This window comes from Lysobacter sp. yr284 (assembly GCF_900107375.1).
Lineage (GTDB): Bacteria > Pseudomonadota > Gammaproteobacteria > Xanthomonadales > Xanthomonadaceae > Lysobacter.
On sequence record NZ_FNPT01000017.1, the window covers coordinates 16,506 to 108,434 of the forward strand.

The following is a 91,929-nucleotide window of genomic DNA, read 5'->3' on the forward strand; positions in this document are numbered from 1 at the left end:
CTGTAGGAGCTGCGCAAGCTGCGACCGCGAACACGCAACTGCGAGGAAACCGCCGGCGCAAGCGCGCGCCAGCCGCCCCTCACCGAATCTCGATCTTCAACGAATACTTCGACACCGTGCCGCGGCGCGCGATGGCGCGGAACTGGTACACCTGGATGCGGTAGGTGCCGTTGGCCGGCAGCACCGCGCTTTCGCTCGAACGCCCGTTCCGGTAGGCGGCGCTCAGTTCCAGCCCGCTCGCGTCGGGGTCGGGCGTTCCGTCGGCGCGCGGCGGGAAGACGTTGACGTTGGCATTGGCGCTGCCGGCAATCGCCAGGCGCAAGGTCTGGCCGGCGCGGGCGACGACGAGGTATTCCACCGAGTCGTAGCCCTTGATCGCGCCCTTCACCGTGGCACCGGTGGTTCCCTTGGCGAACTTCACCGGCACGGTGACGACTTTGTCGGCCGCGCCGACCGCACCGGCGGCAGCAGCGAGCGCCAGCGCGAGGATCGCGATGCGGGCGAAACGGGCAGGAAACCAAGGCATGCGGGGCTCGTCGGCGACAGGAAGGAAGCGCGGAATCTACCGCACGCCCCTGAGCGCGGGTTGAACATTTTCCGCCGCGTTGCGAACGCGCGTACGCACCGCGCCGAATCGGCAGTTCGCATGCACTTCCAGTGCGGACGAGATGCGCAACGCACGCGCGCGACAACCGCCGCGGCGCGATCAGCCCTTGTCGGCCTTGCCCTTGGCCTTGGGCTTCGCCGCGCCCGCGCCGTCCTGGCCCGCCGGCTCCTTCGCCGCGTCCTTGGCCTTGCCCTTGGGCTTGTCGCGGATCCACACGATCTGGTTGTCGCGCCGGGTCTCGAACAAACCCGCCGCTTCGATCAGGTCGCTGAGCTTGCGATAGCCGTAGTTGCGCGAATCGAACGAAGCCTGGTTGGCGATCTGGTGCCCGACCGCGCCCAGGTGCGACCAACCGTCGTCGCCGCTGGCCGCCTCCACCGCGCGCCGCAGCATCCGCACCAGCCGGGTGTCGCTGCGCAGGTCCTGCGGGCTGCGCAGCGCCACCGTGGCCACGGTCTCGTCGGCCTGCACCTCCGCCGCCGGCTGGCCCAACCCTTCGACGTAGGTGAACTTGGAGCAGGCGTTGACGAAGGGCTCGGGCGTCTTCTTCTCGCCGAAGCCGTAGACCCTGACCCCGTCGGTCAGCAGCCGCATCACCAACGGGGTGAAGTCGGCATCGCTGGAAACGATCGCGAAGGCGTCGAGGTTGCGCGCGTACAGCAGGTCCATGGCGTCGATCACCATCGCCATGTCCGAGGCGTTCTTGCCCTTGGAGTACGCGAATTGCTGGATCGGGCGGATCGCGTACTCGTGCAGCACCGCTTCCCAGCTTTTCAGGTTCGGGCTTTTCCAGTTGCCGTAGGCGCGGCGCACGTTGGCCGCGCCGTAGCGGGCCACCTCGGCCAGGATCACCTCGATCTTGGCGGCCGGCGCGTTGTCGGCGTCGATCAGCAGGGCGATGCGTTTTTCTTCCGTGGCCACGGCCATGGTCGGAGCTCCGGGGCCGCGGCGCGGCCGTCCGCGCCAGCCTAGCGCAAGGCGGCGCGGCCGGCGACGCGCGCGCGGCCGCCAGGCAGAAGATAGCGCCGGCTTCATGACGGGCTAACCGCAATGGGCGAAAATGGCGCGGATACCTAACGACAGAACCCATTCCCCATGAGCAACCGCCTGCAACAGCTGCGCCAACTCTCCGCCGTGGTCGCCGACACCGGCGACATCGAGGCCATCGCCCGCTTCCAACCGCTCGACGCCACCACCAATCCCTCGCTGCTGCTCAAGGCCGCCGGCCTGCCCGCCTACGCGCCGCTGATCGACGCCGCCGTCGCGAAGGCCCAGGGCGCCGACGCGCAGGCGCGCGTGGCCGACGCCGGCCTGCGCCTGGCCGTGGCCATCGGCGGCGAGATCCTCAAGCTGATCCCCGGCCGCGTCTCCACCGAGGTCGACGCGCGGCTGAGCTTCGACACCCAGGCCAGCCTGGCGCAGGCGCGGCGCATCGTCGAACTCTACGAGGCCGCGGGCATCGGCCGCGACCGCCTGCTGATCAAGGTCGCCTCGACCTGGGAAGGCATCCGCGCCGCCGAGCAGTTGGAGAAGGAAGGCATCCACTGCAACCTGACCCTGCTGTTCTCCTTCGCCCAGGCGGTGGCCTGCGCCGAAGCCGGGGTGTACCTGATCTCGCCCTTCGTCGGCCGCATCCTCGACTGGCACCTGGCCAGCGGCGCGGCCACGCCGGCCACGCCGCAGGACGACCCGGGCGTGCAGTCGGTCGCGCGCATCTGGAACTACTACAAGCGCCACGGCTACCAGACCGTGGTGATGGGCGCCAGCTTCCGCAACGTCGGCCAGGTGCTGGCGCTGGCCGGCTGCGACCGCCTGACCATCTCGCCGGAACTGCTCGGCGAACTGGAAGCCAGCGACGGCGAGGTGCCGCGCGCGCTCAACGACGACGGCGAACGCGCCGCCGCGGGCGAGCGCCTGGGCGAGGCCGGGTTCCGCTGGCAGCACAACGAGGACGCGATGGCGACCGACAAGCTCGCCGACGGCATCCGCCGCTTCGCCGCCGACCAGCGCAAGCTCGAAGCGCTGCTGGCGCAACGCGCGAACGGATGAGGAGCCGGCTATGTCCGATACCCGCAAGCATGTCGTCATCGTAGGCGGCGGCTTCGGCGGACTGTGGGCGACCCGCGCACTGGCGTCCGCGCCGGTGCGCATCACCCTGATCGACCGCCGCAACCACCACCTGTTCCAACCGCTGCTGTACCAGGTCGCCACCGCCGGCCTATCCTCGCCGGACATCGCCGCGCCGCTGCGCCACATCCTGCGCAAGCAGGCCAACGTCGAAGTGCGCCTGGGCGAAGTCGTCGGCATGGACGCCGACGCGCGCAGCGTCGTCCTCGCCGACGGCGAGCGCATCGGCTACGACTTCCTGCTGCTCGCCAGCGGCGCCACCCACGCCTACTTCGGCCACGACGAGTGGTCGGCGCACGCGCCGGGCCTGAAGACCCTCGACGACGCCCTGCACATCCGCCGCCGCGTGCTGCTCGCGTTCGAGCGCGCCGAGGCCGCGCAGATCGAGCAGGAACGCGCCGCGTGGCTGCACTTCGCCGTGGTCGGCGGCGGCCCGACCGGGGTCGAGCTGGCCGGCACCCTGGCCGAGATCGCGCGCAAGACCCTGCGCCGCGAGTTCCGCCGGATCGATCCGGCGCAGGCGCGGGTGCGCCTGATCGAAGCCGGGCCGCGGGTGCTGGCGAGCTTTCCCGAGTCGCTGTCGGAAAAGGCCCGCGCGCAGTTGCAGCGGCTCGGCGTGGAAGTCTCCACCGGCACCCCGGTCGGTTCGATCGACGCCAACGGCTACACCCTGGGCGCCGAATTCGTCCCCGCGCGCACGGTGCTGTGGGCCGCCGGCGTGGCGGCCTCGCCGCTGGGCGCGCTGCTCGACGTCCCGCGCGACCGCGCCGGCCGCGTGCAGGTGTTGCCCGATCTCAGCGTGCCCGGCCGGCCGGAGATCTTCGTCGCCGGCGACCTCGCCAGCCTGCAGCAGGACGACGGCAAGCCGGTACCCGGCGTGGCGCCGGCGGCCAAGCAGATGGGCAGCCACGTCGCCGGCAGCATCCGCGCGCGCCTGGCCGGCCAGCCGGCGCCGCCGCCGTTCCGCTACGTCGACTTCGGCAACCTCGCCACCATCGGCCGCCGCGCCGCGGTGGTGGACCTGCACGGCTGGCATTTCTCCGGCGTGCTGGCGTGGACGTTCTGGCTGGCCGCGCACGTGTTCTTCCTGATCGGCTTCCGCAACCGCCTGATCGTGATGCTCAACTGGTCGTGGGCGTACTACACCTACCAGCGCCACGCCCGCATCATCCTCGGCGGCGCGGGCGACAAGTCCGCCAACGACGACGAGGACTGAGTCCGGCCCGCGCGGCGACGCAGGCCGCGGTAAAAAAAGGGCGCCCGAGGGCGCCCTTTTTCGTTCGCGGCCATGCGCTCGCTCAGGTGTATCCGTCGTAGTAGTACGCCGTCGCCTGCACCTGCCGGCTCGCGCCGGTGTCCAGGTCGGTCACGGTGGCCTGCACGATCGCCACGCCGTCGCCGGCCAGGTCGGTCGTGATCGGCACCGCGCAGGCGTTCTGGTTGGCGCAGGACGCGACGATCGCATTGGTCTCCAGATCGCGCCAGACGAAACCGTAGTTGCCGGCCGGCAGGCCGGTCACGCTGAACACCGCCACCGACGTGTGGTGCGCGCCATTGGGCACCCACCACGAACTGCAGGTGTCGGGCGTGGGGATGTCGTAACGGAAGGTGTCGACGTAACACACCATGCCGGCGTCGGTGACGTTGCCGGCCTGCACTGGCGCGGCATGGCCCATGGCCAGCGCCAGCGCGACCGCGCTCAGGCCGATGCTTGTATTGATGCGCATGAAACTCTCCTTGTCCGATGTGCGTGATTCGATGAACCACCGCGCGCCGCGGCGTTCGCCGCCGGCGCGCGGCGGCCGCGATCAGTTGTAGCCGTCCCAGTACCACGCCGTGGCATCGAGCGAGCGCTGCGCGCCGGTGGCCGTGTCGGTCACCACCACCCGCGCGCGCGCCTCGCCGTCGCCGCGGGTCTCGGTGGCGATGGGCACGATGCAGTACTGCGCGTTGCCGCAGCCGGCCGGCGCCTGCCCGGTTTCCAGGTCGGTCCAGGCGAAGCTGTAGCTGCCGGCCGCCAGGCCGGTCACCTCGAACATCGCCACCGACGGATTGGTCGCCGTGCCCGGCGTCCAGGTGCTGTGGCACCACTGCGCCTGCGGCACGTCGAAGGCAAAGGTATCGACATAGCACGTCAGTTGCGCGCCGCTCAGATCGCCCGCGCGCGCGGGCGCGACCGCGGCCAACGACAACGCCGCGGCGAAGCCCGCCGCGATCAGCATCTTGCTCACTTCCATGACCCCCTCCTTTTGGTTTTAGACCGGCGCATGGCGCGGCCGGCGCCGCAGTCTTGGGCCGGCGCGCGGGCGCCGGCAAGCAGGAGGCCGCATTGCTGCGACGCGGCTTGCAGTTCTCAGCCGCCCGCGCGGCGCCGCGGCGGCGAAGTTGGGTGCGGTCGCAACCGCGAATGGCGCCGGCTCAGCCCTGCGCCGGCTCGCGGTCGATCGCGCACAGGAAGCAACCGTAGCGCGCGTTGTGGGCATGGATGCGGGCGGTGCGCGGATCGTCGAACAGTTCCTGCATCGCCGCCTCGGCATCGCGCCCTTCCAGCGCGCGCGCCTGCAGCATCCAGCCGTCCGCATCGTAGGCGCGCAACGACAGATGGCGGGTGCCCAGGATCGAAGGCAGCCGATTGCGCAGCGTCGGCGCACGCATCGCGTCCTCGCGCACGAAGATCGGACCGCTGGCGCGATACGGGCCGTCGCAATCGTGATGCGCGAAGGTCAACAGCAACAGCCGCTCGCCCGGCGCCGCCTCGGCCAGCGACACCCGGCACGGATAGCCGGTCGGCGAATCCGCCACGACCCGGCGCATACCGTGCGCGCGCAACGCCGCATCGTCGAGCGCGAACAACGGCGCAAAGGTTTCCGGGGCGAGACCGTCGATTCGGTAGGCGTGCATGGCGCGGGTTCCGGTGGGTGGGGACGGCGCCACGTTAGGCCGGTTGGGCTGGGGGCGATATCCGCGTCTTGCGCAGCGCCCGCATTGGTTTAGGCTGAGCGCCCGCGCGCACGTCGCGATTCGCCGATGAAGGACCGCATGAGCGCGCAGCGCAGCTCGACCCCGCATACATCCCGACGTTCGCGCCGCCCCGCACTGCAGACGATGCTGTTCGCTTTGGCTGTGGCGATGAGTTTCGGCGCGAGTGCGATTCCGCGCGGACTCGATGCTTCCGCGCCCGCCGCGGCGAAAACGACGGCGCGCGTGCCGGCCGGGAACTTCATCGATCAAGTCCAAGCCGAATCGCAGGCCGCCGAGGATTTCGGCCGGCGCCACCTGCCGTTGCAGTTCTCCGGCCGTCTCGACCAAGCCGTGGCCGAACTGGTCGCCTACGCCGAACAAGGCGGCGCCGCACGCCGGTTCGCCATCGGCAACATGCTGTGGTCGATGGCGCCCGAGGCCTCGTTGCGCCTGCACCGCAGCGCGGACGCCCTGCAGCCGGAGCAACCGGAAATCCTGTTCGAGTTGGCCCTGCACTACACCCGCAAGGACGACTGCGGCGCCGCGTTGCCGCTGTGGACGCGTCTGCGCGCCAGTCCCATCGGCATTGCGGATACGGCTACCTACGTCGCTGCGTATTGTTACCTGGCCCTCGGCGACCTGCGCGGCGCGGCGGCGATCGTGCGCGACTCCAACGTCGATTCGCGCCACGTCGGCGCCGAGAAGATGTCGTACGAAGTCTTCGGCGGCCCCAGCGAACTGAGCCGCTTCGGCCAGGACTACCGCCAGGCCTCGCGCGGCGACCGGGCCGCGCTCGAACGCCTGCTCGCGCGCTCGTTCGATTGGCACGGGGATTGGTGGAACGCCGCGCCGCAAGCCTCGGCGCAGGACGCGGCGATCGCGCTGGCGCGCGCGCAGTGGAGCCCGCAGCAGCGCGAGCGCCAGGAGTGGGACTGCCTGTGGCCCAAGCTGCGCGATCGCGAGCAAGGCCTCGGCTACGACGATCTGGAGCGCTGCCGGGTGATCGTCGGCAACCACCCGTACCCGGCCAGTTCGGCGCTGGGCCGGGTGGCGCTGGGCCGTGCAGCGGCGCGCGCGACGCAGCCGCCGGACTTCGTCGCCCTGCTCGCCCGTCATGGCGATACATTGCGCGAACGCGCCCGCAGCGAGAGCGGCGACCTGGAAGCGCTGCGGGTGTTGGCCTATCTGCAGCAGAACGCTGCAGACGCCGCCGGCCTGGCCGAAAGCGATGAGCTGGGCTGGAAACGCTATCGCGACGAACGCTTCGCGCTCAGCCGCATCCGGCACGCCGAACCCGCCCCGGACACGGTGCCGGACCCGGCCTACCGAGCGATGCTCGCGCAGGCGGCGCAGGATTTCCCGCACGCGCCGCTGTATCCGATGCTGGAAGCGGTCTACCGCGCCGGCGACGGCGATCTGCCGGCTGCCGATGTCGCCCGCATATTGCAGGCCGAGACCCGAACGTTGGATCTGAGCATCCGCAGCGGCGGCCTGCGCTCGCATTCGCAGCTCAAGGCGCTGTACCGGCACTTGGACGCGATGCTGGAAAAAGAGGGCGCCAAGCCAGGCGGCTGAGCGCCTGCCGCCTGGACGCGGGCTACGGCACGCGTTGCGGGCGAAGCCGCATCCGACGAGGCCCAGTCCGGCGGCGCAAAAACAAGAACGGCCCGGGTCGCCCCGGGCCGTTCGTGGTTTCGATCCGCTGCGCGCTTACGCCGCGAACAGGCCGCGCATCTTCTTCAGCGCGTTGGCCTCGATCTGGCGGATGCGCTCGGCGCTGACGCCGTACTCGTCGGCCAGTTCCTGCAGCGTGACCTTGCTGTCGGCGTCCAGCCAGCGACGCTTGACGATGTCGCGCGAGCGCGCATCCAGGCCGGCCAGGCCCTCGCGCAGCAGCGCGAGTTGGTTGTCTTCCTCGTCCTCGCGCTCGTAGCTCTGCGAGGGGTCTTCGTCGGCGGTGCGCAGGTACGCGGCCGGCGACGGCGGCGCGTGGTCGTCGTCCTCGTCGCTGGGCGCGTCGAAGCCGATGTCGCGGCCGGACAGGCGCGACTCCATCTCCATCACTTCGCGCTCGGAGACGTTGAGGTCCAGGGCCACCTGACGCACTTCCTCGGCGTTCATCCAGCCCAGGCGGGTCTTGGACTTGCGCAGGTTGAAGAACAGCTTGCGCTGGGCCTTGGTCGTGGCGACCTTGACGATGCGCCAGTTCTTGAGGATGAACTCGTGCATCTCGGCGCGGATCCAGTGCACCGCGAAGGAGACCAGGCGCACGCCCTGTTCGGGGTCGAAGCGCTTGACCGCCTTCATCAGGCCGATGTTGCCTTCCTGGATGAGGTCGCCGATCTGCAGGCCATAGCCGTTGTAGCCGCGGGCCACGTGGACCACGAAGCGCAGATGGGAATGGACGAGTTCGCGGGCCGCGTCGAGGTCTTCCTCGTCGCGGAAACGGCGGGCCAACGCCTGCTCGTCTTCGGCGGTCAGCACCGGGATCTGGTGCACCGCGCCGATGTACGCGTCCAGCGAACCGAGCGCGCTGGGCACAGGCAGGTTGTTGGCGACAAGAGCGGAGGATTGGGCGATAGAGGTCATGTCGGCGATCTTAGCAGTCGGCCTATCGGACTGCTAAAGGGTGGGGAAGTTCCGCAGTGTTGCGGGATTGGAACGGCCGGGAGGGCCGAAAAACGGCTGGCGTTCAGGCTCGCGGGAGTGTCGCGGACCGGGCGTGGCCGCAGCGTCGTCTAACGATGACGGCGCCGCAAAAACGGCCTTTGCGATCAGCGACTTGGCTCGGGCGGATGGCTGGGGCCGCGCTGCCCGAAGCGGTTCCGACCAGATTTCGCGAGCCTTTGTGAGACAGCCGCACGGCGTGGAAAGTTCCCGGGGACGCGCCGGGGCGGCGGAGGCGTCGAGGGGTTCGGCGCACCCGTACCACTAGGTTCGTCAGCAGCGGCCACTGCACCCGCAGGCACGCGCGAAACGGCTGAACAGGCGCGCAGTTGACACCTTTTGGCTGAAACAGCACGTAACAGCAAGCATTCCATCACGGTTTCGCAATGATTCCGGTCGCTTTCGCGCTTGCGACCGCTTTGCCGGATTAGGCGTACTGGCAATGCGCCGGCCCCCTGCGCCGGCCCGACCCGGGGAACCTACATGATCAGCACGTCCTCCCGCCGCATCCTGCGGCGCCGCCCGCTTTTGACCGCTCTGGCCGTGGCCCTGGCCGCGCCGGCCTTCGCTCCCGCCGCGCTCGCCCAGGACGCCGCCACGCCGGCACCGGCGCCGGCCGAGCGCAAGGCGACCGAACTGGAAGGGATCAAGGTCACCGCCTCGCGCATCCCGCGCTCGGGCTTCGACACCCTGGAACCGGCCACCGTGGTTTCCAGCGAATCGGTGCGCGAGCGCGGCATGACCAATGTCGCCGACGCGCTCAACCAGACCGTCGGCTTCGGCATCGGCCAGACCCCGGAAGGCGGCCAGGCCAACTACGCCGGCGGCGTCAATTTCGTCAACCGCTTCGGCCTGGGCAGCAACCGCACCCTGACCCTGGTCAACGGCCGGCGCGTGGTGACCTCGCGCGCGCTGACCAACTTCGGCGCGTCCGCCGGCGCCCAGGTCGACCTCAACGCGATCCCGGTGCAGATGATCGACCGGGTCGAGAACGTCGCCATCGGCGGCGCGCCGACCTACGGCTCCGACGCGATCGCCGGCGTGGTCAACGTGATCCTCAAGGACCGCTTCCAGGGCGTGGAGGCCAACTTCAACTACGGCATCAGCGACCACGGCGACAACGAGCGCCTGGGCTACAGCTTCCTCGCCGGCGCCGACTTCGCCGACGGCCGCGGCAACCTCATGGTCGGCGGCTCCTACGACGACAGCCAGGGCCTGCTGCGCTCGGACCGCACCGACTTCGCCCGCGCCTACGCGTTCCCGGCCAACCCGAACGCGGCGCAGATGCGCGCCAACCAGCCCGGCCGCAATCCCGAGACCGACGGCCGCGTGCACGGCAACGTGCCGTTCGACACCGGCCCGAACGACGGCATCCCCGGCACCGTGCTGATCCGCGACGCGCGCACCTTCACCAACACCTTCGGCGGCCTGGTCCTGCCGGTCAGCGGCGCGGTCACCCTGCCCGGCGGCGCGCTGCGCGGCTTCGGCCCGGGCGAGCGCACCTACCTGCAGTTCGCGCCCAACGGCAACCTGGTGCCGTTCGATCCGGGCGTGAACTTCGGCACCAGCACCGCCTCCGGCGGGCAAGGCCTCAACACCGCCGACATCACCGCGCTGCTGACCAGCCTCAAGCGCCAGACGGTCAACGTGATCGGCCACTACGACGTGGCCGACAACGCGCGCCTGTTCGTCGAGGCCATGCACTACCACGCCGACGCCTATTCGCCGAGCGACATCGGCACCACCGGCAACACCACCGCCGGCACCCGCCTCAACAGCGCGCTGATCGTGCAGTCGACCCATCCGCTGCTCAACGACCAGGCGCGCCAGCAACTATCGGCGCTGGGCATCCGCAGCTTCCGCCTGGCCCGCACCTCGGCCGACCTGGGCCTGACCCCGGACCGCACCGAAACCGACATCGACCGCATCGTGGTCGGCGCGCGCGGCGACTTCGAGCTGTGGTCGCGGCCGTTCGACTGGGAAGTCTCGGCCAACTACGGCCGCATGCAGGCGACCACCTCGTCGACGGCGCTGAACCAGCAGAACTTCATCAACGCGATCAACGTCCGCAACGTCGGCGGCCGCCTGGTGTGCGATCCGACCGCGGGCAACGCGCTGTACGCGGCCAGCGCCGGCGCCAACTCCAATCCCATCGCCGATCCCAACTGCGTGCCGCTGGACCTGTTCGGCCAGGGCCGGCCCTCGGCCGAGGCGATCCGCTACGTCACCGGCACCGCGCGCACCGACTTCGAGCAGAAGCAGAAGGTGTTCAGCGCCTTCGTCAGCGGCCCGGTCGCCGAGCTGTGGAGCGGCCCGCTGAACGTCGCGCTGGGCTACGAGCACCGGATCGAGGAAGGCGGCTTCAGCCCCAACGACTTCACCCGCCGCGGCCTCGGCCGCGCGGTCGCGATCCCGCCGCTCAACGGCAAGTACCACACCAACGAGTACTACGTCGAAACGATGCTGCCGCTGGTCTCGCCCGACGCCGGCATTCCCGGCCTGCACCGGTTCGACATCACCGGCAAGTTCCGCCGCGTCGACAACAGCGTCAACGGCGGCTTCAACGCCTACACCTACGGCCTGCAGTGGGAGCCGATCGAGGGCCTGCAGATCCGCGGCAACAAGACCCGCTCGCTGCGCGCGCCGGTGATCACCGAGCTGTACCTGCCGCAGGTGGAGTTGTTCCAGGCCACCTCCGACCCCTGCGACCGGCGCAACGTCACCGGCGGCCCCAACCCGGCCGCGCGCGCGCGCAACTGCGCGGCGTTCTACCAGCAGTACGGGCTCAACCCGGTCGACTTCCAGCAGAACAGCGCCAACTCGCGCGCCGCGCGCCAGGGCGAGCCGAACCTGCGCAACGAGGCGGCCGATTCGTGGACCGCCGGTTTCGTGTGGCAGCCGGAGTTCGTCAAGGGCCTGCGCCTGGCGGTGGACTACAACGAGGTCAAGCTCAAGGACCAGATCTTCGCCCAGAGCGTCAACGACGTACTCTCGGCCTGCTACGACAATCCCGACTTCAACGCCGGCAACGTCAATACCGCCAACTACTACTGCCAGCAGATCCAGCGCCGGCCCGACGGCCAGTTCGACATCGTCGCGGTGCGCTACCGCAACGGCGATTTCATCCATTTCCAGGGCATCACCGGCGAGCTGGCCTACCGTTGGGACGTCGGCGACTGGGGCCGCTTCGACTTCAGCGCCAACGCGCTGTGGGTCAAGCGCTTCGAAAGCTCGACCACCGGGGTGAGCGTCGACGACGACGTCGGCGAGATCGGCATGGCCGAGCGCCAGTACCAGTTCGGCCTGGACTACCAGAAGAACAAGCTCGGCCTGAACTTGAACGCGCGCTACCTGAGCGCGTCGGTGTTCAACAACGAGAACACCGTGGAGACCTCCGACGTGCTGCGGGCGCCGTCGTACTGGTTGCTCGGCGCCGGGGTGAACTACCGCTTCACCGACAACGTGCGGGTCAACTTCGCGGTGCAGAACCTGCTCGACAAGGACCCGCCGCTGGGTACCACGCCGAGCGAGCTGGGCATCGGCACCTACGACATCCTCGGCCGGCGCTACAGCATGAGCGTGAGCTACCGGTTCGATTGAACCGCGCCGCGGGGCACCGCGGGACCCGGGCGCGGCGCGCCCGGGTCGGTTCGTGCAGTTCGGCGCGGCCGGCACGTCCGGCCGCGCGCGTGCGCGCGTGCGCCGGCCTCAGCCGCGCGGCAGGCTGGTGGCGAACAGATAGCGGTGGATCTTCCACTGCCCGCCTTCGCGCCGGAACACGAACAGCTCGTTGTTGCCCTCGTCCACGTCGGTCCCGGCGGCGAGCAGGCGGGTGCGGCCGACGGTGCTGGTGCGCACCCAGGCCCAGTCGCCGGCCTCTTCGGCCTCGTGGATGCGGAACTTCACCGACAACCCGATCGCGGCGAACACCTGCTCGTAGCCGGCACGGACCGCGGCCCGGCCGACCAGGGCCGGGGCGTGCTGCGGCATGAACACCGGGTCGCTGCCGTACAGCGCGAGGACGGCGTCGGTATCGCTGGCGTTGAGCGCTTTTTCGTAGGTTTCGATCACGGACTGGAGGGACATGGCGGGCTCCTGGGGGATGCAAACGCTGCGGCTTGCAGCGGGTGGAGCCACTGTCCCCCTTCCGGATTCGAAATATAATCCACACCGAAGACAGGCTTTCTCTCAAAATAGAGAGGACCCAATGGACCTCAATGCAGTGCGGATGTTCGTCAGCGTGGTTCAGGCCGGCAGCCTGTCGGCGGCGGCCGAGCGCGCGGGCGTGCCGTTGCCGACCCTGAGCCGGCGCATCCGCGAACTGGAGCGGCAGTTGAACGTGCAACTGCTCGAACGCTCGGTGCGCGGCACCCGCCCGACCGACGCCGGCGCCCGCCTGTACGAACACGCCGGGCGCGGGATCGAGGCGCTGGCGGAGGCCGAGCAGGCGGTGGCCAGCGACCAGGCCCGGCTCAAGGGCCGCCTGCGCCTGTCGCTGCCGCCCGGCTACGAGCCGTGGTGGGAGCTGCTGTCGGCGTTCCAGCAGCGCTATCCCGACATCCGCCTGCACGTTTACACCAGCGAGCGCCGCATCGACCTGGTCGAGGACGGCATCGACGTCGCCCTGCGCGTGGGCGCGATCGCGCACGAGGCGATGGTGGCGCGGCGGTTGCTGTCGTATCGCCACGTGCTGGTGGCCGCGCCGTCGCTGCTGGCGCGGCTGGGCGCGCCGGAATCGGTCGCGGCGCTGGATCGCTTCCCGTGCGCGGCCTGGGCGCAGAGCGGCGGCTGGCAACTGGGCGCGCAAACCTTCCAGCCGCAGCCGCTGCTCTCGACCAACGACTACGCGCACCTGCGCAGCCGCGCGCTGGCCGGCGAGGCGGTGACCGAGCTGCCGCCGTTCCTGGCCGCCGCGGCGATCCGCGCCGGGCATCTGGTCGCGCTGCTGCCGGAGCATCCGCTGCCGGAGCAGCACGTCCACCTGCTGTATCCCTCGCACCGCCACCCCTCGGCGATCGTGCGCACCTACCTGGCGTTCTGCCAGGAGCGGGTGGCGACGCTGGCCGCCGCCTGCGCCAGCGACGCGCCGGCGGCGCACGACCCGCGCGGGATCGCCCGATGAGCCGCGCGCCGGTGCGGCGCTGCCTGCAGCACGACCGCAGCGGCTGCGGCCTGGCCTGCGTGGCGATGCTGGCCGGGATCGGCTATGCCCAGGCGCGCACCCTGGCGCGGGCGCTGGCGATCGGCCCGCGGCTGTCGCGCCATCGTGCCGGCGGCGGCGCCGCCGCGCGCGCGCCGCGCGAAAGCTGGCGGACCGATGCGGGGCAACTGCGGCGGATGCTTGCGGTGCTGCGCATCGGCAGCGGCAGCGAGCGCGCGGTCGGCGACTGGCGCGACTGCGGCGGCGACGGGCTGGTCGCGATCAACCCGCGCGAGGACGGCACCTGGCATTGGGTGGTGTACCTGCACGACCCGGTCGCGCCGCGCGTGCTCGATCCGAACCCGCGCGTGCGCCGCGACCCGCGCCGCGACTTCGGCCGGATGCGGCCGGTGCGGTTCGTGCCGGTGACGTTGCCCGAAGCCGCCGGGTAGCCGCGGCGCGAACCGCGACCGCGGCAACGCAACCGCGACGATGCCTTCGACGCGGCCGGATCGGATGCGCTCGCGGCTTGCGCCGCCGCTAGCGGCTGCGAACCCGGGCTGCGCGGATCAAGGCGCGCCCAATCCCGCCAGCGAACGCGCGAACGCGCGCGTCGCCGGGCGGATCCGTTCGACGTCGATGACGCCGTAGCCGAAGGTGATCGCCGGCATCGCCGGCGCGCTCATCGCGTATTCGCCGATCGACTGCGCGCCGGGCATGTACCGCGGCAGCCGCGCCAGGATCGCCGGCGCCAGCGCCGGGTCACGGATGCGCGCGGCCAGGTGCATGCCGGCTTCGCACGGGATCGGCTGCAGCCACGGCGCCAGTTCCGCGTCCAGCGCCGCCAGCAGCGCCTCGCGCCGCGGCGCGTACACCGCGCGCATGCGCCGCACGTGGCGGGCCAGGTGGCCGTCGCGGATGAAGGCGGCGAGCACCGACTGGGTGATCGTGTCGCTGTGCGAGTCGGCGCAGTGCTTGACCGTCGCCAGCGCATCGCGCGCCCAGCGCGGGGCGACGATGAACCCCTTGCGCAGCGACGGGAACAGGCTCTTGGAGAAGGTGCCGATGTAGAACACCAGGCCGTCGCGGTCGAGCGTCTGCAGCGCGTCGAGCGGGCGCTGGCCGAAGCGGAACTCGCCGTCGTAGTCGTCCTCGATCACCAGCGCGTTGCGCTGGCGGGCGAAGTCGAGCAGCGCGCGGCGCCGGCGCAGCGACAGCGCCACCCCGGTCGGCGACTGGTGCGAGGGCGTCACGCTGATCACCCGCACCTGCTCGGGCAAGCGCTCCACGCACAGGCCCTCTTCGTCGACCGGTATCGGCAACAGCCGCGCGCCGGCCGCGGCGAAGGCGGCGCGCACCGGCGGGTAGCCGGGCTCTTCCACCGCCACGCAGGTGTCGCCCGGCGTCACCAGCAGGCGCGCCAGCAGGTCGAAGGCCTGCTGCGCGCCGGAGGTCACCACCACGTCCTCGCCGCTGCAGGCGACCGCGCGGGCGAAGGCCACGTGCTGGGCGATGGCCTCGCGCAGTTCGGCGATGCCTTCCGACGGCGGATAGCCGAAACCGGTGCGCGACCAGGCCCGCAGCGTCTGCGCCGACAGCCGCCGCCAGGTCTCGTGCGGGAAGTGGCGATGATCCGGGATGCCGAGGCGGAAGCAGCGCTCGGGCAGGTCGCGCGGCGGCTCCGGGCGCAGGAACGGGGTGCGCCAGAGCGGGTTCAGGCGCGGGTCTTCCGGCCCCGCGGACAGCCGCTGCGGCGCGCGCCGGTCGCGGCGCGCGGCGACGTCGGCGACCACCGCCTTGGCGCCGCGACGCGGCGCGACGTAGCCCTCGGCGATCAACAGGTCGTAGGCGGCGACCACGGTGTTGCGGGCGACGCCCAGGCCCGCGGCGACCCGGCGCGTGGCCGGCAGCGCCGCGCCCGCGGCGAAGCGGCCGTCGAGGATGGCCGCGCGCAGTTGCTGGTGCAGTTCGTGGGTCAGGTTGCCGCGGCCGCGCGCCGGCAGGTCCAGCGGGAACTCGAACACCGGGGCGTCCGGCTCGGCGCCCGTGGGCGCGGCGGCGGCGAAAACTGGTTCCATGGATTCCGTCCGATTTGGACCAACCGGGGCGCCAGCGTACTCCTAAGCTGGCTCCATGGAAGCGGCCCCTCGCCGCTGCGGACCCGCCGAGATGATCGACCTCCACTACGCCGCCACCCCCAACGGCCTGAAGCTGCGCCTGTACCTGGAAGAGACCGGGCTGGCGCACCGGATCGTGCCGGTCAAGCTCTCCGCCGGCGAGCAGTTCGCTCCGGAGTTCCTGGCGATTTCGCCGAACAACAAGATCCCGGCGATCGTCGACCACGCGCCCGCCGACGGTGGCGCGCCGCTGCCGGTGTTCGAGTCCGGCGCGATCTTGCTCTATCTGGCGCGCAAGACCGGCCTGCTGTGGCCGCGCGCCGAGCGCGATCAACTGGAGGCCACGCAGTGGCTGTTCTGGCAGATGGCCGGGCTCGGCCCGATGGCCGGACAGGCCGGGCACTTCCGCGCGCACGCGCCCGAAGCGGTGCCGTATGCGATCGACCGCTACACCCGCGAGGCCGCGCGGCTGTACGGCGTGCTCGACCGGCGCCTGCAGGGGCGCGAGTTCATCGCCGGCGAGGAACTGTCCATCGCCGACATCGCCTGCTATCCGTGGGTGCTGCCGCACGCCGGGCTCGGCCACGACCTCGCCGCCACCCCGGACCTGCAGCGCTGGTTCGAACGCATCCGCGCGCGGCCGGCGACGCAGCGCGCGTATGCCGGCGTCGACGATCCGTATGCGAAGCCGGCCAATTTCACCGCAGCCGAGCGGCAGGCGCTGTTCGGCCAGGGCGCGCAAGGCTGACCCGACGCGGTGGCGGGAGGGGCTTCGGCCCCGCCGCGCGGGTGCCCGATCGCGGCGACCGGACGCGTCGGGACTGGAGTCCCTCCCCCAAGCCGCCCCGCCCGCACTTGTTCGTCGCCACCCATCTCGCCAGCCACCGCCGAGGCCCGCCATGCCCTGCCCGATCTGCGAAACCTGCGGCACCCAGTTCGCCGAATCCGCCGCCCCGCCCGCGCACTGCCCGGTGTGCGAGGACGAGCGCCAGTACGTCGGCTGGAACGGCCAGCGCTGGACCACGATGGAATCGCTGGCCCAGCGCCACCGCCTGCGCATCGACGACGACGCCGGCGTACTCAGCCTGACCATGACGCCCGGCTTCGCCATCGACCAGCGCGCGATGTTCCTGCCCACCGGCGCCGGCAACATCCTGTGGGAGACCCTGTCGCTGGTCACCGACGAAGCGGTGCGCGCGCTGCAGGCGCTCGGCGGCGTCGACCTGATCGCGGTCTCGCACCCGCACTTCTACGCAGCGATGGTCGAATGGAGCCGCGCGCTCGGCGACGTGCCGATCTACCTGCACGAGGCCGACCGCGACTGGGTGCAGCGGCCGTCGCCGGCGATCCGCTGGTGGCGCGGCGACGAGCTGGCGCTGTCCGACGATGTCGCCCTGATCCGCTGCGGCGGCCACTTCGACGGCAGCACCGCGCTGCACTGGCGCCGCGACGGCGCGCGCGGCGCGGCGCTGTTCCCCGGCGACGCGCTGCAGGTGGTCTCCGACCGCCGCCACACCACCTTCATGTACAGCTACCCGAACTACATCCCGATGAAACCGGCCGACGTGCGCGCGATGCGCGAACGCATCGCCGGCTTCGAGTTCGAGGACGTCTACGGCTACAGCCTGGGCCGCAACATCCTCGGCGGCGGCCGCGCCGCGGTGGATGCCTCGTTCCAGCGCTATTTCGACGCGATCGCCGGCTGAGCCGGCACCCACGCCCCGCGAGGAACCATCATGGCTTCCGGCTTCGACGCCCTGCACGACTACCTGCCCGCGCGCATCGGCGCCAGCGCGCAACTGCCGTGGATCCCCGCCGACACGCCCGGCAAGTACTCCAAGCCGCTGCGTTTCTTCGCCGACGACCGCGGCTTCGTCGAACTGCTGCGCATGGACCCGGGCCTGGCCATGCCGCTGCACCGTCACACCGGCGAGATCCACGCCTACAACCTCAGCGGCACCCGCCAGCTGTGTACCGGCGAGCTGATCGGGCCGGGCGACTACGTCTACGAACCGCCGGGCAACGTGGACTGGTGGAAGATCGTCGGCGACGAGCCGATGATCGCGCTGGTGGTGGTGATGGGCGCGGTCGAGTTCCTCGGCCCCGGCGGCAGCGTGCGCATGCGCGCCACCGCGCAGAGCCAACGCGCCGCGTACGAGCGCTATTGCCGCCAGCAGCGGCGGCCGGCGCTGGACCTCACCGACCGCTGAGCGCGAACCCGCCTCAGCCCTCGACGAACGCCTGCAACCGCAGCAACGCCTGGTCCCACTGCTCGGCGATGCGCTGCAGCGACTGCCGCGCCTGTTCCAGCTCGGCCGGCTCGAACTGCCACAAGCGTTCGCGCCCGGCCTTGAGGTCGCGCACCAGCCCGGCGCCGGCCAGCACCTGCAGGTGCTTGGTCACCGCCTGGCGGCTGATGTCGGTGCCGGCGGTGAGCTGGGCGATCGACAGCGCGCCGCCGGCGCACAGCGCCACCACCAGCCGCAGCCGGGTTTCGTCGCCGAGCGCGTCGAACACCCGCGCCGAGCGCCGCAGCGCCGGCGCCTTGAACGCGGCCGCCGGCCGGGCGGCGGGCTTACTCGACATAGCGCGCGATGTTGCCGACCTGTTCGTCCCAGCCGCCGGAATTCATGCGGAAAGCTTCCTCGCGGCGCTCGGCCGGGACTTGGTCGAAGCCCGACTCGGTCACCGTCAGCAGGGTGCCGCCGTCGGCGTCCTCGAGCGCGAACTCGACCAAGGTCGGCGGCTCGTGCGAGTAGTCGCGGCCCGGATCGACCGCGTAGGGATGCCAGTGGAACGAGAACAGCCGCTCGGGCTCCATCGCCTGCACCACCACCTGCATCAGCAGGTGCTCGTAGCCGGGATAGGTGATGTGGCCCTGCGCGCTCTGGCCGGGGGCGAAGCGCTGGCCCTGCAGCTTCACGCCGAACCACTGGCCGAAGGATTCGGCGTCGGCCAGCGCGCGCCAGACCTTGGCGCGCGGGGCCTTGAGCAGGATGCGGCGTTGGATGCGGTCGGTGGATGCGTTCATGGGCAACCTCTTGGATGCATATCGCCGGGCCAGAGTGGACCGCAAATACGCAACCGTCAAGTTGCTTGTTCAGCCAACGGCGCGAAGCCGCCAACGTCCGCACCCGCGCCCGCGCCTGGCTCGCCTCGCCGCGCTCAGTACGCCACCGCGAGCGCCGTCCACACCAGCGCGATCGCCAGCGCGACCGCGGTCGCGATCCGTTCCACCGCGGCGTCGCGCCACCGGATTCGGCAAACCACCGCGGCCGCCAACACCACGCACGGCACCGCCAAGGCTTCGATGCCGATCATTCCGCAACGCACCATCCGGTCGCCGACGTCGCACATGAAGCGATTCGGGTTCAGCGCGAGGGCGGTATCGGCGATGACGGTATACAGCGGCGGCACCAGGGCCAGGCAGAACAACGCGATCCACAGCAACGATTGCGCCGCGCGCGCCGGCCATGCGCGCGGCCAGCATCCCAGCGCCAGGCAGCACGCGCAGGCCGCGGCCGCGATCGCGGGCAAGCCCCAGGCGACGCTGCCGCGGTTGATCCAGACGGTGCACGCCAGCCCCGCGACCCACACCGCGGCGACTGCGATAGCATTCCTGCGCGCGGCCGCGCCGGCGCCCGCCGCGCTCATCGCGCCCGCTTCCGCGGCGACCGGGCCGCCTTCGCGCTGGGTCCGCCCGCCGCCGCGCGCGCGTGGCACCGCAACCGTCCGCGTCCGCACCGCATCGTTTCCTTGATTGCGCTTCGCATCCATCGCCTCCTTTCGTGCCCCATGTTCACACACGCGAACCCGGCTGACGCTAGCCTCAACGGCAGATGTGTTTATTTGTATCGTCTCCACGGCCCACACCGCCCGGCGCTACCATGCCGGCTCGCATGAGGTGGCCATGAATAAAGTCCTGCTGATCGAGGACGACGCCCGTCTGGCCGGGCTGATCTCCGAGTACCTGCAACGCTACGACTTCCAGACCTCGGTGGTGCTGCGCGGCGACCTCGCGCTGCCCGCGATCGAGAACGATCCGCCCGACGTGATCGTGCTCGACCTGATGCTGCCCGGCATGGACGGCTTCGACGTGTGCCGGCAGATCCGCAAGCAGTCGAGCCTGCCGATCGTGATGCTGACCGCGCGCGCGGACCTGTTCGACCAGGTCACCGGCCTGGAAGTCGGCGCCGACGACTACGTGCTCAAGCCGGTGGAACCGCGCCTGCTGCTGGCGCGGCTGCGCGCGGTGCTGCGCCGCAGCCAGGCCCAGCCGCAGGCGGCGGGGCCCTCGATCCTGAGCTACGGCGGCCTGCAGATCGACCTCACCGCGCGCCAGGTGCGCTGGAAGGGCGATGAGATCGACCTCAAGACCGCCGACTACAACCTGTTCGTGATCCTGGCCCAGGCCGCCGGCCGCGTGCTCAGCCGCGACGAACTGCTGCGGCGCTGGCGCGGCATCGGTTTCGACGGCGTCGACCGCACCGTCGACGTCAGCATTTCGCGCCTGCGCCGCCACTTCGCCGACGACGCGCACGAGCCGCGCAAGATCAAGACCGTGTGGGGACGGGGCTATCTGTTCAGCCCGATCGCCTGGGAGGACTGAATGCTCTCGATGCTGGTGCGGTTGTACCTCACCGTCGCGGGGCTGCTGTTGTGTTCGATCCTGCTGGTGCAGCAGGTGTTTCCCTATCTGTTCCCGGACCAGTACTCGGCCTCGGTCCGGCACGAGTTCGTCGGCGAGCTGACCCTGCTGCGCGAGCGCCTGGGCGATACCGCCGGCGCCGAGCTCGACCGCCGCCTGGCCGAACTCAACCGGCGCACGCCCGAGCGCTACAGCCGGGTGCCGGCGCAGGAGCTGCGCGCCCTGCCCAAGCGCACCCGCGCCGAACTGGCGCGGCTGGGCAGCGCCAGCACCCACCTGGGCAACGAGCGCCACCACCTGTTCCTGCGCCTGCCGGGCGGCGACACGGTGCAGATCGTCTACACCGAGAACGACTTCCCGATCCGCTACGTCGCCTACCTCACCGTGTTCGCGATGGTGCTGCTGGGGCTGATGATCTGGCTGCAGCCGCACTGGCGCGACCTGGAACGGCTGCGCGTCACCGCCGCGCAGTTCGGCGACGGCGACCTGGGCGCGCGCGCGCGCCTGCGCGGCGGCTCCTCGATCCGCCAGCTGGCGGCCTACTTCAACAACATGGCCGACCAGATCGGCCGCCTGATCCAGTCCCAGCGCGACATGGTCAACGCCGCCTCGCACGAGCTGCGCACGCCGATCACGCGGCTGGAGTTCGGCCTGGCCAACCTCGCCGACACCCTCGACGACCGGGTCGCGCGCGCCCGCGTGCACGCGCTGCGCTGCGACGTGGAGGAACTCGACCTGCTGGTCGGCGAACTGTTGACCCTGGGCATGCTCGAACGCAGCGGCCCGCGCCCGAGCCTGGAGCCGGTGCACCTGGAAGGCTTCCTGCGCGCCTCCACCGGCGTATCGGCGGAGGAACTGCGCATGCGCGCCACCCAGGTCGAATGGGCGATCTCGCCGGAGCTGGGGGAAGTGGCGGTGGAACCGCGCAGCCTGCGCCGCGCGTTCTCCAACCTGATGCGCAACGCGGTGCGCTACGCCGACAGCGCGATCCGCGTCGCCGCCGAGCCGGCCGGCAACGACTGGCTGCTGATCGTCGAGGACGACGGCGTCGGCATCCCGGCCGAGGACCGGCGCCGGGTGTTCGAGCCGTTCTACCGCCTCGACCGCAGCCGCGACCGCGCCACCGGCGGCTACGGCCTGGGCCTGAGCATCGTGCGCCAGGTGATCGAGCGCCACGGCGGCACCGTCCACGTCGAGCCCTCGCCGCTGGGCGGCGCGCGCTTCGTCGCGCGGCTGCCGCAGCACCCGCAGCTGTGGTCCGGGCGCGAGGGCGCCGCCGCCGGCGAGGACGAGGCCGGCGAAGCCGACGCGCAGGAGCGCCCGTTCCACCTGCAGTGAGCGGCCGCTGCCGCGGCCATGACCCCTTTGGCTCCCGCACCGCGTTGGCAACAGCGCGGGCGACGTTTTCACGCACCATTGCAAGCACGCTCGTTCACACTGCGACCGGCTCCAGGATAGGAACCCCGACCCATATGGACATGAACGCCCTGCCCGACGACCTCGAGTCGCGGGTGCTCGACCTGGCCAACCAGGCCATCGCCCACCAGACCGCCGGCGAGCACCGCCAGGCCGCCAAGCACTGGGGCCGCGCCATCGCCCTGGCCGACAGCGGCCTGGGCAGCGACGAGATCCGCCACTGGCTCAGCGCCGGCGCGGCCGAGGCGCTGTACCGGCTCGGCGACTACGCCGCCTGCATCGTCGCCGCGCGCGCGGCGCAGGACTGGAGCCGGCAACAGCACGCGCCGCTGGCCGCGCTGCTGCTCGGCCAGGCGCAATTGCGCCTGGGCGGGCGCGAGGCGGCGCTGCTGGCCTTGCGCGAGGCGCGCGCGCTCGGCGGCGAAGCGATCTGGGACGCGATCGATCTCGACCTGCGCGCGGCGGCGGCGCGGCTGCTGCGCAGCCACGCGGCCTGAGCGCGGCGCCCGGCGGTGGCGCGGCTCAGAACCGCGACCACCACTGCACGTTGCGCTCGAAATGGCCGACCAGGGTCTGGACCAGACGATGCCGGGTCTCGGCCGGGCGCGCCTGCGCGTCGCCGCAGGCGATGGCGCGGTCGACCGCGCCGTGCATGGCGCTGAAGAAGATCACCGCGGTCATGCGCGGGTCCGGCGCCGCCCACACCCGCGCGGCGATGCCGCCTTCGAGCAGTTCCACCAACTGGTCGATCACCGGATTGTCCTGCCAGGCCTGGCGGTCGTAGCCCTTGCTGTGCGCGTGCGCCTCGTGGAACAGCGCGTCGTGCAGCGCCACCTGCTCCAGGTACGCGCTCACCGCCGTTTGCACCCAGGCGCGCAGGCGCCCGCCCCAGTCGCCGTCGCGGCAGCGGTCCATGGCCTGGCGCACGCGCGCGACGAAGCCGTCGGCGAAGCGTTGCTCCAGCGCCGCGCGCAGGCTCTGTTCGCAGCCGAAACGCGCGCGCAGCTGCGCTTCGTCCAGGCCCGCCGCCGCGGCGATCCGCTCCAGCCGCAGCGCGGCGCCGCCGTACGCGGCGACCAGGCGCGCGGCCGCGTCCAGCGCCGGGTCCGGCGCCAGGGCGAGGAACGCCGACGCGGCAGCGGCGGCGCGCGCATCCGCCTCGCCCGCCGCCGCGGGCTGCAGGGTGACGGTCATAGGGCGAATCTCCAAATGAGAACCGTTCTCATCATATCCCATCAGACGCCTGCCGGGCGGCGACGCCCAACCCTCGTTGGCCGCCGCGGAGACCCAGCCCAGATCGAACGCCGGGGCGGACGCCGGGCAGGCGCGACCGGCGAGAACGCGGCCGCCGCATCGGCATCGCGCGTTTCTGTGCTGGATAATTTTTCACCAATCCTCACCCGCGCTTGCGACCGCGATCGACATTCGCATGCGAACCAATCCATTGCCGTGGCTGAAAACGCGTTCGCGCTCAGCGGAAACGAATCGGACACGATCACAACTCGCGCGTGATTGAACGCGAGTCCGAGACAACGCGCGACATGGGCTTTTTTCCGGGGAATTTCGCGTTTTTCGCAAACCGATACGAACGCGGCGACAAGGCCCGCCGCTGTAGAAAAACCTTCACATATCCGTCTTGTGATAAGTCTCTCACCGTCGCCCCCGTAAATATTCGACTTGTGATAAGCCTCTCACCCACCTTGATGGACATGACTTGAGCGCTCGGGGATATTGACCCCGAAGGCGCCGTCCAACGCATTGCGCAACGTCGCCTTTCGATGCGTTCGCGTCCGCCCGCCGCGGCGGGATGCCGCATCGTTTGTTCCGTCCCCCCTTTGCGACACCGATAAGAACTAAGGCCCACCGTCCGCCGCTCGCGCCGGATGTACACGGATAGAGGCCCTGCCCAAGCGCGCTGCGCTGCGGCCGTGCTGGTACTTTTTTTGCATTCGCTGACACACGGAGAGGGGGCCACTCGTAAGAACGAGTCGGCCGCAGGCTCGCGCGCACCCCGCTTGGCGCGCCGACGGACACCGCGTCCGCCGGCCGGCGGGCGCGCGCGTCCCGGCACCGGCTCAGAGGAAGCGCCATGAACGAACTCCATGCCCCCGGCCTGCCGCTCACCACCGCCCAGCGCGGATTGTGGGTCGGGCAAAAGCTCGCCTCGGCCGAAGCGACCTTGAACATCGCCGAGGCGGTGGAGATCCACGGACCGGTCGAGCCGGCGCTGTTCCAGCGCGCGCTGCGTCAATTCGCCGACGAGGCCGAAGCCGTGCGCGCGCGCATCGTCGAACACAACGGCCTGCCGTACCAGATCGTGCGCGAGCGCTACGAGTTCGAAACGCCGTACATCGATTTCAGCGCCGAGCCCGACCCGCGCGCCGCCGCCGACGTGTGGATGCAGGCCGAGATCAACCGCCCGGTCGACATGGCCCACGACCCGCTGTGGGTCGGCGCGATCTTCAAGTTCGCCGACGACCTGTACTGCTGGTACCAGCGCGCGCACCACACCGTCTACGACGGCTACAGCGGCGGCATGGCGGCCAAGCGGCTCAACGAGCTGTACTGCGCCTACCGCGACGGCGTCGAGCCCGAGCCCTGCGGCTACGGCACGCTGGCGTCGCTGATCGAGGCCGAAGCGTCGTACCGCGATTCCGACCGCTACCGCCGCGATCGCGAGTACTGGCTGGAACAGCTCGCCGGCCTGCCCGAGGCGGTGACCCTGGCGCGCCGGCGGGTGCGCAACAACGGCGGCCTGCGCCGCTCCAGCGGCCACGTGTCCGAAGCCGGGCGCACCCGCCTGGCCGAGATCGCCCGCGACAACGCGGTGAGCCTGCCGCAGGTGCTGATCGCGTTGATAGCGGCCTATTACCACCGCGCCAGCGGCGCCCACGACCTGGTGTTCGGCATGCCGGTCACCGGCCGCGCCAGCCACGCGCTGCGCAGCACTCCGGGCATGGTCGCCAACGTCGTCGCCATCCGCCTGCAGATGCGCGCGGACATGAGCATGAGCGAGCTGTTCCAGCAGACCTCGCGCACGGTCAAGTCGGCGCTGCGCCACCAGCAGTACCGCTTCGAGGAACTGCGCCGCGACCTGGGCCTGGTCAACCCCGACCAGCACATGGCCTGGCTCGGCATCAACATCGAGCCGTACGACTACAACAACTTCCTCGGCCACCGCGGCAGCGCGCGCAACCTGCACAACGGCACCGCCGAGGACCTGACCGTGTTCGTGTTCGACCGTCTCGACGGCCAGGGCCTGCGCTTCGACTTCGACGCCAATCCCACCCTGTACCCGGCCGCCGAACTCGACGAGCACAAGCGCCGGCTGATGCGCCTGATCGAGGCGGTGCTGGAAACGCCGGACATCGCCCTGGGCGCGATCGACGTGCTCGGCGCGGACGAACGCACCCGCCTGCTGTCGCAGTGGAACGACACCGACGCCGCGCTGCGCGACACCACCGCGCTGGCCGAGTTCCGGCGCCAGGCCGACGCCACCCCCGACGCGGTCGCGCTGATCGCCGGGCAGACCCGGCTGAGCTATCGCGAACTCGACGAATCCAGCACCCGCCTGGCCCGGCGCCTAGTCGCGCGCGGCGTGCGCCTCGGCGACACCGTGGCGATCGCGCTGCCACGCGACGAAGTGCTGCTGTCGGCGCTGCTGGCGGTGTGGAAGGCCGGCGCGTCCTACCTGCCGCTGGACCCGGACGCGCCGATGCAGCGCATCGCCGTGACCCTGGACGACGCCGCGCCGAGCCTGCTGCTGACCGCGCCGGCGTTCGCCGACGCCTTCGCCGGACGCGGCCTGCCGCTGCTGTTCGCGCACGCCCAGGACGAACGCTACGACGCGCAGACCGCGGAAGACGCGCCGCGGCTGCCCGAGGTCGGCGGCGACCACGGCGCCTATGTCATCTACACCTCCGGCTCGACCGGCGTGCCCAAGGGCGTGGAAGTCGGCCAGCGCAGCTTCTGGAACTTCCTCCAGGCGATGCAGCGCGAACTGCGGCCCGAGCCCGGCCAGCGCTACCTGGCGCAGACCACGATCACCTTCGACATCGCCGGCCTGGAGCTGTTCCTGCCGCTGACCGTCGGCGCCACCGCGGTGCTCACCACCGCCGAGGTCGCGCGCAATCCGCTGGCGCTGGCGCGGTTGATCGACGAGCAGCGCATCGACGTGATGCAGGCCACGCCGTCGCTGTGGCGGATGCTGCTGGCCAACTCCGACGTGCGCCTGCAGCGCGTGCATGCGCTGGTCGGCGGCGAAGCGCTGTTGCCGGAACTGGCCGAACAACTGGTGCGCCAGGCGCGCCGCCTGACCAATCTGTACGGCCCGACCGAGACCACGGTGTGGTCCACCGCGATGGAGATCGACGCGCAGACCCTGGCCGCCGGCCACGGCGCGCCGCCGCCGATCGGCCGGCCACTGCTCAACACCCAGGTCTACGTGCTCGACGCCGCCGGCCAGCCGATGCCGTCCGGCAGCGCCGGCGAGCTGTACATCGGCGGCGCCGGCGTGTCGCGCGGCTATCGCAACCGCGACGCGCTCAACGCCGAACGTTTCCTGCCCGATCCGTTCCGCCCCGGCGGCCGCCTCTACCGCACCGGCGACCTGGCCCGCTGGCGCGACGACGGCACCCTGGAATACCTCGGCCGCGCCGACCAGCAAGTCAAGATCCGCGGCCACCGGGTCGAACTGGGCGAGATCGAGACCCAACTGCGCGGCTTCGACGAGGTCGCCGAGGCGGCGGTGGCGCTGCATCGCGACAGCGCCGGCAACGCCGTGCTGACCGCCTACGTGGTGGCCGCCGCCGGCGCCGCCGCCGCGCCCGAGGCGCTGCGCCGCGCGCTGGCCGCGCGCCTGCCCGACTACATGGTGCCGGCGGCGTGGATCGAACTGGACGCGCTGCCGATGACCGCGAGCGGCAAGCTCGACCGCAAGGCGCTGCGCCCGCCCGAGCGCAGCCGCCAGAGCGCGTACGTGGCGCCGCGCACCGAGGCCGAGCGCAAGCTGGCGACGATCTGGCAGCGGATCTTCAAGCTCGAACGCGTCGGCATCCACGACAACTTCTTCGAGCTCGGCGGCGATTCGCTGACCGCCGCCGAGCTGGTCGCGGCGCTGCCGCGCCACTTCGGCTCGGAGCTGTCGATGGGCGCGCTGTTCGAAGGCTCGACCATCGCCGGCCTGGCCGCGGCGCTGGAACGCAGCGGCGGCGACAACGACCCGCTCGGCGCGCTGCTGGCGCTGCGCGGCGGCGCGCAGGAGCGGACTGCTCAGGAGCGGCCGCTGTTCTGCATCCATCCGGTCACCGGCGTGGGCTGGGCCTTCACCGGCATGCTGCGCCAACTGGAGCTGCCGCTGTACGCGCTGCAGTCGCGCGGCCTGCGCGGCGGCGCGCTGCCGGGCAGCATCGAGGAAGTCGCGGCCGACTACATCGCGCAGATGCGCAAGGTCCAGGCGCACGGCCCGTATCGCCTGCTCGGCTGGTCGCTGGGCGGCCTGATCGGCCACGCGGTGGCGGCGCAGCTGCAGCGCGAAGGCGACAAGGTCGAACTGCTGGCGATGATGGATTCCTATCCCTTCGCCGCCGAGCCGGCGGCGCCGGACGAGGCCCAGCAGGCCCAGGCCGTGCTCAAGTTCCTCGGCTTCCACCACCGCCTGCGCGAAGCGCCGCAGGACATGCGCGCGCTGACCGAGCTGCTGTGCCAGGAATACGAGGTGTTCTCCAACCCGCTGGTGCAGCAGGTGCTCAAGGACGACGCCAAGCTGATCGAGCACGTCGCCGCGGTCACCCGCAACAACCTGACCCTGGCGCGCCGCTACGCGCCGCAGCGCATCGACGCCGACGTGCTGTTCTTCGACGCGCGGCGCAAGGAGCGGGTCGACCTGGACGGCCTGCTGCACTACCGCGCCAACGCCTGGCAGGCGCACGTGGCCGGACGGTTCGAGGTGCACGAAGTCGATTGCCACCACCAGACCATGCTCGAGCCGCGCGCCGCCGCGCACATCGGCCGGGTCCTGCGCGAGCGCCTGCACGGCGCGTCCGCGCAGCCCGCGCGCGCGGACGCGCTGCCGCCGGCCGCATTGACCGCGGCCGCGGCGCTGGTCGCCGCCTATTCGTAAGGAGACGCACGTGTCCGCTTCCGCCCCTGCAACCGCAACCCTCGCGTCCGTCGCCGCTGCGGCCGCGGCCGATCCCACGCCCGGCGCGGTGGTGATCTTCACCGTCGGCACCCAGGGCGACGCACGCCCGTGCATCGGCCTGGGCCAATCGCTCAAGCGCGCCGGCTATCCGGTGCGCATCGTCACCAGCGAGAACTTCGCGCCGCTGGTGCGCGAGGCCGGGCTGGAGTTCGCCGCGATCAGCGCCGACTTCAGCGACCTGCTGACCAACAACCCCGAGACGGTCGACAAGGCGCTCAACCCCTGGTACCTGGTCCAGCACACCCGCGCCAAGTTCGCGCAGTGGGCGGCGACCTGGGCGCAGGAAGCGCGCCCGGCGTGCAAGGGCGCGGCGCTGCTGGTCGGCACCGGCATCGTCACCCAGTTGGCCAAGGCGATCGGCGAGGCCGACGGCATCCCCTTCATCCAGGCCCACCTGCAGCCGTTCACGCCTTCGCGCAAGCTCTCGCCGCTGTCGTTCTGGTCCGAGCGCGAGTTCCCCGGCGCGGTCAACATGGCGCTGTTCTCGGTGATGAAGCTGCTGGCCTGGTACACGCTCAAGCCGGCGGTCAACGGCGCGATCCGGCCGCAGCTCAAGCTGCCGCTGTTCCCGTGGTACGGGCCGTTCTTCGACAAGAACCCCGAGCGCATGCGGGTGCTGTACGGCTACAGCCGCCACATCCTGCCGCCGCCGGACGACTGGCCGGCCGAGGTCAAGGTCACCGGCAGCTGGTTCCTCGACCAGGCCGACGTGTGGCAACCGCCGCAAGCGCTGGCCGAGTTCCTCGCCGAAGGCGACAAGCCGGTCTACTTCGGCTTCGGCAGCATGCTGGCCAACAACGCCGAGGCGCTGACCCAGGTGGTGCTCGACGCGGTGCGCATCAGCGGCCGGCGCGCGGTGCTGGCGACCGGCTGGGGCGGCCTGCGTTGCGATCCGGGACGCTTGAACGACAAGGTCTACGTGATCGAGGCCGCGCCGCACGATTGGCTGTTCCCGCGCATGGCCGCGACCGTGCAGCACGGCGGCGCCGGCACCACGGTGGCGGCCGCGCGCGCCGGCGTGCCGTCGGTGTTCGTGCCGTTCTTCGGCGACCAGCCGTTTTGGGCGCGGCGCATGCACGCGCTCGGCGCGGCGCCGCCGGCGCTGGACCGGCGCACGGTCACCGCCGAACAGATGGCGCAGGCGGTGGCGGCGGCGCTGCAACCCGAGCGGGTGCGCGCGGCGGCCGAGCTGGGCGAGAAGATCCGCGCCGAGAACGGCGGCGCCGCCGCGGTCCGCGCGCTGACCGAATGGGGCCTGTTGCCGCCGCCGCGGCTCGCCCGCGACGACGCCGCGCCGGCGCTGGAGCGGGTGGCCTGAATTCCGTCTTCGGATAGGGGATCGCGCGGGCGCCCCGGCCCTGGCTCCCACGGGCGAGGGCCGGGGTGCGGCGCGCAAGCGCCGCGCGGCCGGACGCGACGCCCGCGCGATCCGGCGCGGCCGCGGCGGGTCCGGTCACAGCCTGGGAGACGCGCCGCGCGCACAATGGCGGACTGCCCCGCGGCGCCTGCGCGCGCTGCCGCCACCGAGGCGTCCCCATGCAAAGCACCGATGTCGAACTCGAGCGCCTGCGCGTGCGCCGCGAGGCGCACCGCGCCGAACTGGCCGCGCGCAGCGGGATCAACCCGCGCGAGGGACGCGCCCTGTGCCTGTCCGGCGGCGGCTATCGCGCCGCGCTGTTCCACCTGGGCAGCCTGCTGCGCCTGCACGAGGCCGGCCTGCTCGCCGGCCTGAGCCTGATCAGTTCGGTCTCCGGCGGCAGCATCGTCTCGGCCTGGCTGGCCTGCCGCTACCTCGACACCCGCCGCGACGGCGAAGAGAGCTTCGCCGCGTGGAGCGACCGCATCGACTTTCGCGCGCAAGTGGTCGAGCCCTTCCGCGCGGTCGCCGCGCGCGACATCCGCACCGTGCCGGTGCTGGCGACGCTGCCGTTCAACTGGCTCAAGCCGTCGTGGCGCATCGGCCTGCTCGAACGCGGCTACATCCGCGCCTTCGGCGAACGCCGCCTCGACGACCTGCCGCAATCGCCCTCGTTCGTGTTCTGCGCCACCGACCTGAGCTTCGGCGTGAACTGGGAATTCTCGCGCCGCCGCGTCGGCGACTACCTCGCCGGCTACCTGCGCGACGGCGCGCAGCGGGTGCGGCTGAGCTGCGCGGTCGCCGCCTCTTCGTGCTTCCCGCCGGTGTTCGGCCCGGTCCGCTTCGAGGCCCCGCCGGGCGACTACCAGCGCGGCGACTATCGCGGCGACGACGGCGACGCGCTGCGCGCGCGGATCGAACTCAGCGACGGCGGCGTCTACGACAACCTCGCCACCGAACCCAGCCTGCGCCGTTATCGCGAAGTGCTGGTGTCCGACGCCGGCGGCCCGTTCGTGTTCGAAAGCAAGCGCTGGTGGCTGTCGCGGCTGATGCGCTACACCCAGGTCATGGGCAACCAGGCCGAAGCGCTGCGCAAGCGCCTGTTCTTCGGCCAGGCCGAGAGCGGCTCCTTCAGCGGCGTGTACTGGAGCCTGACCGGTTACCGCGACGAAGGCGCCGACGGCTACAGCCCCGCGCTGGTGCGCGACGTGCTCGGCCGCCTACGCACCGACCTGGACCGCTTCCTCGACGTCGAGTTCGAAGTGCTGGTCAACCACGGCTACTTCGCCGCGCACGATGCGCTGTGGCGGCAAAACGGCTGGCTGCCGGACGCCGCGCCCGCCGCCTGGCCCTATCCCGAGCGCGCCGACGAGCGCCAGGTCCGGCAATGGCTGCGGCGCAGCCATGCGCGGGTGCTGCACCGGCGCTGGTGGGGGGCGATTTGAGCGTGGGCGGGTGACGACGCAGCATTGCTCCGCCGCCGCTCATCGAAGATTCGCCGGAACGACGGCGGGCAAGGGACGACGCAGTTGCGTTGACGCGGTCGCGGCTTGCGCCGCTCCTACAGTCGGATACGAACCAGCCGAAGTCCCTGTAGCAGCGGCGCAAGCCGCGACCGCGACGACCCAACTACGAGGCCGCCCTCAACGCGGCCGCAATCCGCACGAACCGCACACCCATCATCGAAGCCCTCAAACCGCCTTGCGCACGCACGGCGCGAACAGATCCATCCGCTTCTCGTACACGCTGGTCTCCACCTGCATCAACCCCAGCACCGAGTGGAACAGGTTGTCCTGGCTCGCAGGCTTGGCCGATTCCGCGCGCAAGCACTGCAGGTCCAACCCGCGCGACGCGGCGAAGCCCGGCGAGAACCACATCGCCATCGGCACCTTGGTCTGGGTCTTCGGCGCGATCGCATACGGCACGCCGTGCAGGTACAGCCCGTTCTCGCCCAGCGACTCGCCGTGGTCGGACAGGTAGATCATCGCGGTATCGCGCGAGGTGTCCTGGGCCAGGTAGCGGATGGTCCGGGCCAGGAATTCGTCGGTCGCCAGCACCGCGTTGTCGTAGGCGTTGACGATCTGCTGCTGGTCGCACTTGCCCAGTTCGTTGGTGTCGCAGGTCGGCGTCCAGCGCCGCAGGCGGTCGGGATAGCGGCGGAAATAGGCCGGGCCGTGGTTGCCGAGCTGGTGCAGCACCACCACCGCGTCGCCCGGCTTGGCGCCGATGCGCTCGCGCAGGCCGCGCAGCATCACTTCGTCGAAGCAGCGCTCGCTGTCGCAGTAGTTCGGGTCGGTGTCGTGCTCGAAGGTCTCGAACGCCAGGCCCTTGCACACGTTCTTGCAGCCGGTCTGGTTGTCGCGCCACAGGGTCTGGATGCCGGCGTACTCGAGCACGTTGAGCAGCGACTCCGAACCCTGGATGCGGTCCTTGTCGTAGTTGGCGCGGCCGAACGGCGAGAACATGCACGGCACCGAGACCTCGGTGCTGCTGCCGCACGCGGTCACGTCGGGGAAGTTGATCGGGCCGATCCGCGCCAGTTCCGGCGTGGTCTGGCGCTGGTAGCCGTTGAGGCCCCAGTTCTGCGCGCGCACCGTTTCGCCGACCACCAGCACCAGCAGGCGCGGCTTGGCGCCGGACGCGCGGCCGGCGGCCACGCGCGCATCGGTGCCGATCGGGGTGCGGCCGCGCACGCGCGAGGCCGAATCGTCCAGCGCCACCCGCGCCAGCGACACCAGGTAATTGGCCGGCGTCACCAGGTGGCGCACTTCCTTGTGGTTGCGCATCAGCGCCGAGATGTCCTGGAACGAGCCCATCAGCGCCAGCCCGGCCAGCGTCAGCGACGCGACCAGCAGCCCCAGCCGCACCAGCAGCGCGCGGCCCAGCGGCCGCGGCTTCAACCGCACCCGCCACAGCAACAGCGCCGGCAGCACGCCGTACAGCAGCAGCGGCAGCACCAGCCCGGCGGTGAACAGCTCCGCCGACTCCTTGCCGTCGGACTGCAGCACGTTGCGGACCATCCCGGTGTCCAGGTAGATCCCGTACTGGCTCATGAAATGCGCCGCGCCGGCGGTGACCAGCAGCAGCACCGTCAGCAGCGGCTTCACCGTCCAGCGGTTCAACAACACGCCCAGCAACAGCGCAGTGATCGCGACGATGGCCACGAACACGCACGTCGCCACCCACGCGCCGCCGCCGTTGGCGAACGCGCCGGCGGCCGAGGCCGCGCGCCAGAACGCGTTGTTGGCGAACGCGGCGAAGAACACGCTCGCGATCAGGACGATCGCTTCGACGCTGAGCTCGGGGCGGTAGGACAGCCACGCCGGCCAGCGCAGCTGCGGACGGGCGATGGCGTTCATCGGCCCGCCCCTTCCAGCGCGGCGCGTTCGGCCGGCGCCGGTCGCGGCGCCTCGCGCCGCGCCATCGCCAGGTACAGCGCCAACGCCACGAACCAGCTGATCGCCAGCGTCCACACGTCGTGCGAGAGGAAGTGCGCGCCGCGCAACTGTTGCGAGAAGCCGAACAGCAGCCCCACCGCCAGCCCGGTCGCCAGGCCCGCCCAGCGCAGGCGCGGGCGCACCTGCAGGAAGAAGAAGTACAACGCGATCCAGGCGTAGCCGCCGCTGGCGTGGCCGGCGGGGAAACACACGCCGCGCTCGAGCCCCGGCGGACGCCGGTCGAACAGGCCGAAGAAGGCGACCTCGCCGCCGTAGCGGGTCAGGTCCCAGGGGCAGTCCATGTTGGTCAGCGACTTCAGGCCCGAGGCCAGCGCCACCGCCAGCAGCGTGGCCAGCAACAGATAGGCCAGCGGCCGCCGCCACGGCGCCAGCGCCGGGCGCGAGTTCGCGTACAGCCAGAACGCGAACGCGCCCAGCCAGGCCGCGGTGCTGGCGTCGCGGCCGAAGCGGTGGATCAGGTGCTCGGTCAGGTAGGCGTTCTGCAGCGCCCAGCGCCCGCCTTCCAGCGCGTAGAAGCGGTCGGCCAGCCAGAAATCGCCGCCCAGGCCCATCGTCAACGCCGACAGCGCCGCCAGCGTTAGCAGGGGCCACAGCGCATGCAGGAGCAGGAACCGGCGCGGCGACATGCCGGCGGAGACGCCGGGCAGGACGGCGGGACGCGGGACGGCCGGCAGCAGCGGCCTGGTAGCGGAACGGATCATCGACGGCAGCGGGCTCGGAGACGGGCGTGGAAGACCCGTGCGAACACGCGTCGGGCTGCGGGGATGATCGAAACGGCGCTGTCGGAGAGCGGTCGGAACCGGGTTGGCGGCTCGTTAAACAGGCCAAAAAAGCCTCGGAACCGGGCAAAAGGCCGGTCTTGCGTTCAGATTCGGCCGGCGTTGCGCCGGCCCGGCGCTTGTTCCGACCGCGTTCCGACGCCACCGTATCCACACTGCCCGCCTGCGCCGGGACCGGGGACGTCCGCGCGCCCCATCCTCGACGCCCCGGCAATGGGGCACACTCGTTCACGCCGCCCCCGCGGCAGGAGACCCGGCGCATGCGCCTGTTGGTAGTGGAAGACAACCGCAACCTGGTCGCCAACCTCTTCGATTACTTCGAAGCGCGCGGCTACACCCTCGACGCCGCGCCCGACGGCCCGACCGGCCTGCACCTGGCGGTGACCCAGCGCTACGACGCGATCGTGCTCGACTGGATGCTGCCGCGCCTGGACGGCCGCGAAGTGCTGCGCAGCCTGCGCGAGGAGGCCGGCTCCGACGTGCCGGTGCTGATGCTGACCGCGCGCGACGAACTGCCCGACAAGATCGCCGGCTTCCGCGCCGGCGCCGACGACTACCTGACCAAGCCCTTCGCCCTGCCCGAACTGGAAGTGCGGCTGGAGGCGCTGGCCGCGCGCGCCGCCGGCCGCGGCCGCAGCAAGGTGCTGCAGGTCGCCGACCTCAAGCTCGACCTGACCACGCTGGAAGTCAGCCGCGGCGGCCGCTCGCTGCACCTGTACCCGGCCTGCCGCAAGCTGCTGGAAGTGCTGCTGCAGTCCAGCCCCGGCGCGGTCACGCGCGAGCGCCTGGAGCACGCGCTGTGGGGCGACAGCCCGCCCGACGGCGACATGCTGCGCTCGCATATCTACGAACTGCGCCGCGCGGTCGACGGCCCCTATCCGGTCAAGCTGATCCAGACCCTGCCGCGCGTGGGCTATCGCCTCGCGGCGCCGGCCGCAGCGGCCGACGCGGCAGACCCCGAGGCCGATGGCGACGCCTGACCGCAGCGCCGAACCGGCCCGTCCGCGCTCGAGCCTGCGCCAGCGGATCCTGCTCGGCCTGTTCGGCTACACCGCGCTGCTGTCGATCGCGGTGGTGGTGCAGGGGTTCTTCGTCAACGAGCACGCCGAGCACCTGGTGTGGACCTCGCTGATGAACACCGAGATGGACTACTTCGTCGAACGCAGCCGCGGCGACTCGGACTATCGCTGGAGCGACACCCAGGCGCTGTCGCTGTACGACAGCGCCACCCGCCCGCCGCCGCGCGAACTGGCGGCGTTGCCGCCGGGCGTGCACGACGAGGTCGTCGTCGCCGGCGTCGAGTACGTGACCCTGGTGCGCGACGTCGATGGCCGCCGCCTGACCCTGGCGCTGGACATCGACGACATGGAGCACCGCGAGTTCGACCTCGCGCTGACCATCGCCGGTTCGGCCGTCACCACCTTGCTGCTGCTGGGCCTGGTGATCGGCTGGGGCGTGCGCCGGCTGGTGCGGCCGCTGACCAACATGGCCCAGCGCATCGGCGGCCTGCGCCCGGACCGCTCGGGCCAGCGCGTGGAAGTGCCCGAATCGGCCAGTTCGGAACTGGTGGTGATCGCCGATGCGGTCAACGACTACCTGCAGCGCAACGACCGCTTCGTCGAACGCGAGCGCGCCTTCATCGACAGCGCCAGCCATGAGTTGCGCACGCCGATCTCGGTGATCGCCGGCGCCGCCGAGATCGCGCTGGAGCAGAGCGAACTGCCGGCCGGCGCGCGCCACCAGATCAACCGCATCCGCCGCACCTCGCGCGACGTCGAGCAGCTGATCTCACTGTTGCTGGTGCTGGCCAAGGACCCCAAGCGGCTGAGCGCCAGCAGCGACCGCGTCGCCCTCGACCACCTGCTGCCGGAGATCGTCGAGGACCACCGCCACCTCACCCGCGACAAGGACCTGACCCTGGCGGTGGCGCCGCTGCCGCCGTGCGAGATCCTGGCGCCGCTGCCGATCGTGCAGGCCGCGATCGGCAACCTGCTGCGCAACGCGATCGAGAACAGCGACCGCGGCGAGATCGCGATCCGGCTGCAGCCCGATGCCACCGTGACGATCGAAGACCCGGGCCACGGCATGACCCCGGAAGAGATCAGCGCGATCTACGCCCGCGTCGCCCGCGGCGGCCGCGAAGGCGGCGGCATCGGCCTGGACCTGATCTCGCGCCTGTGCGAACACCTGGGCTGGACCCTGCGTTTCGACAAGGCCGAACGCGGGACGCGCACGACGCTGGTGTTGAAGGCGTCCGAGTGAACTTCGCCAGCTGAAAGAAAAGCGTCGGGCCTGAAGGCCCTCCCACAACAGCGGCAGGCCTAGACCGCCCTGCGGTTGTGGGAGGGCCTTCAGGCCCGACGCTCTGGTTCCAGCCCGCCGCGCCCTACCCCCCGGCGCGCTCCGGCAGCGCCAACGCCTCGCCCGCCTTCACCCGCCGATACGCCTGCTCCACTGCCTGCGCGCCGTACTTCAGCTCCAGCCGCTTGACGATGAAATGCCCGCGCGCCATGTCCTGGTAGTGGTTGGTGAACAGCACGTTCATCGTCGCCGCGGTCGCCGCGCCGATCACCGGCACGATCTGCGCCGCGGTCTTCTCGGTGATCACGATCCCGAAGCGCGTGGCCACCGTGTCGATCAGCTTGGCCATCCACGCCGCCGTCTGCTTCTTGGCGTAGGCCTGGGTCAGCTCGTGCGCGCCGCGATGGCCGGCCAGGTGCACCAGCTCGCGGGTCGCGCCCTTGGTCAGCTCCGACAGCATCCCGCGCGAGGCGTAATACCCCGACTCGGCCGCATCGTCGCTCTTGCTGTTGCCGCCGAACGCGAACACCTCCACGCAGGCCGCGCGCACCCACGGCTCGGACACCGAGAACCCCTCGCTGCGCGCGATGTCGGCGACCGAGCGCATCATGATCACCGTGGTCACCGGCAGCTCCACCGCCAGCCCGGCCATGCCGAACAAACCGCCGGCCGCGCCGGACAGCGCCGCGGCCAGCTTGTGGGTCTTGGTCGAGGCGCCCTTGCTAGGCGCATCGCCGACCGTGCGCAGCGCCGCCGACGCGGCCCGGTGCAAGGCCGCGTGCACGATCTTATGGATGCGCTCGTGCGCGAACTTGGGCAGCTTGGACATGCCGAACTCGATCGGCGCGCCGGCCAGCGCCGCCATGCGCGCGGTGACCGACGGCGTCTCCAGCAACGCTACCGCGCGCTTGAGATCGGCCGCATCGGCCGGGTGCTGCAACGGATCGCTGTCTGGGGTCATCGCCTCTCGCCTGGTCGCGCCGGAATGGCGGCTCGCCGCGAAACGCGTTCGCGACCTTGCGAAGGTAGGGGCCGCCGGCGGCCCCGACAAGCCCGCGGCGGCCACCGCCGTTCAGCCGCGGGGCCGCCTCGGGAGCGGCGCGCGCCGCGACCGCGCCAACCCAACCACGAGCAAACGTCGAGGACGCCACCGCGCGCGCCGCGCCTGCATTCGCCGACGCGCGAGCGCGTGGCGAGACCTCGCACGAAAACCAGATCCGCAATCGTCGCGTTGGCGCGGTCGCGGCGCGCGCCGCGCCTACAGGCAGCTTCGCCGCCTCACGCGGCTTCGCGCAACGCCCGTCCGGCCACGAGCCGCCGCACCAGCGCATCGACCTCGCCTTCGGCGCGCTCGATCGATGCGCGCAGACGCTCGTCGCCGAATTCGTCGTATTCCACCGCCAGCGAATGCGCGTCGTCGATGCCGATGTAGCGCAGCGGAGTGAGCACGCCGGGTTCGACGTGGTTGATCGCCTCCAGCCGCTCGCCGCGGCCGTAACCGTAATCGCCGCGCGAGCTCAGCAGCACCAGCTGCCGGCCCTGGCCGGCCAGCATCGGCCAGTACGGCTCGCCGGCGCGGGCGCGGTCGAAGCCGAACGTGCGGCCCACGCGCACGATGTTGTCGATCCAGGCCTTGAGCTGGGCCGGCATGCCGAAGTTGTACATCGGCACGCCGATGACGACCAAGTCGGCGGCGAGCAGTTCGTCGACCAGCGCGTCGCTCTCGGCCAGCGCTTCGCGCATCCACGGCTCGCGCTGCGCCGGCGGGGTGAAGGCGGCATGGATCCAGCCGCCGGTGACCGGCGCCGGCGGCTGCAGGCCGACGTCGCGCACGGTCACCTCGTCGCCGGGGCGCAGCTCGCGCCAGCGGCGCACGAAGCGCGCGCTCAGGCGCCGGCTGTGCGAGCCGTGGGCCTGGGTGTCGGAGCCGCCGAAGCGGGCGCTGGAGTCGATGTGGAGCAGTCGGGTCATGGCGGGGCTCGCTGAGTCATGGATGAGTCCGGCTGCGCCACTGCGGCGCGGCGCCGGGATGGAAGCCATATTGAAAGCGGCCCGATTGGGCGACAAACTCCGATTTCTCAACCGACGGATGAATCGATCTCAGCCATGTCCAGCCGCCGCCTGCCCCCGCTGGGCGCCTTGCGCGCGTTCGAGGCCGCCGCGCGGCTGCGCAGCTTCAAGCGCGCCGCGCAGGAGCTGTCGGTGACGCCGACCGCGATCAGCCACCAGATCCGCAGCCTGGAGGAACACATCGGCGTGCGCCTGTTCGAGCGCCAGACCCGCCGGGTCGTCCCCACCGCCGCCGCCGAGCGCCTGTTCCCGGTGCTGCGCGACGGCTTCGACGCCTTCGCCGTCGCGGTCGAGGCGTTGCGCGCGCAGCCGCAGCGGCGCGCGCTGACCCTGTCGGCGACGCTGTCGTTCACCGCCAAGTGGCTGGTGCCGCGCATGGCCTCGTTCCGCCAGGCCTGTCCCGACCTCGACCTGCGCCTGCACGCCTCCGACGATCCGGTCGACCTGCACGCCGGCCTCGCCGACGCGGCGATCCGCTACGGCCGCGGCCCCTGGCCCGGGCTCGACGCGGAACCGCTGGTCGAGAACCGCTTCGCGCCGGTGTGCAGCCCGCACCTGGGCCTGCGCGGCCCGCACGAGCTCCGGCGGCACGCGCTGCTGCATTCGGAATGGCGCCACCCCAGCGCCGACACGCCGACCTGGCAGCGCTGGCGCGAGCGCGCGAACGCCGATGGGCTCGGACTCGACGATCTCGACCTCGACGCCGGCCTGCGCTTCACCGACGAGAGCCACGCCATCCAGGCCGCCATCGCCGGCCACGGCGTGGCCCTGCTGAGCCTGGCCCTGGTCGCCGACGACCTCGCCGCCGGCGCGCTGGTGCAGCCGTTCGGGCCGGTGCTGGACGGCCATCCGCATTGGTGGGTGCAGGCGCCCGGCGCGCAGCGCGCCGACCTCGCGGCGCTGCGCGCGTGGTTGCGCGCGCAGGCCGGCGCGGGCTGAACGCGGCCGCGCGCGCGGGCCCGCTTCGCCCGCGCGCGCACCGGCCTGCCCCGACGGCGCGGCGGCGCGGCAGGCTCAGCGCGGCGGGTCGAGGCGCGCGGCCTGGTAACGGCGTTCCTGGGTCGAACCGCCGTAGCCGTAGGCGGCAGCGCGCGCGTCGACGACGTGGATATACGACACCTCGTGGACGTCGCCGATCAAGGCCGACAGCTGCGCATAGGCGCGCTCGATGAAGCGCGCCTTCTCGTCCTTGGTGTTGGTCTCGTCGGTGATGCTGATATCGAGGAAGAACGAATTTCGCCCGAGTTCTTCCAGGCTGCGGCCGCCGACGAACCACAGCGCGCGCTCGACGAAGCGCACTTCGATCGCGATCAGTTCGCGTTGCTTGCCCAACGCGTCGACGGTGAGGTCGGCGACCAGGGCGCTGGCGCGGCGCGCCAGCGCGGGATCGGCGGGGCCGGAAATCTGCAGGTTCAGGTGCGGCATGGCGGCGGTTCTCTGCGGCGGGCCGGCACGACTCGGCCCCGGGGTGCAGGTACAGGCTAGGCTTGCCGCATCCATCGGAATAGCGGGAAGATCGGCGCTCATCCATCGGCTATCCCGGTAACGGCGCCATGCGCAGCCTCGACCTCGACCAGCTCCGCGCCTTCGTCGCGGTCGCCGAAGCCGGCAGCATCTCCGCCGGCGCCGGCCGCGTGTTCCGCTCGCAATCGGCGGTCAGCGAACAACTGCAGAAGCTCGAATCCGCCGCCGGCGCCGCCCTGCTGCTGCGCTCGCGCCAGGGCGTCGGCCTGACTGCGGCCGGACAGCGCCTGATCGGCCATGCCCGCCAGTTGCTGGCGCTGGGCGAGTTGGCCTTGCACGACGTGCGCAACGAAGTGCGCCGAACCCAGGCGCGGCTGGCGATCAGCGACTACTTCCGCAACGACGAGATCGCCGGCCTGCTGGCGCAGCTGGGCCGGCGCTGCCCGCAGCTGCGGCTGCAGGTCGAGGTCGGGCTCAGCGCGGCGCTGGCCCAGGGCCACGCCGAAGGCCGCCACGACCTGGCCGTGGTCATGCGCACCGGCGCCGCGCGCGAACGCGCCGCGGGACTGCCGCTGCGGCGCGAAGCGCTGCAGTGGGTGGCCGCGCCGGGCCTGGACCTGCGCGAGGAAAACGAGTTGCCGCTGGTGTTGCTGCCGCCGGATTGCAGCCTGCACGGCCTGGCCGTGCAACGCCTGCGGCGGCACCGCAGCGCCCATCGCATCGCCCATCAGGCCAGCGGCGTGGCCGGGCTGCAGGCGGCGCTGCGCGCGGGATTGGGCGTGGGCTGTCTCAATGCCTCGGCGATCGGGCCGGGCCTGGCGATCGCGCGATCGCCGCGGCTGGCCGCCTTGCCGGACTGCGCGTTCGCGTTGCTCGCGCCGCCGGCCGATGCGCCCGCGGACCTGCACGAGGCGGCATCGATCGTGCGCGCGTTCTTCGCCTGAAAGTCGGCCTGGGGTTCGCGGACGAGATCCGCGCAGAAAACCTGCGGCCGGGAATCCGCCCATCGCGGCGGACCCAGCGCTTACGCGATAACTGCAACTACGCCGGCCCCAAGGCGCGGCGCATGGCATCGGTGCGGACGGTCGCCCGCCGCAGCCCGGGCGTGCGGCGGATCGGCGCTCCCGCGAACGACGCGAGGGTCAGAGCAGCATCAGCTCCGAACGCTCCTTGGTGCTGTTGTCGACGAAGAACATCTTCTTGCCCTTGTCGGCTCGGTCCTCGACCACCTGGTACAGGCGCAGGGCCTGGCGGATCGCGGCGGTCTTGCTGACGCCCTTGCGGACGCACAACTCTTCGAGGAACTGCATCTCGCTGCCGGCCAGGTTGAGGGTCATACGGCGCCGGGTCTCTTTCATGAAATCACCTTACGTTGTGGCTGGGAGGGTTCGCACTGATGCCAGTCGCTACGGATCGCCGGCGCCGCAAGCGGCGACGGCCCGATCGCGCACCGCCGCACCGGCCGGCGCGAGCCGGCGCAGCGACCGCGGCGCGCTGGAGCCGCACCGGCGGACCGGTGCGACGGACGGACGGCGGCAGGGCCGCGCGCGGCAGCGGCCGAGAGCCGCACCTCCATGCGACGCCGGCCGCATCCGGGCCGGCGGGATGGAGGCCGAATCACGCTCCAGGGCACGCCATTGAGACCGGCAGGCACATGGAGCGTGAGTTCGGCTACCGGGTCGAGCACACCCAGGGCAGAAAGCCAGACACGTTGGATGGATGAATTGATCACTTCGTCTGCCCCCTGTGGCCGATGCGGACGCGTTATCGCCGCCGTCCGGCACCTTTCGACTTCCGACACCTGTCCCAATCGGAGAAACCCGGGGACCGAGGACATCGGCGGATTTACCGTGCACCGCTTTTGCGGCAGCAGAAAAGCGCAGCGCACGGCGGCAGGCGAAGTTTTTTCGCGATTTTTCGACGGGCCAGGTCGATGAGTGACCTGTTAGGTCAAAATAAATGTGAACATCATCACTTTATTTGACCACTCGCACGGTGGAAGGCCATGCATATTTTCAGACAAGTCCGAGCCGTTTTTCTTCACTGGAAAAGCCACCTAAGTGCCAGCAGGCACACCGATGGCCTCGCCCGGCCCGATCCTGCGTCTCTAGATCGGTTGCGACCCATTCCCTGCCGGCGCCCGTCCTCCCACGGCCTGCACACTGGGCCTGGCCTTGGCGCGACGCGAACGTGTCGGCCGTCACCCGGGTTTCCGAGGTTGGCGCACAAAAAACTTGACTAAAGGATGCCGGGTCCGATGCTTGGCAGTTTTGGCGCCTCGGCCTGCCCGCGCCTCCGGCACGGCCACCCGCCCCGATCGCAGTGCGGAGACAAAGGAATGAAATCGCCACACCCGCCGACCCTCGGCGGCCTGTTGCGCGCGCTGCGCGCCCGCAATCAATGGACTCTGAAGCAGTTGAGCGAGCTGTCCGGCATTCCGCTGTCCACGCTGTCCAAGATCGAACACGACCGCCTGTCGCTGAACTACGAGCGGCTGGTGCAGCTGAGCCAGCGGCTGAACCTGAGCATGGGCGAGCTGTTCTCGGCGCCGCTGCCGACCGAACGCGGGGTGACGGCGCGCCGCAGCATCGGCCGGCTGCGCGATGCGCCGCACGTCGGCGGCCGCAACTACGACGCTTACCTGCTGTGCGCCGAACTGCGGCGCAAGCGGATGATCCCCGTCCTGACCCGGATCCACGCGCGCAGCCTGCAGGAGTTCGGCGAACTGGTGCGCACGCCCGGCGAGGAATTCGTCTACGTGCTCGACGGCGCGGTGGCGCTGCACACCGAGTTCTACGATCCGACCGTGCTGCGCGCCGGCGAGAGCAGCTACATCGACTCGGATATGGGCCACGCCTATGTGCTGGCCGAAGGCTGCGATTCGGCCACGGTGCTGGCGGTGGCGGCCTGCGACGACGAACAGCCGCTGTTGGACGCGCTGGCGGCGCAGTGAGCCGAAGCCGCGGGGCGGATCGGCAATTCGCGGCCCGGGCCGCGCGCCGGCGGCGGCGAGGGGCGATCGCCGGGTTGCGGACCGCGTCCGCAGGCCGAACCCCGGCGAGCGCTGCGCGCTACAGCGCGCTGCGCGGCGGCAACGCCCAGTCGATCGGCGCCTGGCCGTTGCGCTGCAGGTACTCGTTGGCGGCGGAGAAATGGCCGCAGCCCATGAAGCCGCGGTGCGCCGACAGCGGCGAGGGATGCGGCGCCTTGAGCACGCGGTGCCGGCGCGGGTCGATCACCTTGCCCTTGGCCTGGGCGTAGCTGCCCCACAGCAGGAACACCAGGCCTTCGCGCTCGCGGTTGAGCACGTCGACGGCGTGGTCGGTGAAGCCCTCCCAGCCCTTGCCCTGGTGCGCGCCGGCACGGCCTTCCTCGACCGTCAGCACCGCGTTGAGCAGCAGCACGCCCTGCTTCGCCCACGGCAGCAGGCAGCCGTGATCGGGCCGGGCGATGCCGAGGTCGCGGTGGATTTCCTTGAAGATGTTGTCCAGCGACGGCGGCACCGCCACGCCGGGCTGCACCGAGAAGCACAAACCGTGGGCCTGGCCCTGGCCGTGGTACGGGTCCTGGCCGAGGATCACTACCTTGACCTGCTCGAACGCCGTGGCGTCGAAGGCCGAGAATATCTGCGGGCCGGGCGGGAAGATCCGCGCGCCGGCGGCCTTGCGCTCGCGCAGGAAGCGCGACAGCGACTGCATGTCCTCGCGTTCGAACCAGTCGCCGATGCGCGACTTCCACGACGGGTCGAGCTTGATGTCGCGATCGCCGTCGCTCATGCCGGCACCGCCGCGGGCGCGCCGAGCCGCGACAGGCGCAGTTGGAACAAGGTCTTGGTCACCAGCAGCCGCTCCTCGATCGGTTTGAGCACCAGGTCGTTGGCGCCGGCGCGCAGCAGTTCGCTCTGGTTGTCGCGGTTGGCATCGCCGGTCATCACCAGCACCGGCAGGCGGCGCTTGCCGTACGCGAAGTCGTTGCGCAGCCTGGCGAGCAGGTCCTTGCCGCCCAACTCGCCCTTCAGGTAGACGTCGGTCAGCACCAGGTCGGCGCCGGCGTCGCCGCCGTCGCGGCCGCTGGCGCGGTGCGCTTCCAGGTGTTCGAGCGCTTCTTCCACGCCGATGAAATGCAGCACCTGCAGCGAATGGCGTTCGAGCATGCGCTTGGTCGCCACCGCCACCACCCGGCTGTCCTCGACGTAGAGCACGCGCGCGCCGGGGATCGGCTGCGGCTGCACGTAGCCGCGGATGAACGCGGCCAGCGCGCTCTGGCCCAGCGACTTGTCGAAGTAGTCGGTGACGTCCTCGGTGAAGCGGCGCGCTTCCAGGTGGGCCTGGGCGTCGCCGGAGACCACGATCACCGGCACGTAGGCCTGGCCCGCGGCCTCGCGCACCGCGCGCGCCAGGGCGATGCCGTCGCCGTCGGGCAGCACCAGCGAGGTGGTGACCAGATCGACTTCGCCGTGGTCGAGCGCGAGCTTGGCCTCGATGATGTTGCCGCACTGGACGATGCGCGCGTTCGGCAGCTCGCGCGCGAGCACGTCGGCGATGAGCTTGCGCACCAGCCTGGAGCCGTCCACCACCATCACCCGCGGCGCGGTGTTGTCGAAATGTCGCAGGTTCTGGCTTTGCATGCGGGGCGGTACCGTCTCCGGACGCGCGTCCGGCGGCGCGGGCGCCGGGGCGGAAGGAGCGCAGGTCGTGCGGGGGGAGTCCGATTCTAGGCGCAAGCGGGGTCGGATTCCGAGTCTTGCGCGGCACGAATGCAGATTGGCCCGGATCGGGCGGTGGCCGCCGCCCTGCGCAGGAGCCGCGAGCGCGCGGCCGCGGATGCGGCGCGAGCGGCTACCCCGCGGTCGCGACTCGCATCGCGCCCACAGGGGCACGCCGGGGATTCGCTCAGTCCTGCCCGCCGCGGGTCTGGCGCAGGTAATGCCCGGTCACCACGCCGGCGCCGAGCCAGCCCAGCGCGGCGGCGCCGGCGAGGATGCCCAGCGCCTGCACGGGGTCGAAACCCTGCAGGGCGAAGCGGCTGCCGTAGCTGCGCGCCAGCGCGCCGAGCGGTTCGCGCAGGCTGTGGTCGGCCGCGGTCAGCAGCGCCAGCGCGACCGCGCCGGCGGCCAGGCCGTAGCAGGCGCCCAGGTACAGGAACGGCCGGCGGATGAAGCCGTCGGTGGCGCCGAGCTGCTGCAGCACGCCGATTTCCTCGCGCCGCGACTGGATGTCCAGGCGCACGGTGTTGCCGACCACCAGCAGCGCGCCCAAGCCGAGCATCGCCGCCAGCACCCAGGCCAGGCGGGTGCCGAAGCGCAGCCAGCCGTCCAGGCGCTGGCGCCAGCCGGCGTCGTGCTGGACCACGTCGGCTTCGCCCAGTTGTTCCAGCGATTGCGCCAGGGCCAGTTCGTCGCCGCCGGGCGTGACCACCAGCAGGCTCGGCAACGGGTTGTTCTCGACCGCGGCCAGCGCTTCGGCCAGGCCGCTCTTCTCGCGCAATTCGGCCAGACCCTGCTCGGGCGTGCGCACATCGACCGCGCCCACGTCGGGCCGCGCGCGCAGTTCTTCGGCCAGCGCGCGCGCGCGCTCGACCTTGACCTGCGGCTTGAGGAACACGCTGATCTGGCGCGAACGCTGGACGTCGCCGGCGAAGCGCTCGATGTTGCTCAGCGCCGCCCACAGCCCCAGCGGCAGCGCCAGCGCCACCGCCATCACGCCGATGGTCAGCAGCGCCGCCCACGGCTTGCGCAGCAGGCGGCCGAGGCTGGCGACCAGGCTGTAGAGGTGGTGGTCCAGCCACATGCCCAGGCGCGATTGCGCCGAGGCCTCGACCGCGGGCTCGGCGCGTTCGGCGCGCAGCTCGGACGGGCGCAGGTCGGCGCGGCCTTCCGCGGCGCGACCGGGGTCGGCGCGCGTGTCGGCCGCGCGTTCGCTCGCCTCGTCGTCCGGGCGGATGTCTTGCTCGCTCATTCGGCCAGGTCCTCCGGGGCGATGTCGTCGACCAGGCGGCCGTGGTTGAGCACCAGCACGCGCTTCTTCATGCGCTTGACCAGGGCCAGGTCGTGGCTGGCGACCAGCACGCTGGTGCCGCGCTCGGGCAGCGACTGGAACAGGGCCATGATCTCGGCCGACAGGGTCGGGTCGAGGTTGCCGGTGGGTTCGTCGGCGACCAGCAGGCGCGGCTCGCCGATGATCGCGCGGGCGATGCCGACGCGCTGCTGCTCGCCGGCCGAGAGTTCGCCCGGCAGCGCCGTCGCGCGCGCGCCGAGGCCGACCTTCTCCAGCGCCGAGCGCACCCGCCGGCCGATGTCGCCGCGGCGCAGGCCGCGCAGCAGCAGCGGCAAGGCGACGTTGTCGGCGACGCTGCGGTCGGCGAGCAGGCGGTGGTCCTGGAACACCACGCCGACGTCGCGCCGGTGCAGGGCGATGCGGCGGCCGCGCACCTTGAGCAGGTTCTTGTCGCCGAACACCACCGCGCCGCGGCTGGGCCGCTCGCTGAGGTGGATGAGCTTGAGCAGGGTGCTCTTGCCGGCGCCGGAATGGCCGGTGACGAACAGCATCTCGCCGGCCGCGACCTCGAAGCTGACTTCGCTGAGTGCCTCGTGGCCGCTGCTGTAGCGTTTGCTGACGTTGTCGAAGCGCAGGACGGTCATGGCGGAAGTATCGCAGAGCGAATCGCCGGAAAACATCACGTTGCGGCGCGGCGGTTCGGCCTGCGTTGGCGCCGCGGCCCGCGCCGCCCCATCCGACACCGGCCGCCAGCCGCGCCGGACTGCGGCAACCGGCATCGGTCGCCGCACATCGACGGCGGCCCTGACGCATCCCGGCCGTCGCAAACCGCGACCGACACCTGCCCGGCGTTCTACCGCCGCACGCAGCGAGCGCGGGCGCGGGCGCGGGCGCGAGGCGAGGATCTCGTTTGCGGTCGAATCGGAGCGCCGTGGCGGAAAGCGTCGGGCCTGCGACCCTCCCGCAAAAACATGAAGCCCCTGCCGCCACAGCCCCCGACGCATCCGGGAGCTGTGGCGGCAGGGGCTTCATCCGCGACGCTTTACCACCGCGTCGCCCGCAACCGCGGCGAAGCGGCGCGCGCCGCTTCGCCGGTCGGCCTCAGTGCTGGGTACGCGGCGGACGCGCCACCAACGACTTCAGCTTGCGGCCGAGGCGGCTCAGCAGCGAGGGCTGGCCCTGCGGCTGCGCCGGCTGCGCGGCGGCGGCCGGCTTATGCGCGGGCACCGCCTTGGGCGTCGAGCCGGCCGCCGGCTGCGCGGTTTGCGCGGCCTGCGGCGCGTTGGCCGAACCCTCGGCGCCGTCGATGCGGCGACCGCCGCGACGGCGACGGCGCTTGCGCGGCGCGCGCTCGCCTTCCGCGGCCGGGCTGGCGCCCGCACCCGCGACCGCAGGCGCGGCGGCCTGGGCCGCATCCTGCACCGGTGCGTCTTCGGCGCGCGGCTTGCGCGGCGGACGCGGCGCGCCGGCTTCGGCGCCGGCCGTCGCGGCCGCGCCTTCTTCGCTGCGCGGCTTGCGCGGCGCGCCGTCGCGACGGCCTTCGCTGCGGCCGCCGGGACCGCCGCTGCGACCGCCGCCGCTGCTGCGGCCGCGACCGCCGCTGCCGCTGCCGCCGCCGCGGCGCTGTTCGTCGGCCGCGCGCTGCTCGCGCGCTTCCTTGAAGATCGCGCCGATGCTCTCGTTCTCTTCCTCGCCGTCCTCGACCGCCGGCAGCTCGCGCTGCGGACGCGGCAACGCGACCAGCAGCTCGGCGTCGACCGGCGAGGTCGGCAGCTTCTGCTCGATGTAGGCCTCGATGTCCGGCAGGCTCATCGCGTAGCGCTCGCAGGCGAAGCTGATCGCGTCGCCCTCGGCGCCCAGGCGCGCGGTGCGGCCGATGCGGTGGACGTAGTCTTCCGCGTCGAACGGCAGGTCGTAGTTGTAGACGTGGCTGACGCCGTCGATGTGCAGGCCGCGCGCGGCCACGTCGGTGGCGACCAGGATCTCCAGCTGGCCCTTCTGGAACTTGTTGAGCAGCGACTCGCGCTTCTTCTGCGGCACGTCGCCCGACAGCACGCCCACGCGGTAGCCGCCGCGCTCCAGCGAACGCGCCACGCGCTCGACGAAGGCCTTGGTGTTGACGAACACCATCGTGCGCGCGCCCTCGCTGCGCGACAGCAGGCCCAGCAGCAGCGGGATCTTCTCGTCGTCGGCCGGGAAGTAGACCTTCTGCCGGACCTTGGCCGCGGTGATGAACTCGGTCTCGACCACGACCTTCTCGGGCTCGTTCATGTGCTCGTAGGCCAGCTCGAGCACGCGATGGCTCAGGGTCGCCGAGAACAGCAAGGTCTGGCGCTCGGTGCGGATCGGCATGCGCCGCAGCAGGAAGCGGATGTCCTTGATGAAGCCCAGGTCGAACATGCGGTCGGCTTCGTCGAGCACGCACACTTCGCAGGCGTGCAGCGAGACCACCTTGTGCTGCTTGACGTAGTCGATCAGGCGGCCGGGCGTGGCGATGATGACGTCGGCGCCCTTCTGCAACAGCTCGCGCTGCTTGTCGTAGTCGACGCCGCCGTAGACCAGGGCGAACTTCAGGCCCAGGTCGGAGCCGAACTTGACCGCGTCCTTGTGGATCTGGATCGCCAGCTCGCGGGTCGGCGCCAGGATCAGGGCGCGCGGGTCCTCGGGCTTGCGCTCGGCCAGGGCCGGGCGGGTCAGCAGGCGGTTCATCACCGCGACCAGGAAGGCCAGGGTCTTGCCGGTGCCGGTCTGGGCCTGGCCGGCGACGTCGCGGCCGGTCAGGGCGATCGGCAGGGTCAGCGCCTGGATCGGGGTGCAGCGGGAGAACCCGGCCGCTTCCAGACCCGCGAGCAGGCTCGGATGCAGGTCGAAGGAGGAGAACGTTATATCGGTTAAAGGCTTGTCGCTCATGCGTTTCCGGAATCCGCGCCGGTTCGGCGCCGTAGGGTGTCGCTTGCGTGGGTGGCGTCGGCGAAGCAGACTGCCGGGGCCGAGCCGGCCCCCGTTTTATGTGTCGGGACAACCGGTTCGATGAGGCCGTGGCGCGACGCGATACGCTGTGTCCCAGCCCCTGGAAGGGCCTTGAAGGCGCCACGAAACGCCCCAGTTTAGCGTAAGCCCCCGCCCGGCATGGCCCGCTCGGGCATTCCGTTCCAAATTCGCCCGATCCGTATGGTCCGGGCACCCGTAGGAGACCCCCGTGAGCGAAAAAGTTCTGCATGTTGGCGATACCGATTTCGACGCCACCGTGCTGCAGTCGTCCGAACCCGTCCTGGTCGACTTCTGGGCGCCGTGGTGCGGCCCGTGCAAGGCCATCGGCCCGATCGTCGAGCAGCTCGCCGACCAGTACGACGGCCGCGCCAAGGTGGTCAAGGTCGACGTGCAGGAACATCCCGGGCTCGGCGTGCGCTACAACATCCGCAGCATCCCGATGCTGATGATGTTCAAGGACGGCCAGATCCACTCGACCCAGCTCGGCGCGCCGCCGAACATCAAGACCCTGCTGACCCAGATGATCGACAAGGCCATCTGAACCGGCCGACCTGAGCAGCACCCGGTTCGCGCCCGCCACGGGCGCGGACCCTCCCCGACCGGCCGGCGCGCCGCCCCGGTCAGGTGAACGGCAGGATGGGGGAATCTTGCCGCAGCCCCGCAGCAGTGCTAGTTTCGCAGTACCCGGCGTCGGACTCCGCGTCCCCGCGCCGCACCCCGTCTAGCTCCTCATCACATCCACCCACGTCCCTGACGTCCCGCTCGCCCGATGCGAGCGCTCGCCGCTTAGCGAGGAACCTCCGCTTGTCCGATAAGACCCCCGACGCTGGCGAAACCGCCGAGAAGCGCGTGCGCAAGCCGCGCGCCAGCAAGGCCGCCGAAGCCGCTCCGGCCGTCGTCGCCGATGCCAGCCCCCTGATTCCCGCGCCGATGCCCGCGAGCGATCCCGCTCCGGCGCCGACGCCTCGCGCGGCCAAGGCCGCCGCCCCGGCCGCCAGCGCCGGCGAGTCCGCTCCGGCCGCCTCCGGCGCCGCCGAGACCGCCGCGCCGCAGCACTCCGCCAACGGCAACCCCGCCGGCGAAGGCGGCGCAGCCAACAATCCGCAGCAGCAAGGCCAGCAGAACCAGGGCGGCCAGCAGCGCGACGGAGGATTCGACAACCGCGGCGGCAACAACCGCCGCGACCGCTTCCGCAACCGCCGCGACCGCGAGCGCAACAACCGCCAGCAGCCGCGCGGCGGCAACGGCGGCGAGGACTTCGGCGACAACGGCGAGAACTTCGTCCCGCGCCCGCACCCGCAGGTGCCCGAGGGCTTCCCGCAGTACTCGCTCGGCGACCTCAAGCGCATGCCGGCGCCGAAGCTGCTCGACCTGGCCGACCAGCTCAGCATCCAGGAAGGCGTGGCGCGCGCGCGCAAGCAGGACGTGATCTTCGCCCTGCTCAAGGTGCTGACCCGCCACGGCGAAGGCGTCGCCGCCGACGGCGTGCTGGAAATCCTGCCCGACGGCTTCGGCTTCCTGCGCGCGGCCGAGGCCAGCTACCTGGCCGGCCCGGACGACACCTACATCTCGCCCAGCCAGATCCGCCGCTTCAACCTGCGCACCGGCGACCACCTCTCCGGCCGCATCCGCTTCCCCAAGGACGGCGAGCGCTACTTCGCCCTGTCGGTGGTCGACAGCATCAACGGCGAGCCGCTGGAAGCGTCGAAGAACAAGGTCCTGTTCGAGAACCTGACCCCGCTGTTCCCGCGCCGCAAGTTCAGGCTCGAGCGCGGCGACGGTTCGACCGAAGACATCACCGGCCGCATCCTCGACCTGATGGCCCCGCAGGGCAAAGGCCAGCGCGCGCTGATCGTCTCGCCGCCGAAGGCCGGCAAGACCATGATGATGCAGCAGGTCGCCACCGCGATCACCCATAACCATCCCGACGTGCACCTGATCGTGCTGCTGGTCGACGAGCGCCCGGAAGAAGTGACCGAAATGCAGCGTACCGTGCGCGGCGAAGTGGTCTCCTCGACCTTCGACGAACCCGCCGCGCGCCACGTGCAGGTCGCCGAGATGGTGATCGAGCGCGCCAAGCGCCTGGTCGAACACAAGAAGGACGTGGTGATCCTGCTCGACTCGATCACCCGCCTGGCCCGCGCCTACAACAACGTCGTGCCGTCTTCGGGCAAGGTGCTGTCGGGCGGCGTCGACGCCAACGCCCTGCACCGTCCCAAGCGCTTCTTCGGCGCGGCGCGCAACGTCGAGGAAGGCGGCTCGCTGACGATCATCGCCACCGCCCTGATCGACACCGGCAGCAAGATGGACGAGGTGATCTACGAAGAGTTCAAGGGCACCGGCAACTCGGAAGTCCACCTGAACCGCCGCATCGCCGAAAAGCGCGTGTACCCGGCGATCGACATCAACCGTTCGGGCACCCGCCGCGAAGACCTGCTGATCGAGCCGGAGCTGCTGCAGAAGATCTGGATCCTGCGCAAGCTGCTGCACGGCATGGACGAAATCGGCGCGATGGAGTTCCTGCTGGACAAGATGAAGACGACCAAGTCGAACGACGAGTTCTTCAGTTCGATGAAGCGCTGAGCCGGTCCGGCTCGCCACGAAAAGCCCCCGCCCGTGCGGGGGCTTTTTCGTTTTGGGGCCATGGGGTTGCGGGGCGACCGCCGAGGCGATGGCGTTTCGAGGCGCCCGGCGAATCGGCTGCCGCCAAGCCGACCGCAACGGCAGCGCGACGGCCGGGTTCTTCACGCGCCCGCCAAGCCGTCATTCCCGCGTTCGCGGGAACGACGGCCGCCCACTCATTCCAGCGCCACCGCATGCTCGATGCCGTCGCGGAACATCTTCGCGTACGGACACACCCGCTCGGTATTGCGCACCAACTCGGCGGCGAGCGCGCGCTCCACGCCGGGCAGGCCGACGCGGATCTGCGCGGACAACACGAACAGACCATCGACCGGGTCGCGCGCGAACGTCACCGCGGCCTGCACCGACACCCCGGACAGGGCGATGCCGGCGCGCTGCGCCAGCAGCGCCAGCGCGCCGTGGAAGCAGGCGGCGTAGCCGGCGGCGAGCAGTTGTTCGGGATTGCTGCCGCCGCCGGGGCCGCCGAGCTCCGGCGGCAGGCGCAGTTGCGCGGTCAGCGCGCCGTCGTCGGAGCGCACCACACCGGACGCGCGCGCGTGCCCGGCTTCGCCGCCGTCCACGCGCACGCATGCGGTGTACAGCGCGACCGGCGCGTCGCCGCGGTACTTGTCCAGCAGGCTCGTCGGCGGCGGTTGCAGCGAGGGCATGGCCGCGATCCCGGGGCGGGCGGTGCGGACGCGGCCGGTGCGCGGATGCGGTGCGCGCCGGGGCGGCGGCGAGCGGCGGCTCAAGCCCGCGGCGCGGGGCGCGCGGGTCCGGATTGCGCCAGCCAAGCGTCGAAATCCATTGCGCCGAGCCAGGCCTCGCCGTCGGGCACCAGGGTGGCGTCGTCGAGTTCGGCGCCGAAGTAGCGCGCGTGCGGGTCGGCGACGGCCACGCGCGGGTCGTCGACGGCGCGCAGGTAGCGCTGCGCCAGGCTCGCCAGCGGCAGGCGCTCGGGGCCGGCGATCTCGACGATGCCGTTGGCCGGCGCCTGCTGGGCCAGGCGCGCCACCGCGGCGGCGACGTCCTCGGCGGCGATCGGCTGGATCAGCGCCTGCGGCAGGCGCACGCGCTCGCCGTCGGCGCCGGACTGGACGATGCCGGGCAGGAACTCGAAGAACTGGGTCGAGTGGACGATGGTGTAGGGCCGGCCGGATTCGCGGATCAGCCGCTCCTGTTCGATCTTGGCGCGGAAGTAGCCGCTCTGCGCGAGCTTGTGCGTGCCGACCACCGACAGCGCGAGGTGGTGGCCGACGCCGGCGCGCGCTTCGGCGGCCAGGATGGTGCGCCCGGCGGTGGCGAAGAATTCGAGCACCGCCGCGTCCTCGAACGAGGGCGAATTGGACAGGTCGATCACGCAGTCGGCGCCGGCCATCGCCGCGTCGAGGCCTGCGCCGGTGAGGATGTCCACGCCGGTCGAGGGCGCGGCGGCCAAGGCTTCGTGCCCGGCCGCGCGCAGCCGCGCCACCGCTTTGCCGCCGATCAGTCCGGTGCCGCCGATGACCAGGAATTTCATGGATCGCCTCCGCAGGTTCGATGAGGGCGTGCGGCGCGTGGCGCCGTCCGCCGGTTGCGAACGATGCTAGGAAGCCGGCCGCGCCGGCAGTAGCCCTCGCCGCGGCCGCGCGGTGTTGCCCTGCGCGCACCAATCGCCGCGGCTCAGCCGGCGGCGGCCAGCGGCGCGGACGGCTCGGCGCAGGCGCAGCCGGGATCGAGCGCGCAATCCAGGTCCAGCGCGCGCACCCGCGCGGTGGCGAAGTCGATGAAGGCGCGCACGCGCTTGGGCAGTTGTTCGCGGCTGAGGTAGCACAGGTAATGGCCGCCGTCGTCGGGCGCGTAGCCGCCGAGGCAGCGCAGCAGCGCGCCGGAACGCAGCGCGTCGCAGGCCAAATAGGCCGGCAGCTGCGCCAGGCCCTGGCCGTCGATGGCCGCGTGCAGCAGCAGTTCGTCGTCGTTGAACGCCAGTTCCGCCGCGGGCGCGAGCGCCTGCGCGCAGCCGTCGACCTTGAACTCCCAGGCGCGCAGGCGGCCGCCGCTGAGGCGGCGGTTGAGGCAGGCATGGCGCGCCAGTTCCGCCGGCGAACGCGGCAGGCCGTGGCGGCGCGCGTAGTCGGGCGCGGCGCACACCAGCCACTGCATCGGGACCAGTCGCTTGGCGATGACCTGGCTGTCGTCGAGGCGGCCGTCGCGGAAGGCCAGGTCGAGCCGGTCCACGGCCAGGTCGGGCGTGCGTTCGTCCAGCACCAGTTCGATCGCGATGCCGGGATGCCGGCGGCGGAATTCGCCCAGCAGCGGCGCCAGCACCTTGCGGCCGAAGCCGGGCGCGGCGCCGATGCGCAGTTGCCCGCGCGGCGGGCCGTCGCGCAGGTCGCGCAGGTCTTCCAGCGCCTGCACGATGCGCTCCATGCCGGGGCGGCAGTTGTCGAAGAACAGCTCGCCTTCGGGGGTGAGCGAGGTCGAGCGGGTGGTGCGCGAGAACAGCCGCGCGCCGACCTGCCCTTCCAGCTTCTGCACGCTGCGGCTCACCGCCGAGCGGCCGATGCCGAGGCGGTCGGCGGCGCGGGCGAAGCTGCCTTCGGTGGCCACGGCGATGAAGGCGACCACGCCGGCGTAGCTGGCGGAGAACGCCGGCGACAGCGACGGCAACGACGGCGGCGACAGCGCGGCGTGCGGCGACGGCGACGCCTGCACTGCGCGGACGTGGCCGCGCGCGGCCGGCAGAACTGCGGACAGGCTCACGCTTCGCTCTCCTCATGCGCACGCGTCGCAGCCGGCGGCGTGTGCGTACCCAGCGCGAGGACGTGCGCGCGATCCGCCGGCGCGCCGGGCAGGCGGGCGAGGCCGCCGTCGCAGACCGCAGGCCGCGCGAGCGCTGCGCGCGCGAACCGTGGCAGCACGGCGAAGACAGCGGCGGATTCGCGCCATAGCCGCCCGGCGGCGCGGGCGCGGGGCGGACGGGACGGCAGGCAGGGATGCGGGCTCATACCCCGTACGTCGAAGCAGCGACGGGCTTTGTGACATCGCGGCCATTGGTGCGTCGCGCTCAACACCGCGCGTCCGCGCGGCGGCCTAGCGGGGCGGCGGCGGCCGGCCTAGATTGCCCGCCAACCGCCGGCACTCCCGCCGCGCCGCACCTCACGGAGCTTGCGTCATGACCCAGCGCCTCGATTACCAGCAGCAGTCCCCGGAACTGTTCAAGAAGTTCGTCGACTTCAGCATGGCCACCAAGAAGCCTTCGCTCGGCCACACCCTGCTGGACCTGGTCAACATCCGCGCCTCGCAGCTCAACGGCTGCGCGTTCTGCCTGGACATGCACGTCAAGGAAGCCACCATCCGCGGCGAGCGCCCGCTGCGCCTGCACCATGTCGCGATCTGGCGCGAGTCGGACCTGTTCGCCCCGCGCGAGCGCGCCGCGCTGGCCTGGACCGAAGCGCTGACCCAGCTCTCGCCGCACGGCGTGGCGGACGAACTCTACGACCGCGTGCGCACCCAGCTGTCGGAACAGGAGCTCGTCGAGCTGACCTATGCGGTGATGACGATCAATGCCTGGAACCGCATCAACGTCGCGTTCCGCGCGACTCCGGGCGCCCACGACAAGGCCTTCGGCCTGGACAAGGCCCAGCTCGCCTGAGCCCGTCCACGGCGGGCGCCGCGCGCGTCCGCCGTGCTGCGTTCGATGCGTCCGCCGCGGCGTTCGCCAGCGCGCGCGCACCGCATCCCCAATCGCGCGCCACCCGCCCGCAACGGCCGTCCCAGGAGCCGCCCATGTCCCCTCGCCTGTCCGCTCTCGCCTTCTTCCTCGCCGCCGCGTGCCCGCTCGCGGCCGCGGCCCATGGCGCCGCGCCGGCCGCGGGCCACGCCGCGCCCGCTGCGGTCGTGACCGAGGTCATGCGCAAACCGCTGCCCGACTATCCCGGCAAGGAGGCGCTGATGCTGGCGGTCGAATACCCGCCCGGCGGCGCCGACCCGGTCCACCGCCACGATGCGCACGCCTTCGTCTACGTGGTCGAAGGCGCGATCGTGATGGGCGTGGCTGGCGGCAAGGAGGTCGCGCTCAAGGCCGGCGAGAGCTTCTACGAAGCCCCCGGCGACCTGCACACGGTCGGCCGCAACGCCAGCGGCGAGCGGCCGGCCAAGTTCGTGGTGGTGCTGCTCAAGGACCCCGGCAAGCCGGCGTTGATGCCGGTGCCCTGAGCCGGCGGGTCGCGGACGCGCGCCACGGTCGGCGCGCGTCCGCCTGGGTCACAATCGCGCCTCCCGATCCGACTCACCGGTGTATGGACGGCGCGCTCGACTCCTTCACCCGCCTGCGCCCGCGCCTGCTCGGGCTGGCCTACCGCATGCTCGGTTCGCTGGCCGAGGCCGAGGACGTGGTCCAGGACGTGTGGCTGGGCTGGCACGACGCCGGCGCCGCGCAGGCCGACGACGCCGAGGCCTGGCTCGCGGTCGCCACCAGCCGCCGCGCGATCGACCGCTTGCGCCGCGCCCGCGCCGAACGCGCGCGCTACGTCGGCCTGTGGCTGCCCGAGCCGGTGCTCACCCAGGACGCGCCGGCCACGCCGGAAGACCTGCACGAGGCCGCCAGCGACCTGTCGGTGGCGTTCCTGGCGGTGCTGGAGCGGCTCGCGCCGCAGGCGCGCGCGGCGTTCCTGCTGCGCGAAGTCTTCGACGCCGACTACGCGCAGATCGCCCGCGTCCTCGACAAGAGCGAAGCCGCGTGCCGGCAGATCGTGCATCGCGCCAAGGCCCAGCTGCGCGAACAACAGCCGCGCTACCGGGTGTCCGCGCAGGCGCACCGGCGGCTGATGCAGCGCTTCCTCGACGCCTGGAACGCCGGCGACCTGGGCGCGATGAGCGCGCTGATGGCCGACTCGGCGACGCTGATCGGCGACGGCGGCGGCATCGTCGCCACCTTCCCCGAGCCGATGCTCGGCGGGCCGCGCATCGCCCGCTTGCTGTTCGCCTCGACCTTGCGCCGCGAACGCGGCCTGCGCCTGCAGGCGGCGACGATCAACGGCCGCCTCGGCGTGCTGCGCTATTTCGGCGAAGCGCTGGAATCGGCGCAGGCCTACGACAGCGACGGCGAGCGCATCGTCGGCGTGTACGTGCAGCGCAATCCGCACAAGCTGCGGCGGATCGCGCTGGGCGTGGCGGCGGGGTTGCGCTGAGGCGAGGCGGGAACGGCGCGGCGCGGGACGCATGCGTCGGGACCGAAGCACGATAGGCCGGCAGAGCCCGCCGGCCCGATGCTCTCCGATCGGACTCCGGTCGCAGGCGTCGCGACCGGAACGGAGAACATCGGGCCGGCGGGCCCTTGGCCGACGGCGTCGGCGCCGACGCCTGCGCCGGAGCCGCGAAGGCTCCGGCGCCGCGCCGCCGGACGCCGGCGATTACAGCCCGCGGCCGCCCGCGACCTGGTTCTGCTGCGCGTTCTGGCCGTCGCCGCTGGCGGCGTGGTGCGCGGCCAGCTTGCTGCTGGTCTCGATGCTCTGGTCGGCGCCCTTGGCCACGTCGATGGCGACCATGCGCCGGCTCGGCGAATCCAGTTCGCCCTGCACCGCGAACACGCGGGTGCCGTCCTTGCTCGGCACCAGGTGGTCGACCTGGTTCAGGCCGGCCTCGCGCGCGGCCGGCACCAGCGCCGCGGCGAGGTTCTTCTGCTGCTGCTCGCCGAGCTTGTTCGGCAGGTCCACGCCCTTGACCTTGTCGAGCAGGTCGCGGTACTGGCCGTTGAGCGCGTTCGCGCCGCTGGTCAGGATGCCGGCGACGCGCAAGCCCTCTTCGACCGCGCCGCCGAGCTTGTTGGTGTTGCGGTTGGCGATCTCGCGCTGCGGATCGGGCAGCAGGTAGGTGCCGCGCTCGCGTTCGCCGTCGCGGTCCTTGACGTAGCGCTTGACGTCCTTGAGCTCGAGGTCGAGGAACTCCTTCGACGCGCCCTTGGCCGCCTGCGCCAGCAGCATCGCCTGCTGCGGGGTCAGCTTCTCCAGGCCCTGGCCGCTGGCCAGCGCCTCGACCAACGACTCGGGCTGCACCTTCTGCTTGAGGAAGGCGAGGAAGCGCTCGCGGGTCTCGGCGTTGCCGCCGAAGCCGTCGACGATGCGGGTGGCGGTGGACAGGGCGTTGCCGGCGTCGGTGGGCATGCCGGCGATCTGCCGCATCACCCCGCTGATGGCCTGCTTGGGTTCCATGCCCTCGGCGAACGGGAAGCGCTCACGGAACTCGTCCCACTGCGGCTTGAGGATGGCTTCGCGGATGTGCTTGATCAGGCTGTAGGCGCCGGCGGCGAAGGCGACCACGGCGATGCCGATCGGGGCGACGCCGATCAGGCCGGCGACCAGGCCGGAGTTGCTGGCGCCCATCAGCAGCGCGGTGCTGCCGAGGTTGCCGGCGAGCTTGAAGCCGCCGTTGAGCAGGTCGAACGCGGAGTTGACCCGGTCGTCGGTGGTCAGCGCCTTGCCGGTGACCGGATCGCGGCCGTTGAACACGCGGCCGGCGTTGTGGCTGATCTCGCGCGCGCCGCCGGTGATGCCCTTGACCGCGGTATAGCGCTCCAGCAGCTTGGCCGCCTCGCGCTCGTGGCCGCTGCGGGTGGCGAATTCCAGCACCGCGCTCAGCGCCACCGCGTCGAGCGGCTTGCCGGCCTGTTGCGCGGCGGAGCCGGCCTTGATCGCCGCGTCCAGCGCGTCAAGGGTTTCCAGCACGTCGGACTTGCCGGCGGCGGCGGCCAGGCCCTTGAGCTTGTGCAGCGGAGCGTCTTCGCTGCCGGGCGCGTGCGGGTCGTGCTGCGCGGCCCAGTCCTTGGCGTAGGCGGTCAGCGCGGTCTGCGCGGACGCCGGCACCTGCAGCGAGTAGCCCTGGAACGGCGGGGCCACGCGGCCTGGGCCGCGGCTTTCGCCGGGCTGCAGCCTCCAGGCGAAGCCGGCGTCGGCGAAGGCGCCGCCGGGCGCCGACGCGGCGGCGACGGTGGCGTCGAGGGTGTCCTCGTCCACCACCAGGCCGTTGCGTTGCAGGGCGTCGGCGACGAAGGCGCGCATCACCGTCGCGCGCGGCCACTCGCCGTCGGCGGGCAGCAAGGCGGTGTAGGCGGTGGCTTGGCTCAGCGGTGCGCCCTGGCCGGCGTACCAGCGCGGGGCGGCGGGGTCCCCGGCCGGGGCGACGCCGGCGGGGGTGAGTGAATCGACTGCGGCATTCATAGTCACTGGCTCCATGTCGGTGCTATTTGCTTCACGAGTCGCCGAGCCCGACTAGGGATGAGGAGCTCCGGGATGGCGGGCGAACCCGCATCATGCCTTCGAAGCTGAACGACAGCAATTCGTCAGCGTACGTTGGCCTGCGGGCGTGGCCGCCATAGTGCCCGTTCAGCGTTACCGCCCGTCGGCTGAGGCGACGCGCGCCACGCGGGCCGGTCCGTCGCGGCCGGTCCCGCCTGCGCCGCGGCGACGCGATCGGCCGCCGCCCGCGCGGCGGCCGCGCCCGGCGCTCAACCGACCGCGCGCGCCTGCGCCGGTGCGCGCGGCGCCGCGATGCCCTGCTTGGCCTGGCCGGTGACAGCGCCGTCGGCCTGCAGCAGCGGCGGGCGGTCGAAGGTCGGATTGCACGCGCTCAGCAACAGCGCCGCGAACAGCAGGGTCAGTGTCTTCATCGAAATCTCCATGTGGGTCGGCCGGATCGGCCGTGAGCGTCCTGCGCAAAACCGGCACATTTCGTGCGGCGGCCGCACGTAATTTTCGCTAACTGCGTTCGCAGCGATCGCGACGCTGGAAACGCCTTTTCGACATCGCGACCGCCGCCAAAAAAAACGCCTCCGCGAGGGAGGCGCCGGTTCGGCATCGCGGTGGACGCGAGGGTTTCAGCCGTTGTCGTCGAGCCCGCTGAGCAGGCGCCGGCCGCCGCCGAGCAGGCGCGGGCCGCTGCCGGCCATGGCGTCCACGCCGGCGTCGGCGGTCTGCCGCGCCCACGGCGCGCGCTGGCGCGGGCCGGGCACGTACACGTCCCAGTGCCCATAGGCCTTGCCGTGGTGGCCGGGCGGCATGAACGCCACCGGCACGCGCACCAGCCAGCCCTCGCGCGCCGCCTGCTCGCCCTGGTTCGGCGGCACGAAGCTCCAGCGCCGGACCGCGGCCAGGGTGGCCTCGGCGAAGGACGTGCGGAACCAGTCCATCTGCGCCTGGGTGCCGACCCGGTACAGGTTGACCTGCTCGACGAAGGACGCCTGGACCTTGCCGTCGCGGCCGAACCGCGCCACCACGTAGACCGTGGCCGGCACGCCCTGCATCGCCGCGCGGGTCGGGTAGATCGGCGGCGGCGTGGAGCGCCCATACGGCGGCTCGGGCTCGCCGAAACTGGCGCTGACGATGCGCATGATGTACGCGTCCTGCTGCGCCTGCGGATCGCGGCGCACCGCCACGCGCAGCGTCATCGCGACATCGGCGGCCGGCGCCGCGGCGGCCAGCGGCTCGAAGCGCCAGCGCGGCACCGCGCCGCCGATCAGCCCCAGCACGTCCTTGGGCACCTCGGCTTCGCGGTCGACGCTCACGCCTTCGACCCGGCCATCGGCAGCGACGCGCACCGTGCCGGTCACCACCATGCTCATCTCGGCCTGCTTGCGCACCTCGGCGCGCCCCTGCGCGGCGGCCGGCGCCGGCGCGGCCAGCGCGGCGATCAGCGCGAGCGCCGCGACTGTCTTCATTGCCTTCATGTGCCGCACGACCCCTTGTTCGACCAATACGAAAAACCGCGCTGCAACAACGACGATTGAAAATCGGCGAGCCGGCAACCATAGCAAAGCGGTTGCGTCATCCGCCGCCCCAGCGGGCCGTTGTCGGCGATGCAGCGTCCCATTGCGCTCCCCCATCCGACGCGCTCAGGCGCCATAATCCCAGCCGGAGGTGCCTATGCACGGTGGCGGTCTCGAACTTGCGTTGTTGTTCCTGCTGGCCGCGGTCATCGCCGTGCCGGTGTTCCGCAAGTTCGGACTGGGCGCAGTGCTGGGCTACCTGGCCGCGGGCGTGGTGCTCGGCCCCTACGGCGTCAAGGTGATCGCCGACGCCGAGCCGGTGCTGGCCGCGTCGGAAATCGGCGTGGTGATGATGCTGTTCGTGATCGGCCTGGAGCTGTCGCCCTCGCGCCTGCGGGTGATGCGCAAGCCGGTGTTCGGCGCCGGCGGCCTGCAGGTGATCCTCAGCGGCCTGGCGCTGGGCGCGCTGGCGATGTTCGGCGGCGGCCTGGGCTGGAAGGCGGCGACCGTGGTCGGCCTCGGCCTGGCCCTGTCCTCGACCGCGGTGTGCCTGCAGCTGCTGTCCGAACGCAAGGGCCTGACCGCCGACTACGGCAAGCTGGCGTTCGCGATCCTGCTGTTCCAGGACCTCGCCGCGATCCCGCTGCTGGCGGCGATCCCGCTGCTGGGCAAGGCCGCGGGCGTGGAAGGCCTGAACTGGATCTCGGTGGCCAAGGCGGTCGGCGCGATCGCCGCGGTGGTGTTCGGCGGCCGGGTGCTGCTGCGCCAGGTGTTCCGGGTGGTCGCGCGCACGCAGATGCCGGAAGTGTTCACCGGCGCGGCGCTGCTGACGGTGCTGGGCTCGGCCTGGATCCTGCAGACCGCGGGCCTGTCGGCCGGCCTGGGCGCGTTCCTGGCCGGTGTGCTGCTGGCCGATTCGGAATTCCGCCACGAGCTCGAATCGCAGATCGAGCCGTTCAAGGGCTTGCTGCTGGGCCTGTTCTTCATGGCCGTGGGCATGAGCATCGACCTGCAGCGGGTGATGAATGAGCCGCTGACCATCGGCGCGATCGTGCTGACCCTGCTGACGGTCAAGTTCGTCCTGCTGTTCGCGGTCGGCATCAGCGCCGGCGGCCTGGACAAGCGCGGCGCGTTCCAGCTGTCCACGGTGATGGCGCTGGGCGGCGAGTTCGCGTTCGTGGTGTTCAACGAAGCGTTCAAGGCCAAGCTGCTCGACGACCCGACCCGCGACCGCCTGATCGCCGCGGTCGGCGTGTCGATGGCGCTGACCCCGCTGCTGATGATCGCCGCGCAGCGCGTGCTCGACGCCAAGCCCGCGCCCAAGCCCAAGCGGCCGTACGACGAGATCACCGACGAGCACCACCCGCAGGTGCTGCTGGCCGGCATGGGCCGTTTCGGCCAGATCGTCGCGCGCCTGCTGGTGGCGCAGCGCACCCCGTTCATCGCGATCGAGAACAGCGCCGAGCAGGTCGACTTCATGCGCCGCTTCGGCAACATGATCTATTACGGCGACCCGGCCCGGCCGGAGCTGCTGCGCTCGGCCGGCGCGGCGCAGGTGAAGGTGTTCGTGATCGCCATCGACGACCGCGACGCCTGCATCCGCACCGTGCGCACGATCCGCCGGCTGTACCCGAAGGCCAAGGTGTTCGCCCGCGCGCGCGACCGCCGCCACGCCTGGGACCTGATGGACCTGGGCGCCGAACCGATGCGCGAGACCTTCCACTCCAGCCTCAAGCTCGGCGAAGAGGTGCTGGTGGAGCTCGGCGTCGCGCCGGCGACCGCGCGCGACCACGTCGAGCGCTTCCGCGAACTCGACGAACGCATGCTCAACGCCCAGTACCTGGTCCACGACGACGAAGACGCGCTGCTGCAGAGCGCGCGCGACGCGCGCAAGGAACTGGAAGAACTGTTCGACGCCGACCGCGGCGAAGGCTTGCTGGCGGGAATGGTGGACAAGCAGGCGACGACGGTGCCGAGCGAGAGCTCCACCCGGCATTGAGGCCGGCTCGCGATCGAGGTTGCGCTCGCGAAGTCGCGACCGCGGGGCTTCAAGCTTGCGGCGCATGCGCCGTGTCGCGGTCGCGGCCTGCGCCGCTCCTACAAGAAGCGGCCGCGGTTTCGTTTCCGACCTGTAGGCGCTGCGACCGCGAGGCTTCCGGCTCGCGGCGCATGCGCAGTGTCGCGGTCGCGGCTTGCGCCGCTCCTACAAGAAGCGGCCGCGGTTTCGTTTCCGACCTGCAGGCGCTGCGGCCGCGAGGTTTCAGGCTCGCGGCGCAGGTCCGCGGCTCAGCTGCCCGGCCCGCCGCGCAGGAACCGCGCCATCGATACGCCGCCGTTGTTGCCGTTGCCGGCCGTCGCCGGGGCGAATTCGGCGGCGATGTCGACGAAGCCGCGCATCACCGCGATCTCGCGCGGGGTGCGGTTGAGGGCGTCGCGCAGGTCCGGGTTGGCGCCGTGGCGCAGCAGGCGCTGGACCACCCGCAACAGGCCGTGCAGCGCGGCCAGATGCAGCGGGCCGAAGCCGCGCGGGTCCTGCACGTCGAGCGAGGCTTCGTGGTCGAGCAGCAATTCCAGGCCGGCGATCAGCACGTCTTCGTCGGCGGCGGTGCCCGGCTCGGCGCGCGCGCCCAGCAGCAACAGCAGCGGGGTGGCGCCGGCGGCGGATTGGTCGGCGTCGACGCCGGCCAGCAGCAGGGTGTCGAACAGCGCCACCAGGCGGCTGCGCTCGCGCGCGGTGAAGCCGTACATCGCCGCGCAGTGCAGGGCCATGCGGCCTTGCGCGTCGCGCGCCTGGACGTCGGCGCCGGCGGCGAGCAGGCGCGCGGCCAGGTCGGTCAGGCCGAGCGCGCAGGCCACCATCAGCACGGTCAGGTCGCCCGGCAGGCGCTGTTCCAGCGAGGCGCCGGCGGCGACCAGGCGGTCGACGATCTCGGCGTGGCGCATGCTCACCGCCGCCGACAGCGGGGTGGCGCCGGAGTTGGCCGCGCGGCCCGGGTCGGCGCCGCGCGCCAGCAGCAGGTCGACCACGGCGCGGTGGCCGCCGCCGGCCGCGCGCAGCAGCGCGGTGCAGCCCTGGCTGTCGGGCGCATCGACCGACAGGCCGAGGTCGAGCAGGCGCCGCACCGCGTCGGCGTCGCCGACGATGGCCGCGGCGGGCACGTCGCCGGCGCGCAGCGGACGCTTGGGCAGCGGCCAGCCGCGCCAGTCCAGCCAGTCGGCGAGGTCGCGCCGGCCGGACGCCAGCGCCACGCCGAGCGGGGTCTGGCCGTCGGCGGCGAGCAGGTCCGGGGCGGCGCCGTGGGCGACCAGCCGCTTGAGCATGTTCTCGCGGCCCAGCGCCGCGGCCAGGTGCAGCGCGCTCATGCCGTGGCTGTCGCGGGCGTTGAGGTCGACGCCGGCGGCCAGCAGGCGGTCGAGCAGGCGCGCCCAGCCCAGCCGCACCGCGATCGCCAGCGGCGGGTCGCCGGCCGGGGTGCGCGCGAAGGCGTCGGCGCCGCGTTCGATCAAGTCCAGCGCGAACTGCTCCAGCCCGCGCGCGGCCTGTTCGCCGGCCGAGCAGGTGGCCAGGAACCGGCCCAGGCCGCCGCGCCCGGCCGGCGACACGCCGCGGCGCAGCAGCGCGTGCAGCGCCGGCAGCGAGCCGGGCGCACGGTCGAGCAGGGCGAACAGCACGGTGTCGCCGGCGGCGTTGCGCACGTTGGCGTCGGCGCCCTGCCCCAGCAGCCAGTCGATGCGCTCGGCGGTCGGCGCCTGGCCGTCCTCTTCGTGCAGCTGCGCGCCCAGTTCGGCCGGGCTCAGCAGCTTGGCCAGCCCGGTCAGTTCGGCCGAACGGCCCTCGCGCAGGCCGTCGCGCAGCAGCGCGGCGGGCATGCGGTCGACGATCACCCGCTCGCCGTCCGGCGCGTCCGCGTCGCCCTCGCCGCTGACCGCGGCCGGCAGCGGATAGGCGCGGTCGAGCGCGGCCACCAGCGACCAGCGTCCGGCCTCGGCGGCGCGGTCGACCGCGCGCTTGCCGTGACGGTCGCGCAGTTCCGGGTCCAGGCCCAGTTCGAGCAGGCGCAGCACCAGCGGCGGCGAGGCGGTCTCGGCCTGGCAGGCCAGGACCAGCGCGCTGGCGCCGTCGGCGTCGAGCGCCTTGGCGTGCTCGGCGCCGCCCTGCGGCAGGTGTTCGAGCAGCTTTTCCAGCACCGCCGGGCGGCCGCCGCGGGCGGCTTCCAGCACCGGCGTGCGCTGCTGGCTGTCGATCGCGGACGCGTCGGCGCCGGCGGCGAGCAGGGTCGCGACGATGTCCTGGTGGCCGGCGAAGGCCGCGGTGTGCAGGGCGCTGCGGCGCTGGCCGTCGCGCGCGTCGATCCGCGCCTTGTGCTTGAGCAGCAGCTGCACGCCGGCCGGGTCGTCCTCGTCGCCGCCGGCCGCGGCCAGCAACGCCGGCGCGCCGCCGGCGTGCTCGGTCTTGGCACCGCGTTCGAGCAGGAACTTGGCCAGCCGCCAGTTGCCGCTGGCGCAGGCCACCCCGAGCGGGCTGAGGCCGTCGTGGTTGAGCGTTTCCAGTTCGGCCTGGGCGTCGCGCAGCAGCGCGGCCACGCCCGGGTCGGAACTGCGCGCGGCGTGGTGCAGCGGGGTGTTGCCTTCGTGGTCGGCCAGGCGCGGGTCGGCGCCGTTGGCGAGCAGGGTCATGACCGCGTCGGGGCGGCCGTGCCAGCTGTCGCGGGTCGCCGCCAGCAGCGGGGTCATGCCGGCGTGGGCGATGTTGAGGTCGACGCCGCGGCCGATCAGCGCGCGCAGCAGGCGCAGGTCGGGCAGCACCGCGGCCAGCACCGGCAGGCTGCGGCGGTCGCGCTCGTCCTCGCCGGGCGGCGCCGCGTTGACGTCGGCGCCCAGTTCGATCAGTTCCAGCGCGCGCTCGACCTTGCCGGCGCGCGCGGCCAGGTACAGCGCCTGCGCCAGTTCGGCGTCGCCGAGTTCGTTGGCGTCGCCGTCGAGGCGTTCGTCCTGCCCCTGGGCAGCGTCGAGTTCGGGATCGAACTCAGCGCCGGGCAGGGCGTCGGCCGGGCGGATCGTCTGCAGCAGCACGTGCAGCGCCGGCGAGGCCAGGGCGAAGGCGACCGCCAGGGTCCAGCGCGCGCCGCCGCCGAGCAGGCCCGGCCAGGCCAGCAGCAGGGCCAGGGCGACGATGCCGGCGACGATGCCGGCCACGCCCAGACCGCGCCACGCGCCCAGTTCGAGGTCGGGCAGGCGCGCCCATTGCGGCGGCAGCGCGGCGCCGTCGCGCTCGCTGCCCTGCCACAGCGGCCACAGCCGCCACAGCCCCAGCAGCAGCAGGCCGGCGACCACGCTCAGGCCGAGCGCGGCCAGCAGCGAGCCGCTGTGCAGCAGCGAACTCAGCGGCCACGCCGCCAGCGCCGCGGTCGCGGCGGTGGCGCCGCCCCACAACGCGGCCAGGTTCAGCAGTTCGGGTTTCCAGTCGGGCGCCGGCGCCGCGGCGTCGCCGCGCCGGCGCCACAGCCGCGCCGCCAGCGCGAACGCCGGCTGCGCCAGGGCGCCGCCGAGCAGCGCCACGACCGCCCCCGCCGGCGTGCCGCCGAAGCCGGTCGCCAGCGCCAGCGCCAGGCCGGCGGCCAAGGCGATGGCGAAGCCCTTCGACAGGGCGCGCGAGGTGGGAGCGTCAGGCATCGGGTTGCGCGGCCTCCGCAGCGGGGACGCCGGGCACCGGCGGGAACTGCAGGTGGAAACCGCGCGAATCCAGGTTCTCGCGCACCGTGGCCGCGTCGGCGCGGGCCAGTTTGCGCTCGGCCGAGAGCTCGACTTCGAGCACGAACTGCAGCGCGCCCAACTGCTGGCGAACGGGGTCGGGCAGGCGCGCGAAATCGTCGCGCGCGCTCAGGAATACGTAGGTGTCTGCCTTGCGCAGACTTTTGTACACGTAGGCTTGCATGGGGCGGGCGATACAGCCGGGGGAGACTGCTTTTTATGCATCGAAGATGCGACGCACAGCATACCCGCCCGTTCGGGCCGCGCGTACTTCCGCGTTCAGCGCGGGGCGCGCCCCCGGGTGGTAGGCCGGGCAGGACCGCGATCCGCTCCGCCCGGCGCCGTTTCGGCGGCCCCGGGCGAGCGCCCGGCCGCCGCCGTCAGTGGTAGCCGGCGTCGGCCGCGACCTTGCCGCGGAACACCCGGTAGGACCAGTAGGTGTAGCCCAGGATCGCCGGCAGCAGGATCACCATGCCGCCGAGCACGAACATCTGCGAGGACGGCGCGGCCGCCGCGTCCCACAGGCTCAGCCCCGGCACGATGTTGGGCCAGATCCCCAGCACCAGGCCGACGAAGCCGAGCACGAAGAACCCCAGCGAGTACACGAACGGGTCGCCGTCGCGGCCCTCGCGCCGCACCGCGCGCCACAGCGCCCAGGCGTTGGCGATCACCAGCAGCGGCACCGGGAACAGCCAGTAGAAATTCCCGCCCTCGAACCAGCGCGCCATGATCCGCGAGTCCAGGAACGGCAGCCAGGCGCTGACCAGGCCGATGAACACCGCCACCACCAGCGCCAGCGGCCGCGCCAGGGTGCGGGCGATGTACTGCAGCCGGCCCTCGGTCTTGAGCACCAGCCAGGTCGAGCCGAGCAGGGCGTAGCCGAACACCACCGCCGCGCCGGTCAGCATCGAGAACGGGCTGAACCAGTCGAACATGCCGCCGACGTACTTGCCTTCCTGCATCGGCATGCCCTCGACGATGGCGCCCAGGATCACCCCCTGGGCGAAGGCGCAGAACAGCGAGCCCAGCGAGAACGCCGCGCCCCAGGCGGCCTTGGCGCGCCGCGCCTTGAACCGGAACTCGAACGCCACCCCGCGGAACACCAGCGCGATCAGCATCAGCAGCACCGGCAGGTACAGCGCCGACAGCACCAGCGAATAGGCCTTCGGGAACGCGGTCAGCAGGCCGACGCCGCCGAGCACCAGCCAGGTTTCGTTGCCGTCCCAGATCGGCGCGGCGGTGTTCATCATGTGGTCGAGCTGGTCCTCGTCCTCGGCGAACGGCGCCAGGATGCCCAGGCCGAGCACGAAGCCGTCCAGCAGCACGTACATCAACACGCCGAAGCCGATCACGCCGAACCAGATCACCGGCAGCCAATAGTCCATCGTCGATCTCCGTCTCTCTCGTCGGCGGCGCTCAGGCGCCGGCCTCGCCGCCGGCGGTCATGCGCCGGCCTCGGTGGATTCGTCCGGCACCGACAACGGCCGCGCCGGGGTCTTGTCGCCGTGCATGCGCTGCGGCGGCGGCTCGTGCGGATGCGGCCCCTTGCGGATCAGCTTGACCAGGTAGCGGAAACCCGCGCCGAACACGGTCAGGTAGACCACCGCGAACGCAATCAGCGAGGTCATCACGCTGGCCGCCTCGATCGGACTGACCGCGTCGGCGGTGCGCAGCAGGCCGTAGATCACGTACGGCTGGCGGCCGATCTCGACCACGTACCAGCCGGCCAGGATCGCGGCGAAGCCGCTCATGATCATCAACCGCCAGCCCCACAACACCGCGCGCGATTCGTACAGGCGCCGGCGCCACAGCAGCCACAGCGAACACGCCACCAGCGCCAGCATCGCCATGCCCAGGCCGACCATGACCCGGAACGCGTAGAACACCGGCTTCACCGGCGGCCGCTCGCTGGCCGGCACCGACTTGAGCGGCTGGATGTCGCCGTCCAGGGTGTGGGTGAGGATCAGGCTGCCGAGCTTGGGCACGGCGATTTCCAGGTCGTTGCGCTCGGCCTTCTCGTTGGGCACCGCGAACAGGATCAGCGGCACGCCCTCGCCGGGCGGGTTGGATTGCCAGTGCGCCTCCATCGCCGCGACCTTGATCGGCTGGTGCTCGCGCACGTTGAGCCCGTGCAGGTCGCCGACGAACACCTGGGTCGGCACGGTGATCGCGGCGAACACCACCGCCGCCTTGAGCATGCGCTTGCCGGCTTCGACGTGGATGCCGCGCAGCAGGTACGACGCGCCGGCGCCGCCGATCACGAAGCAGGTGGTGATGAACGCGGCCAGCACCATGTGCGCGAGCCGGTACGGGAACGAAGGGTTGAACACGATCGCCCACCAGTCGTCGGGCACGAACACGCCGTCGACGATGCGGTGGCCGGTCGGCGTCTGCATCCAGCTGTTGGCCGAGATGATCCAGAAGGTCGAGATCAGCGTGCCCAGCGCGACCATGCACGTGGCCAGGAAATGCATGCGCTCGCTGACCCGGCCCCAGCCGAACAGCATCACCCCGAGGAAGGTCGCCTCCAGGAAGAACGCGGTCAGCACCTCGTACGACAGCAGCGGCCCGAGGATGCTGCCGGCCTGCTCGCTGAGCACCGCCCAGTTGGTGCCGAACTGGAAGCTCATGACGATGCCGGAGACCACGCCCATGCCGAAGGACACGGCGAAGACCTTGGTCCAAAAGAAGAACAGGTCGCGCCACAGGGTGTCGCGGGTGCGCAGCCAGCGCCATTCGACGAAGGCCAGCCAACTGGCCAGGCCGATGGTGAAGGCCGGGAACAGGATGTGGAAAGAGATGACGAAGCCGAACTGGATCCGCGACAGCAGCAGGGCGTCCACGCGTGTGTGCCTCCACGGCGCGGTGTGCGCCGTCGGGTTCATTTTGCGTCGCAGCATCGGCCGCGCACGCCGGGGTCGTGGGAGCACTTAAACCGCAAAGGCGGTGAGTGCGGCGTGGTCGGGGCGCGAAACTGCGACATTCGGCGACTGGCGCGGGCGCGGCGCCGCGGCCGGCCGGGCGCTTGGCGCGGTGGCTGCGGTGGCGCGCACGGGATGGGGCCGTCGCCGGTGCGCGGTGCGCGCGCGGGCGCTGCGACAAACGGCGGCATCGGCGCCTGGCGCGCGATCGTGCGGATCGGCGCGGCCGGGCGCGCGGCTGCGCGAACGTTCGTCTGCACGGGCCCGATCCGGGACGAGAGACGGTCGCAGCGTCCCCTGTGGGAGCGCCTTCAGGCCCGACGCTTCCCGATCCGGGTTTCGAATCCGGCGGAACGAAGGGCATCGGGCCTGAAGGCCCTGCCACAACACCCGCCCGGCCCGGACCGGCATCGTCGGCCCGACACCGCCGCGTGCAGCGACACGGCCGGCGCGGCCTCGGCCCGCCGGCGTGCGCCCACGCCGGCCGGCACCGCCGCGAAACCGCCGATCCCGCAAACCCGACGCCGGCGCATCGTCCGGCGTCCCCGCCCGTGGCCGCGAATCGGCCCGAATCCGCACCGCCGCCATGACCAACGACCGGCCCGCCGCGCCGCCCCCGGCTGCTACCCTGCCCCGTCTTTATCCCCAGAGCCCGCTCGATGCGCCTCGCCTACGCCCGACTCGCCGCCCTGCCGCTGGCCCTGCTCGCCAGCGCCGCCTTCGCCCAAACCGCCGCGCCGCTGACCCTGGCCGACACCATGGCCGACCCGGACTGGATCGGTCCGCCGGTCGAACGCGCCTGGTGGGCCTGGGACGGCCAACGCGTGCAGTACCAGCTCAAGCGCGACGGCGCGATCATCCGCGACACCTGGCAGGCCGGCGCCGCCGGCGGCGCGCCGCAGCGCGTGGACGGCGCGGCGCGCAACGAGCTCGACGCGGTCAACCCGGTGTTCGATGCGCAGCGCACGCGCATGGCCTTCATCCGCAACGGCGACGTGTTCGTGCGCGACCTGCGCTCCGGCGCGCTGACCCAGGTCACCCGCAGCAACGAGACCGAGGCGCGCCCGCAGTTCTCGCGCGACGGCAACCTGGTGTTCCGCGCCGACAACCAGTGGTTCCAGTGGCGCGCGGGCCAGGGCGTGAGCCAGGCCGCGCAGGTGCTGGCGCAGAACGACCCGGCCAAGGCGCCCAAGGCCGACGCGCTGCGCGACTACCAGCTGTCCACCATCGACACCCTGCGCAACGACCGCGCCCAGCGCGACGCCTCGCGCGAGCAGGACGAGGCCTGGCGCAAGAGCGACCCCAGCCGCGCGCCGCGCGCGGTCTACCTCGGCAGCGACGTCGAGATCGTCGACACCGCGCTCTCGCCCGACGGCCGCTACCTGCTCGCGGTCACCCAGGACAAGAAGGGCGAGGCCGGCGCCAGCGGCAAGATGCCCAAGTACGTGACCGAATCGGGTTACGAGGAATTCGAGGAAGTGCGCACCCGCGTCGGCCGCAACGAGCCGCTGGCGCAGAAGCTGTGGCTGGTCGACGTGGCCGCGGGCAAGGCCAGCGAACTCAAGTTCGACAAGCTGCCGGGCATCGGCGAAGACCCGCTCGCGGCGATGCGCAAGGCGGCAAAGAAAGACCCGCTCAAGGGCGACCGCCCGGTGCGCATCGAGACCGACGGCGACGGCCGCAACGCCGCGGTGCGCTGGAGCGACGACGGCCGCCACGCCGGCGTGCTGATCCGCGCCACCGACAACAAGGACCGCTGGATCGCCTCGGTCGACCTCGCCCGCGCCGCGCTGGAAACCCGCCACCGCCTCAACGACAAGGCCTGGATCGGCTGGGACTACAACGACTTCGGCTGGCTGCCCGACGGCGGCCTGTGGCTGCTGTCGGAACAAAGCGGCTACTCGCACCTGTACGTCAGCGACGGCGGCGCGGCCAAGCCGATCACCTCGGGCAAGTGGGAGGTCTCCGACCCGCAGCTCGGCGCCGACGGCAAGACCTTCTTCTTCCTGTGCAACCGCAAGTGGCCGGGCGACTACGAAGTCTGCGCGGTCGACCGCAACGGCGGCGCGGTGCGCGAAGTCACCGCGCTCGACGGCGTGGAGAGCTTCGCGCTCTCGCCCGACGGCCGCAAAGTGCTGGCGCGCTACTCCGAAAGCTACCTGCCGCCGCAGCTGGCGGTGGTCGACGTCAGCGGAGAGAACACCGTCAAGCTCACCGACACCCGCAAGGACGGCTTCAAGCAGCGCGAGTGGATCCAGCCCGAATACGTGCAGGTTCCGTCCAAGCACGGCGCCGGCACGGTCTGGGGCAAGTTCTACGGGCCGAAGAACTACGAGCCCGGCAAGAAGTACCCGATCGTGATGTTCGTGCACGGCGCCGGCTTCCTGCAGAACGTCAGCGAGCGCTACCCGAACTACTTCCGCGAACAGATGTTCCACAACCTGCTGGTGCAGCAGGGCTACGTCGTGCTCGATCTCGACTACCGCGCCTCCCAAGGCTACGGCCGCGACTGGCGCACCGCGATCTACCGGCAGATGGGCCACCCGGAACTCGAGGACTACCTGGACGGCCTGGACTGGCTGGTCGCCAACAAGCAGGGCGACGGCGACCGCGCCGGCATCTACGGCGGCTCCTACGGCGGCTTCATGACCTTCATGGCGCTGTACCGCGCGCCGGGCAAGTTCAAGGCCGGCGCCGCGCTGCGCCCGGTTTCGGACTGGTCGCAGTACAACCACGAATACACGTCCAACATCCTCAACACCCCCGAGCTCGATCCGGAGGCCTACAAGAAGTCCTCGCCGATCGAATTCGCCGCCGGCCTGCAGGACAACCTGCTGATCGCCCACGGCATGATCGACGACAACGTGTTCTTCAAGGACTCGGTGATGATGACCCAGAAGCTCATCGAGCTGCGCAAGGACAAGTGGGAGATCGCCCCGTACCCGCTGGAGCGCCACGGCTTCGTCCATGCCGACGCGTGGTACGACGAGTACCGGCGCATCTACGAGCTGTTCGAGCGCACCTTGAAGAAGTGATCCACACCCTCGGCGGGGGCTCCCGGAGCCCCCGCCGACGCAATCGAAGCCACGGCCGCCTCCTGTAGGAGCGGCGCAAGCCCCGACCGCGACACACGGCTTGCGGCGCAAGCACGAAGCCCCGCAGTCGCAGCTCGCGCAGCTCCTACAGCCAGAATCGAAGCTACGGCCGCCCCCTGTAGGAGCGGCGCAAGCCGCGACCGCGACACCGCGCCTACCGCGCAAGCCCGCCTCTCGCACCGCGACCGCCACCGGCACGCTTGACCCAGGTCAAGCCGGCCCGCGCCGCGCATCGCTAGAATGCGCGCCATGAACGACTTCGACCGCGTCCGCGACTACCTCTCCGGCCTGCAGGACCGCATCTGCGCCGCCATCGAAACCGCCGACGGCGGCGCCCGCTTCATCGAGGACCAATGGCAGCGCGCCGAAGGCGGCGGCGGCCGCACCCGCATCCTGCGCGGCGGCAACGTGTTCGAGCAGGCCGGCGTCGGCTTCTCCGACGTGTCCGGCACCCAGCTGCCGCCATCGGCGAGCGCGGCGCGGCCGGAGCTGGCGGGCGCGTCCTGGCGCGCGGTCGGGGTGTCGCTGGTGTTCCACCCGCACAACCCCTACCTGCCGACCACCCACGCCAACGTGCGCCACTTCCGCGCCATGCGCGACGGCCAGACCGTGGCCTGGTGGTTCGGCGGCGGCTTCGACCTGACCCCGTTCTATCCCTTCCTCGAGGACGTGCGCCACTGGCACCGCACCGCGCGCGCGCTGTGCGAGCCGTATGGCGGCGAAGAGCGCTACCAGGCGCACAAGCGCTGGTGCGACGAATATTTCTTCCTCAAGCACCGCAACGAGACCCGCGGTGTCGGCGGCCTGTTCTTCGACGACCTGCACGGCGACTTCGAACGCGACTTCGGCTACCTGCGCGCGGTCGGCGACGGTTTCCTCGACGCCTACCTGCCGCTGGTGGAGCGCCGCCGCGACACGCCCTACGGCGAACGCGAGCGCCAGTTCCAGCTGTACCGGCGCGGCCGCTACGTCGAGTTCAACCTGGTGTTCGACCGCGGCACCCTGTTCGGCCTGCAGTCCGGCGGGCGCACCGAGTCGATCCTGATGAGCCTGCCGCCGCTGGTGCGCTGGGAGTACGGCTTCCAGCCCGAGGCCGACAGCGACGAGGCGCAACTGGCGCAGTTCCTGGCGCCGCGCGACTGGCTGGGCGAGGCCGGGTGAGGCGCAGCGCAGCGGCGGCTTCCTGTAGGAGCGGCGCGAGCCGCGACCGCGGGCCAGCCGGTTGCGCCGTAAGCGCGATGTCGCGGTCGCGGCTCGCGCGGCACCGACAGGGGCTCCTGGCGATTTCGCACGCGGATCCGTCATTTCTAAATTTTTCTAAATCAACGCGCGAAACCCATCGCATTTGCCGCGTGAGCGCTTTCGTTTAATCGCGTTGTTATCTGCGACTGCGAATATGCTTGGGCGGCTGCGATGGAATCGCCGCCGGGCAAAACAAAAGCCGCTGCGCGGACGCAGCGGCTTTGGGCCGGAAAATAAAAAGCCCCGCGGGCAGGGGGGGCCGGCGGGGCTGGTGGAGCGAGACCTGGGGAGGGGTCGTTCGCTCCGGGGGATCACTCCAGGGGAGGGAGAGATCGGCGACAGACGTTGCATCTGTCGCGACCTATATGACCACCCGGCACATGGATAGTTCGTGAAGATCGGAGTTAATAAATTGTTGGATTCAGGACCGATTCATTAAGCCAGCCCCAGCAAAATCAAGGGCTTCCAGATAATCAATGCGCTTCGTCCCAATTAATACCCACCCCGCTGTCGACGACGAGCGGCACGCGCAGCGTGGCGGCCGCCGACATCCGGCGTGAGGCCTGCGCCAGCAGTTCATCGACGAAGCCGTCCTCGACCTCGAACACCAGTTCGTCGTGCACCTGCAGGATCATCAGCGCGCGCTCGCGATGGCCGGCCAGCCAGCCGTCGATGTCGATCATCGCGCGCTTGATGATGTCGGCCGCGGTGCCCTGCATCGGCGCGTTGATCGCCGCGCGCTCGGCGCCGGCGCGCAGGCCCTGGTTGGAGGCCTTGATGTTCTCCAGGTACAGGCGGCGGCCGAACACGGTCTCGACGTAGCCGCGGTCGCGCGCGTCCTGGCGGGTGCGCTCCATGAAATCGCGCACGCCCGGATAACGGCTGAAGTACAGGGCGATGTAGTCCTGCGCCTCGCCGCGGCCGATGCCGAGCTGGCGGGCCAGGCCGAACGCGCTCATGCCGTACATCAGGCCGAAGTTGATCGCCTTGGCGGCGCGGCGCTCGTTGCCGCTGACTTCGTCCAGCGACTTCTTGCCGAACACTTCGGCCGCGGTCGCGCGGTGCACGTCGGCGCCGGACTCGAACGCGCGCACCAGACCTTCGTCCTGCGACAGGTGAGCCATGATCCGCAGCTCGATCTGCGAGTAGTCGCACGCCACCAGCTTGCGCCCGGGCGGCGCGACGAAGGCGCGGCGGATGCGGCGGCCGTCGTCGGTGCGGATCGGGATGTTCTGCAGGTTCGGATCGCTGGACGCCAGCCGTCCGGTGGCCGCGCCGGCCTGGTGGTAGCTGGTGTGCACGCGCCCGGTATGCGGGTTGACCATCTCCGGCAGCTTGTCGGTGTAGGTGCTGCGCAGCTTGGCCAGGCCGCGGTACTCCAGGATCACCCGCGGCAGTTCGTGCTGGTCGGCGATCGCCTCCAGCGCCTCTTCGTTGGTGCTGGGCTGACCGGTCGGCGTCTTCACCAGCACCGGCAGCTTGAGTTCGTCGAACAGCAGCGCCTGCAGCTGCTTGGGCGAATCCAGATTGAAGGTGCGCCCGGCCAGCTCGGTCGCCTTGAGCTGCGCGTCGAGCATGCGCTTGCCCAGGTCCTGCGACTGCCGGCGCAGCTCGTCGCCGTCGATCATCACGCCGTTGGTCTCGACCCGCGCCAGCACCGGCACCAGCGGCATCTCGATCTCGCGGTAGACCTTCTCCAGCGCCGGCTCGGCCGCCAGCCGCGCGCCGAGCACGCGGTGCAGGCGCAGGGTCACGTCGGCGTCTTCGGCGGCGTACTTGGTCGCATCGTCGATGGCGACCTGCGAGAACGAAATCTGCTTGGCGCCCTTGCCGGCCACGTCGCTGTATTTGATCGTGTCGTAGCCCAGGTAGCGCTTGGCCAGCGAGTCCATGTCGTGGCGGCTGGCGGTGGCGTTGTAGACGAAGCTCTCGAGCATGGTGTCGTCGGCGTAGCCGGCGAGCTCGACGCCGTGGCGGCGCAGCACATGCAGGTCGTACTTGCCGTGCTGGCCGAGCTTGCGCCGGGCCGGATCGGCGAACAGCGGGCGCAGCGCTTCCAGCACCCCCTCGCGGTCGAGCTGGGCCGGCGCGCCGGGGTAGTCGTGGCCGAGCGGCAGGTAGACCGCGCGGCCGGTTTCGCTGGCGAAGCTCAGGCCGACCAGGTTGGCCCGCATCGGGTCGAGCGAATCGGTTTCGCTGTCGAAGGCGAACTCGCCGGCCGCCTGCAGCGAGGCGACCAGCGCGTCGAGCTGCGCTTGGGTCGTCACCGCCTCGTAGTCGCCCTTGGCCGCCAGCGCCGGGTCCGGCGCCTCGCCCGCGCCGCCGCTGCGCGCGTGGCCGGCGGCGGTGGCACGCAGGCCGGCGCGGTCGCTGGCGATGTCGTTGGCGGTGGACGCGCCTTCCAGCTCGCGCAGCGCCTGCTTGAAGCCGTAGCGCGCGTACAGGCCGCGCAGCGCGTCGGCGTCGCGCTCGCGCAGCGCCAGCTGATCCGGACCGCGCTCGAGTTCGACGTCGGTCTTGATCGTCGCCAGCTGGCGGTTGAGCGGCAACCGCGCCAGCGCCGCGCGCAGGTTGTCGCCGATCTTGCCCTTGATCGCGCCGGCGTGTTCGATCACCCCGTCCAGGCTGCCGTACTCGCCCAGCCACTTGGCCGCGGTCTTGGGGCCGCACTTCTCCACCCCGGGGATGTTGTCGACGCTGTCGCCCATCAGCGAGAGCAGGTCGATCACCTGGTCGGGGCGCACGCCGAACTTGGCGATCACCGCCTCGTCCGAATCCATGCGGCTGCCGCTCATGGTGTTGACCAGGGTCACGCCCGGGCGCACGAGTTGGGCGAAGTCCTTGTCGCCGGTGGAGATGGTGACGTCGATCCCGTCCTGGTTGGCGCGCAGCGCCAGCGTGCCGATGACGTCGTCGGCCTCGACCCCGTCGATGCGCAGGATCGGAATGCCCAGCGCCTCGACGATCTCGCACATCGGCAGCACCTGCGCGCGCAGGTCGTCGGGCATCGGCGGACGGTTGGCCTTGTAGTTCGGGTCGAGATCGTCGCGGAAGGTCTTGCCGGGGGCGTCGACGACGAAGGCCACGTAGTCCGGCCGTTCGTTCAAGGTCGCGCGCAGCATGTTGACCACGCCGAACAGCGCGCCGGTGGGCTCGCCGGCGTCGTTGCTCAGCGGCGGCAGCGCGTGGAAGGCGCGGTAGAGGTAGCTGGAACCATCGATCAGGACGAGTCGTTTCATGGCGGGGATTCTACGCCCTGGCGTCTCGCCGGCGCGGACGCGGGCGCGGCGCGGATGCGCACGCTTAACGGCCGCGCGGCGTATGCTGTCGCCCTGCACCCCGGAGAACCGCCATGCGCGCCCCCCACGCCCCCCGAGCCGCCTTCGCCGCCGCGCTGCTGGCGCTGGCCCTGGCCGGTTGCGCCAGCACCGGCGGCGCCGCCAACGCCGCCGATCCCACCGCCGGGCTGAGCAACGCCGAGGTGCGCACCCGCACGGTCGAGAACGGCGACACCATCGAGGAATACCGCGTCGCCGGCCAGTTGCGCGTGGTCAAGGTGGTGCCCGCGCGCGGGCCGACGTATTACCTGGTCGACGAGAACGGCGACGGCCGCCTCGATGCGAGCAAGGGCGAAGGCACGGTGTCGCCGGTGTATTTCAAGTTGTTCAGTTGGTAAGGCCGTAGTGCGGGAAGATAGCGAGTAGGCGTCAGCAGATAGCGAAAGGCGGCCGCGCCGGCCTTTCGCTATCTGCTGACTCCTATCCGCTGGCCCCTGCCGTCATGACCACGATCCGCACCCTTACCGGCGACACCGACCTGCGCGCCGTCTGGCCGCTGGTCGCGCAGTTGCGCCCCGAGTTCGACGAAGAGCGCTTCCTCGCCCAGATGCATCGCCAGATCGCCCAGGGCTGCCGCGCCACGGTCGTCTTCGACGACGACGGCGCGCCGCGCGCGTTCGCGTGCTGGCGGGTGATGGAGATGCTCGCGGTCGGGCTGCACGTGTACGTGGACGACCTGATCGTCGATCAGACCGTGCGCAGCCGCGGCTACGGCAAGACGCTGCTGGATTGGCTCAAGGCCGAGGCCAGGCGTCTGGGCTGCGCGCGGCTGCAACTGGATTCGGGCACCCAGCGGCAGGACGCGCATGCGTTCTATCTGCGCGAGCGGCTGCGGATCGAGGCGTTCCACTTCGGGGTGAAGCTGGATTGAGCGGCTCCGGCGACGCGGCGCGCTGAAGTCGCTGCCCGCCACGTTCGCGCACACGACCGCCTTGAAGCAACCTCGCGGACGCCGCCTGCGGCGCCGCGGTCGCGCACGCTCGCCTCGTTCTCGATCGCCTTCGCTGCGCTTTGCCGATCCGGGCCGTCCGGCACGCGCGTTCTGGCGGCGGGCCTGCTAGGGTGGCCCGTGCCCACAGGGGGCGACTACAGCAGGACGGAGTCGATGACACGCATGCCCGGTTTGCGCGCTGTCTGCGTTCGCGGTTTGGCCTTGGCGCTGGTCGCGCTGCTCGCCGCCTGCGGCGAACCCGCGGCCAACGTCGCCCAGCCCAAGGCTTACGACCGTCTCGGCGTGCAGGTGCAGATTCCCGGCAACTGGAAGCTCGCCGACGACCAACGCCTGGGCGGCGTGCATTACCTCACCGTGGAAAGCCCAGGCTCGGCGGTGTTCATCGCCATGGTCCAGTCCGACCGCAACCGCGAGCTGGAAGAGTTCGCCCGCAGCTTCTCGGCCGAAGCCGACAAGCAGATGCCCGGCGCGCTGGGCCGGCAAAGCCGCTTCGATCTTTCCGCGTTCGCCGACGGCACCATCCGCGAGCACTACACGGTGAGCCTGGGCGGGGTGAAAGTCCCGCACCTGCGCGAGTACCACAAGATCACCGGCGCGCGCCGCACCGCGTTCCTGGTCACCCAGAGCGCCGACGAAGACCTGGCGCAGGCCAAGCCCGGCTTCGATCTGATCCTGAAGTCGTTCAAGTTCAACGAGGCGGCGGGCGGCTGAGGCCGCGCGCCGCGCCGCTCAGGCCTGGCACTGCGCCCGCAGGCCCAGCGTCTTCGCGATCTCGCGCCAATCGAACGCGGCCACCGCCTGGTCGTCGTGCACGGCGTAGAAAGCGCCGTCGGGGAAGCGCACCGAGCCGGTCTGCTGCAGCCACACGCCGTCGGTGTTGCCGACACTGCGGCCGGCGAACGCGCCCAGGTGCTGAAGGCTGGCGCGATCGAACACATGGAACAGGCTGCGGTCCTTGTACTGGTCGGTGGCGATCCAGTAACCACTGCCGTCGGCGCATTGCCACAGGGCGATGCCTTCGGCCTGGGCCTTGAACAAGCCCTGGCCGATGGTGCGGCCGCGGTAGCGGCCGTCGAGGCCGTATTCGCGCAGCGCGGTGCCGGCGGCGAGGTCTTCCTCGGCGATCAGCAGGCGGTCGTGGGCGGGATCGCCCCACACCGATTCGGGGACGCGGATCGCGCCTGCGGCGGTGGTGTCGCCGAACGCGCCGAGGTGGCGCACCTGCGGCGCGCCGGCGCCGAGCGTGAGTTCGTAGCGCTGCAGGCGCCGGCCCAGTTGCTCCAGCGGCGGCGCGATCGCGTCGCCGTTGGCGTCCTCGCCGGCCATGTAGGCGTCGGTGACGATGGCTTCGAGCGTGCCCGGCGCGGTTTGGCGCACCCACAGGCCGTAGGGCTGCCGCAGCTCGGCCTCGCCGAAGCTGGCCAGCGGGCGCAGTTGCGGCGTGCGCTTATCGGCCACACCCGGCTGCGCGCTGCGCGCCGGCGGCAGCGACAGATGCAGGACCTGCACGCGATGGTTGTCGCGCTCGACCACGAAGGCCAGGTCGCCGGATACGGCGATGCCGTTGGGCCGGCGGAACTGGCCCGGCGCGGCGCCGCTGCGGCCGTACCGGCCGACGCGCTCGCCGTTGTCGCCGTCGTAGATCGCCAGGCCGTCGCCCTGCTTGGCCGTGGCCAGCAACCACAGGCGACCGTTGGGGGCGCGCCAGATCGCCGGCGAGTCGATGTTGTCGTCGGGCGTGGACGCGGTCAGGAACGCTTCGGCGAGCACCTGGTGGGCGACGCCGGACTGGGCCAGCAACGGGTCGCCGGCCTCGGCCGCGCGTCGGTCGGGTTCGTTGTCGCCGGGCCGCGCGTCCGCGGCGATCGCCGGTGCCGCATCGGCGGCGCTGCGCGCGGCCTGCGGCGTGGCGCAACTGACCAGCGCGGCCACGCTCGCGGCCGCCGCGAGCCCGGCGGCGAGGACGGAAAATTTCGGCATGCGCGACACCCGGATGGCTTGGACGACGTGGACGGTCCCCTGCCGCTGTTATAGAACCGTCACGTGCCGCTTTCATGACAAGCGCGGCGCAGCCGCCGCAGCGCCGACGGCAACGCCCGTTCGTCGCTTGCGCGCCGGCGCGGTCATCGTCCTGCCATCGCCCTGACCTACAACGCTCGCCAACTTCGCCCGGCGAGCTTTCGATGCGCAGCATGCAGTCCATCCCGTTCCGCCGCCGCCATGCGCTGTGCGCCGCGCTGCTGGCCGCCTGCGGCGCGCCGGCCGCCGCCGCCGAAGTCGAGCTCGACAACGAACGCCGCGCCACCGAGCTCGACCGCGTCACCGTCACCGGCGAGATCGCCTACCGCGACCGCAGCGACGCCACCGCGCCGACGCTGAGCTACGGCCTGGACTACTTCCAGCGCTTCGAGCCGCTGACCGTCGGCGACATGCTCAAGCGCGTGCCCAGCGTCGGCTTCGTCTCCGACGTGCTCGAGTACGACGGCGCGCGGCTGCGCGGGCTGGATCCGGGCTACACCCAGATCCTGATCAACGGCAAGAAGGTGCCCGGCGCCGGCGGCGACCGTTCGTTCTACGTCGACCGCATTCCGGCCGAGCTGGTCGAGCGCATCGAGATCGTGCGCAGCCCCAGCGCCATCCGCTCCGGCGACGCGGTCGCCGGAGCGCTCAACATCGTGCTGCGCGACGCCTACGAATTCGACGGCGGCTACCTGCGCGCCGGCGCCATGCATTTCGACGACGGCAAGACCAAGCCGGTGCTCGGCGCGGTCGGCAGCGGCGAATTCGCCGGCGGCCGGCTGCTCGGCGGCCTCAACGTGCAGGGCCGGCACAACCCCAAGCGCAAGCGCAGCGACCGTTTCGAATCGCTGGGCGGCGACTTCGTCGACCGCGAGGACCAGAGCGACGTGCGCGACGGCACCGACACCTCCGGCAACCTGTCGTACGTGCGCGAGATCGGCAGCGGCCGGCTGCGCCTGGACGGTTTCTACGTGCGCACCGACCGCAGCGAGACCGAGCATTCGCGCGAATACGACCACCCCTCCCGCCGTTCACGCGAGCATCTGCTGTCGGTCAACGACCAGAAGGTCGACATCGACCAGAAGAACCTGGTGCTCGGCGCGTCCTACGCCTTCGACATGGCCGGCGGCCGCAGCGAGATCGACCTGGGCTACGCCCGCTTCGACGACGACCGCTTCGACACCGAGCAGGAAACCGGCTACGACAACGAGGACTCGCCGCCGTCGTTCGACGGCTTCGAAGGCGCGCGCGTCCTCACCGATGCGCGCGACCGCGAGTTCGACCTCAAGCTCGCGCACAAGCGCGAACTCGGCGCGGCGAAGTTCGAGTTCGGCGTCGACGGCGTCGACAAGCGCCGCGACAGTTCGCTGCGCACCAGCGAGGTGGAGGCGAAGAAGGAAGGCCAGCCGCTTCCGCCGTACGCCGAGTTCGACCGCCAGCGCAGCCGCATCCAGGAACGCCGCGCCGACCCGTACGCGATGCTGTCGGGCACGCGCGGCCGGCTGGACTGGGAAACCGGCCTGCGCTACGAGACCACCCGCGCGCGCATCAACCTGCGCGAGGAGGCCGACGCGCCGCGGCAGCGCCACGACAAGGACTACAACCTGCTGCTGCCCTCGGCGCACCTGCGCTTCGACCTGACCGGGCAGGACCGCATCAGCGCCTCGCTCGCGCGCACCGTGCGTCGCCCGGACTTCGACAAGCTGCTGCCGCTGATGCTGGAAGAGGAATACGGCGACAACGACTTCATCGGCAATCCGCAGCTGCGCCCGGAAACCGCGTGGGGCCTGGACCTGGGCTACGAGCGCCGGCTCGGCCGGCGCGGCGTGGTCGGCTTCAACCTGTTCTACCGCAAGGTGCGCGACCTGATCGAAGTGACCGGCACCGGCCGTCCCAGCGCCAAGGCGCTGGAGGACCACGAGGACGCGGTCGAGGAGTTCCTCGACGAGCATCCCGGCGCCGGGCCGGGCGCGCCGGGCTATCCCGCGTTCGACCCGGACAGCTTCGTGTTCACCGCCGCCAACGTCGGCGACGGGCGCGCGTGGGGCGCGGAGTTCGACCTGTCCACGCCGCTGACCGCGCTGGGGCTGGAGCACACCGGCGTGTTCCTCAATTACTCCTGGCTCGATAGCGAAGTCGACGACGAATTCGGCCGGCGCCGCTTCAACAACCAGCCGCGCTTCGTGCTCAACCTCGGCTTCATCCAGGACCTGCCCGAGTGGGGCGTGTCGTTCGGCGCCAGCTACCGTCGCCAGGGCGGCGCGGCCTCGCGCGTGCTCGGCGAGGAAGTGAGCACCGACTACGGCGCCGATCTTGAGGCGTTCGTGGAGAAGCGCTTCGGCTCGCAGGTGGCGGTGCGGCTGACCGGCTCGAATCTGCTGGACGCGTCGAAGGACGAGGCGTTCCACAAGTTCGACACCTTCGGCGACCAGGTCGATCGCGACTACGACGAGTACGAGCGCGAGACCGAGAAAGCGGGGCCGGTGTATCAGTTGACGGTGCGGTACGCGTTCTAGCGGTTGTAGCTGCAGCGCCAATCTCTTGGCTCAGGCCGTTGGAGATCGGCTTCGTCGGAGCGGACAGCGTCGGGTCTGAAGGCCCTCCCACAAGAGCGGCGAGATCCTCCACGGAGCGGGCTGTTGTGGGAGGGGCTTGAGCCCCGACGCTGTTCGCTCAGGCCGCCGCAGACCGGCCGCATCGGACCGCAAAGCGTCGGCCCTGAAGCCCTCCCACAACCTCAGGCCGGCTGCAGGTTCGCGTATGCCAGCACCAGCCACTTGCTGCCGACGTCGTCGAAATTGACCTGCACCCGCGCGTGCGCGCCGTCGCCTTCGTAGTCGGTGACGGTGCCGACGCCGAAAGTGCCGTGACGCACCTGGGCGCCGAGCTTGATCGGCGATTCGTCGATGCGCGCGTGGCCCATGTCGCGGCGCGGCGCGGCGCGGTACATCGGCCGCGACACCTGCACCTTCGGCCGCACTTCGTTGAGCAGCGGCGCGGGGATCTCGCGCAGGAAGCGCGAGGGCACGCCGTACATGTCGGTGCCGTGGATGCGCCGGGTCTCGGCGTAGCTCAGCACCAGCTTGTCGCGCGCGCGGGTGATGCCGACGTAGGCCAGCCGCCGCTCCTCTTCCAGGCGCCCGGATTCCTCGGTCGAACGCCCGCTCGGGAACAGGCCCTCTTCCAGGCCGCCGAGGAACACCAACGGGAATTCCAGACCCTTGGCGCTGTGCAGGGTCATCAGCTGCACGCCGTCTTCGCCGGCCTGGGCCTGGCCTTCGCCGGCTTCGAGCGCGGCGTAGCTCAGGAATGCGATCAGCTCGGGCATCTGCGCGTTTTCGTCCTCGTCGCTGCGGGCGAAGCGCGAAGCCACCGAGACCAGTTCGTCGAGGTTGTCGGTGCGCGAATCGAGCTGGCCGCGCGATTCGTTGGCGTAGTGCTCGCGCAGGCCCGAGCGCTGCAGCACGTGGTCGATCTTCTCCGGCAGCGGCATCTGCGCCACGTCGCTGTCCAGGGTGTCGATCATCAGCGCGAAGCCGGCCAGCGCGTTGCGCGCGCGCGCCGCCAGCACGGTCTCGGCGGCGGTCCGGCGCGCGGCCTCCCACAGCGCCACCGCGTCGCCGCGGGCGCGCTTGCGCACCTCGTCGAGGGTGCGCTCGCCGATGCCGCGGGTCGGCGTGTTGACCGCACGCTCGAACGCGGCGTCGTCGGCGCGGTTGGCGATCAGGCGCAGGTAGGCCAGGGTGTCCTTGATTTCCGCGCGCTCGAAGAAGCGCTGGCCGCCGTAGACGCGGTACGGCACCTGCTCCGACAGCAACGCCTCTTCGAACGCGCGCGACTGGGCGTTGCTGCGGTAGAGCACGGCCACGTCGCCGTAGCTGCCGCCGTCGCGCACCCACTGGCGCAGGCGCTCGACCACGAAACGCGCCTCGTCCATCTCGTTGTAGGCCGCGTACAGGTCGATCGCCTCGCCGTGGCCGGTGTCGGTCCACAGCTTCTTGCCCAGGCGGTCGGGGTTGTGGGCGATGACCGCGTTGGCCGCGTCGAGGATGTTCGCGCTGGAGCGGTAGTTCTGCTCCAGGCGGATGGTCTGGGCGCCGGGGAAGTCGCGCAGGAAGCGCTGCACGTTCTCGACCTTGGCGCCGCGCCAGCCGTAGATGGCCTGGTCGTCGTCGCCGACCACGAACACGTGGCCGCTGTCGCCGGCGAGCACGCGCACGAAGGCGTACTGGATCGCGTTGGTGTCCTGGAACTCGTCGACCAGGATCTCGCGGAACCGGGTGCGGTAGTGGCTCAGCAACGCCGGGCTGTCGCGCAGCAGCTCGTGCGCGCGCAGCAGCAGTTCGGCGAAATCGACCAGGCCGGCGCGTTCGCAGCGTTCCTGGTAGGCCTCGTAGCAGCGCAGCATCGCGTCCTGCCACTCGTCGCCGCCGGGCTGGATGTTGCGCGGGCGCCGGCCCTCGTCCTTCTGCGCGTTGATCCACCAGGCGATCTGGCGCGGCGGGAAGCGGGTGTCGTCCAGCTCCAGCGCCTGCACCACGCGCTTGACCAGGCGCAGTTGGTCGTCGCTGTCGAGCACCTGGAAGCCCTCGGGCAGCTTGGCCTCCTGCCAGTGCAGGCGCAGCAGGCGGTGGGCCAGGCCGTGGAAGGTGCCGATCCACATGCCGCGCGCGCCGCGCGCCAGCTGCGCGTCGACGCGCGCGCGCATCTCTCCGGCGGCTTTGTTCGTAAAGGTGACCGCGAGGATGCCGTGGGTCGGCACCCCGAGCACCTCGTTGAGCCAGGCGATGCGGTGGGTCAGCACGCGGGTCTTGCCGCTGCCGGCGCCGGCGAGGACCAGATAATGCCCCGGCGGCGCCGAAACGGCTTCGCGCTGGGCCGGGTTGAGAGCGTCGAGCAGATGCGATACGTCCATGCGGCTATTGTAACGGTCCGGGCGCGGGAACCCTCCCGCGCGGCGAGGTGGCGATGCGCCGGCGTGTGCGGATGAACGTGTCGATGAACCGGTCGCTCGCCGCCGCCGCGCTGCTCGCGCTGGCCGGCGCGACGCTGGCGCCCGCGCCGCTCGCGGCGCAGCCGGTCGCGGCGCAGGCCGCCGCCGCGCCCAGCGAGCGCGTGCTGCGCGTGGGCGAGCGGCGCCTGCGGGTGATCGTCGAGAACCCGCCCGGCCGCGCGCGCGCCGAAGAACTGCAGCGCTGGCTGGCCGAATGCGCGCGCGCCCAGCTGACCGCGTTCGGCGCGTTCCCGCTGCGCGAGGCGACGGTGCGCATCCGCCTGGTGCCGCGCCGCGGCCGCGATCCCAGTCCGGTGCCGTGGGGCCAGACCGTGCGCGAGGACGGCGTGTCGGTGCTGCTGTACGTGCGCGAGGACGCGGGCCGCGACGAACTGCGCGCGGACTGGACCGCGGTGCACGAACTGGCGCACCTGTTCCATCCCTTCCTCGGCGACGACGGCCGCTGGCTGGCCGAAGGCCTGGCGAGCTATTACCAGAACGTGCTGCGCGCGCGCGCCGGCCTGCTCGACGGCGACGAGGCCTGGCGACGCCTGGACGCCGGCTTCCGCCGCGGCCGCGCCGACGGCGGCGATGCGCGCATGGACCAGGTCGGCTGGAGCCGCGCCAGCACGATGCGCATCTACTGGGCCGGCGCGGCGTTCTGGCTGGACGCGGACCTGAGCCTGCGGCGCGAGCGCGGACGCAGCCTGGACGAGGTGCTGGCGGCGTACGCGCGCTGCTGCCTGCGCGAGGACAGCCGCACCACGCCGCAAGCGTTCATCGCCGCGCTCGACCGCGCCGGCGGCGGCGGCACGCTGGCGCGCACGTACGCGCGGCACGCGGCGATGACCGGGTTTCCGTCGCTGCAGGCCGACTACGCGGCGCTGGGCATCGAAACCCAGGGCGAGGCGCTGCGGTTTTCGCAGGAGGCCGCGGCGGCGCGCTTGCGCGCGGCGATCGTGGGGCCGCGGGCGGCGGTGGCGGTGCGCTCTTCGGCCGATGGCGACGGCGAATAGGCGGGGTTCGTCGTTGTCGCTTCGGCGCGGTCGCGGCTTGCGCCGCGCCTACAGTCCGGGACGAATCCGGATGCCGTCCCTTGCAGGAGCGGCGCGAGCCGCGACCGCGACACCGCGCCTACAGCGAAAGCCAATCGCGAGCCGGCTTCCCGGCCCGCGATGCAGACGGGCCTCAATGGGCGTTCTTGGCCGCCTTGATCCCGGCGCTCATCAGCTTGTCGGTCCAGGCGATGCCGACCGCCGAGACGATGAACAGCAAATGGATCAGGGCCTGCCACATCACCCCTTGCTCGGTGATGTCGGTGCAGCGCATCGCCTTTTCCAGGGTGCCGTTGGCGGTCATCGCCGCGACCGCGCGCGCCATCTCGTAGGCCTCCGGCGTGCCGCACAGCGGCAGCCCCAGGCTGCCGGCGCCGATGAAGGTCTTGAGCAGGTGGATCGAGGAGATGCCGATGATCGCCATCGCCAGCTTGACCTTGAGCACGCTGGCGTTGACGTGGCTCAGCCACTCGGGCTGGTCGGGATGGCCTTCCAGGCGCAGGCGCGAGACGAAGGTCTCGTAGCCGCCGACGATCACCATCACCAACAGGTTGGAGATCATCACCACGTCGATCAGGCCGAGCACGATCAGCATGATCGCCTGCTCGGTGAGGTTGGCCGCGTCGGTGATCAGGTGGATCAGTTCGCGCACGAACTGGAACACGTACACGCCCTGGGCCACGATCAGGCCCAGGTAGAGCGGCAGCTGCAGCCAGCGCGAGCTGAAGATCAGGGCCGGCAGGGGATTGAGTCGGTTGATCTTGGGGTCGGTCATGCGGATCGATTGCGGTAGTAAAGGGAGCGATTCCCGCCAAGCGGGGGGCCAAGAGTAGCCGGGCGACGGCGTCATCGCCATGGCAACGGCCGTCGCATTCAGGCGCGGCACGCGTCGCATGCGCGCTGGTACGCGCCTTTCCAGGCCCGCAACGGCCGCTCGCGCGGGGCCGCGCTTACACTGCCGGCTGCCGCGAAACCCGGTTTTCGCACGTTCGTCCACTCAGCGGAGTCCGTCCCCCATGATCGACCTGCACTACTGGCCCACCCCGAACGGCCACAAGATCACCTTGTTCCTGGAAGAGGCCGCCGATGCCGGCCGGCCCCAGGCCTACCGCATCGCGCCGGTCAACATCGGCGCCGGCGACCAGTTCAAGCCCGAGTTCCTGGCGATCTCGCCGAACAACCGCATGCCGGCCATCGTCGACCATGCGCCGGCGGACGGCGGCGCGGCGGTCAGCGTGTTCGAGTCCGGCGCGATCTTGCGGTATCTGGCGGAAAAGACCGGGTTGTTCGCCCCCGCCGACCTGCGCGGCCGGGTCGAGGTCGACGAATGGCTGTTCTGGCAGGTCGGCGGCTTCGGGCCGATGCTGGGCCAGAACCACCACTTCAACCGCTACGCGCCGGAGAAGGTGCCCTACGCCATCGACCGCTACCAGCGCGAGACCGAGCGCCTGTACGGCGTGCTCGACAAGCGCCTGGCCGGGCGCGCGTTCATCGCCGGCGAGGCCCTGTCGATCGCCGATTTCGCCTGCTATCCCTGGGCCCGCGAGCACGACTGGCACCACGTCGATCTGGCCCGCTACCCCGACGTGCAGCGCTGGCACGACGCCCTGTCGGCACGCCCGGCCTTCCAGCGCGCCTACGAAATGGGCAAGGTATACCGCGCCGACAAGGCCATGACCGACGAGATGCGCAAGCACCTGTTCGGTACGCCGGGGTCGTCGGCGCCCAATCCGCAGTAACGCCAGCCGCCCCGCTGCCGGCCCCGCGCCGGCGGCGTTCGCCACGGACCGCCCAATCGAATGAACACACCCCGCCGCCTCGCTGCCTGCCTGCTCGCCATGTCGCTGACCGCCGCCACGCCCGCCCTCGCCGCTCCGCCCGCCGCCGCCCCGGCCGACGGCCGCCTGACCCTGGAAGCGCTGACCGGCGACGCGCCGCTGTCGGGGCCGAGCCTGCTCAAGCCCAAGGTGGCGCCCGACGGCAGCAAGGTGAGCTTCCTGCGCGGCAAGCCGCGCGACCGCAACCGCCTGGACCTGTGGGCCTACGACATCGCCAGCGGCAAGACCGCGCTGCTGGTGGATTCCGACGACGTGCTGCCGGGCGCGGAAGTGCTCAGCGACGCGGAGAAGGCGCGGCGCGAGCGCCAGCGCATCGCCGCGCTGTCGGGCATCGTCGATTACCAGTGGTCGCCCGACGGCAAGCGCCTGCTGTTCCCGCTCGGCGGCGAGCTGTATCTGTACGACCTGACCAAGACCGGCAAGGCCGCGGTGCGCCGGCTCACCCACGGCGAGGGCTTCGCCACCGATCCCAAGCTCTCGCCTAAGGGCGGCCATGTGAGCTTCGTGCGCGACCGCAACCTGTGGACGATCGACCTGGCCGACGGCAAGGCGACCCAGCTCACCGCCGACGGCAGCGACACCATCGGCAACGGCGTGGCCGAATTCGTCGCCGACGAGGAAATGGACCGCCACACCGGCTATTGGTGGGCGCCGGACGATTCGGCCATCGCCTTCGCCCGCATCGACGAATCGCCGGTGCCGGTGCAGAAGCGCTACGAGGTCTATCCCGACCGCACCGACGTGGTCGAGCAGCGCTATCCGGCGGCGGGCGACCGCAACGTGCGCGTGCGCCTGCTGGTGGCGCCGGTCGGCGCGGCCGGCGCGGCGCGCGAGATCGACCTGGGCAAGGAGCAGGACATCTACCTCGCCCGGGTCGATTGGCGCGACGCCAAACGGCTGACCTTCCAGCGCCAGTCGCGCGACCAGCACACGCTCGAACTGATCGAGACCGACCTGGCCAGCGGCAAGCAGCGCACGCTGCAGACCGAGACCAGCAAGACCTGGGTGCCGCTGCACGACGACCTGCGCTTCCTCGCCGACGGCCGCATCCTGTGGAACAGCGAGCGCAGCGGCTACGAGCATCTCTACCTGCTGTCGGAAGACGGCGCCAAGGCCACCGCGCTGACCGCAGGCGACTGGCCGGTGGACAGCGTGCTCGCGGTCGACGAGGCCGCCGGGCAGGTGTATTTCGCCGCCGGCAAGGATCGCCCGACCGACGCCCAGGTCTATCGCGTGCCGCTGGCCGGCGGCGCGATCGAGCGCCTGTCCAAGGACGACGGCATCCACGCCGCCAGCTTCGCCAAGAACGCCAGCGTCTACGTCGACAGTTGGTCGAACCCGACCACGCCGCCGCAGCTGGAGCTCAGGCGCAACGACGGCAGCCGCATCGCCGCGCTGATCGCCAACGACCTGGCCGACCCCAAGCATCCCTACGCGCCGTACCTCAAGGCGCAGCGGCCGCTGGAGTTCGGCACGCTCGCCGCCGCCGACGGCAAGACCGAACTGCACTACAGCCTGATCAAGCCGGCCGGCTTCGACCCGGCCAAGCGCTACCCGGTGGTGGTCTACGTCTACGGCGGCCCTGCGGCGCAGTCGGTCAAGCGCGTGTGGGCGCCGGACTTCAACCAGTACCTGGCCCAGCACGGCTATGTGGTGTTCTCGCTCGACAACCGCGGCACCCCGCGCCGCGGCGCGGCGTTCGGCGGCGCGCTGTACCGCAAGCAGGGCACGGTGGAGATCGCCGACCAGCTCGAAGGGGTGAAGTGGCTGAAGTCGCAGCCGTGGGTGGACGGCGCCAAGATCGGCGTCTACGGCTGGTCCAACGGCGGCTACATGACCTTGATGATGCTGGCCAAGGCCAGCGACCAGTACGCCTGCGGCGCCGCCGGCGCGCCGGTCACCGACTGGGGCCTGTACGACAGCCATTACACCGAGCGCTACATGGGCCTGCCCAAGGACAACCCGGACGGCTACCGCGAAGGCCGCGTGCTCGAACACCTCGACGGGCTGACCTCGCGCTTGCTGCTGATCCACGGCATGGCCGACGACAACGTGCTGTTCACCAACTCCACCGTGCTGATGAGCGCGCTGCAGCAGCGCGGCCGCCCGTTCGAACTGATGACCTACCCCGGCGCCAAGCACGGCCTGCGCGGGCGCGACAACCTGCACCGCCTGCGCCTGACCGAAGACTTCTTCGAACGCTGCCTCAAGCGCTGAACGGCCCACCCCGCCACCGACCGACGACAAGGAACGCGACGCGATGGAAACCGAGTACCGCAAACCCTGGGTGCAGCGGCATTGGGTGCTGATGCTGGTGCTGAGCTTCGTGGTGCTGATGGCGCTGTCGCTGGCCGTCGGCCTGGGCTCGCTCTACGTGATGATGTCCTCGGTCAAGGACACCGCGCCCTACCGCGAAGCGATGGCGCGGGTGCGCGGCGACGCCGGCATGGCCCAGGCGCTGGGCCAGCCGATCCAGACCAAGTGGATCCCGCTGGGCGTGGTCGAGCAGCGCGAGCAGGGCCGGGCCGCGTTCGTGGTGTTCCTGCACGGCCCGCGCGGCGACGGCAGCGTCGATGTGCAGGGCGAGTTCGAAAGCGGCACCTGGCACTACCAGCGCCTGCAGGGCGAGGCCTTCGGCCCGCCGCGCGAGCGCTTCGACCTGCGCAGCGCGGCCGACCAGTGAGCCGCGCGGCGCTCGGCCCGGCCGCCGCGCCGCCGCGCCGCACGCCGCGCGCATGACCTTCGGCGCTTGGCCGGACGCGTCCGCGGGCCGATGCTGGCGGACGCCATGCGCCAGCCGCCGTTTCTTCTTTCCGCACTTCCGACAAGGGTCGCCGCCATGAAACCGCTCGTCCTCGCTATCGCCCTGGCGCTGTGCGCGCCCGCCCTCGCCGCCGCGCCGGCCGCCGCGCCCGCCGCGGCCCAAGCCGCCAAGCCGGTTCCGGCCTGGGTCAACCAAAGCAACGAGTACACCAAGATCCTGATCAAGGCCCAGGCCGATTTCTCGCCCGAGGGCTTTTCCTTCTTCGGCATCCCCGGCTACGACGACAAGGTCAGCGACCTGCGTCCTGGCGTGAACGAGCGCTACCGCGCGGCGATGGCCAAGGCGCGCGCGCAGCTGCAGGAGAAGCTCGAACTCGAGCGCGATGCGAACGTGCGCCAGGACCTGCAGATCCTGCTCGGCGCGATCGACCAGAGCGTGCAGGGCAGCGAACTCAACGAGAAACTGATGCTGCCGTGGTTCGACGCGCCGCAGACGGTGTTCTCGGGCATGAACGCGCTGCTGTCCGACCAGACCCCGCCGCAGCGCCGGGCCAAGGCGCTGGCGCGCCTGCAGGCCTACGTCGGCCAGGCGCCGGGCAGCCAGCCGCTGACCGCGCTGGCGCGCCAGCGCTACGAGGAGCGCCTGAGCAACCCGGCGCTGCTGCAGCCGACCAAGCTCGAAGTCGAGCAGGCCCTGGCCAACGTCGAGACCTACGCCGCCGGCATCCGCAAGCTGTTCGCCAAGTACAAGATCGCCGGCGCCGACAAGGCGCTCGCGGCGATGGAAACGCAGCTGCGCGAATACGGCCAGTGGACCCGCGAGCAGGTGCTGCCGAAGGCGCGCACCGACGCGCGCCTGCCGGCGGAGCTGTACGCGTTCCAGCTCAAGCAGTTCGGCATCGACGTCGAGCCGCAGCTGCTTATGCAGCGCGCCCAGGTCGAGTTCATGGAAACGCGCGCGGCGATGCGCCAGCTGGCGCCGCTGGTGGCCCAGGCCAAGGGCCTGAAGGTCGCCGATCCGCACGACTACGTCGCGGTGATCCGCGCGCTCAAGGCCGACACCATCCCCAACGACCAGCTCGAAGGCCGCTACCGCAAGGTCATCGACGCGATCGACCCGATCATCCGCAAGGAGAAGATCGTCGACGTGCCGCAACGGCCGATGGTGATGCGCTTGGGCAGCGAGGCCGAATCGGCGGCGCAGCCGGCGCCGCACTTCCTGCCTGCGCCGCTGGTCGGCAACACCGGCCAGCAGGGCCAGTTCGTGCTGCCGGTGGCGGTGCCCAGCGCCGACGGCAAGGCGCTGCACTACGACGACTTCAACTACGAATCGGCGGCGTGGACGCTGTCGGCGCACGAGGGCCGCCCGGGCCACGAGCTGCAGTTCACCGCGATGGTCGAGCGCGGCATCTCGCTGGCGCGCACGATGTTCGCCTTCAACTCGGTCAACGTCGAAGGCTGGGCGCTGTACGCCGAAGCCGAGATGGTGCCCTACGAGCCGCTGGACGGGCAGTTGATCGCGCTGCAGTTCCGCCTGCTGCGCGCGGCGCGCGCGATCCTCGACCCGATGCTCAACCTCGGCCTGACCGACCGCGCCAGCGCCGCCAAGATCCTCGGCGAGCAGGTCGGTTTCTCCGAGGCGATGACCAAGCAGGAACTGGACCGCTACATGTTCAACGCCCCGGGCCAGGCCGGCAGCTACTTCTACGGCTACAGCCGGATCCTGGAACTGCGCATGCAGACCGAACTTGCGCTGGGCGACAAGTTCGACCGCCTGGGCTTCAACAACTTCCTGCTCGACCAGGGCCTGCTGCCGCCGTCGCTGCTGGCCAAGGCGGTGCAGGAGGACTACGTGCCGCAACGCAAGGGCAAGTGACGTGCGCGGCCGAGGCCGCCGGACGAGGAAGGCCGCGGCGATCGCCGCGGCCTTTTTCGTTGCGGCCTCCGGCGCCGGTGCGATGCCGGCGCCACGACACCTCGTCAGGCCCAACCCGCCATTGCGGCGAAGGTCGGAATCCACAACATCTAGCTGTTGCTGTTGCCGTTGCTGTTCGCTTGGACGCAACCCCGCCCGAGGCCCCGGTTGCGCAGACCCGGAGGGCGCGCGCATGGATGCGCGCGTGCGCCGTAGGGGCAGGAGGCCCCTTACGGCGCGTCCCCGCGCCCGGTGCTGGACTTAGTGGCTAGTGATCTTAAACAAGCGTTTTTCTTTGGTTACTTTCTTTTGGCGCGCTGCCAAAAGAAAGTAACTCGGCCGCTTGCGGACGAAAGCTGTTGATTGTCGCTTGTCGTCACTCGT

75 protein-coding genes are annotated in these 91,929 nt (G+C 71.4%); 37 read left to right on the forward strand and 38 right to left on the reverse strand.

Annotation, left to right across the window (positions count from 1 at the left end; all coding sequences use genetic code 11):
- Nucleotides 1-79 precede the first annotated feature (79 nt).
- Both BLV01_RS19635 and BLV01_RS19640 read right to left on the reverse strand, forming a co-directional pair.
- The gene (locus BLV01_RS19635) at nucleotides 80-526 is read right to left on the reverse strand and encodes a hypothetical protein (RefSeq protein WP_091803941.1); all 447 of its coding nucleotides are present in this window, start codon (nucleotides 524-526) and stop codon (nucleotides 80-82) included.
- A gap of 180 nt (nucleotides 527-706) precedes the next feature.
- Nucleotides 707-1,534 (reverse strand): NYN domain-containing protein, encoded by an 828-nt coding sequence (locus tag BLV01_RS19640; protein ID WP_091803944.1) that lies wholly within the window; start codon nucleotides 1,532-1,534, stop codon nucleotides 707-709.
- 168 nt (nucleotides 1,535-1,702) lie between these two features.
- On the opposite strand from BLV01_RS19640, the gene tal reads away from it, so the two are divergent.
- Nucleotides 1,703-2,656, forward strand: coding sequence for a transaldolase (gene tal / locus BLV01_RS19645; RefSeq protein WP_091803947.1), 954 nt, complete (start codon nucleotides 1,703-1,705; stop codon nucleotides 2,654-2,656).
- 10 nt (nucleotides 2,657-2,666) lie between these two features.
- Nucleotides 2,667-3,950, forward strand: a complete 1,284-nt coding sequence (locus BLV01_RS19650; RefSeq protein ID WP_091803950.1) for an NAD(P)/FAD-dependent oxidoreductase — start codon at nucleotides 2,667-2,669, stop codon at nucleotides 3,948-3,950.
- A gap of 82 nt (nucleotides 3,951-4,032) precedes the next feature.
- On the opposite strand, the gene BLV01_RS19655 is transcribed toward BLV01_RS19650, so the two are convergent.
- The 3 genes from BLV01_RS19655 to BLV01_RS19665 form a co-directional block, all read right to left on the reverse strand.
- Nucleotides 4,033-4,461, reverse strand: coding sequence for a hypothetical protein (locus BLV01_RS19655; protein ID WP_091803953.1), 429 nt, complete (start codon nucleotides 4,459-4,461; stop codon nucleotides 4,033-4,035).
- 81 nt (nucleotides 4,462-4,542) lie between these two features.
- On the reverse strand, nucleotides 4,543-4,971 hold the full coding sequence (locus tag BLV01_RS19660) for a hypothetical protein (RefSeq protein ID WP_091803956.1): 429 nt from the start codon (nucleotides 4,969-4,971) through the stop codon (nucleotides 4,543-4,545).
- Between the two features lie 181 nt (nucleotides 4,972-5,152).
- Nucleotides 5,153-5,635, reverse strand: a complete 483-nt coding sequence (locus BLV01_RS19665) for a DUF1203 domain-containing protein (protein ID WP_091803960.1) — start codon at nucleotides 5,633-5,635, stop codon at nucleotides 5,153-5,155.
- Nucleotides 5,636-5,938: 303 nt separating this feature from the next.
- Between BLV01_RS19665 and BLV01_RS19670 the strand changes: the two genes are divergently transcribed.
- A complete protein-coding gene (locus BLV01_RS19670) occupies nucleotides 5,939-7,270 on the forward strand; it encodes a hypothetical protein (protein WP_139178892.1) in 1,332 nt (443 codons plus the stop codon).
- 135 nt (nucleotides 7,271-7,405) lie between these two features.
- On the opposite strand, the gene rpoH is transcribed toward BLV01_RS19670, so the two are convergent.
- Entirely contained in the window at nucleotides 7,406-8,284 is an 879-nt protein-coding gene (gene rpoH, locus BLV01_RS19675; RefSeq protein ID WP_091803966.1) for an RNA polymerase sigma factor RpoH, read from the reverse strand.
- A 606-nt stretch (nucleotides 8,285-8,890) separates the two neighbouring features.
- On the opposite strand from rpoH, the gene BLV01_RS19680 reads away from it, so the two are divergent.
- Complete coding sequence (locus BLV01_RS19680) at nucleotides 8,891-11,962, forward strand: TonB-dependent receptor domain-containing protein (protein WP_175486126.1); 3,072 nt, start codon at nucleotides 8,891-8,893, stop codon at nucleotides 11,960-11,962.
- A gap of 108 nt (nucleotides 11,963-12,070) precedes the next feature.
- On the opposite strand, the gene BLV01_RS19685 is transcribed toward BLV01_RS19680, so the two are convergent.
- On the reverse strand, nucleotides 12,071-12,448 hold the full coding sequence (locus BLV01_RS19685; RefSeq protein WP_091803971.1) for a YybH family protein: 378 nt from the start codon (nucleotides 12,446-12,448) through the stop codon (nucleotides 12,071-12,073).
- 121 nt (nucleotides 12,449-12,569) lie between these two features.
- Between BLV01_RS19685 and BLV01_RS19690 the strand changes: the two genes are divergently transcribed.
- Both BLV01_RS19690 and BLV01_RS19695 read left to right on the forward strand, forming a co-directional pair.
- A complete protein-coding gene (locus BLV01_RS19690) occupies nucleotides 12,570-13,484 on the forward strand; it encodes a LysR family transcriptional regulator (RefSeq protein ID WP_091803974.1) in 915 nt (304 codons plus the stop codon).
- Nucleotides 13,481-13,954: a hypothetical protein gene (locus tag BLV01_RS19695; protein ID WP_091803977.1), complete on the forward strand. Its 474-nt coding sequence runs from the start codon at nucleotides 13,481-13,483 to the stop codon at nucleotides 13,952-13,954. The genes BLV01_RS19690 and BLV01_RS19695 overlap by 4 nt, the downstream gene beginning before the upstream one ends.
- A gap of 117 nt (nucleotides 13,955-14,071) precedes the next feature.
- Here BLV01_RS19695 and BLV01_RS19700 read toward each other — a convergent pair whose 3' ends face one another.
- Nucleotides 14,072-15,580: a MocR-like pyridoxine biosynthesis transcription factor PdxR gene (locus tag BLV01_RS19700; RefSeq protein ID WP_091803980.1), complete on the reverse strand. Its 1,509-nt coding sequence runs from the start codon at nucleotides 15,578-15,580 to the stop codon at nucleotides 14,072-14,074.
- Between the two features lie 91 nt (nucleotides 15,581-15,671).
- On the opposite strand from BLV01_RS19700, the gene BLV01_RS19705 reads away from it, so the two are divergent.
- The 3 genes from BLV01_RS19705 (at nucleotide 15,672) to BLV01_RS19715 (ending at nucleotide 17,829) form a co-directional block, all read left to right on the forward strand.
- Nucleotides 15,672-16,367 carry a glutathione binding-like protein gene (locus BLV01_RS19705; protein ID WP_091803983.1) on the forward strand — a complete coding sequence of 232 codons (696 nt, stop codon included), beginning with the start codon at nucleotides 15,672-15,674 and terminating at the stop codon, nucleotides 16,365-16,367.
- A 151-nt stretch (nucleotides 16,368-16,518) separates the two neighbouring features.
- Nucleotides 16,519-17,325 carry an MBL fold metallo-hydrolase gene (locus tag BLV01_RS19710; protein ID WP_091803986.1) on the forward strand — a complete coding sequence of 269 codons (807 nt, stop codon included), beginning with the start codon at nucleotides 16,519-16,521 and terminating at the stop codon, nucleotides 17,323-17,325.
- A gap of 30 nt (nucleotides 17,326-17,355) precedes the next feature.
- Nucleotides 17,356-17,829: a cupin domain-containing protein gene (locus BLV01_RS19715; RefSeq protein WP_091803993.1), complete on the forward strand. Its 474-nt coding sequence runs from the start codon at nucleotides 17,356-17,358 to the stop codon at nucleotides 17,827-17,829.
- A 13-nt stretch (nucleotides 17,830-17,842) separates the two neighbouring features.
- Here BLV01_RS19715 and BLV01_RS19720 read toward each other — a convergent pair whose 3' ends face one another.
- From BLV01_RS19720 to BLV01_RS19730, 3 genes are all read right to left on the reverse strand, one after another.
- Nucleotides 17,843-18,205: an ArsR/SmtB family transcription factor gene (locus BLV01_RS19720; protein WP_091803997.1), complete on the reverse strand. Its 363-nt coding sequence runs from the start codon at nucleotides 18,203-18,205 to the stop codon at nucleotides 17,843-17,845.
- Nucleotides 18,195-18,650, reverse strand: coding sequence for an SRPBCC family protein (locus tag BLV01_RS19725; protein ID WP_091804000.1), 456 nt, complete (start codon nucleotides 18,648-18,650; stop codon nucleotides 18,195-18,197). The genes BLV01_RS19720 and BLV01_RS19725 overlap by 11 nt, the downstream gene beginning before the upstream one ends.
- A gap of 134 nt (nucleotides 18,651-18,784) precedes the next feature.
- The gene (locus BLV01_RS19730) at nucleotides 18,785-19,483 is read right to left on the reverse strand and encodes a hypothetical protein (protein ID WP_139178894.1); all 699 of its coding nucleotides are present in this window, start codon (nucleotides 19,481-19,483) and stop codon (nucleotides 18,785-18,787) included.
- 46 nt (nucleotides 19,484-19,529) lie between these two features.
- Here BLV01_RS19730 and BLV01_RS19735 point away from each other — a divergent pair, with 46 nt between their 5' ends.
- From BLV01_RS19735 to BLV01_RS19745, 3 genes are all read left to right on the forward strand, one after another.
- Nucleotides 19,530-20,228 (forward strand): response regulator, encoded by a 699-nt coding sequence (locus tag BLV01_RS19735; RefSeq protein ID WP_091804007.1) that lies wholly within the window; start codon nucleotides 19,530-19,532, stop codon nucleotides 20,226-20,228.
- On the forward strand, nucleotides 20,229-21,605 hold the full coding sequence (locus BLV01_RS19740) for an ATP-binding protein (RefSeq protein WP_091804010.1): 1,377 nt from the start codon (nucleotides 20,229-20,231) through the stop codon (nucleotides 21,603-21,605).
- A gap of 140 nt (nucleotides 21,606-21,745) precedes the next feature.
- Entirely contained in the window at nucleotides 21,746-22,180 is a 435-nt protein-coding gene (locus BLV01_RS19745; protein ID WP_139178897.1) for a hypothetical protein, read from the forward strand.
- 25 nt (nucleotides 22,181-22,205) lie between these two features.
- On the opposite strand, the gene BLV01_RS19750 is transcribed toward BLV01_RS19745, so the two are convergent.
- Nucleotides 22,206-22,877, reverse strand: coding sequence for a TetR/AcrR family transcriptional regulator (locus tag BLV01_RS19750; protein WP_091804017.1), 672 nt, complete (start codon nucleotides 22,875-22,877; stop codon nucleotides 22,206-22,208).
- Nucleotides 22,878-23,772: 895 nt separating this feature from the next.
- Between BLV01_RS19750 and BLV01_RS19755 the strand changes: the two genes are divergently transcribed.
- The 3 genes from BLV01_RS19755 (at nucleotide 23,773) to BLV01_RS19765 (ending at nucleotide 30,687) form a co-directional block, all read left to right on the forward strand.
- The gene (locus BLV01_RS19755) at nucleotides 23,773-27,804 is read left to right on the forward strand and encodes a non-ribosomal peptide synthetase (protein ID WP_091804021.1); all 4,032 of its coding nucleotides are present in this window, start codon (nucleotides 23,773-23,775) and stop codon (nucleotides 27,802-27,804) included.
- A gap of 10 nt (nucleotides 27,805-27,814) precedes the next feature.
- Nucleotides 27,815-29,203 (forward strand): glycosyltransferase, encoded by a 1,389-nt coding sequence (locus BLV01_RS19760; RefSeq protein WP_091804025.1) that lies wholly within the window; start codon nucleotides 27,815-27,817, stop codon nucleotides 29,201-29,203.
- 218 nt (nucleotides 29,204-29,421) lie between these two features.
- The gene (locus tag BLV01_RS19765) at nucleotides 29,422-30,687 is read left to right on the forward strand and encodes a patatin-like phospholipase family protein (protein WP_091804028.1); all 1,266 of its coding nucleotides are present in this window, start codon (nucleotides 29,422-29,424) and stop codon (nucleotides 30,685-30,687) included.
- A gap of 246 nt (nucleotides 30,688-30,933) precedes the next feature.
- Here the strand turns inward: BLV01_RS19765 and BLV01_RS19770 are convergent, their stop codons facing one another.
- Both BLV01_RS19770 and BLV01_RS19775 read right to left on the reverse strand, forming a co-directional pair.
- Nucleotides 30,934-32,601, reverse strand: a complete 1,668-nt coding sequence (locus tag BLV01_RS19770) for a phosphoethanolamine transferase (RefSeq protein WP_091804031.1) — start codon at nucleotides 32,599-32,601, stop codon at nucleotides 30,934-30,936.
- Complete coding sequence (locus BLV01_RS19775; RefSeq protein WP_254782703.1) at nucleotides 32,598-33,401, reverse strand: phosphatase PAP2 family protein; 804 nt, start codon at nucleotides 33,399-33,401, stop codon at nucleotides 32,598-32,600. The genes BLV01_RS19770 and BLV01_RS19775 overlap by 4 nt, the downstream gene beginning before the upstream one ends.
- 338 nt (nucleotides 33,402-33,739) lie before the next feature.
- Between BLV01_RS19775 and BLV01_RS19780 the strand changes: the two genes are divergently transcribed.
- Together BLV01_RS19780 and BLV01_RS19785 are read left to right on the forward strand one after the other, a co-directional pair.
- Nucleotides 33,740-34,459 (forward strand): response regulator transcription factor, encoded by a 720-nt coding sequence (locus BLV01_RS19780; protein WP_091804033.1) that lies wholly within the window; start codon nucleotides 33,740-33,742, stop codon nucleotides 34,457-34,459.
- Entirely contained in the window at nucleotides 34,446-35,741 is a 1,296-nt protein-coding gene (locus BLV01_RS19785) for a sensor histidine kinase (protein WP_091804036.1), read from the forward strand. Before BLV01_RS19780 ends, BLV01_RS19785 begins: the two co-directional genes overlap by 14 nt.
- Nucleotides 35,742-35,865: 124 nt before the next feature.
- Here BLV01_RS19785 and BLV01_RS19790 read toward each other — a convergent pair whose 3' ends face one another.
- On the reverse strand, nucleotides 35,866-36,741 hold the full coding sequence (locus BLV01_RS19790; protein ID WP_091804038.1) for an EcsC family protein: 876 nt from the start codon (nucleotides 36,739-36,741) through the stop codon (nucleotides 35,866-35,868).
- A gap of 317 nt (nucleotides 36,742-37,058) precedes the next feature.
- Nucleotides 37,059-37,751 (reverse strand): FMN-dependent NADH-azoreductase, encoded by a 693-nt coding sequence (locus BLV01_RS19795; RefSeq protein WP_091804042.1) that lies wholly within the window; start codon nucleotides 37,749-37,751, stop codon nucleotides 37,059-37,061.
- A 135-nt stretch (nucleotides 37,752-37,886) separates the two neighbouring features.
- On the opposite strand from BLV01_RS19795, the gene BLV01_RS19800 reads away from it, so the two are divergent.
- The gene (locus BLV01_RS19800) at nucleotides 37,887-38,789 is read left to right on the forward strand and encodes a LysR substrate-binding domain-containing protein (RefSeq protein WP_091804045.1); all 903 of its coding nucleotides are present in this window, start codon (nucleotides 37,887-37,889) and stop codon (nucleotides 38,787-38,789) included.
- A 75-nt stretch (nucleotides 38,790-38,864) separates the two neighbouring features.
- On the opposite strand, the gene BLV01_RS19805 is transcribed toward BLV01_RS19800, so the two are convergent.
- Entirely contained in the window at nucleotides 38,865-39,275 is a 411-nt protein-coding gene (locus tag BLV01_RS19805) for a tautomerase family protein (RefSeq protein ID WP_091804048.1), read from the reverse strand.
- A gap of 128 nt (nucleotides 39,276-39,403) precedes the next feature.
- On the opposite strand from BLV01_RS19805, the gene BLV01_RS19810 reads away from it, so the two are divergent.
- A complete protein-coding gene (locus BLV01_RS19810) occupies nucleotides 39,404-40,258 on the forward strand; it encodes a LysR family transcriptional regulator (protein ID WP_091804051.1) in 855 nt (284 codons plus the stop codon).
- Nucleotides 40,259-40,456: 198 nt separating this feature from the next.
- Here the strand turns inward: BLV01_RS19810 and BLV01_RS19815 are convergent, their stop codons facing one another.
- The gene (locus tag BLV01_RS19815; RefSeq protein ID WP_036110112.1) at nucleotides 40,457-40,672 is read right to left on the reverse strand and encodes a transcriptional regulator; all 216 of its coding nucleotides are present in this window, start codon (nucleotides 40,670-40,672) and stop codon (nucleotides 40,457-40,459) included.
- 980 nt (nucleotides 40,673-41,652) lie between these two features.
- Between BLV01_RS19815 and BLV01_RS19820 the strand changes: the two genes are divergently transcribed.
- The gene (locus BLV01_RS19820) at nucleotides 41,653-42,267 is read left to right on the forward strand and encodes a helix-turn-helix domain-containing protein (protein ID WP_091804054.1); all 615 of its coding nucleotides are present in this window, start codon (nucleotides 41,653-41,655) and stop codon (nucleotides 42,265-42,267) included.
- Nucleotides 42,268-42,385: 118 nt separating this feature from the next.
- Here the strand turns inward: BLV01_RS19820 and ung are convergent, their stop codons facing one another.
- From ung to rhlB, 5 genes are all read right to left on the reverse strand, one after another.
- Nucleotides 42,386-43,090, reverse strand: a complete 705-nt coding sequence (gene ung / locus BLV01_RS19825) for a uracil-DNA glycosylase (protein ID WP_091804057.1) — start codon at nucleotides 43,088-43,090, stop codon at nucleotides 42,386-42,388.
- Nucleotides 43,087-43,941 carry a response regulator gene (locus BLV01_RS19830; protein WP_091804060.1) on the reverse strand — a complete coding sequence of 285 codons (855 nt, stop codon included), beginning with the start codon at nucleotides 43,939-43,941 and terminating at the stop codon, nucleotides 43,087-43,089. Before BLV01_RS19830 ends, ung begins: the two co-directional genes overlap by 4 nt.
- A 265-nt stretch (nucleotides 43,942-44,206) precedes the next feature.
- Nucleotides 44,207-45,103: a permease-like cell division protein FtsX gene (gene ftsX, locus BLV01_RS19835; RefSeq protein ID WP_254782705.1), complete on the reverse strand. Its 897-nt coding sequence runs from the start codon at nucleotides 45,101-45,103 to the stop codon at nucleotides 44,207-44,209.
- A gap of 164 nt (nucleotides 45,104-45,267) precedes the next feature.
- The gene (ftsE, locus tag BLV01_RS19840) at nucleotides 45,268-45,954 is read right to left on the reverse strand and encodes a cell division ATP-binding protein FtsE (RefSeq protein WP_091804070.1); all 687 of its coding nucleotides are present in this window, start codon (nucleotides 45,952-45,954) and stop codon (nucleotides 45,268-45,270) included.
- 457 nt (nucleotides 45,955-46,411) lie between these two features.
- A complete protein-coding gene (gene rhlB / locus BLV01_RS19845) occupies nucleotides 46,412-48,220 on the reverse strand; it encodes an ATP-dependent RNA helicase RhlB (protein WP_091804073.1) in 1,809 nt (602 codons plus the stop codon).
- A 289-nt stretch (nucleotides 48,221-48,509) separates the two neighbouring features.
- On the opposite strand from rhlB, the gene trxA reads away from it, so the two are divergent.
- Entirely contained in the window at nucleotides 48,510-48,842 is a 333-nt protein-coding gene (gene trxA / locus BLV01_RS19850) for a thioredoxin (protein WP_091804076.1), read from the forward strand.
- Nucleotides 48,843-49,105: 263 nt separating this feature from the next.
- Entirely contained in the window at nucleotides 49,106-50,884 is a 1,779-nt protein-coding gene (gene rho, locus BLV01_RS19855; RefSeq protein WP_091804079.1) for a transcription termination factor Rho, read from the forward strand.
- Nucleotides 50,885-51,099: 215 nt separating this feature from the next.
- Here rho and BLV01_RS19860 read toward each other — a convergent pair whose 3' ends face one another.
- The 4 genes from BLV01_RS19860 to BLV01_RS25720 all read right to left on the reverse strand — a co-directional run bounded on the left by BLV01_RS19860 (nucleotide 51,100) and on the right by BLV01_RS25720 (nucleotide 53,910).
- Nucleotides 51,100-51,591, reverse strand: coding sequence for an Ohr family peroxiredoxin (locus BLV01_RS19860; protein ID WP_091804166.1), 492 nt, complete (start codon nucleotides 51,589-51,591; stop codon nucleotides 51,100-51,102).
- Nucleotides 51,592-51,671: 80 nt separating this feature from the next.
- Nucleotides 51,672-52,442, reverse strand: a complete 771-nt coding sequence (locus BLV01_RS19865; RefSeq protein WP_091804082.1) for an SDR family oxidoreductase — start codon at nucleotides 52,440-52,442, stop codon at nucleotides 51,672-51,674.
- Between the two features lie 143 nt (nucleotides 52,443-52,585).
- Complete coding sequence (locus BLV01_RS19870) at nucleotides 52,586-53,665, reverse strand: LysR family transcriptional regulator (protein WP_343124256.1); 1,080 nt, start codon at nucleotides 53,663-53,665, stop codon at nucleotides 52,586-52,588.
- The gene (locus BLV01_RS25720) at nucleotides 53,662-53,910 is read right to left on the reverse strand and encodes a hypothetical protein (protein WP_139178900.1); all 249 of its coding nucleotides are present in this window, start codon (nucleotides 53,908-53,910) and stop codon (nucleotides 53,662-53,664) included. Before BLV01_RS25720 ends, BLV01_RS19870 begins: the two co-directional genes overlap by 4 nt.
- Nucleotides 53,911-54,077: 167 nt before the next feature.
- Here BLV01_RS25720 and BLV01_RS19875 point away from each other — a divergent pair, with 167 nt between their 5' ends.
- The 3 genes from BLV01_RS19875 (at nucleotide 54,078) to BLV01_RS19885 (ending at nucleotide 56,094) form a co-directional block, all read left to right on the forward strand.
- Nucleotides 54,078-54,557 (forward strand): carboxymuconolactone decarboxylase family protein, encoded by a 480-nt coding sequence (locus BLV01_RS19875; protein WP_091804085.1) that lies wholly within the window; start codon nucleotides 54,078-54,080, stop codon nucleotides 54,555-54,557.
- 134 nt (nucleotides 54,558-54,691) lie between these two features.
- Nucleotides 54,692-55,120: a cupin domain-containing protein gene (locus BLV01_RS19880; RefSeq protein ID WP_091804088.1), complete on the forward strand. Its 429-nt coding sequence runs from the start codon at nucleotides 54,692-54,694 to the stop codon at nucleotides 55,118-55,120.
- 83 nt (nucleotides 55,121-55,203) lie between these two features.
- Entirely contained in the window at nucleotides 55,204-56,094 is an 891-nt protein-coding gene (locus BLV01_RS19885) for an RNA polymerase sigma-70 factor (protein ID WP_091804091.1), read from the forward strand.
- A 222-nt stretch (nucleotides 56,095-56,316) separates the two neighbouring features.
- On the opposite strand, the gene BLV01_RS19890 is transcribed toward BLV01_RS19885, so the two are convergent.
- The 3 genes from BLV01_RS19890 to BLV01_RS19895 all read right to left on the reverse strand — a co-directional run bounded on the left by BLV01_RS19890 (nucleotide 56,317) and on the right by BLV01_RS19895 (nucleotide 59,615).
- Nucleotides 56,317-58,119, reverse strand: a complete 1,803-nt coding sequence (locus BLV01_RS19890) for an XVIPCD domain-containing protein (RefSeq protein WP_091804097.1) — start codon at nucleotides 58,117-58,119, stop codon at nucleotides 56,317-56,319.
- A 287-nt stretch (nucleotides 58,120-58,406) separates the two neighbouring features.
- Nucleotides 58,407-58,568, reverse strand: coding sequence for a hypothetical protein (locus BLV01_RS26420; RefSeq protein ID WP_175486128.1), 162 nt, complete (start codon nucleotides 58,566-58,568; stop codon nucleotides 58,407-58,409).
- 207 nt (nucleotides 58,569-58,775) lie between these two features.
- On the reverse strand, nucleotides 58,776-59,615 hold the full coding sequence (locus BLV01_RS19895; protein WP_091804099.1) for an energy transducer TonB: 840 nt from the start codon (nucleotides 59,613-59,615) through the stop codon (nucleotides 58,776-58,778).
- Between the two features lie 205 nt (nucleotides 59,616-59,820).
- Between BLV01_RS19895 and BLV01_RS19900 the strand changes: the two genes are divergently transcribed.
- Nucleotides 59,821-61,662 (forward strand): monovalent cation:proton antiporter-2 (CPA2) family protein, encoded by a 1,842-nt coding sequence (locus BLV01_RS19900; RefSeq protein ID WP_091804102.1) that lies wholly within the window; start codon nucleotides 59,821-59,823, stop codon nucleotides 61,660-61,662.
- Nucleotides 61,663-61,949: 287 nt separating this feature from the next.
- Here BLV01_RS19900 and BLV01_RS19905 read toward each other — a convergent pair whose 3' ends face one another.
- The 4 genes from BLV01_RS19905 to BLV01_RS19920 all read right to left on the reverse strand — a co-directional run bounded on the left by BLV01_RS19905 (nucleotide 61,950) and on the right by BLV01_RS19920 (nucleotide 68,257).
- Nucleotides 61,950-65,336 (reverse strand): ankyrin repeat domain-containing protein, encoded by a 3,387-nt coding sequence (locus tag BLV01_RS19905; RefSeq protein ID WP_091804105.1) that lies wholly within the window; start codon nucleotides 65,334-65,336, stop codon nucleotides 61,950-61,952.
- Nucleotides 65,329-65,598: a YcgL domain-containing protein gene (locus tag BLV01_RS19910; RefSeq protein WP_091804108.1), complete on the reverse strand. Its 270-nt coding sequence runs from the start codon at nucleotides 65,596-65,598 to the stop codon at nucleotides 65,329-65,331. Before BLV01_RS19910 ends, BLV01_RS19905 begins: the two co-directional genes overlap by 8 nt.
- Before the next feature lie 196 nt (nucleotides 65,599-65,794).
- Nucleotides 65,795-66,799 carry a cytochrome d ubiquinol oxidase subunit II gene (gene cydB / locus BLV01_RS19915; protein WP_091804112.1) on the reverse strand — a complete coding sequence of 335 codons (1,005 nt, stop codon included), beginning with the start codon at nucleotides 66,797-66,799 and terminating at the stop codon, nucleotides 65,795-65,797.
- Nucleotides 66,800-66,856: 57 nt separating this feature from the next.
- Nucleotides 66,857-68,257: a cytochrome ubiquinol oxidase subunit I gene (locus BLV01_RS19920; protein ID WP_091804115.1), complete on the reverse strand. Its 1,401-nt coding sequence runs from the start codon at nucleotides 68,255-68,257 to the stop codon at nucleotides 66,857-66,859.
- 737 nt (nucleotides 68,258-68,994) lie between these two features.
- Between BLV01_RS19920 and BLV01_RS19925 the strand changes: the two genes are divergently transcribed.
- Nucleotides 68,995-71,370, forward strand: coding sequence for a S9 family peptidase (locus BLV01_RS19925; RefSeq protein ID WP_091804118.1), 2,376 nt, complete (start codon nucleotides 68,995-68,997; stop codon nucleotides 71,368-71,370).
- A 309-nt stretch (nucleotides 71,371-71,679) separates the two neighbouring features.
- Nucleotides 71,680-72,591 (forward strand): oxygen-dependent coproporphyrinogen oxidase, encoded by a 912-nt coding sequence (hemF, locus tag BLV01_RS19930; protein WP_091804122.1) that lies wholly within the window; start codon nucleotides 71,680-71,682, stop codon nucleotides 72,589-72,591.
- A 554-nt stretch (nucleotides 72,592-73,145) separates the two neighbouring features.
- Here hemF and polA read toward each other — a convergent pair.
- The gene (gene polA / locus BLV01_RS19935; RefSeq protein ID WP_091804125.1) at nucleotides 73,146-75,911 is read right to left on the reverse strand and encodes a DNA polymerase I; all 2,766 of its coding nucleotides are present in this window, start codon (nucleotides 75,909-75,911) and stop codon (nucleotides 73,146-73,148) included.
- Between the two features lie 113 nt (nucleotides 75,912-76,024).
- Between polA and BLV01_RS19940 the strand changes: the two genes are divergently transcribed.
- The 3 genes from BLV01_RS19940 (at nucleotide 76,025) to BLV01_RS19950 (ending at nucleotide 77,673) form a co-directional block, all read left to right on the forward strand.
- Nucleotides 76,025-76,348 carry a DUF2782 domain-containing protein gene (locus BLV01_RS19940; protein ID WP_057949430.1) on the forward strand — a complete coding sequence of 108 codons (324 nt, stop codon included), beginning with the start codon at nucleotides 76,025-76,027 and terminating at the stop codon, nucleotides 76,346-76,348.
- Nucleotides 76,349-76,452: 104 nt separating this feature from the next.
- A complete protein-coding gene (locus tag BLV01_RS19945) occupies nucleotides 76,453-76,881 on the forward strand; it encodes a GNAT family N-acetyltransferase (protein ID WP_091804128.1) in 429 nt (142 codons plus the stop codon).
- Between the two features lie 234 nt (nucleotides 76,882-77,115).
- A complete protein-coding gene (locus tag BLV01_RS19950; protein ID WP_139178903.1) occupies nucleotides 77,116-77,673 on the forward strand; it encodes a hypothetical protein in 558 nt (185 codons plus the stop codon).
- Between the two features lie 18 nt (nucleotides 77,674-77,691).
- Here BLV01_RS19950 and BLV01_RS19955 read toward each other — a convergent pair whose 3' ends face one another.
- On the reverse strand, nucleotides 77,692-78,942 hold the full coding sequence (locus BLV01_RS19955; RefSeq protein WP_091804134.1) for a hypothetical protein: 1,251 nt from the start codon (nucleotides 78,940-78,942) through the stop codon (nucleotides 77,692-77,694).
- Nucleotides 78,943-79,154: 212 nt separating this feature from the next.
- Between BLV01_RS19955 and BLV01_RS19960 the strand changes: the two genes are divergently transcribed.
- A complete protein-coding gene (locus BLV01_RS19960; protein ID WP_254782704.1) occupies nucleotides 79,155-81,497 on the forward strand; it encodes a TonB-dependent receptor plug domain-containing protein in 2,343 nt (780 codons plus the stop codon).
- 221 nt (nucleotides 81,498-81,718) lie between these two features.
- On the opposite strand, the gene uvrD is transcribed toward BLV01_RS19960, so the two are convergent.
- Nucleotides 81,719-83,896, reverse strand: a complete 2,178-nt coding sequence (gene uvrD, locus BLV01_RS19965) for a DNA helicase II (RefSeq protein WP_091804139.1) — start codon at nucleotides 83,894-83,896, stop codon at nucleotides 81,719-81,721.
- Nucleotides 83,897-83,979: 83 nt separating this feature from the next.
- Here uvrD and BLV01_RS19970 point away from each other — a divergent pair, with 83 nt between their 5' ends.
- Nucleotides 83,980-84,990, forward strand: a complete 1,011-nt coding sequence (locus BLV01_RS19970; RefSeq protein WP_175486130.1) for a M61 family metallopeptidase — start codon at nucleotides 83,980-83,982, stop codon at nucleotides 84,988-84,990.
- A 172-nt stretch (nucleotides 84,991-85,162) separates the two neighbouring features.
- Here the strand turns inward: BLV01_RS19970 and BLV01_RS19975 are convergent, their stop codons facing one another.
- On the reverse strand, nucleotides 85,163-85,804 hold the full coding sequence (locus BLV01_RS19975) for a TIGR00645 family protein (RefSeq protein ID WP_091804146.1): 642 nt from the start codon (nucleotides 85,802-85,804) through the stop codon (nucleotides 85,163-85,165).
- 241 nt (nucleotides 85,805-86,045) lie between these two features.
- Between BLV01_RS19975 and BLV01_RS19980 the strand changes: the two genes are divergently transcribed.
- The 4 genes from BLV01_RS19980 to BLV01_RS19995 all read left to right on the forward strand — a co-directional run bounded on the left by BLV01_RS19980 (nucleotide 86,046) and on the right by BLV01_RS19995 (nucleotide 91,506).
- The gene (locus BLV01_RS19980) at nucleotides 86,046-86,768 is read left to right on the forward strand and encodes a glutathione binding-like protein (protein WP_091804149.1); all 723 of its coding nucleotides are present in this window, start codon (nucleotides 86,046-86,048) and stop codon (nucleotides 86,766-86,768) included.
- A 99-nt stretch (nucleotides 86,769-86,867) separates the two neighbouring features.
- On the forward strand, nucleotides 86,868-89,084 hold the full coding sequence (locus BLV01_RS19985) for a S9 family peptidase (protein ID WP_091804152.1): 2,217 nt from the start codon (nucleotides 86,868-86,870) through the stop codon (nucleotides 89,082-89,084).
- A gap of 43 nt (nucleotides 89,085-89,127) precedes the next feature.
- The gene (locus tag BLV01_RS19990; RefSeq protein WP_091804155.1) at nucleotides 89,128-89,550 is read left to right on the forward strand and encodes a cytochrome c oxidase assembly factor Coa1 family protein; all 423 of its coding nucleotides are present in this window, start codon (nucleotides 89,128-89,130) and stop codon (nucleotides 89,548-89,550) included.
- A 156-nt stretch (nucleotides 89,551-89,706) separates the two neighbouring features.
- Complete coding sequence (locus BLV01_RS19995; RefSeq protein ID WP_091804157.1) at nucleotides 89,707-91,506, forward strand: DUF885 domain-containing protein; 1,800 nt, start codon at nucleotides 89,707-89,709, stop codon at nucleotides 91,504-91,506.
- Nucleotides 91,507-91,929 lie beyond the last annotated feature (423 nt).

Bases quoted from the DNA above. Each gene is read 5' to 3' on its own strand.
- BLV01_RS19945 (WP_091804128.1), top strand. From the start codon at position 76,453: ATGACCACGATCCGCACCCTTACCGGCGACACCGACCTGCGCGCCGTC.
- BLV01_RS19695 (WP_091803977.1), top strand. From the start codon at position 13,481: ATGAGCCGCGCGCCGGTGCGGCGCTGCCTGCAGCACGACCGCAGCGGC.
- BLV01_RS19650 (WP_091803950.1), top strand. From the start codon at position 2,667: ATGTCCGATACCCGCAAGCATGTCGTCATCGTAGGCGGCGGCTTCGGC.
- BLV01_RS19905 (WP_091804105.1), bottom strand. From the start codon at position 65,336: ATGCCTGACGCTCCCACCTCGCGCGCCCTGTCGAAGGGCTTCGCCATC.
- BLV01_RS19960 (WP_254782704.1), top strand. From the start codon at position 79,155: ATGCAGTCCATCCCGTTCCGCCGCCGCCATGCGCTGTGCGCCGCGCTG.
- BLV01_RS19795 (WP_091804042.1), bottom strand. From the start codon at position 37,751: ATGACCCGACTGCTCCACATCGACTCCAGCGCCCGCTTCGGCGGCTCC.
- BLV01_RS19890 (WP_091804097.1), bottom strand. From the start codon at position 58,119: ATGAATGCCGCAGTCGATTCACTCACCCCCGCCGGCGTCGCCCCGGCC.
- BLV01_RS19775 (WP_254782703.1), bottom strand. From the start codon at position 33,401: ATGATCCGTTCCGCTACCAGGCCGCTGCTGCCGGCCGTCCCGCGTCCC.
- BLV01_RS19885 (WP_091804091.1), top strand. From the start codon at position 55,204: ATGGACGGCGCGCTCGACTCCTTCACCCGCCTGCGCCCGCGCCTGCTC.
- BLV01_RS19755 (WP_091804021.1), top strand. From the start codon at position 23,773: ATGAACGAACTCCATGCCCCCGGCCTGCCGCTCACCACCGCCCAGCGC.
- BLV01_RS19950 (WP_139178903.1), top strand. From the start codon at position 77,116: ATGACACGCATGCCCGGTTTGCGCGCTGTCTGCGTTCGCGGTTTGGCC.
- BLV01_RS19875 (WP_091804085.1), top strand. From the start codon at position 54,078: ATGACCCAGCGCCTCGATTACCAGCAGCAGTCCCCGGAACTGTTCAAG.
- BLV01_RS19985 (WP_091804152.1), top strand. From the start codon at position 86,868: ATGTCGCTGACCGCCGCCACGCCCGCCCTCGCCGCTCCGCCCGCCGCC.
- BLV01_RS19685 (WP_091803971.1), bottom strand. From the start codon at position 12,448: ATGTCCCTCCAGTCCGTGATCGAAACCTACGAAAAAGCGCTCAACGCC.
- ftsX (WP_254782705.1), bottom strand. From the start codon at position 45,103: ATGTGGCTGGACCACCACCTCTACAGCCTGGTCGCCAGCCTCGGCCGC.
- polA (WP_091804125.1), bottom strand. From the start codon at position 75,911: ATGAAACGACTCGTCCTGATCGATGGTTCCAGCTACCTCTACCGCGCC.
- BLV01_RS19830 (WP_091804060.1), bottom strand. From the start codon at position 43,941: ATGCAAAGCCAGAACCTGCGACATTTCGACAACACCGCGCCGCGGGTG.
- BLV01_RS19800 (WP_091804045.1), top strand. From the start codon at position 37,887: ATGTCCAGCCGCCGCCTGCCCCCGCTGGGCGCCTTGCGCGCGTTCGAG.
- BLV01_RS19910 (WP_091804108.1), bottom strand. From the start codon at position 65,598: ATGCAAGCCTACGTGTACAAAAGTCTGCGCAAGGCAGACACCTACGTA.
- rpoH (WP_091803966.1), bottom strand. From the start codon at position 8,284: ATGACCTCTATCGCCCAATCCTCCGCTCTTGTCGCCAACAACCTGCCT.
- BLV01_RS19940 (WP_057949430.1), top strand. From the start codon at position 76,025: ATGCGCGCCCCCCACGCCCCCCGAGCCGCCTTCGCCGCCGCGCTGCTG.
- BLV01_RS19740 (WP_091804010.1), top strand. From the start codon at position 20,229: ATGCTCTCGATGCTGGTGCGGTTGTACCTCACCGTCGCGGGGCTGCTG.
- BLV01_RS19895 (WP_091804099.1), bottom strand. From the start codon at position 59,615: ATGAAGACAGTCGCGGCGCTCGCGCTGATCGCCGCGCTGGCCGCGCCG.
- BLV01_RS25720 (WP_139178900.1), bottom strand. From the start codon at position 53,910: ATGAGCCCGCATCCCTGCCTGCCGTCCCGTCCGCCCCGCGCCCGCGCC.
- rhlB (WP_091804073.1), bottom strand. From the start codon at position 48,220: ATGAGCGACAAGCCTTTAACCGATATAACGTTCTCCTCCTTCGACCTG.
- BLV01_RS19995 (WP_091804157.1), top strand. From the start codon at position 89,707: ATGAAACCGCTCGTCCTCGCTATCGCCCTGGCGCTGTGCGCGCCCGCC.
- BLV01_RS19820 (WP_091804054.1), top strand. From the start codon at position 41,653: ATGAAATCGCCACACCCGCCGACCCTCGGCGGCCTGTTGCGCGCGCTG.
- BLV01_RS19990 (WP_091804155.1), top strand. From the start codon at position 89,128: ATGGAAACCGAGTACCGCAAACCCTGGGTGCAGCGGCATTGGGTGCTG.
- BLV01_RS19655 (WP_091803953.1), bottom strand. From the start codon at position 4,461: ATGCGCATCAATACAAGCATCGGCCTGAGCGCGGTCGCGCTGGCGCTG.
- BLV01_RS19700 (WP_091803980.1), bottom strand. From the start codon at position 15,580: ATGGAACCAGTTTTCGCCGCCGCCGCGCCCACGGGCGCCGAGCCGGAC.
- BLV01_RS19785 (WP_091804036.1), top strand. From the start codon at position 34,446: ATGGCGACGCCTGACCGCAGCGCCGAACCGGCCCGTCCGCGCTCGAGC.
- BLV01_RS19735 (WP_091804007.1), top strand. From the start codon at position 19,530: ATGAATAAAGTCCTGCTGATCGAGGACGACGCCCGTCTGGCCGGGCTG.
- BLV01_RS19640 (WP_091803944.1), bottom strand. From the start codon at position 1,534: ATGGCCGTGGCCACGGAAGAAAAACGCATCGCCCTGCTGATCGACGCC.
- BLV01_RS19810 (WP_091804051.1), top strand. From the start codon at position 39,404: ATGCGCAGCCTCGACCTCGACCAGCTCCGCGCCTTCGTCGCGGTCGCC.
- BLV01_RS19715 (WP_091803993.1), top strand. From the start codon at position 17,356: ATGGCTTCCGGCTTCGACGCCCTGCACGACTACCTGCCCGCGCGCATC.
- ung (WP_091804057.1), bottom strand. From the start codon at position 43,090: ATGAGCGACGGCGATCGCGACATCAAGCTCGACCCGTCGTGGAAGTCG.
- BLV01_RS19780 (WP_091804033.1), top strand. From the start codon at position 33,740: ATGCGCCTGTTGGTAGTGGAAGACAACCGCAACCTGGTCGCCAACCTC.
- BLV01_RS19725 (WP_091804000.1), bottom strand. From the start codon at position 18,650: ATGAACGCATCCACCGACCGCATCCAACGCCGCATCCTGCTCAAGGCC.
- BLV01_RS19925 (WP_091804118.1), top strand. From the start codon at position 68,995: ATGCGCCTCGCCTACGCCCGACTCGCCGCCCTGCCGCTGGCCCTGCTC.
- BLV01_RS19980 (WP_091804149.1), top strand. From the start codon at position 86,046: ATGATCGACCTGCACTACTGGCCCACCCCGAACGGCCACAAGATCACC.
- BLV01_RS19745 (WP_139178897.1), top strand. From the start codon at position 21,746: ATGAACGCCCTGCCCGACGACCTCGAGTCGCGGGTGCTCGACCTGGCC.
- BLV01_RS19815 (WP_036110112.1), bottom strand. From the start codon at position 40,672: ATGAAAGAGACCCGGCGCCGTATGACCCTCAACCTGGCCGGCAGCGAG.
- BLV01_RS19770 (WP_091804031.1), bottom strand. From the start codon at position 32,601: ATGAACGCCATCGCCCGTCCGCAGCTGCGCTGGCCGGCGTGGCTGTCC.
- BLV01_RS19880 (WP_091804088.1), top strand. From the start codon at position 54,692: ATGTCCCCTCGCCTGTCCGCTCTCGCCTTCTTCCTCGCCGCCGCGTGC.
- BLV01_RS19805 (WP_091804048.1), bottom strand. From the start codon at position 39,275: ATGCCGCACCTGAACCTGCAGATTTCCGGCCCCGCCGATCCCGCGCTG.
- BLV01_RS19865 (WP_091804082.1), bottom strand. From the start codon at position 52,442: ATGAAATTCCTGGTCATCGGCGGCACCGGACTGATCGGCGGCAAAGCG.
- BLV01_RS19955 (WP_091804134.1), bottom strand. From the start codon at position 78,942: ATGCCGAAATTTTCCGTCCTCGCCGCCGGGCTCGCGGCGGCCGCGAGC.
- tal (WP_091803947.1), top strand. From the start codon at position 1,703: ATGAGCAACCGCCTGCAACAGCTGCGCCAACTCTCCGCCGTGGTCGCC.
- BLV01_RS19665 (WP_091803960.1), bottom strand. From the start codon at position 5,635: ATGCACGCCTACCGAATCGACGGTCTCGCCCCGGAAACCTTTGCGCCG.
- BLV01_RS19790 (WP_091804038.1), bottom strand. From the start codon at position 36,741: ATGACCCCAGACAGCGATCCGTTGCAGCACCCGGCCGATGCGGCCGAT.
- BLV01_RS19765 (WP_091804028.1), top strand. From the start codon at position 29,422: ATGCAAAGCACCGATGTCGAACTCGAGCGCCTGCGCGTGCGCCGCGAG.
- BLV01_RS19710 (WP_091803986.1), top strand. From the start codon at position 16,519: ATGCCCTGCCCGATCTGCGAAACCTGCGGCACCCAGTTCGCCGAATCC.
- BLV01_RS26420 (WP_175486128.1), bottom strand. From the start codon at position 58,568: ATGAAGACACTGACCCTGCTGTTCGCGGCGCTGTTGCTGAGCGCGTGC.
- uvrD (WP_091804139.1), bottom strand. From the start codon at position 83,896: ATGGACGTATCGCATCTGCTCGACGCTCTCAACCCGGCCCAGCGCGAA.
- BLV01_RS19635 (WP_091803941.1), bottom strand. From the start codon at position 526: ATGCCTTGGTTTCCTGCCCGTTTCGCCCGCATCGCGATCCTCGCGCTG.
- BLV01_RS19975 (WP_091804146.1), bottom strand. From the start codon at position 85,804: ATGACCGACCCCAAGATCAACCGACTCAATCCCCTGCCGGCCCTGATC.
- BLV01_RS19750 (WP_091804017.1), bottom strand. From the start codon at position 22,877: ATGACCGTCACCCTGCAGCCCGCGGCGGCGGGCGAGGCGGATGCGCGC.
- BLV01_RS19705 (WP_091803983.1), top strand. From the start codon at position 15,672: ATGATCGACCTCCACTACGCCGCCACCCCCAACGGCCTGAAGCTGCGC.
- cydB (WP_091804112.1), bottom strand. From the start codon at position 66,799: ATGGACTATTGGCTGCCGGTGATCTGGTTCGGCGTGATCGGCTTCGGC.
- BLV01_RS19970 (WP_175486130.1), top strand. From the start codon at position 83,980: ATGAACCGGTCGCTCGCCGCCGCCGCGCTGCTCGCGCTGGCCGGCGCG.
- BLV01_RS19660 (WP_091803956.1), bottom strand. From the start codon at position 4,971: ATGGAAGTGAGCAAGATGCTGATCGCGGCGGGCTTCGCCGCGGCGTTG.
- BLV01_RS19860 (WP_091804166.1), bottom strand. From the start codon at position 51,591: ATGCCCTCGCTGCAACCGCCGCCGACGAGCCTGCTGGACAAGTACCGC.
- BLV01_RS19900 (WP_091804102.1), top strand. From the start codon at position 59,821: ATGCACGGTGGCGGTCTCGAACTTGCGTTGTTGTTCCTGCTGGCCGCG.
- BLV01_RS19690 (WP_091803974.1), top strand. From the start codon at position 12,570: ATGGACCTCAATGCAGTGCGGATGTTCGTCAGCGTGGTTCAGGCCGGC.
- hemF (WP_091804122.1), top strand. From the start codon at position 71,680: ATGAACGACTTCGACCGCGTCCGCGACTACCTCTCCGGCCTGCAGGAC.
- BLV01_RS19720 (WP_091803997.1), bottom strand. From the start codon at position 18,205: ATGTCGAGTAAGCCCGCCGCCCGGCCGGCGGCCGCGTTCAAGGCGCCG.
- ftsE (WP_091804070.1), bottom strand. From the start codon at position 45,954: ATGACCGTCCTGCGCTTCGACAACGTCAGCAAACGCTACAGCAGCGGC.